Source organism: Mycobacterium sp. 852013-50091_SCH5140682 (assembly GCF_001665685.1).
Classification (GTDB): Bacteria; Actinomycetota; Actinomycetes; order Mycobacteriales; family Mycobacteriaceae; genus Mycobacterium.
In genome coordinates this window covers 115,344-208,981 of the sequence record NZ_LZTB01000130.1, presented here as the reverse complement: position 1 = coordinate 208,981, position 93,638 = coordinate 115,344, and the positions used below count along the sequence as shown (strand labels likewise).

Annotated in this window: 89 protein-coding genes, 4 tRNA genes and 3 pseudogenes (1 of these 96 only partly in view); 44 read left to right on the top strand and 52 right to left on the bottom strand. The window is 66.7% G+C overall.

Annotation, left to right across the window (positions count from 1 at the left end):
* On the top strand, positions 1-1,071 hold a 1,071-nt coding region (locus tag A5784_RS35570; protein WP_156750951.1), incomplete at its 5' end, for an SDR family oxidoreductase.
* Between the two features lie 149 nt (positions 1,072-1,220).
* Here the strand turns inward: A5784_RS35570 and A5784_RS35565 are convergent.
* From A5784_RS35565 to ruvC, 4 genes are read right to left on the bottom strand one after another with little or no spacing between them, the layout of a single operon-like run.
* On the bottom strand, positions 1,221-1,607 hold the full coding sequence (locus A5784_RS35565) for a DUF1304 domain-containing protein (RefSeq protein WP_064949542.1): 387 nt from the start codon (positions 1,605-1,607) through the stop codon (positions 1,221-1,223).
* A 5-nt stretch (positions 1,608-1,612) separates the two neighbouring features.
* Complete coding sequence (gene ruvB / locus A5784_RS35560) at positions 1,613-2,668, bottom strand: Holliday junction branch migration DNA helicase RuvB (protein ID WP_064949541.1); 1,056 nt, start codon at positions 2,666-2,668, stop codon at positions 1,613-1,615.
* A gap of 2 nt (positions 2,669-2,670) precedes the next feature.
* Complete coding sequence (gene ruvA / locus A5784_RS35555; RefSeq protein WP_064949540.1) at positions 2,671-3,258, bottom strand: Holliday junction branch migration protein RuvA; 588 nt, start codon at positions 3,256-3,258, stop codon at positions 2,671-2,673.
* The gene (gene ruvC, locus A5784_RS35550; RefSeq protein WP_029372290.1) at positions 3,255-3,812 is read right to left on the bottom strand and encodes a crossover junction endodeoxyribonuclease RuvC; all 558 of its coding nucleotides are present in this window, start codon (positions 3,810-3,812) and stop codon (positions 3,255-3,257) included. Before ruvC ends, ruvA begins: the two co-directional genes overlap by 4 nt.
* Before the next feature lie 149 nt (positions 3,813-3,961).
* Between ruvC and A5784_RS35545 the strand changes: the two genes are divergently transcribed.
* On the top strand, positions 3,962-4,621 hold the full coding sequence (locus tag A5784_RS35545; RefSeq protein ID WP_064949563.1) for an NAD(P)H-binding protein: 660 nt from the start codon (positions 3,962-3,964) through the stop codon (positions 4,619-4,621).
* Between the two features lie 4 nt (positions 4,622-4,625).
* Here A5784_RS35545 and A5784_RS35540 read toward each other — a convergent pair whose 3' ends face one another.
* The 13 genes from A5784_RS35540 to A5784_RS35480 all read right to left on the bottom strand — a co-directional run bounded on the left by A5784_RS35540 (position 4,626) and on the right by A5784_RS35480 (position 17,561).
* Entirely contained in the window at positions 4,626-5,042 is a 417-nt protein-coding gene (locus A5784_RS35540; RefSeq protein ID WP_156750950.1) for a hypothetical protein, read from the bottom strand.
* A 6-nt stretch (positions 5,043-5,048) separates the two neighbouring features.
* A complete protein-coding gene (locus A5784_RS35535) occupies positions 5,049-5,804 on the bottom strand; it encodes a YebC/PmpR family DNA-binding transcriptional regulator (RefSeq protein WP_064949538.1) in 756 nt (251 codons plus the stop codon).
* 72 nt (positions 5,805-5,876) lie between these two features.
* Positions 5,877-7,823 (bottom strand): glycosyltransferase family 39 protein, encoded by a 1,947-nt coding sequence (locus A5784_RS35530; protein WP_064949537.1) that lies wholly within the window; start codon positions 7,821-7,823, stop codon positions 5,877-5,879.
* Between the two features lie 98 nt (positions 7,824-7,921).
* A complete protein-coding gene (gene pdxT, locus A5784_RS35525) occupies positions 7,922-8,503 on the bottom strand; it encodes a pyridoxal 5'-phosphate synthase glutaminase subunit PdxT (protein ID WP_064949536.1) in 582 nt (193 codons plus the stop codon).
* A complete protein-coding gene (gene tesB / locus A5784_RS35520; RefSeq protein WP_064949535.1) occupies positions 8,500-9,348 on the bottom strand; it encodes an acyl-CoA thioesterase II in 849 nt (282 codons plus the stop codon). The genes pdxT and tesB overlap by 4 nt, the downstream gene beginning before the upstream one ends.
* 9 nt (positions 9,349-9,357) lie before the next feature.
* Positions 9,358-10,269, bottom strand: coding sequence for a pyridoxal 5'-phosphate synthase lyase subunit PdxS (pdxS, locus tag A5784_RS35515; protein WP_064949534.1), 912 nt, complete (start codon positions 10,267-10,269; stop codon positions 9,358-9,360).
* A 64-nt stretch (positions 10,270-10,333) separates the two neighbouring features.
* Positions 10,334-11,398 carry an NUDIX hydrolase gene (locus A5784_RS35510; protein ID WP_064949533.1) on the bottom strand — a complete coding sequence of 355 codons (1,065 nt, stop codon included), beginning with the start codon at positions 11,396-11,398 and terminating at the stop codon, positions 10,334-10,336.
* The gene (locus A5784_RS35505; protein ID WP_064949532.1) at positions 11,395-12,558 is read right to left on the bottom strand and encodes a glycosyltransferase family 4 protein; all 1,164 of its coding nucleotides are present in this window, start codon (positions 12,556-12,558) and stop codon (positions 11,395-11,397) included. Before A5784_RS35505 ends, A5784_RS35510 begins: the two co-directional genes overlap by 4 nt.
* Positions 12,559-12,593: 35 nt before the next feature.
* Complete coding sequence (locus tag A5784_RS35500; RefSeq protein WP_064949531.1) at positions 12,594-13,514, bottom strand: phosphatidylinositol mannoside acyltransferase; 921 nt, start codon at positions 13,512-13,514, stop codon at positions 12,594-12,596.
* Complete coding sequence (gene pgsA, locus A5784_RS35495; protein ID WP_064949530.1) at positions 13,511-14,182, bottom strand: phosphatidylinositol phosphate synthase; 672 nt, start codon at positions 14,180-14,182, stop codon at positions 13,511-13,513. Before pgsA ends, A5784_RS35500 begins: the two co-directional genes overlap by 4 nt.
* Complete coding sequence (locus tag A5784_RS35490; RefSeq protein ID WP_064949529.1) at positions 14,179-14,766, bottom strand: ATP adenylyltransferase; 588 nt, start codon at positions 14,764-14,766, stop codon at positions 14,179-14,181. Before A5784_RS35490 ends, pgsA begins: the two co-directional genes overlap by 4 nt.
* Positions 14,763-16,856: a threonine--tRNA ligase gene (thrS, locus tag A5784_RS35485; RefSeq protein ID WP_064949528.1), complete on the bottom strand. Its 2,094-nt coding sequence runs from the start codon at positions 16,854-16,856 to the stop codon at positions 14,763-14,765. The genes A5784_RS35490 and thrS overlap by 4 nt, the downstream gene beginning before the upstream one ends.
* 84 nt (positions 16,857-16,940) lie before the next feature.
* A complete protein-coding gene (locus A5784_RS35480) occupies positions 16,941-17,561 on the bottom strand; it encodes a PaaI family thioesterase (protein WP_064949527.1) in 621 nt (206 codons plus the stop codon).
* Between the two features lie 60 nt (positions 17,562-17,621).
* Between A5784_RS35480 and A5784_RS35475 the strand changes: the two genes are divergently transcribed.
* A complete protein-coding gene (locus tag A5784_RS35475; protein WP_232006378.1) occupies positions 17,622-18,290 on the top strand; it encodes a hypothetical protein in 669 nt (222 codons plus the stop codon).
* Positions 18,291-18,366: 76 nt separating this feature from the next.
* Entirely contained in the window at positions 18,367-20,853 is a 2,487-nt protein-coding gene (locus A5784_RS35470) for a glycogen/starch/alpha-glucan phosphorylase (protein ID WP_064949525.1), read from the top strand.
* A gap of 90 nt (positions 20,854-20,943) precedes the next feature.
* Here A5784_RS35470 and A5784_RS35465 read toward each other — a convergent pair whose 3' ends face one another.
* The 3 genes from A5784_RS35465 to A5784_RS35455 form a co-directional block, all read right to left on the bottom strand.
* Positions 20,944-22,107 (bottom strand): aldose epimerase family protein, encoded by a 1,164-nt coding sequence (locus tag A5784_RS35465; RefSeq protein ID WP_232006377.1) that lies wholly within the window; start codon positions 22,105-22,107, stop codon positions 20,944-20,946.
* 219 nt (positions 22,108-22,326) lie between these two features.
* Positions 22,327-23,124 (bottom strand): SDR family NAD(P)-dependent oxidoreductase, encoded by a 798-nt coding sequence (locus A5784_RS35460; RefSeq protein WP_064949523.1) that lies wholly within the window; start codon positions 23,122-23,124, stop codon positions 22,327-22,329.
* A 61-nt stretch (positions 23,125-23,185) separates the two neighbouring features.
* A complete protein-coding gene (locus A5784_RS35455) occupies positions 23,186-25,579 on the bottom strand; it encodes a Tex family protein (RefSeq protein WP_064949522.1) in 2,394 nt (797 codons plus the stop codon).
* A gap of 165 nt (positions 25,580-25,744) precedes the next feature.
* Between A5784_RS35455 and A5784_RS35450 the strand changes: the two genes are divergently transcribed.
* From A5784_RS35450 to A5784_RS35430, 5 genes are all read left to right on the top strand, one after another.
* The gene (locus A5784_RS35450; protein WP_064949521.1) at positions 25,745-27,256 is read left to right on the top strand and encodes an aldehyde dehydrogenase family protein; all 1,512 of its coding nucleotides are present in this window, start codon (positions 25,745-25,747) and stop codon (positions 27,254-27,256) included.
* A 38-nt stretch (positions 27,257-27,294) separates the two neighbouring features.
* A complete protein-coding gene (locus A5784_RS35445) occupies positions 27,295-28,566 on the top strand; it encodes a D-arabinono-1,4-lactone oxidase (RefSeq protein ID WP_064949520.1) in 1,272 nt (423 codons plus the stop codon).
* Positions 28,567-28,607: 41 nt separating this feature from the next.
* A complete protein-coding gene (locus tag A5784_RS35440) occupies positions 28,608-30,269 on the top strand; it encodes an amino acid permease (protein ID WP_064949519.1) in 1,662 nt (553 codons plus the stop codon).
* Positions 30,270-30,370: 101 nt separating this feature from the next.
* The gene (locus tag A5784_RS35435) at positions 30,371-31,111 is read left to right on the top strand and encodes a cache domain-containing protein (protein ID WP_156750949.1); all 741 of its coding nucleotides are present in this window, start codon (positions 30,371-30,373) and stop codon (positions 31,109-31,111) included.
* Positions 31,108-31,920, top strand: coding sequence for a FadR/GntR family transcriptional regulator (locus A5784_RS35430; RefSeq protein WP_082945281.1), 813 nt, complete (start codon positions 31,108-31,110; stop codon positions 31,918-31,920). Before A5784_RS35435 ends, A5784_RS35430 begins: the two co-directional genes overlap by 4 nt.
* A gap of 20 nt (positions 31,921-31,940) precedes the next feature.
* On the opposite strand, the gene A5784_RS35425 is transcribed toward A5784_RS35430, so the two are convergent.
* From A5784_RS35425 to A5784_RS35410, 5 genes and pseudogenes are all read right to left on the bottom strand, one after another.
* Positions 31,941-33,143 carry a PE-PPE domain-containing protein gene (locus A5784_RS35425; protein ID WP_197514986.1) on the bottom strand — a complete coding sequence of 401 codons (1,203 nt, stop codon included), beginning with the start codon at positions 33,141-33,143 and terminating at the stop codon, positions 31,941-31,943.
* 226 nt (positions 33,144-33,369) lie between these two features.
* On the bottom strand, positions 33,370-34,017 hold the full coding sequence (locus A5784_RS35420) for a TetR/AcrR family transcriptional regulator (protein ID WP_064949516.1): 648 nt from the start codon (positions 34,015-34,017) through the stop codon (positions 33,370-33,372).
* A gap of 58 nt (positions 34,018-34,075) precedes the next feature.
* Positions 34,076-34,183, bottom strand: a pseudogene (locus tag A5784_RS38670) (malate:quinone oxidoreductase); the annotation flags it as partial.
* 34 nt (positions 34,184-34,217) lie between these two features.
* Entirely contained in the window at positions 34,218-35,084 is an 867-nt protein-coding gene (locus tag A5784_RS35415; protein WP_064949515.1) for an ABC transporter substrate-binding protein, read from the bottom strand.
* A 38-nt stretch (positions 35,085-35,122) separates the two neighbouring features.
* Positions 35,123-35,866, bottom strand: coding sequence for an SDR family oxidoreductase (locus A5784_RS35410; protein WP_064949514.1), 744 nt, complete (start codon positions 35,864-35,866; stop codon positions 35,123-35,125).
* 230 nt (positions 35,867-36,096) lie between these two features.
* On the opposite strand from A5784_RS35410, the gene A5784_RS35405 reads away from it, so the two are divergent.
* The 6 genes and pseudogenes from A5784_RS35405 to A5784_RS35380 all read left to right on the top strand — a co-directional run.
* On the top strand, positions 36,097-36,726 hold the full coding sequence (locus tag A5784_RS35405) for a muconolactone Delta-isomerase family protein (RefSeq protein WP_064949513.1): 630 nt from the start codon (positions 36,097-36,099) through the stop codon (positions 36,724-36,726).
* A gap of 5 nt (positions 36,727-36,731) precedes the next feature.
* Positions 36,732-37,691, top strand: a complete 960-nt coding sequence (locus A5784_RS35400; RefSeq protein ID WP_064949561.1) for an aldo/keto reductase — start codon at positions 36,732-36,734, stop codon at positions 37,689-37,691.
* A 25-nt stretch (positions 37,692-37,716) separates the two neighbouring features.
* Complete coding sequence (locus A5784_RS35395) at positions 37,717-38,310, top strand: TetR/AcrR family transcriptional regulator (protein WP_064949512.1); 594 nt, start codon at positions 37,717-37,719, stop codon at positions 38,308-38,310.
* A gap of 180 nt (positions 38,311-38,490) precedes the next feature.
* Entirely contained in the window at positions 38,491-39,135 is a 645-nt protein-coding gene (locus A5784_RS35390; RefSeq protein WP_232006376.1) for an isochorismatase family protein, read from the top strand.
* Between the two features lie 60 nt (positions 39,136-39,195).
* Entirely contained in the window at positions 39,196-40,143 is a 948-nt protein-coding gene (locus A5784_RS35385; RefSeq protein WP_064949510.1) for an aldo/keto reductase, read from the top strand.
* Between the two features lie 145 nt (positions 40,144-40,288).
* A pseudogene (locus tag A5784_RS35380) lies at positions 40,289-40,471 on the top strand (acetolactate synthase large subunit); the annotation flags it as partial.
* A 22-nt stretch (positions 40,472-40,493) separates the two neighbouring features.
* On the opposite strand, the gene A5784_RS35375 reads toward A5784_RS35380, so the two are convergent.
* The 5 genes and pseudogenes from A5784_RS35375 to A5784_RS35365 all read right to left on the bottom strand — a co-directional run bounded on the left by A5784_RS35375 (position 40,494) and on the right by A5784_RS35365 (position 48,089).
* Positions 40,494-42,206: an MOSC and FAD-binding oxidoreductase domain-containing protein gene (locus A5784_RS35375; protein WP_064949508.1), complete on the bottom strand. Its 1,713-nt coding sequence runs from the start codon at positions 42,204-42,206 to the stop codon at positions 40,494-40,496.
* Positions 42,207-42,215: 9 nt separating this feature from the next.
* Positions 42,216-44,294, bottom strand: a complete 2,079-nt coding sequence (locus A5784_RS35370; protein ID WP_232006375.1) for a helix-turn-helix domain-containing protein — start codon at positions 44,292-44,294, stop codon at positions 42,216-42,218.
* Positions 44,295-44,501: 207 nt separating this feature from the next.
* Positions 44,502-44,978: pseudogene (locus A5784_RS39935) on the bottom strand (AAA family ATPase); the annotation flags it as partial.
* A complete protein-coding gene (locus tag A5784_RS38020; RefSeq protein ID WP_286159458.1) occupies positions 44,914-45,198 on the bottom strand; it encodes a sigma factor in 285 nt (94 codons plus the stop codon). The pseudogene A5784_RS39935 and the gene A5784_RS38020, both read right to left, overlap by 65 nt.
* 107 nt (positions 45,199-45,305) lie before the next feature.
* A complete protein-coding gene (locus A5784_RS35365; RefSeq protein ID WP_064949507.1) occupies positions 45,306-48,089 on the bottom strand; it encodes an ATP-binding protein in 2,784 nt (927 codons plus the stop codon).
* Between the two features lie 280 nt (positions 48,090-48,369).
* Here A5784_RS35365 and A5784_RS35360 point away from each other — a divergent pair, with 280 nt between their 5' ends.
* Both A5784_RS35360 and A5784_RS35355 read left to right on the top strand, forming a co-directional pair.
* Complete coding sequence (locus tag A5784_RS35360) at positions 48,370-49,062, top strand: type 1 glutamine amidotransferase domain-containing protein (RefSeq protein WP_064949506.1); 693 nt, start codon at positions 48,370-48,372, stop codon at positions 49,060-49,062.
* A gap of 5 nt (positions 49,063-49,067) precedes the next feature.
* Positions 49,068-49,658: a muconolactone Delta-isomerase family protein gene (locus tag A5784_RS35355; RefSeq protein WP_064949505.1), complete on the top strand. Its 591-nt coding sequence runs from the start codon at positions 49,068-49,070 to the stop codon at positions 49,656-49,658.
* An 850-nt stretch (positions 49,659-50,508) separates the two neighbouring features.
* Here A5784_RS35355 and A5784_RS35350 read toward each other — a convergent pair.
* Positions 50,509-50,583 (bottom strand) — tRNA-Val (locus A5784_RS35350).
* A 425-nt stretch (positions 50,584-51,008) separates the two neighbouring features.
* On the opposite strand from A5784_RS35350, the gene A5784_RS35345 reads away from it, so the two are divergent.
* The 6 genes from A5784_RS35345 to A5784_RS35320 all read left to right on the top strand — a co-directional run bounded on the left by A5784_RS35345 (position 51,009) and on the right by A5784_RS35320 (position 54,310).
* A tRNA-Gly gene (locus A5784_RS35345) sits at positions 51,009-51,081 on the top strand.
* A 27-nt stretch (positions 51,082-51,108) separates the two neighbouring features.
* A tRNA-Cys gene (locus A5784_RS35340) sits at positions 51,109-51,182 on the top strand.
* 13 nt (positions 51,183-51,195) lie between these two features.
* Positions 51,196-51,270, top strand: a tRNA-Val gene (locus A5784_RS35335).
* 157 nt (positions 51,271-51,427) lie between these two features.
* The gene (locus A5784_RS35330; RefSeq protein ID WP_064949504.1) at positions 51,428-51,994 is read left to right on the top strand and encodes a TetR/AcrR family transcriptional regulator; all 567 of its coding nucleotides are present in this window, start codon (positions 51,428-51,430) and stop codon (positions 51,992-51,994) included.
* 88 nt (positions 51,995-52,082) lie between these two features.
* Entirely contained in the window at positions 52,083-52,742 is a 660-nt protein-coding gene (locus A5784_RS35325; RefSeq protein ID WP_064949559.1) for a biliverdin-producing heme oxygenase, read from the top strand.
* An 86-nt stretch (positions 52,743-52,828) separates the two neighbouring features.
* A complete protein-coding gene (locus A5784_RS35320; protein ID WP_064949503.1) occupies positions 52,829-54,310 on the top strand; it encodes a PPE family protein in 1,482 nt (493 codons plus the stop codon).
* Here A5784_RS35320 and A5784_RS35315 read toward each other — a convergent pair.
* Together A5784_RS35315 and A5784_RS35310 are read right to left on the bottom strand one after the other, a co-directional pair.
* On the bottom strand, positions 54,307-55,356 hold the full coding sequence (locus tag A5784_RS35315; RefSeq protein ID WP_064949502.1) for a 3-deoxy-7-phosphoheptulonate synthase: 1,050 nt from the start codon (positions 55,354-55,356) through the stop codon (positions 54,307-54,309). The genes A5784_RS35320 and A5784_RS35315 overlap by 4 nt on opposite strands.
* A gap of 227 nt (positions 55,357-55,583) precedes the next feature.
* Positions 55,584-56,837: a CynX/NimT family MFS transporter gene (locus A5784_RS35310; RefSeq protein WP_064949501.1), complete on the bottom strand. Its 1,254-nt coding sequence runs from the start codon at positions 56,835-56,837 to the stop codon at positions 55,584-55,586.
* A 47-nt stretch (positions 56,838-56,884) separates the two neighbouring features.
* Here A5784_RS35310 and A5784_RS35305 point away from each other — a divergent pair, with 47 nt between their 5' ends.
* The gene (locus A5784_RS35305; RefSeq protein WP_064949500.1) at positions 56,885-57,550 is read left to right on the top strand and encodes a FadR/GntR family transcriptional regulator; all 666 of its coding nucleotides are present in this window, start codon (positions 56,885-56,887) and stop codon (positions 57,548-57,550) included.
* Positions 57,551-57,566: 16 nt separating this feature from the next.
* Here the strand turns inward: A5784_RS35305 and A5784_RS35300 are convergent, their stop codons facing one another.
* Positions 57,567-58,910 (bottom strand): sensor histidine kinase, encoded by a 1,344-nt coding sequence (locus tag A5784_RS35300; RefSeq protein ID WP_064949558.1) that lies wholly within the window; start codon positions 58,908-58,910, stop codon positions 57,567-57,569.
* 161 nt (positions 58,911-59,071) lie between these two features.
* Here A5784_RS35300 and A5784_RS35295 point away from each other — a divergent pair, with 161 nt between their 5' ends.
* From A5784_RS35295 to A5784_RS35280, 4 genes are read left to right on the top strand one after another with little or no spacing between them, the layout of a single operon-like run.
* Positions 59,072-59,809: a Clp protease N-terminal domain-containing protein gene (locus tag A5784_RS35295; RefSeq protein ID WP_064949499.1), complete on the top strand. Its 738-nt coding sequence runs from the start codon at positions 59,072-59,074 to the stop codon at positions 59,807-59,809.
* A gap of 24 nt (positions 59,810-59,833) precedes the next feature.
* On the top strand, positions 59,834-60,259 hold the full coding sequence (locus tag A5784_RS35290) for a PPOX class F420-dependent oxidoreductase (RefSeq protein WP_064949498.1): 426 nt from the start codon (positions 59,834-59,836) through the stop codon (positions 60,257-60,259).
* Positions 60,260-60,306: 47 nt separating this feature from the next.
* The gene (locus A5784_RS35285) at positions 60,307-60,834 is read left to right on the top strand and encodes a hypothetical protein (protein ID WP_064949497.1); all 528 of its coding nucleotides are present in this window, start codon (positions 60,307-60,309) and stop codon (positions 60,832-60,834) included.
* A 5-nt stretch (positions 60,835-60,839) separates the two neighbouring features.
* Positions 60,840-61,382 carry a GNAT family N-acetyltransferase gene (locus tag A5784_RS35280; RefSeq protein WP_064949557.1) on the top strand — a complete coding sequence of 181 codons (543 nt, stop codon included), beginning with the start codon at positions 60,840-60,842 and terminating at the stop codon, positions 61,380-61,382.
* Here the strand turns inward: A5784_RS35280 and zapE are convergent.
* Entirely contained in the window at positions 61,358-62,419 is a 1,062-nt protein-coding gene (zapE, locus tag A5784_RS35275; RefSeq protein ID WP_064949496.1) for a cell division protein ZapE, read from the bottom strand. The genes A5784_RS35280 and zapE overlap by 25 nt on opposite strands.
* Before the next feature lie 34 nt (positions 62,420-62,453).
* Here zapE and A5784_RS35270 point away from each other — a divergent pair, with 34 nt between their 5' ends.
* Genes A5784_RS35270 through A5784_RS35245 form a run of 6 tightly spaced genes read left to right on the top strand, consistent with a single transcriptional unit; the run spans position 62,454 to position 69,136 of the window.
* Entirely contained in the window at positions 62,454-63,227 is a 774-nt protein-coding gene (locus tag A5784_RS35270; protein ID WP_064949495.1) for a pyrimidine reductase family protein, read from the top strand.
* Between the two features lie 25 nt (positions 63,228-63,252).
* Positions 63,253-64,824 carry an alpha/beta fold hydrolase gene (locus tag A5784_RS35265; protein WP_064949494.1) on the top strand — a complete coding sequence of 524 codons (1,572 nt, stop codon included), beginning with the start codon at positions 63,253-63,255 and terminating at the stop codon, positions 64,822-64,824.
* 21 nt (positions 64,825-64,845) lie between these two features.
* A complete protein-coding gene (gene aftC / locus A5784_RS35260; RefSeq protein ID WP_064949493.1) occupies positions 64,846-66,138 on the top strand; it encodes an arabinofuranan 3-O-arabinosyltransferase in 1,293 nt (430 codons plus the stop codon).
* Between the two features lie 53 nt (positions 66,139-66,191).
* Complete coding sequence (msrB, locus tag A5784_RS35255) at positions 66,192-66,608, top strand: peptide-methionine (R)-S-oxide reductase MsrB (RefSeq protein ID WP_064949492.1); 417 nt, start codon at positions 66,192-66,194, stop codon at positions 66,606-66,608.
* A gap of 15 nt (positions 66,609-66,623) precedes the next feature.
* The gene (locus A5784_RS35250) at positions 66,624-67,706 is read left to right on the top strand and encodes a VIT1/CCC1 transporter family protein (RefSeq protein ID WP_064949491.1); all 1,083 of its coding nucleotides are present in this window, start codon (positions 66,624-66,626) and stop codon (positions 67,704-67,706) included.
* 50 nt (positions 67,707-67,756) lie between these two features.
* Entirely contained in the window at positions 67,757-69,136 is a 1,380-nt protein-coding gene (locus tag A5784_RS35245) for a DUF2252 domain-containing protein (RefSeq protein ID WP_064949490.1), read from the top strand.
* A 27-nt stretch (positions 69,137-69,163) separates the two neighbouring features.
* Here the strand turns inward: A5784_RS35245 and A5784_RS35240 are convergent, their stop codons facing one another.
* Positions 69,164-69,781, bottom strand: coding sequence for a TetR/AcrR family transcriptional regulator (locus A5784_RS35240; RefSeq protein WP_232006373.1), 618 nt, complete (start codon positions 69,779-69,781; stop codon positions 69,164-69,166).
* A gap of 113 nt (positions 69,782-69,894) precedes the next feature.
* Here A5784_RS35240 and A5784_RS35235 point away from each other — a divergent pair, with 113 nt between their 5' ends.
* Positions 69,895-70,842, top strand: coding sequence for an alpha/beta hydrolase (locus tag A5784_RS35235; RefSeq protein WP_064949488.1), 948 nt, complete (start codon positions 69,895-69,897; stop codon positions 70,840-70,842).
* Between the two features lie 6 nt (positions 70,843-70,848).
* Here the strand turns inward: A5784_RS35235 and A5784_RS35230 are convergent, their stop codons facing one another.
* The 5 genes from A5784_RS35230 to hemE all read right to left on the bottom strand — a co-directional run bounded on the left by A5784_RS35230 (position 70,849) and on the right by hemE (position 76,118).
* Complete coding sequence (locus tag A5784_RS35230) at positions 70,849-72,030, bottom strand: acyl-CoA dehydrogenase family protein (RefSeq protein WP_064949487.1); 1,182 nt, start codon at positions 72,028-72,030, stop codon at positions 70,849-70,851.
* Between the two features lie 152 nt (positions 72,031-72,182).
* Positions 72,183-72,929 (bottom strand): class I SAM-dependent methyltransferase, encoded by a 747-nt coding sequence (locus A5784_RS35225; protein ID WP_064949486.1) that lies wholly within the window; start codon positions 72,927-72,929, stop codon positions 72,183-72,185.
* A 54-nt stretch (positions 72,930-72,983) separates the two neighbouring features.
* Positions 72,984-73,679 (bottom strand): hydrogen peroxide-dependent heme synthase, encoded by a 696-nt coding sequence (hemQ, locus tag A5784_RS35220; RefSeq protein ID WP_064949485.1) that lies wholly within the window; start codon positions 73,677-73,679, stop codon positions 72,984-72,986.
* Between the two features lie 4 nt (positions 73,680-73,683).
* Positions 73,684-75,060: a protoporphyrinogen oxidase gene (locus tag A5784_RS35215; protein ID WP_064949484.1), complete on the bottom strand. Its 1,377-nt coding sequence runs from the start codon at positions 75,058-75,060 to the stop codon at positions 73,684-73,686.
* Positions 75,057-76,118, bottom strand: a complete 1,062-nt coding sequence (hemE, locus tag A5784_RS35210) for a uroporphyrinogen decarboxylase (RefSeq protein WP_064949483.1) — start codon at positions 76,116-76,118, stop codon at positions 75,057-75,059. Before hemE ends, A5784_RS35215 begins: the two co-directional genes overlap by 4 nt.
* A gap of 156 nt (positions 76,119-76,274) precedes the next feature.
* On the opposite strand from hemE, the gene A5784_RS35205 reads away from it, so the two are divergent.
* The gene (locus tag A5784_RS35205) at positions 76,275-76,811 is read left to right on the top strand and encodes a DUF3000 domain-containing protein (protein ID WP_232006372.1); all 537 of its coding nucleotides are present in this window, start codon (positions 76,275-76,277) and stop codon (positions 76,809-76,811) included.
* 1 nt (position 76,812) lies between these two features.
* Positions 76,813-78,063 carry an HRDC domain-containing protein gene (locus A5784_RS35200; RefSeq protein ID WP_064949481.1) on the top strand — a complete coding sequence of 417 codons (1,251 nt, stop codon included), beginning with the start codon at positions 76,813-76,815 and terminating at the stop codon, positions 78,061-78,063.
* Positions 78,064-78,067: 4 nt separating this feature from the next.
* Here A5784_RS35200 and A5784_RS35195 read toward each other — a convergent pair whose 3' ends face one another.
* Entirely contained in the window at positions 78,068-78,979 is a 912-nt protein-coding gene (locus tag A5784_RS35195) for an alpha/beta fold hydrolase (RefSeq protein ID WP_064949480.1), read from the bottom strand.
* 52 nt (positions 78,980-79,031) lie between these two features.
* On the opposite strand from A5784_RS35195, the gene A5784_RS35190 reads away from it, so the two are divergent.
* Entirely contained in the window at positions 79,032-79,490 is a 459-nt protein-coding gene (locus A5784_RS35190; RefSeq protein WP_064949479.1) for a winged helix-turn-helix transcriptional regulator, read from the top strand.
* 16 nt (positions 79,491-79,506) lie between these two features.
* On the opposite strand, the gene dxs is transcribed toward A5784_RS35190, so the two are convergent.
* The 4 genes from dxs to A5784_RS35170 form a co-directional block, all read right to left on the bottom strand.
* Complete coding sequence (gene dxs, locus A5784_RS35185) at positions 79,507-81,420, bottom strand: 1-deoxy-D-xylulose-5-phosphate synthase (protein WP_064949478.1); 1,914 nt, start codon at positions 81,418-81,420, stop codon at positions 79,507-79,509.
* A gap of 27 nt (positions 81,421-81,447) precedes the next feature.
* Positions 81,448-82,743: a Na+/H+ antiporter NhaA gene (gene nhaA, locus A5784_RS35180; RefSeq protein WP_064949556.1), complete on the bottom strand. Its 1,296-nt coding sequence runs from the start codon at positions 82,741-82,743 to the stop codon at positions 81,448-81,450.
* 203 nt (positions 82,744-82,946) lie between these two features.
* Positions 82,947-84,170, bottom strand: a complete 1,224-nt coding sequence (locus tag A5784_RS35175) for a class I SAM-dependent RNA methyltransferase (RefSeq protein WP_064949477.1) — start codon at positions 84,168-84,170, stop codon at positions 82,947-82,949.
* A complete protein-coding gene (locus tag A5784_RS35170) occupies positions 84,167-86,164 on the bottom strand; it encodes an APC family permease (protein WP_064949555.1) in 1,998 nt (665 codons plus the stop codon). Before A5784_RS35170 ends, A5784_RS35175 begins: the two co-directional genes overlap by 4 nt.
* A gap of 97 nt (positions 86,165-86,261) precedes the next feature.
* On the opposite strand from A5784_RS35170, the gene A5784_RS35165 reads away from it, so the two are divergent.
* Complete coding sequence (locus A5784_RS35165) at positions 86,262-86,936, top strand: potassium channel family protein (protein WP_064949476.1); 675 nt, start codon at positions 86,262-86,264, stop codon at positions 86,934-86,936.
* Positions 86,937-86,970: 34 nt separating this feature from the next.
* Positions 86,971-87,639, top strand: a complete 669-nt coding sequence (locus A5784_RS35160; RefSeq protein ID WP_064949475.1) for a potassium channel family protein — start codon at positions 86,971-86,973, stop codon at positions 87,637-87,639.
* Positions 87,640-87,651: 12 nt separating this feature from the next.
* Here A5784_RS35160 and A5784_RS35155 read toward each other — a convergent pair whose 3' ends face one another.
* Positions 87,652-88,245, bottom strand: a complete 594-nt coding sequence (locus A5784_RS35155) for a DUF3159 domain-containing protein (protein WP_502687563.1) — start codon at positions 88,243-88,245, stop codon at positions 87,652-87,654.
* Between the two features lie 83 nt (positions 88,246-88,328).
* Positions 88,329-88,700: an OB-fold nucleic acid binding domain-containing protein gene (locus tag A5784_RS35150; protein WP_064949473.1), complete on the bottom strand. Its 372-nt coding sequence runs from the start codon at positions 88,698-88,700 to the stop codon at positions 88,329-88,331.
* A 133-nt stretch (positions 88,701-88,833) separates the two neighbouring features.
* Here A5784_RS35150 and A5784_RS35145 point away from each other — a divergent pair, with 133 nt between their 5' ends.
* Positions 88,834-89,532, top strand: coding sequence for an alpha/beta fold hydrolase (locus tag A5784_RS35145; RefSeq protein WP_064949472.1), 699 nt, complete (start codon positions 88,834-88,836; stop codon positions 89,530-89,532).
* A gap of 108 nt (positions 89,533-89,640) precedes the next feature.
* Here the strand turns inward: A5784_RS35145 and A5784_RS35140 are convergent, their stop codons facing one another.
* Positions 89,641-90,366 carry a DUF3710 domain-containing protein gene (locus A5784_RS35140; protein WP_064949471.1) on the bottom strand — a complete coding sequence of 242 codons (726 nt, stop codon included), beginning with the start codon at positions 90,364-90,366 and terminating at the stop codon, positions 89,641-89,643.
* Entirely contained in the window at positions 90,366-90,830 is a 465-nt protein-coding gene (dut, locus tag A5784_RS35135; RefSeq protein WP_064949470.1) for a dUTP diphosphatase, read from the bottom strand. Before dut ends, A5784_RS35140 begins: the two co-directional genes overlap by 1 nt.
* 25 nt (positions 90,831-90,855) lie before the next feature.
* Here dut and A5784_RS35130 point away from each other — a divergent pair, with 25 nt between their 5' ends.
* Positions 90,856-91,335, top strand: coding sequence for a DUF3093 domain-containing protein (locus A5784_RS35130; RefSeq protein WP_064949469.1), 480 nt, complete (start codon positions 90,856-90,858; stop codon positions 91,333-91,335).
* A 9-nt stretch (positions 91,336-91,344) separates the two neighbouring features.
* Here the strand turns inward: A5784_RS35130 and A5784_RS35125 are convergent, their stop codons facing one another.
* Positions 91,345-91,647 carry a DUF4193 domain-containing protein gene (locus tag A5784_RS35125; protein ID WP_029370210.1) on the bottom strand — a complete coding sequence of 101 codons (303 nt, stop codon included), beginning with the start codon at positions 91,645-91,647 and terminating at the stop codon, positions 91,345-91,347.
* 166 nt (positions 91,648-91,813) lie between these two features.
* Here A5784_RS35125 and cei point away from each other — a divergent pair, with 166 nt between their 5' ends.
* A complete protein-coding gene (gene cei / locus A5784_RS35120; RefSeq protein ID WP_064949468.1) occupies positions 91,814-92,464 on the top strand; it encodes an envelope integrity protein Cei in 651 nt (216 codons plus the stop codon).
* Here cei and A5784_RS35115 read toward each other — a convergent pair.
* Entirely contained in the window at positions 92,438-93,292 is an 855-nt protein-coding gene (locus A5784_RS35115) for an inositol monophosphatase family protein (RefSeq protein WP_064949467.1), read from the bottom strand. The genes cei and A5784_RS35115 overlap by 27 nt on opposite strands.
* Before the next feature lie 161 nt (positions 93,293-93,453).
* On the opposite strand from A5784_RS35115, the gene ppgK reads away from it, so the two are divergent.
* Positions 93,454-93,638, top strand: the 5' portion of a protein-coding gene (gene ppgK, locus A5784_RS35110) for a polyphosphate--glucose phosphotransferase (protein ID WP_064949466.1). 622 nt of this gene lie beyond the right edge of the window; 185 of the gene's 807 nt are visible here — the first part of the coding sequence; its start codon is at positions 93,454-93,456; the stop codon falls past the right edge of the window.

Sequence of the window (93,638 nt, the reverse complement as noted above, 5' to 3'; positions counted from 1 at the left end):
GAAGAAGCCCGCGCCCGCCTCGACGCCATCTTCGACACCGGCGACGCGAAACTCCTTGCCCACTACCAGCAATTGGCCGCCGAGCACCTCGAAGTCATCGCAGGCGACAAAGGCGAAGCCAACCTCGGACTCGACCAGCAGACCTGGCAGCGTCTGGCCGACGACGTCGACCTGATCGTCGACCCGGCCGCGCTCGTCAACCACGTCCTGCCCTACAGCCAGCTGTTCGGGCCCAACGCCCTGGGCACCGCCGAGTTGATCCGGATCGCCCTGACCACCAAGATCAAGCCGTTCGTGTATGTCTCGACCATCGGTGTCGGTTGGGGTATCAAGCCCGGCGAATTCGTCGAGAACGCCGACATCCGGCAGATCTCGGCGACCCGTCAGGTCGACGACTCGTACGCCAACGGGTACGGCAACAGCAAGTGGGCCGGCGAAGTCCTGCTGCGCGAAGCCAACGACCTGTGCGGGCTGCCGGTGGCCGTGTTCCGCTGCGACATGATCCTGGCCGATACGACGTATTCAGGCCAGTTGAACCTGCCCGACATGTTCACCCGGATGATGTTCAGCCTGGTGGCCAGCGGCATCGCCCCCGGCTCGTTCTACGAGCTGGACGCCGAAGGCAAACGGCAACGGGCGCACTACGACGGCCTGCCGGTGGAATTCATCGCCGAAGCGATCTCCACCCTCGGGGTTCGTGTGACGGACGGTTTCGAGACATACCACGTGATGAACCCGTACGACGACGGCCTGGGTCTCGACGAGTTCGTCGACTGGCTCATCGAGGCGGGCTACTCCGTGCACCGCATCGACGACTACGCGACCTGGCTGCAGCGGTTCGACACCGCGCTGCGCGCGCTGCCCGACAAGCAACGTCAGGCCTCCCTGCTGCCGCTGCTGCACAACTACCAGCAGCCCAGCCGGCCGATGCTCGGCGCAGGCGCACCGACCGATCACTTCCGGGAAGCCGTGCAAGAAGCCAAGATCGGGCCCGACAAGGACATCCCGCATGTGACACCCGCGGTCATCGTCCAGTACATCACCAACCTGCAGCAGCTCGGCCTGCTGTAACACGCTTCCTCACAAGGGAAGGTCCCCTGAGCGGCCGCGGTCCCACCAGGACCGCGGCCAATCAGTGTCTGGCCGAACAGACACGGCGGCACCGGAAACCCCGCGTGTCGCGGGCTTTCATGTCTGCTCGGCCTGAGAGGTGCTCGGTCTCAGAGTGCGACCCCGATGGCCACGAGCAGCACCGCGATCAGCGGGAAGATGCCCTGCGTGATGGCAGCGCGGGCCTTGTCCGGCGAGGTGATCAGCAGAACCAGCGCCGCGGCCAGCATCGAGCCGACCCCGGCGAACACCAGAGCCACGCCGACAGCGTTGTGCCCCAGGGCAATTCCCAAGATGCCGATCCCGGTGACGATGGCCAGGAACAGGTTGTAGAAGCCCTGGTTGAACGCCAGCTCCTTGGTGATCTCCGCGGTTTCCGCGGTGGTACCGAAGGTCGCGCGCGTGCGCGGCGAGGTCCAGGTGAGCGATTCCATCACGAAGATGTACACGTGCAGAACCGCGGCGAGGGCGGCGAAAACCAAACCGGCGATGACCATAACGACTATTCAAACAGTCCGGCCTGGCCCAGACCGGTTATCGGCGGCTGCATGCCGAGGTGAGTCCAGGCCAGCGGTGTCGCCACCCGGCCCCGCGGGGTGCGCGCCACCATCCCGGCCCGGACCAGGAACGGTTCGCACACCTCCTCGACCGTGGTGGCCTCCTCCCCGACCGCCACGGCCAATGTGGAAACCCCCACCGGTCCACCGCCGAAACTCCGGGTGAGCGCGGAGAGCACCGCCCGGTCCAGCCGGTCCAGCCCCAGTTCGTCGACGTCGTAGACCTCCAGGGCGGCCTTGGCGATGTCGCGCGTGATGTTGCCGTCGGCGCGCACCTCGGCGTAGTCGCGGACCCGGCGCAGCAGCCGATTGGCAATGCGCGGCGTGCCCCGCGAACGCATCGCGATCTCCGCCCCGGCCTCGGCGCCCAGCTTGATGCCGAGGATGCCTGCCGAGCGGGCCAGCACGCGCTCCAACTCCACCGGCTCGTAGAAGTCCATGTGCGCGGTGAAACCGAACCGGTCCCTCAGCGGGCCGGTCAACGCGCCCGATCGGGTGGTCGCACCGACCAGGGTGAACGGCGCGACCTCCAGCGGAATCGACGTGGCTCCAGGGCCTTTCCCGACGACGACGTCGACGCGGAAGTCCTCCATCGCGAGGTACAGCATTTCCTCGGCGGGGCGCGCGATGCGGTGGATCTCGTCGATGAACAACACGTCATGCTCGACGAGGTTGGACAGCATGGCCGCCAGGTCGCCCGCCCGCTCCAGCGCGGGACCCGACGTGAGGCGCAGCGATGAGCCCAGCTCGGCGGCGATGATCATGGCCAGAGACGTCTTGCCCAGGCCGGGCGGCCCCGACAGCAGGATGTGATCCGGTGTGCCACCGCGGTTCTTGGCTCCTTCGAGCACCAGCTGCAACTGCTCGCGTACCCGCGGCTGACCGATGAACTCGCCGAGCGAACGGGGCCGCAGGCTGGCGTCGATATCGCCTTCGCCGACGGTCAGCGCCGGCGTCACCTCGCGGTCGTCGGGCTCCTCGGTGTCGTCGAACCGACCCATGGTTATTTCTTGCCCAGCATCGACAGCGCCGACCGCAACGCGGTAGACGTGGTGGCCTCTGGGTCGTTGGCCAACACCTTGTCGGTGGCTTCTTCTGCTTGTTTGGCCGGAAAACCAAGGCCGACAAGGGCTTCCACCACCGGGCCGCGCACCGCGTGGCCGCCGGCCGTGCCCGTGGCGCCCGCGGTCACGGCCCCGATCTTGTCGCGCAGTTCCAGCACCATCCGCTCGGCGCCGCGTTTACCGATGCCGGGCACCCGGGTCAACGCGGTCACGTCGCCGTCGGCGAGAGCCTGACGCAGCGCCTGCGGGTCGTACACCGCCAGCGTCGCAAGCGCGATCTTGGGTCCGACACCGGACACCCCGAGCAGCGTCAGGAACAGATCCCGCGCATCGCCGTCGGCGAACCCGTAGAGCGTCATGGAGTCTTCGCGCACGATCATCGCGGTGATCAGCCGAGCCTCGGTGCCACGACGCAGGTTCGCCAGCGTCGTCGGGGTGGCCATCACCTTGTAACCGACGCCGGCAGCCTCGATGACGGCGTGATCGAGCGCGATGTCGACAACCTCGCCGCGGACCGACGCGATCATGCCCGGGCCGCCTTGAGCCTCGCCTGATACTTGCGGCGCTGCTCGGCGGCGAGCGCCTCCGCGGCGGCCATCCGCGCGAGCATCGGTGCCCGCCAGCAGTGACAGATCGCAAGCGCGAGCGCGTCAGCCGCATCGGCGGGCGTTGGCTTGGCTTGCAGCGCAAGGATTCTCGTGACCATCTCGGTGACCTGAGACTTGTCGGCCCGGCCGTTCCCGGTGACCGCGGCCTTCACCTCGGACGGTGTGTGGAAATGCACGTCGATGTCCCGGCGCGCGGCCGCCAGCGCGATCACGCCGCCGGCCTGGGCGGTGCCCATCACCGTCGACACATTCTGCTGCGCGAAAACCCGCTCGATGGCGATCACATCGGGCCGATGGGTGTCCATCCAGTACTCGACGGTGTCGCTGATGGTGAGCAGCCGCTTCTGCAGCGGCGCGTCGGCCGGTGTGCGGACCACGTCCACATCCAGCGCGATGACCTGCCGGCCCTTCCCGTTCTCGATCACCGACAGGCCGCAACGCGTCAACCCGGGATCCACTCCCATCACCCGCACGCGAACCCTTTCGTCAGAACATCTGTTCGAGAGCCTAGCGTGGGCCACCGACCGGGTGTGGCAGGGACACGCTCACAACCGGGGGACGCATGCGGGCCGCGGTGACGTTGCATGCTGGTAGCGACCCGACCAAGGCTGGAGGAGACATCATGCACGTCGTGATCGCCGGTGGACACGGCAAGATCGCCCTGATCCTCGAAAGACTGCTGACCGAGCGCGGCGACTCGGTGACCGGGCTGATCCGCAACACGGCCCAGAGCGCCGACCTCGAAGCCGCAGGCGCCCGGGCCGCCGTGCTGGATCTGGAACAGGCCTCGGTCGAAGAGGTCACCGACCAGGTGCGCGGCGCCGATGCGGTGGTCTTCGCCGCGGGTGCCGGGCCGGGCAGCGGGGCGGCTCGCAAGGAGACCGTCGACCGCGACGCGGCGATCCTGCTGGCCGACGCTGCGGAGGCCGCGGGGGTGCAGCGGTATGTGATGATTTCCGCGCTGTCAGCCGAGGACCGCAGCCTCGACGACGGCTATGACGAAGTGTTCCGCGCCTACATGCGCGCCAAGGCCGACGCCGACGCGAACGTGCGGGCCCGTCCCGGACTGCAGACCACAATCGTGCGGCCCGGAGGACTCACCGACGAGGCAGGCACCGGCGTGGTACGGATCGCCGAATCCACCGGGCGCGGCACCATCCCACGAGCCGATGTGGCCGCGGTGTTGCTGGCTGTTTTGGATGCGCCGCGGACGGCCGGGCAGACGTTCGAGGTCATCTCCGGCGAGACGCCGATCGCGGCCGCGGTCGCCGCGATCGGTTAGGGGTCTAGGCGGCAGACGCGGCGGCCGGGCCCGCCTCCCCGGCCGCGATGGCCGACTTGAGCTGTTCGATCCGCTCACTGGTGGCGCTCCAGCCGCGGACGGCTTCCTCTGCGACGATCTTGTGCTGACGACGCACCACGATGATCCAGGGCGTACCGAACAGCGACCGGGCCAGCACCCACAGCGGCAGCAGGAGCAAGAGCAGCAAGAACTCGGCGGCGACCAGCACCGCGAGCAACACCACGGGAATCAACAGCACGAGGACGACGATGTTCAGCACGATGCTGATCACGTCGTCGCCATCGGACAGGGACATGTCGCCGACGCCCCAGTCTTCCGGCATTTTTCGGCGTGGGCGCCAGGGCAGCCACCGCCGGCGCACCGTCCACTTCACATCCTGGGGATCGCGAACGGCCCCCACTACCGGCTACTCCTCGTCGAGGGCTGCGGCAACATCGTCGGGGATGTCGACGTTGGTGTACACCTCTTGCACATCGTCGCTGTCCTCAAGCGCATCGACCAGCTTGAGCACCTTGCGCGCGCCGTCGAGATCGACCGGGACGGTGACCGACGGCTGGAAGCTGGCCTCGGCCGAGTCGTAGTCGATACCGGCGTCCTGCAGCGCGGTGCGGACCGCGACCAAGTCGGAGGGCTCGGAGACGATCTCGAATGCCTCGCCCAGGTCGTTGACCTCCTCGGCGCCGGCTTCGAGCACGGCCAGCAGCACGTCGTCCTCGGTCAGGCCGTTCTTCTCCAGCGTCACCACACCCTTGCGGGAGAACAGGTAGGACACCGAGCCGGGATCGGCCATGCTGCCGCCGTTGCGGGTCATCGCGACGCGCACCTCACCGGCGGCCCGGTTGCGGTTGTCGCTGAGGCATTCGATGAGCACCGCGACACCGTTGGGGCCGTAACCCTCGTACATGATGGTCTGCCAGTCGGCGCCACCGGCTTCTTCGCCCGCACCACGCTTGCGGGCCCGCTCGATGTTGTCGTTGGGCACCGAGGTCTTCTTGGCCTTCTGAATGGCGTCGTACAGCGTCGGATTTCCGCCCGGGTCACCGCCGCCGGTGCGCGCGGCCACCTCGATGTTCTTGATCAGCTTGGCGAATTCTTTACCACGGCGCGCGTCTTTGACGGCCTTCTGATGCTTTGTGGTGGCCCACTTGGAATGGCCGCTCATGCAGGTACGCCCTCTTTCTGGTGAAACTCCGGCTGCCCATTCTACGTGGGCCGACGTGTAGTTCCGCCCGGGCTACTTCTTCAGCGGAGCGCTCAGGTCGTAGACCGTGTCCGAGCCCACCTTGGTCGAGGTGAAGTTCGCCTTCACCCAGTCGGTGATGTCGGTGTGCGAATTGTTGCCGAAGAAGCCCCCGCCGTGGTCCTTGGGTTCCGGGAGGATGTAGTAGCTGATCTGCCGGTCGGCGACGTAGGCCTGGAACTGTTCCAACGTCGGCACCGGATCGCTACCGGTGAAGCCACCGATCGCCATCACCGCGGTGTTGGTGGACAATTCGAGGTTCGCCGCTGCCGAGGAACGGTTGATGGCCGCCGACCACTTGGTCGTGGTGCCGCGCAGCATCGAATCCACGCCGGGGTTGTCGGTGAACCAGCCGTGCCCGTGGTTGTCGTCGGGATCGGCCGGTCCGACGCTCGGGCCACCGCCGGTATGCGGCTGGCCAAGGGTCGCGACCGTGTACGCCGTCGTCCCGGCGAACCCGCCGATCAGTGCTGCCGCCAGTGCGGCGACCGCGATGCCGCGGCTGCCGGCGCGCAATCCCCACAGCAGAGCCACCATGGCCAGCACGGCCACCGCGAGGATGACCCACCGCAGCGGCGGCAGCCAGGAGGCATTGCGGCCCAGGATCCAGAAACTCCACACTCCGGTCCCCAGAAGCATTGCCGCCAAGCCGATCTGCCCCAACCGGTCGGCGCGGCGGCGCCACATCTCCTGGATGCCGATGGCGAACATGGCGGCGACGGCCGGGGCCAGCGACAGGCAGTAGTACGGATGCACGTTGGTCTTCATGAAGCTCAGCACCAGACCGTCGATCACCAGCCACGTCCCGAACAGGATCGCCCCGGCGCGCACGATGTCGGTGCGCGGCGCCCGCCCCCGCGACACCAGCACCAGCACCGTCGCGAGCAGCGCCGCGGGGACGAGCCAGCCGATCTCGAAACCGAACTCGCCGGTGAACAGCCTTGGCAGGCCCTGGACCTGGTTGCCCCATCCCCCGAAACCGCCGTGGTGCTGGGCGGCAGCGGCGCCCGGGCCACTGGTCGGATCGGGCGCCGGATGGTCGCCTGGCTTCATGCCGTAATGGTTGTGGCCCAGTACGCGGCCGAATCCGTTGTAGCCCAGGACCAGGTTCATGAAGTTGTTGTTGGTCGAACCGGCGAGGTATGGCCGCGAGGACGCCGGCCAGATCAGAGTGAGCAGCACGAACCAGCCCGACGACGCGAGGAACGCGACCAGCGAGCCCAGCAGGTGCAGCAGCCGACGGCGCATCGTGACCGGGGCGGCGATGAGGTAGACCAGGCCGACGGCCGGCATGACCATCAGCCCCTCGAGCATCTTGGCCAGGAAGGCGAAGCCGAGCGCGACGCCGGCCAACGCCATCCAGCGTGCGCCGGATCCTTTTTGCTCCTCGCGTGCGCCAGATCCCTCCAGGGCGCGCACCGCGCAATAGGCAGCGGCCGTCATCAGCAGCACCATCACCGCGTCGGGGTTGTTGAACCGGAACATCAGCGCCGTCACGGGCATGACCGCCAGCGCGGCGCCGGCCAGCAGCGCGGCGCGGGGTCCACTGATCCGCCGGACCGCGGCGTACAGCAGCCACACCGCAGCAACGGCCATGAGCGCTTCCGGGATGAGCATGCTCGCGCTGCTGAAGCCGAACAGCTGACCCGACAGCGCCATCACCCACTGCGACACCGGGGGCTTGTCCACGGTGATGAAGTTGTTGGAGTCGAGGGACCCGAACAGCAGCGCTTCCCAGTTCTTGGCGCCGGCCTGCGCCGCGGCGGCGTAGAACTCGTTGCCCATCCCGTTGATGGTGATGTTCCACAGGTAGGCCACCGCGGTACCGACGAGCAGTACCGGTAACGCCAGCCGCTCGGCCGACGCGAGATCCCAGCGAACCCTGCGCTGTTGCGGGCCGGGCTCGACGGCAGCGGGATCTTCGTCAAGAGTCGTTGTCACACGACCATTAAGACCTGCTCTGATTTGCCGAACCTATGTATCCGCCGGGGACTTCCTGTGTCCCGCCATAGGCCCAGGTCAGCGGAGGGTAAGGACCGTCACAACGAGTCGACGAACAGCTTGTGGATGCGCAGATCGCCCGTCATCTCGGGATGAAACGACGTCGCGAGCATCGGTCCCTGACGCACCGCCACGATGTGGTCGGCCGCGCGGGCCAGCACCTGCACGTCGGGGCCGACGCGCTCGACCCACGGCGCGCGGATGAACACCGCGTGCACCTGGGTGTCGAGACCGTCGAAGTCGATGTCGCCTTCGAAGGAGTCCACCTGGCGGCCGAACGCGTTGCGGCGCACGGTCATGTCGATTCCCTTGAGCGGCAGCGCGGCGCGCCCCTCGACTCCGGCGTCGGCGATCTCGGTGGCCAGCAGGATCATCCCCGCACAGGACCCATAGCAGGGCAACCCTTCGGCGATACGCGCCCGGAGCGGTTCGAGCAGATCGAACTCGCGCAGCAGATGGCTCATTGCGGTGGATTCCCCGCCGGGGATCACCAGAGCGTCGACCGCATCGAGTTCGGCGAGCCGACGCACCGTGCTCGCCTCGGCGCCTGCCGCGCGCAGGGCAGCCAGATGTTCCCTGGTGTCGCCCTGAAGGGCGAGCACTCCTACGTGCTTGCTCATTTTCCTTCCGAAGGCGTGAAATCCCGCTGGTAGCGGGTCAGCCCCTCTTGCATCACGGCCGCCACCATCGCGCCGTCCCGGTTGAATATCTTGCCCTGCGTCAGCGACCGACCCCCGCATGCCGACGGCGACGACTGGTCGTAGAGCAGCCACTCGTCGGCGCGGAAGGGCCGCATGAACCACATGGCGTGGTCCAGGGAGGCCACCATCAGATGTTTGCGCACGTCGAGGTGGTGCACTTGCGCCGAGCCCAGCAAGGTCAGATCGCTCATGTAGGCCAGCGCGCAGATGTGCAGCACGTGATCGTCAGGCAGCGGGTCCCGGTGGCGGAACCACACCTGCTGCTGGGACGCCTTGCCGGGCAAGGTGCTCACCTGGTCGCGCGGCACGATCCGCACGTCCCACTCGGCGAACTGGGCGAACCCCGCATCGTCGAACGCTCCCCCGGACCGGAAGCCGGGCAGGTCGTCCGGCGGCGGCGCCGCGGGCATCGCATCCTGGTGTTCGATACCGGTCTGATCGGTCTGGAACGAGGCCGACATCGAGAAGATCGTCTCGCCGTGCTGGATCGCGCTGACACGGCGCGTGCAGAACGATCCGCCGTCGCGGATGCGCTCCACCAGGTACACCGACGGCGAGCGGGCGTCGCCCGGCCGCAGGAAGTACCCGTGCAGCGAATGCACGTGGAAGCCGGGTTCGACGGTCCGCACCGCGGAGACCAGCGACTGACCGGCTACGTGACCACCGAATGTGCGCTGCAGAAAGCCCGAATCCGGGCTGAACACGCCACCGCGGTAGATGTTGACCTCGAGTTGCTCGAGGTCAAGGATCTCCTCAATTGCCACCTGTCGTGTTTACCAGCCGCGTTCGGCGAGTCTGTGTGGCTGGGGGATGTCGTCGACGTTGATGCCGACCATGGCCTCACCCAGGCCGCGCGACACCTTGGCCAGCACGTCGGGATCGTCGTGGAACGTAGTCGCCTTGACGATCGCCGCCGCCCGCTGCGCCGGGTTGCCGGACTTGAAGATCCCCGAACCGACGAACACGCCCTCGGCGCCGAGCTGCATCATCATCGCCGCATCCGCGGGGGTCGCGATACCACCGGCGGTGAACAGCGTGACCGGCAACTTGCCCGCCTTCGCCACCTCAACCACCAGCTCATAGGGCGCCTGCAACTCCTTGGCCGCCACGAACAGCTCGTCCTCACTCATGGAGGTCAGCCGCCGGATCTCGCCACCGATCTTGCGCATATGGGTGGTCGCATTCGACACATCCCCGGTACCGGCCTCACCCTTGGACCGGATCATCGCCGCACCCTCGGTGATCCGCCGCAGCGCCTCACCCAGATTGGTCGCCCCGCACACGAACGGCACCGTGAAGCGCCACTTGTCGATGTGGTTGGTGTAGTCCGCCGGGGTCAGCACCTCGGACTCGTCGATGTAGTCCACACCCAGGGCCTGCAGGATCTGCGCCTCGACGAAATGCCCGATCCGGGCCTTGGCCATCACCGGGATGGTGACCGCCTCGATGATGCCCTCGATCATGTCGGGGTCACTCATCCGTGACACCCCGCCCTGAGCCCGGATGTCAGCAGGCACCCGCTCCAAAGCCATCACCGCCACCGCACCAGCGGCCTCAGCGATCTTCGCTTGCTCGGGCGTGACCACGTCCATGATCACGCCACCCTTGAGCATCTCAGCCATGCCGCGCTTCACGCGCGCGGTACCGGTCTGATTCGTTGCACCGTTCTGCACCGCGGTTTCCACTGCTATCTCCTCCAAATTTCTACTGATTCAGTCTAATCGAGCTGCCAAATCCATGGAATCCGCATCAGCGGATGGCTTGCAGCTCGCGGTGCGCAGGTCCCCGCGTGCTCGTCTGCCCATCGGGCCAGTGTTCGGCCAGGTCAACCGCCTGCTCCAACAGCTCACCCAACTGCAACGGATACACGGTCTCCCCGCCGGCGACCAACTCGGCGATCATTGTTGCATCGCACCAGCGGTGGCCGTGGATGTAACGACGTTCCAGGGTGGTCCGGCCCGACGCCGAAGGTTCGAACCGCGCCGTGCGGTGGATGAAGAAGTACTCCTCGCTGCGGATCACCGATGCATTGAAGTCGATCACCGCGTCGCGGCGCCATACCGGTCCGATCAATGCAGCCGGGTCCACACGCAGGCCGGTCTCCTCGGCGAGTTCGCGCACCGCGGCGGCAAGGAGATCCTCCCCGTGCTGCACTGCGCCCCCGACGGTGAACCACCAGCGTGGCGCCGGCTTGTCCGGTGCGTCGATCGCCGGGTCGCTGCCCCGCAGCAGCAGCACTGCGCCGGATTCGTCGAGCAGCACCACCCGTGCCGACGTGCGTCGGCTGACGGGACCCGCAGTGCTGCTCGACGCGTCGGCACGCTCGGCGATCTCGAAATAGGTCGGCAGCGCCGCGGTGCCGCCCAGCCGCAGGGTGCGCACCGCGGGCCGTTCGCGCAACGCCAGGGTGTCGCGGACGGCGTCGTTGTGGAAGCGCCGCGCCAGCAGCACCCGCGCTTCGGCGTCGGCCAGCTCGGCGACCAGCGCCACCGGCAGCGAGGCCGGGTCGACGGCTGCGAGCGCGGCCGACAGATCGTTCTCGGCGGTTTCCCGGGCCGACCGGGGTGCTCGCTCCGCGGCGTCGGCGAGAGCGGCCAGCCGTCTGCCCGGTGGGCCGCCCGCATAGGCGTCGACGGCGACGGCCCGGGCCACCACGGCGCGGCGGGCCAGGGCGCTGTCGAGGGCCTGCCACGACAGGTCGTAGCGCACATGCAGCCGGTCGAGGCGGTTGGCCGTCTGGAACGCCCACATCCCCACCAGCAGCAGCACCACGACCAGCAGGATCAGCAGGCCGACGATGATCTCCGCGGTCATGAGGCCGAACCTCCCGCCGCGGCACTCCTGGCCGCGGCACCGGCGACACGCACCTTGGTCCCCAATCCTGCGACGGTTTCGTACACCCGCATGATCTCGCCGGCCACCACCGACCAGTCGAAACGGCCGACGTACTCGGTGGCGGCCGCGATGTAGCGGGCCCGCGTCGTGTCGTCGGCGAGCATCTCGATGAGTCCGTCGGCAAGAGCGTCCGCGTCATCCACCGGCACCAACCGGCCCACGCGACCGTCATCGAGGACACGCCGGAAGGCATCCAGATCGCTGGCCACCACCGCCGTGCCCGCCGCCATCGCCTCGACCAGCACGATGCCGAAGCTCTCGCCACCGAGATTGGGCGCGCAGTACACGTCGGCGCTGGCCATCGCCGACGCCTTGGTGGCGTCGTCGACCTGGCCCAGGAACCGCAGGTGCGACGCGAGCTCGCCGGCCTGTTCCCGCAAGTCGTCCTCGTCGCCTCGCCCGACGATGAGGATCTCCACATCGGGGAACCGCTCAACCAGTCTCGGCAGGGAGCCCAGCAGCACGGCCATCCCCTTGCGGGGTTCGTCGAACCGGCCGAGGAACAACACCGTGCAACCCGGGCGCGGATAGCCGTCCAGCATCGGAGCCTCGGCGAACGACGCCACGTCGACTCCGTTGGGAATCTCCACCGCGTCGGACCCGAGTGCCTCCATCTGCCAGCGCCTGGCCAGATCCGATACGGCGATGCGGCCGACGATCTTCTCGTGTAGCGGACGCAGGATGCCCTGGAACACCGACAGGGTCAGCGATTTCGTCGTGGAAGTGTGAAACGTCGCGACGATCGGTCCCTCGGCGATGTTCAGCGCGAGCATCGACAGGCTCGGCGCGTTGGGCTCGTGCAGGTGCAGCACGTCGAAGTCGCCGCGCAGCAGCCACTTCTTGACCATGCGGTGCGTGGCAGGCCCGAACCGCAACCGGGCCACCGAGCCGTTGTACGGGATCGGCACGGCCTTGCCGCCCGACACCACATAGTCGGGGAGTTTGACGTGGGGCGACGAGGGTGCGAGGACGCTGACCTCGTTGCCGGCCTCACGCATCACCTCGGCGAGTTGCAGCACATGGGATTGCACGCCGCCGGGCACGTCGAAGGAGTAGGGGCAGACCATCCCGATTCGCATGGCTCAGGTCCGTCGCTTCCTCGCGCAGGCGCTCATCAGGTGCCCAACCGGGCGCGGCGCTCATCGGAGAGGTCCGCGATCCACTGCGGCTGCAACATGTGCCAGTCGGCGGGGTGCGCGGCGATGTTCTTCGCGAACTGATCGGCCAGCGCCTGCGTGATGATCCTGACGTCCCCCGAGGACGTGTCGAGCGGGTCGAAGATCTCGACGACGCAGTCGTCGCCGTCGTAGTAGACGTGCGTCGGGTACAGCGGCGCGCCGGTCTCGATAGCGAGCTTGGCCGATCCGGCGGGCATCAGGGTGGGTTCGCCGAAGAATTCGACCTCGACACCGCTGCGCGTCAGATCCCGCTCGGCCATCAGGCATACGAACCTGTTGGCGCGCAAACGCTCGGAGAGCAACTCGAACGGTGGCCGTTCCCCGCCCGACAGCGGGAACACCTCGAAGCCGAGGCTCTCGCGGTACTCGATGAAGCGCCGGTACAGCGACTCGGGCTTGAGCCTTTCGGCCACTGTGGCGAAGGTGCCGTACTTGCTCACCAGCCACACCCCGGCCATGTCCCAGTTCCCGCTGTGCGGCAGCGCGAGAATGCCACCGCGGCCGGCGTCATGGCCGACCTTGAGGTTGTCCGCGCCGATCACCACCTCATCGAGGCGCCGGGCGACGGCAGGCAGGTTCATCGACGGCAGTCGAAATGCTTCGCGCCAGTAACGCGCGTAGGACGCCAGCGATTTCCGCATGAGCTCGTCGGGCACGTCGGCCGGTGCCACCCCGATGACGCGGGCCAGGTTCTTGCGCAGTTGGTCGGGCCCGCCACCGAGGGACGCGTACCACGCGCCTGCCTCGAACATGTTGCGGGCCACCAACTCCGGCATGGTGCGCACCAATTGCCAGCCCGCCGCGTAACCCATGTCGGTCATCTGTCCGCTGAGCGGGATCCGGCTGATGATCGTCACAGTTCGCTCTGCTCGTTCGATTCGGTGGGCTGGGACGGGTTGAGCGGCTCCATGGCGCCGGGCGAGGTGCGCACCGCGTGCAGACGCTGCGCGACGGTGACGATGCTGGCGACGGCGAGCAGCCACATGGCGACGTCGACGAGCCACGGCACGTGCAGGAAGGGCACGCCGGACAGCCCGGCACCGACCAGGACGATGACCAGACGCTCGGGGCGCTCGATGATGCCGCCGTCGCCGCGCAGGCCGCTGGCCTCGGCACGGGCCTTGATGTAGGAGATCACCTGGGAGGTCACCAGGCAGATCAGTGTGGCGACGACCAGAGCCGGGCTGCCCAGGCCGAAGGCCGCCCACCACAGCAGGCCGGCGAACACCGCGCCGTCGGCGATCCGGTCGCAGGTGGCGTCGAGCACAGCTCCGAACCGGGTGCCGCCGCCGCGCTCACGGGCCATGGCGCCGTCGAGCATGTCGGCGAGCACGAACACGAACACCGCGAAGGCGCCCCACCACAGCTGGCCGATCGGGAAGAGCGTCAGGGCGGCTGTGACCGAGCCGGCGGTGCCCACGATGGTGACGATGTCGGGGGTAAGGCCCGCTCGCAGCGCGGCCTTGGCCACCGGACGGGACAGCTTGACGTAGGCGGCCCGGCTCATCAGGAACAGGTTGCTCACCGCTGCACTCCCGCCGGACCCGGCTGCTTGGCCCACTCCGTGGCCAGCAGCGCGCGCGTCTCGCGCAGCAACTGCGGAATCACCTTGGCGCCGCCGATGATCGTGATGAAGTTCGCGTCGCCGCCCCAGCGCGGCACCACGTGCATGTGCAGATGCTCGGCCAGCGAACCGCCCGCCGACGTGCCCAGGTTGAGCCCCACGTTGAAGCCGTGCGGTCGGGACACCGCTTTGATCACCCGAATCGCCTTCTGCGTGAACGCCATCAGCTCGGCGCTCTCCTCGGCGGTGAGGTCCTCCAACTCCGACACCCGCCGGTAGGGCACCACCATCAGATGCCCGGGGTTGTACGGGTACAGGTTCAGCACGGCGTACACCTGTTGCCCGCGGGCCACCATCAGGCCGTCTTCGTCGGACAGTTCCGGGATGTCGGTGAACGGTTCGGACGATCCGGCCGACCCGACCTTGTTGTCGCCCTTGACCGCATCGGCGATGTAGCTCATGCGGTGCGGGGTCCACAATCGCTGCAGGTGGTCGGGATCGCCGACCCCGTGGTCGACGATCCTCCGCTCGTCCGGATCCGTCACGTCGGGGCTACCTCGCTCTTCGCGCAAGCGCTCATCGCGGTTACCTTGTTGACCAATTCGGCTGTGGGAACGGCATTCTCACGCCGTTCGATCCACTCGGCGATGGCGTCGAACGCCTGCTCGCGGGGCACACCGTTGATCTGGGTACGGTCTCCGAACCGGAACGAAACGGCGCCCGCCTCCACATCCTTGTCCCCCGCCAACAGCATGAACGGCACCTTCTGGTTGGTGTGGTTGACGATCTTCTTGGCCATCCGGTCGTCGCTGGCATCCACCTCGACGCGGATCCCGCGCGACTTCAGCTGGGCGGCAACGTCGTACAGGTAGTCCACGTGCGCGTCGGCAACCGGGATACCGACCACCTGCACCGGCGCGAGCCAGGCCGGGAACGCGCCCGCGTAGTGCTCGGTGAGTACCCCGAAGAACCGCTCGATGGACCCGAACAGCGCCCGGTGGATCAGCACGGGCCGCTGCCGGCTGCCGTCGGCGGCGGTGTATTCCAGCTCGAACCGGTCGGGCATGTTGAAGTCCAGCTGGATCGTCGACATCTGCCAGTTGCGCCCCAGCGCGTCCTTGACCTGCACCGAGATCTTGGGGCCGTAGAACGCCGCGCCGCCCGGGTCGGGCACCAGGTCCAGCCCGGAGGCCTCGGCCACCTCACGCAGGGTGTTGGTGGCCTCCTCCCAGATCTCGTCGGAGCCGACGTACTTCTCCGGGTCCTTGGTGGACAGCTCCAGGTAGAAGTCGTCGAGGCCGTAGTCGCGCAGCAGGTCCAGCACGAACTGCAGCAGCCGGGTGAGCTCGTCGCGCATCTGCTCACGCGTGGTGTAGATGTGCGCGTCGTCCTGGGTCATGCCGCGCACCCGGGTCAGGCCGTGGACGACGCCGGACTTCTCGTAGCGGTAGACGCTGCCGAACTCGAAGAGCCGCAACGGCAATTCACGATAGGAGCGGCCCCGCGACCGGAAGATCAGGTGGTGCATGGGGCAGTTCATGGGCTTGAGGTAGTAGTCCTGCCCCGGCTTGCGGACCGAACCATCCTCGTTGAACTCCGCGTCGATGTGCATCGGCGGGAACATGCCGTCGGCGTACCACTCCAGGTGCCCCGAGGTGATGTAGAGGTTCTCCTTGGTGATGTGCGGGGTGTTGACGAACTCGTAGCCCGCCTCCAGGTGCTTGCGGCGCGAGTAGTCCTCGAGCTCGCGCCGCACGACGCCGCCCTTCGGATGGAAAACCGGTAGGCCCGAACCCAACTCGTCGGGGAAGCTGAACAGGTCGAGTTCCACGCCGAGCTTTCGGTGATCGCGGCGCTGCGCCTCCTCGATGAGCTCGAGGTGTTTGTCGAGGGCTTCCTGGGATTCCCAGGCGGTGCCGTAGATGCGCTGCAGGCTCGCGTTGTTCTGGTTGCCCCGCCAGTAGGCCGCGGAGCTGCGGGTCAGCTTGAACGCCGGGATGTGCTTGGTGGTCGGGATGTGCGGGCCGCGGCACAGGTCTCCCCAGACGCGTTCCTTGGTGCGGGGGTTGAGGTTGTCGTAGGCGGTCAGCTCGTCGCCGCCGACTTCCATCACCTCGGGATCGTCGGCCCCGGACTTGTCGTCGACCAGTTCCAGCTTGTACGGCTCGCCTGCGAGTTCCCGACGGGCTTCGTCCTTGGACTCGTAGACCCGCCGGTCGAACAGCTGACCGTCCTTGACGATCTTCTGCATCCGCTTCTCGAGCTTCTCCAGATCCTCGGGCGTGAACGGCTGCGGGACGTCGAAGTCGTAGTAGAAGCCGTCGACGATGGGCGGCCCGATCCCGAGCTTGGCCTCGGGGAAGAGATCCTGCACGGCCTGCGCGAGCACGTGGGCGCACGAGTGCCGGATGACGCTGCGGCCGTCCTCGGTGTCGGCGGCCACCGGGGTCACCTCGACGTCGGCGTCGGGCACCCAGGACAGGTCACGCAGGCGGCCGTCGGCGTCGCGCACCACCACGACGGCGTCGACGGCGCCGCGCTGCGGCAGTCCTGCCTCGCGGACCGCCGCCCCGGCGGTGGTCCCGGCAGCGACCCGGATCGGGGCTGCGGGGGCGGAGCTGGCGGCGGCGCTCATCGGGGACTCTCCTATGGTTGCGGGGCGCAATACGATCGCGACCATGCTATCGGTGGGGCGACCCGCGCCCCGAGCCCGATGGGGTCAAGGCTGCCCTGGTTTGAGCCGCACAAACAGTGCCTCGGCCTCTGTGAGCACGTCCTCGCCGTTGCGGAGCCGTCCGACGACGAAGATCTTGCGGCCGTCGATACGGTCAATACCCGCCTCGACCTGCAGTTCTTTCTCGATCGGCACGATCTTGCGGTAGTCGACGTGCAGGTAGGCCGTGCGCTGGTAGGGGTTGCGGGTGAGTTTGGCCGCGGTGAAGCCGAGCAGTGAATCGAACATCAGGGACAGCTGGCCGCCGTGCACCGCGCCGTTGCGGCCGAGGTGGAACCGTCGGAAGTACGCCGTGCCCGCGATCCGCTGGTCGGCGGTGACGTGCAGCTGCGTCGGCACCGTAGAGACGCTGCCGCGGTTGGGCAGGTCCATGCGCCGGCCCGACGGTGAGTTCCATTCGTCGGCGTCGTATGGCGCCAGCAGGGCCGACACCTTCTCGATCAGGTCGGCGGCCTCGCTGATCACCGCGTCGGGCGCGTCGGCGGCCTTGGCGTGGTCCTGCAGCGTGCGCACTGCCTCGACGAAGCGGCCGTAGTCGGGTCCACCGCGGGTCGTGGGATCCGGCGGGTTGAATCCTCCGCCGGGGTGCGCGCTGTCAGTGGACACCCCGTCACCGTATTGCCTGCGGTCTCCCGATCCGGAGGTGACATGGTGGTGCGCGTGAAAGTGAGCGACGCACCAGCCGCCCCGCGCAGGGTGAACCTGCGCGTCGTCACTGTCTCGGTGCTGGCCGCGGGCCTGCTGAGCGGCTGCACCGACGTGGTGTCGGGCGCTGCCAATCGTGCGCAGTCCCACCCCGTCGTGCCGGCCCGAACCCTGCTGCTGGCCGAGGGCACCCGGACACCGGCCGGACCCGCATCGCAGATTCCGTTGGGGACGAGCTACTTCACCGCGGCCCAGCCCCAGGAATGCACGGCGGCAACCCTGTTCCTCGGTTCGCCTCTGATCCCGCCCGGTGCGGCCGATCACGCCGAGACCGGGTACCGCACGTCGGGCGGGGTGATGATGGCCGAGACGGTGAGCACCTACGAGGAGGATCTCGATGTTCCCGCGGTGGTGCGCGACGGGTCGAGCGCGGTGTCGGGCTGCACGACCAACGCCGTGGGCATCTCGCCGACCGGACCGTCCCGGGCGATGCGGCTCGAAGCGGTGACCACACCCGCCGACGGCGTGCTGACGTGGGCGATGACCCGGCCGGGGTGGAACTGCGACTACGGGTTGGCAGTGACTTCGCGTGCGGCACTGGCGCTTTCGGTGTGCGATTACCAGCCGGGATTTCAGATGGGCGACTGGGCCAAGCAGCGCCGCGACCAGTTGATGAAGCAGAACGTCTGACGCACCCGGTGGCAGTTCACTTGCCAGACGCCCATTACAGGTATGCCGTGCACGTGCAGCTGTCAGACTGCCCGCCATGACCGACGTCGCCCAGAACGCACCCACAGCCGAACGTAGCCGCACCGGCCTGTCTGCCGACGCCCTGCGGCGCGGCATCGTCGACCACCTGCGGTATTCGATCGGCCGTCCGGCCGCCGCCCTGCGCCCGGAGCACTACTACCGCGCGCTGGCGCTGGCAGTGCGGGACCGCATGCAGGACAACCGGGTCGCGTCGACCCAGACGTCGCTCGATCTGGGCCGTAAGGTCACCTGCTATCTGTCGGCCGAGTTCCTGATGGGACCGCAGCTGGGCGCCAATCTGCTGAACCTGCAGATCGAATCCGCGGCCCGCGCCGCGCTGGCCGAGCTCGGTCAGGATCTCGACGAGGTGCTGGCCCGCGAAGAGGAGCCGGGCCTGGGCAACGGTGGCCTCGGCCGGCTCGCGGCGTGCTATCTGGATTCGCTGGCGACGCTGGAGCGACCGGCGATCGGTTATGGCATTCGCTACGAGTTCGGCATCTTCGACCAGGAGATCCACGACGGCTGGCAGGTCGAGAAGACCGACAACTGGCTCGACAACGGAAACCCTTGGGAGATCGCCAAACCCGATGTGAGCTATGAGGTGAACTGGGGCGGCTTCGCCGAGCACTACACCGACGAGGCCGGGCATGACCGCGTGCGGTGGGTGCCGGGGCGCGTGATCAAGGGCGTCGCCTACGACACCCCCATCCAGGGCTACGGCGTGAAGACGTGCAACGTGCTGACGCTGTGGAGCGCCCGGGCCGTCAAGTCGTTCGCCCTCGAGGCGTTCAACACCGGCGACTACTACAAGGCCGTCGAGGACGAGGTCACCTCGGAGACCGTGACCAAGGTGCTCTATCCCAACGACGAGCCCGAGGCAGGCAAGCGTCTGCGTCTGCTGCAGCAGTACTTCTTCGTATCCTGCTCACTGCAGCACGTGCTGCACATCCTCGACGACCTGGCCGACGTTTCGGTGCACGAGCTGCCCGAGCGGTTCGCGTTGCAGCTCAACGACACTCACCCGTCGATCGGGGTGGCCGAGCTGATGCGGCTGCTGGTCGACGAGCGGCAGCTGAGCTGGGACGAGGCGTGGGACATCACCGTCGCCTCCTTCGGCTACACCAACCACACCCTGCTGCCGGAGGCACTGGAGACCTGGCCGCTGGGCATGTTCGGAGAATCGCTGCCGCGACACCTGGAGATCATCTACGAGATCAACCGCCGCTTCCTCGACGAGGTTGCCGCCAAGTTCCCGGGTGACGCCGACCGGCTGCGCCGGATGTCGCTGATCGGTGAGGACAACGGCAAGAGCGTACGGATGGCGCATCTGGCCACCGTCGGCAGCCATGCCGTCAACGGCGTCGCGGCACTGCACTCGGAACTGCTGAAATCCAGTGTCCTCAAAGACTTCTACGAGCTGTGGCCCGAGCGGTTCTCCAACAAGACCAACGGTGTGACGCCGCGCCGGTTCCTGGCGCTGGCCAACCCGGGGTTACGCAGCCTGCTCGACGACACCATCGGCGACGGCTGGCTGCAGGATCTGACCAAGCTGCGCGGACTGGAGGCCTACGCCGACGATCCCGCGTTCCGCGCCCAGTGGCGAGCTGTCAAGCGGGACAACAAGGCCCGGTTGGCGGCGTACGTCGCGTCGACGGCCGGAGTGGAGCTGAACCCCGACTGGCTGTTCGACATCCAGGTCAAGCGCATTCACGAGTACAAGCGCCAGCACCTCAACGTGTTGAACATCGTCACGCAGTACCACCGTCTCAAGCAGAATCCCGGGCTGGATATCGTGCCCCGTGCCTTCGTGTTCGGCGGTAAGGCCGCGCCCGGCTATTTCCTGGCCAAGCGGATCATCAAGCTCATCAACGCCGTCGGCGAGACGGTGAACAACGATCCGGACGTCAACCGGTTCCTCAAGGTCGCCTTCGTGCCGAACTTCAACGTGCAGAACGCGGAGTTCATCTACCCGGCTGCCGATGTCTCCGAACAGATCTCGACTGCCGGCAAGGAAGCCTCGGGCACCGGCAACATGAAGTTCATGATCAACGGTGCGCTGACCATCGGCACCCTCGACGGCGCCAACGTCGAGATGCGCGACGAGGTCGGCGCCGAGAACTTCTTCCTGTTCGGCCTGACCGTCGACGAGGTTGAGCAGATCAAGCGGGACGGCTACCGACCGTCGGACTACGTGGCGGGCAATCCAGAACTCGCAGCGGTTCTCGACCTGATCGCCGACGGCACCTTCTCCCACGGTGACACCGACGTGTTCCGGCCGTTGGTCGACAACCTGCGCCATGACGACCCGTTCCTCGTGCTGGCCGACTACGCCTCCTATGTCGAATGCCAGGAGCGGGTCAGCACCGCGTGGCGCGACACGGAGGCGTGGACCCGCATGTCGATCATGAACACCGCGCGCAGCGGCAAGTTCTCGTCGGACCGGGCGATCACCGAGTACTGCGACGACATCTGGGGCGTCATCCCGGTGACCGTCACGGATTAGGCGCCGCGGCTTGGTACCCCGGGTGTTCGTGGTGGCCGGTGTTTTGATCGTGGCGATCATCTGAGACGCCATCGCCGCCGGGGCTCCGGGCTATTCGGTGCCGAACGCGAAAATTGTTGTCGAGGCGTAGGTTTGGCCTGGATTGAGGATGGTCGACGGGAAGCTCGGCTGGTTGGGCGAGTCGGGGAAGTGTTGTGTTTCCATCGTGAAGCCCGCGCCTTGCCGGTAGATGTGGCCGCTGGTGCCGGTGAACGCGCCGACCAGGAAGTTCGACGTGTAGAACTGCACCCCGGGCTCGGTCGTGGAGACGGTCAAGGTGCGACCGGTCTGGGGATCCTCGGCCTTGGCCGCCTGCACCAGGCCGGTGTCGTTGCCGCGGTTGATCACCCAGTTGTGGTCGTAACCGTGCGCCAGTAACAGTTGAGGGTCGTCGGCGGTGATGTGCGCGCCGATCGGGGTCGGTGCCGTGAAGTCGAACGGCGTGCCTTTCACCGGGGCGATCTGGCCGGTCGGGATCTGCGTGGCATCGGTCGGGGTGTAGTTGTCGGCGTTGAGGGTGAGCTTGTGGTCGTAGATGTTGAGCGCGTCCTCCCCCGCCAGGTTGAAGTAGCTGTGATTGGTCAGATTGACCACGGTCGGAGCATCGGTGGTCGCGTGATAGTCGATGCGCAGTTGGTTGTTCTGATCCACGGTGTAGGTGACCGTGGTGGTCAGTGCTCCTGGATACCCCATTTCACCTGCCGGACTGAGGTATTGGAGTTTGAGACCGACGCTGCCGTTGGCGTTCTGCGGGGTGGCCTGCCACACCTTCGAGTCGAATCCGACGGCGCCGCCGTGCAGGCTGTTGCCGTTGTTGTTGATCGGAACGTGATGCTGCGTGCCGTTGAGCGAGAAGGCGCCCTTGGCGATCCGGTTGCCGTAGCGGCCGATGATGGCCCCGAAGTACGTCTTGGCGTCACCGGTGTTGTCGAGATATCCCTCCAGATTCGGGAAACCGAGCACCACGTTGTTGGCGTGCCCGTTGCGGTCGGGAACGTCGATCGACTGAATGATGCCGCCGTAGTTGAGAATTCGCACCTGCATGCCGTGCCCGCTGTCGAGCGTGTAGCGGGTCACCGGAGCGCCGCCCGCTTGGCCGAACGCTTCCTCGGCGATGGACGGCGCCTGGGACTGCGCAGACTCTTTGGTGCTGTTCCCGCCGCCGTTGGTGGTGGTGCTGCACGCCGTCATACCCGCCACACCGACGATTGCCATCAGTCGAAGTAAACCTCGTCCACGCATGATCCTCCCCATCTCAGCGAATTCACCTGTGTACAAGCATTGTCCGCGCGCCAGCGAGCTGCGACACGACTTTTGACCGGATCCCAGGTGCCGTCCTCGCTCAGCGCCACGGCTCCTCCGCAGGTCACATGCGCTTTCTCGGCGGTGATCAGAATGCAGAATTCCTACGGGCGATTCGGCCGTGTTCGCCGCTCAGCGCACCTCGACCGAACTGGGTTCGCGCGGCGCGCCCAGCATGTCACGGTGCGACGGCGGGACCCGGCCACCCTCGTCGGTGATCCCGTAGCGGTGGGCGAGTTCGGCACCGATGACGGTATGGCCCGATAATGCGGCCAACTCAGGATCGTGATAGAGCGCGTTGATCAAATACCCTGTGAATTGCGGGGTTTCGGCGTGCTCGGCGGTCTTGGCGAGGGCCTCGGGGTGTCCGTCGAACGCAGCGCGCAGTTTCTCGGTGAGCAGGATGCCCATCCAGATCGACACTGTGGCCACGCCGGTGCCCCGGAAGTCGACCGCCATGTCGGCGGCGAGCTTGTCCACACCGGCCTTTTGGGCCCCGTAGGCCGGGCCGTGCATGTAGCACACCGAACCCGGCGATGAGGTGAACGCGATCAGCCCCTTGTCCGCGGCGAGCAGCAGTGGCGCGGCGTACCAGGAGGCGATGTAGGCCGAGCGCAGCCCGACATCGAGCACGTCGGCCAACGCAATCGGTTTCTCCCAGAACGGCTTCGGGCTGGTGAGTTCATCGTGGACGGCGGCGGCGTTGTTGACCAGGAGGTCCAGCCGGCCGTGCTCGGCCGCGATCCGCTCGAACAGCGCGCCCACCGCCGCGTCGTCGGCGTGGTCGAGTGGCACGGCGATGGCGCCGTCCGCATCGGTCACGGTCCGACTCGTGGCATACACCTGCCAACCAGAGGCGATCAGCGCCGCCGCGATGCCTCGGCCCGCGCCACGGCTCGCTCCGGTGACGACGGCAACCGGATTGTCCATGCTCCGAAACTACCTGGCAGCCGAAATCCTCCGCGAGCGTGCCGCCGGCGCCGCGTCGTCGCTACTTCCCGAAGCCCGCCTTGCGCAAGGCATCAGCCATCGAGCCTGAAGGCGGGTTCGCCTCCCGGCGCCGCGAGTCATTGCCGCGACCGCGTGCCTGGTTACCGCGAGCCTGATTGCCGCCGTCGCGGCGGTTGTTGCCACCGCCGCGGTTCTGGTTGCCGCCACGGTTGTCCGCGCCACGCTCGGGTTTCTTGCCCTGCTCACGCTCCGGGGTGTCGTTGAGGCGCAGCGTCAAGCTGATCCGCTGGCGGTCCACGTCGACGTCGAGCACCTTGACCCGCACGACCTGGCCGGACTTCACCACCTCGTGAGGATCGGAGATGAAGCGGTCGGCCATGGCTGAGACGTGGACCAGGCCGTCCTGGTGCACGCCCACATCAACGAACGCCCCGAAGGCCGCCACGTTGGTCACCACGCCTTCGAGGACCATGCCCGGCTTGAGGTCGCCGACCTTCTCCACGCCCGCGGCGAACGTGGCCGTGGAGAACGCGGGCCGCGGGTCGCGCCCGGGCTTCTCCAGCTCGCCCAGGATGTCGGTGACGGTGGGTACACCGAACCGCTCGTCGGCGAAGTCGGCGGGTTTGAGCGACCGCAGGGTCCGCTCGTTGCCGATCAGCTCGGTCAGCGTCACCCCGGAGCGGTCCAGGATCTTGCGGACCACCGGGTAGGACTCGGGGTGCACGCCGGAGGCGTCCAGCGGGTCTTCCCCGTCGCGGATCCGCAGGAATCCTGCGCACTGTTCGAAAGCCTTGGGACCCAGCCGGGGAACGTTGAGCAGCGCCTTGCGGCTCCGGAACGCACCCGAGCTCTCGCGGTGCGCCACGATGGCGGCGGCCAGCGATTCGGTGACCCCGGACACCCGGGCCAGCAAGGGCACAGAGGCGGTGTTGAGATCCACGCCGACCGCGTTCACGGCGTCCTCGACGACCGCGTCGAGGCTGCGAGCCAGGGAGCCGGGTGTGACGTCGTGCTGGTATTGCCCGACGCCGATGGACTTGGGGTCGATCTTCACCAGCTCGGCCAGTGGGTCCTGCAGCCGGCGCGCGATCGAGACCGCACCGCGCAGCGTCACGTCGAGTTCGGGCAGTTCCTGGGCGGCATAAGCCGACGCCGAGTACACCGACGCCCCGGCCTCACTCACCATCGCCTTGGTGGGCGCGGGTGCGCCTGCCGCGCGGATGTCTGCGATGAGTTCGGCTGCCAGCGCATCGGTTTCGCGTGATGCGGTGCCGTTGCCGACGGCGATCAGCTCGACACCGTGCCGCGCGACCAGGGCGGCGAGCGTCGCCTTGGCCTGATCCCACTGCTTCTGCGGCTGATGCGGGAAGATCGCGCACGTGTCGACCACCTTGCCGGTGGCGTCCACCACGGCCACCTTCACGCCGGTGCGGAAGCCCGGATCGAGTCCGAGTGTGGTGCGGGTGCCCGCGGGGGCGGCCAGCAGCAGGTCCTTGAGGTTGCGCGCGAATACCGCCACAGCCTCGTCCTCGGCCCGCTGCCGCAGCCGCATCCGGGCGTCGACGGCTGCCGAGATCATCAGCTTGGCCCGCCAGGCCAGCCTGACGGTGGTCGCCAGCCACGGCGTGGCGGGAGCGTTGGCCGCCAGGTCGATGCCGAGCGACTTGGCGATCATGGCTTGGTAGATCTCGTCGTCGCCGCCGTCGAAGGTCAGCGCAAGCGCTTCCTCCTTCTCGCCGCGCAGCACGGCCAGCACGCGGTGCGACGGCATGTTCTCCAGCGGCTCGGAGAACTCGAAGTAGTCGCGGAACTTCTGGGCCGCAGGACTTTTCGCAGCCTCCTCCGACCACGGAGCGGTCCGCAGCGCCCCGTCGGCCCAGAACTTCTCACGGCTCGCGCCGACCAGCTCGGCGTCCTCGGAGGCCCGCTCGATGAGGATGTGGCGCGCGCCGTCGAGGGCGGCGGCAGCGTCGGCGACGTTCTCGTTGACGAACTCCGCGGCCAGCTCGTCGGGCACCAGCGTCGGGTCGGCCAGTAGCCGGTCGGCCAGCGGTTCCAGGCCCGCTTCTTTGGCGATCTGCGCCTTGGTGCGCCGCTTGGGCTTGTAGGGCAGGTAGATGTCCTCAACCCGCGCCTTGGTGTCCGCCGCGAGCAACGCCGCCCGCAACTCGTCGGTCAGCTTGCCCTGTTCCTCGATGGACGCCAGCACCGCTTCGCGACGCTGATCGAGCTCCCGCAGGTAGCCCAGGCGTTCTTCCAGCGTGCGGAGCTGGCCGTCGTCGAGACTGCCCGTGACCTCCTTGCGGTATCGGGCGATGAACGGAACCGTCGCGCCCTCGTCGAGCAGTGCGACGGCAGCTGCCACCTGGCGCTCCCCGACCGAGAGTTCTTCGGCGATGCGTGCGGTTACCGACTTGACGGCGCTCTGAGTCACGTCGGAGGACCCTACCGAATCGGGCCGACAGCCCCCGGCGAGGCGGGTGGGTGTTTCCAGTCGGTTAAAAGCACTCGCAGCTCTTGACGTGAGCCACGCCACAGCGTAAAGATTCACTACTAAAGCTTTAAAAATGAATCAATCACTCTCGACGAAGGCATCCCCATGACCGTCCTGCCAGAAACCACGCCCACGACCGTCCGCCGCAATCCCGAGGCGACGCCCCTGATCAGTGCCGGCGATCTGCCGCCGGCCGGGCAATTCATCGATGGCGCGTTCCGGCCGAGCACCTCGGAGGCCACCCTCGACGTGGTCGACCCCTGCCACGAGACCGTGCTCGCCCAGGTGCCTGACGGCACTGTCGCCGACGTCGAGGTGGCCGTCGCCGCGGCACGCGCAGCCCAACGGGCATGGGGCGCACTCACCCCCAAGGAACGCTCGCTGATCCTGCTGCAGATCGCCGACCGCGTCGCCGAGCACCACGACCTGCTCGTCAACCTGGAATCGGCCAACACCGGCAAGCCGTTCGAGGTGGCCCGCGACGACGTGGCCGGCACCATCGACACCTTCCGGTTCTTCGCAGGCGCGGCGCGGGCCACCACCTCGCAAGCCGCAGGCAACTACGCCGCCGACCATCTGTCGGTCATCGTGCGCGAACCGCTCGGCGTGATCGGCGTGGTCACCCCGTGGAACTACCCGCTGCTGATGGCGGCGTGGAAGATCGCCCCGATCCTGGCCGCGGGAAACACCTTGGTGCTCAAGCCATCCGAGATCACCCCGCTGACCACGTGCAAGTTCGCCGAACTGGTCGCCGATCTGCTGCCCGCAGGCGTGCTCAACATCGTCACCGGCACCGGCCCCGTCGTCGGCGCCGCCCTGGCCGAGCACCCCGGCGTCGACATGATCGCGCTCACCGGGTCGGTCAACAGCGGAAAAGCCGTGGCCCGCGCGGCCGCAGAGTCGCTCAAGCGGGTGCACCTCGAACTCGGCGGCAAGGCGCCCGTGGTCATCTTCGAGGACGCCGACCTGCCCGCGGCAGCGTCGTCGATCCGCGCCGCGGGCTACTGGAACTCCGGGCAGGAATGCGGCGCGGGATGCCGCGTGCTGGTGCACGAGTCGGTCGCCGACGCGTTCGTCGAGCACCTGGTCAAGGAGGTCAGCTCATTCACGGTCGGTGAACCCGGCGCCGGTGACGACGTCGAGATCGGCCCATTGGTGTCGCGAGCCCACTTCGACCGCGTCCGCGGCTACCTGCAACGGGCCAAGGACGCGGGTATCCGTGCGGCCGTGGGTGGTTCGGCCCTCGAAGGCCCTGGCTTCTTCATCGCCCCGACCGTGCTGGTCGGCCTCGACAGTGACGCGGAGGCCGCCCGCCAAGAGATCTTCGGCCCCGTGGTGACCGTCGAAACCTTCTCCGACGAACACGAGGCCGTCACCCGGGCCAACGCCACCACATACGGACTGTCGGCGTCGGTGTTCACCGAAAACGCCAAGCGCAGCCATGACATCGCCGGCAAGCTCGACGCGGGCACCGTATGGGTCAACTCCCACCTGGTGCTGGCCACCGAAGCCCCTTGGGGCGGCGTCAAAGGCTCCGGATACGGACGCGACCTGTCGATCTACGCCCTCGACGACTACTCGCGCACCAAACACGTCATGCACAACCACGGCCGCTGATCACTCCCACCCACCCTCGTCGGAAGGCCCTGTCCGCCATGCCCACCCACACCTACGCCGTACCCCCGATCAGCCACACCACCTACCAGCCATGGACCAACTGGGGTGGAAACCAGACCTGCACACCGGCTTTCACCGTCGCACCGCGCGACGAGCAGGAGGTCCTCGACGTCGTCCGGTTCGCGATCAAACAGGGCCTGCCGGTCCGGGCCGTGGGGGCCGGGCACTCGTTCACCCCGATCGTCACCACCGGCGGGGTCCTGATCAACACCGACGCGCTGACCGGGTTGACAGGCGTCGACGTCGCCCGCAACCGGGTCCGGCTGCGCGGCGGTACCCGACTCAAGGACATCGGCGATCCGCTGTGGGAGCACGGGCTGTCACTGACCAACCAGGGCGACATCGTCGAACAGTCGATCTCGGGTGCGCTGGCCACCGCGACGCACGGCTCCGGTATCCGGCAGACCAGCTTCTCCGGCCGGTTGCGCTGGGCCCGAATTGTCAACGGACACGGCGAGATCGTCGAAGTCGGCGAGGACGACCTGAACACGTTGCTGGCGGCCCAGGTCGCGCTCGGCACTCTCGGAATCATGACCGAGGTCGAGCTGGAAGCCTCCCCGCGCTACTACCTCGCCGAGGAGGTCAGCTACCCGCACTGGGACGAGATCAAGGCCAATCTCGCAGACAATGTCGCCAACCTGCGGCACTACTCGTTCCTGTGGTGCCAGACCGAAGCCTCTCCGGCTCTCTACGAGTTACCCTGTCCCCCGGGACTTCCCATGACCAACCGGGCGTATCAGAAGATCTACCGGGAAGTCGAGATCAACGAACCCGAGGGAATCAGCACCACCCCGGGCGCCCGCGTCGACCGGTCCTACCGGATCTACGACATGGGCGGCATGACGCTGCCGTTCCACGAACTCGAGTACTACGTGCCTGCCGAACACAGCCTGGAAGCCATCGAGGCTCTGCAGCAGCTGATCCTCACCAAGTACCCGAATGAGCTGTACCCGATCGAAGTCCGTTGGGTCGGGCCCGAAGACGGCTACCTGTCGCCCTTCTACAAGCGCGAGACCAACGTGCTGTCCGTCTCGGGGCATCCGGGTACCGACTACTGGCCGTACCTGCGCGACGTAGACGCACTCCTGGAAGACTTCGGCGCCCGCCAGCACTGGGGCAAGCTGCACTTCCTGACCCGCGAGCGCATCGAGAAGCAATATCCCGAATACGACAAGTTCGTCGCCGTACGCCGTGAATTCGATCCCAACGGCGTGTTCCTCAACGACAGTCTGCGTCAGCTCGTCGGCTGACCGACTCCCCACCCTTCGTCGAAAACCAAGGAATACCAACGATGTCCACTGCCAAGAGCTCCGATGACGAGATGCTCGCCGAGCTCGGCTATAAAGCCGAGCTCGACCGCTCGTGGTCGGGCTTTCACAACTTCGCCATCTCCTTCTCCGTCATCTCCATCCTCAGCGGCCCGTTCATCAGCTTCTTCATCGGCTGGAACAACGGTGGTCCGATGGCCATCAGCTGGGGCTGGCCCATCGTCAGCGCGCTGATCCTCATCGTGGGACTGTGCATGGGCGAGCTGGTCTCGGCCATGCCCACCTCCGGTGGCATGTACTTCTGGGCCGTAAAACTGGGCTCGTTGCGCTCCAGCTATTTCACCGGCTGGCTGGATTTCCTCGGCCTGCTGGCCATCGTGGCCGCAGTGTCTTACGGCGCGGCCAGTTTCATCGACATCACGATCTCCGCCTACAGCCCGACCTGGGCGGCAGGCTATTCGCTCACGCGGGTGTTCCTGATCTTCATCGGGGTGCTCATCATCGTCACCCTGCTCTCGATCTTCTCCAGCCACCTGCTGGCCATCTTCAACAGCATCTCGGTGTGGTGGCATGTCGTGGGTGTCGCGGCAGTCATCGCGATCCTGATCTTCATCCCGGACCACCACGCCAGCGTCTCGGATGTCTTCACGCAGCGGATCAACAACACCGGCATGTTCGGCGGCAGCACGTCGAACCTCGGGTTCCTGTTCCTGGTGCTGCCGTTGTCGATGATCCTGCCCCAGTTCACCGTCACCGGATACGACGCGTCGTGCCACATGTCGGAGGAGACCGTCGGCGCGGCGGGTTCGGCGGCCAAGGGCATCTGGCAGGCCATCCTGTACTCGGCGATCGGCGGCTGGATCCTGCTGCTGAGCTTCCTGTTCGCCGTGCAGGACCCGGACGCCGTCAGCGCCGGCGGCGGATCCGTGGTGACGGTGCTCAACCAAGCGCTGGGCGCCCCATGGATCGGCATCGTTCTGGTGATATCGACTGTCGGCCAATGCTTCTGCGCCATGGCCTGCATGACCTCGACCACCCGCATGCTGTTCGCGTTCAGCCGGGACGGCGCTGTCCCCGGTGCCCGGTTCTGGACTCGGCTGAACAGCAAGAACGTACCGCTCTACAGCGTGGCCCTGGTCGCCGTACTCGCCATCGTGTTGACCCTGCCCGCACTGGTCGAGGTCGACGTCAATGGGGCTCCGGTACCGGTGGCCTTCAACGCCGTCGTCTCCATCGGTGTCGTCGGCCTCTACCTGGCGTTCGCGATTCCGATCTACCAGCGCTGGCGCAAGGGATCTGCCTTCAAGGCAGGCAGCTGGAATCTGGGCCAGAAGTACAAGTGGCTGTGCGCGATCGCCGTCGTCGAGATCGGGATCACCACCGTCATCGCCATGCTGCCCACCTCGTCGGGCGGTGTGCCGTGGAACGCGAGCTTCGAGTGGAAGTACCTCAACTACACCCCGTTGGTCGTCGGCGGCACCCTGCTCGCGCTGTGGCTGGCCTGGCAGTTGCGGGTCAAGCACACCTACACCGGTCCGCGCAGCACCATCAACCTGCCCGCCGGAGTCGGATCGGCTGACGAGCTCGAATTCGAATACGAAGAACACCATCCCGGCCACCATCACCATGGGTCGCAGCACGAGGCAACCGCCGCCGCGAAGACTCCCGCCGGGCCGTGGGAATGAGGGCAGGCCGTTAACGACACCGCAGGCCACACCCCGCCGGGCACCGCCCCGGCGGGGTCGCTGGTGTTAGCCTGCGGCTACGAGGACGGTGAGTGAGCACGATGGCTGTAGCAGAAGACGATCTGCCTGCGCTGCTGGATCGCGTCGCAGGGGTGGTCGGAACCCGCATGGACGAGCTGTTCGAGCTCGTCGAGATCGTGCACCGGCGGGTGAGCGAGATCATCGACGGCTTCGCCGAGCGCCACCGCACGCCCGACCGGGCCGCGCTGGCATCGGTGAGACCGCTGCTGCAGGAACTGCTCTCCGCCGACCAGCCACTGCTCGAAGGGTTCGACATGGCGTTCGGATCGGACACCTTGAGCGACGCCACCCGGTGGCTGGAGTGCTGGCGCCGTGACGCCGACGGCAACTCCTACTTCGTCAAACACATCCTCAACCCCGACGCCGTCGGCTTCTACGATTACCAATCGCACGACTGGTTCACCGCTCCCATCGCCGCGGGCCATCCCGTCACAACCGGGCCCTACATCGACGTCGGCGGAATCGACGTCTGCACAATCACTTTGGGCATTCCTCTGAAAGCCGCCTCCGGAGGCACAGCGGTGATCGGCGCCGATCTGTCGATCCCCGGCCTGGAGGCACTGCTGTTGCGGACCTTGAACACCCGTCGCCATCAGGTGGTGCTGCTGGCCGCCAACGAGCGCGTCGTGGTGTCCAACAGTGCCCGCCATGTCACCGGATCGCGGCTGCGGCTTACTGATTCGGAACGCATCGTCCACACCGTGCCGGTTCGTTCGCGCGATCCCGAGCGGCTGCCCTGGCGGATAGTGGCGCTGTCATGACGCAGGCAGCTCAACCCTTTGGCGTCTCAACACCTTCCGACGCGACGCGCGGCAGTTCGTTCTCCCTCGTCGCACAACTGCGCACCAACGAGGCCATCGGCGCCGACCGGGCCGATCAGATCGCCCACCAACTGGAGACCGCGATCGCCGTCGGGCTCATCGGCTATGGCGAAATGCTGCCCGCGGAACGGGAACTCGCGGCGCAGTTCGGGGTGGCCGTGCTCACCCTGCGTGCCGCACTGGCCTCCCTGCGCGACCGCGGCTTCATCCAGACCCGACGCGGCCGTGGCGGCGGCAGCGTGGTGTGCGACGCGGGCGTCGTCACCGAGACGGAACGGCGCCGCCGGCTGCGTGAACGCAGCACCGAGGATCTCCGCGACCTCGGTGACCTGTCGGACAGTATCGCCACAACTGCGGCGCGGCTGGCCGCAGCCCGATCCGACCACGCAGACCAGAACCGGCTGCAGAACTTGGCCGACACCTTTCGGTCGGCCACCAGCCCGCAGGACCGCCGTAAGGCCGACAGCCGCTTCCACATCGGCCTCGCGGTGGCCGCCCAGTCGAATCGGCTCACCACGGCCACCGTCCAGGTTCAGGGCGAGATGGCGCCGCTGTTGTGGGCGTCAGATCCGACCGGACAGCTCTTCGAGTTCGAGCAGGCCGAACGCGACCACGCCGCGATCCTGGAGGCGATCGTGCGGGGCGACGAAACCGCAGCCGAGGCAGCGGCACTGCAGCATTGCCTGCACGAGACCGAAGCCATGATCAACACCCACCTCGATCTCGTCATGAGTGAATCGGGTTCGTAACACTCGGCCGGCGGCCAAGATCACCTCGCGCCCAGCCCGTGCGTCGGGTGAAGCGCATGCCGGAGATTCACGAGAGGGCGCGACTTGGACGCTGACAGGCGCGGACCGTCGGCGGTGTCCCGGTGGCGGGTCACGGCGCCCGTGATCTGCCGAACCCTGTCCGTTCCCCGCGCTTGACGTTTCGGATTCTTCGGCGCCTTCTCCGCTGTATCCGACGTGCCGGCGCGCAGGGCGGCCACCGGGTTGGTGGTCGGAGCGGTCTTGGCAATCCGGGCGGTCGTCTGCGGCGTGATGCCGCCCGGAAGGGCAGGCAACTTCTGCAGCGCCGCACCGACATCCGATGCGACCCGGGATGCGGTGTTCACCACGGCCAGGAACGCCGCCTGCCCAACCGCGGCCACTGCCTTGTGCACTGGGGACCACGTCGACGTCGTATATGCCGAATCGATGATCCGCTTGAGGGGAACCTGAACCGCCTCAAGCAGTTGCTCGTTGACCCCCAGACTCTGCAGTGGGCGCAGGATCGGCAGTAAGCCGGTGTACGGGATCAGGTACGTCGTGGTGGTCCCGCCCATCGAATTGGTCGTGGTGGTGATGTCGGAGGCGGGAATCGTGCTCAGGTCCACCCCGTAGTTGACCTGGTTGTGCAGGTAGAGGGCACCCAGGAGGGCGTTGACGTCGGCGAGGATGTTGAGCTGATTGGCCGGCCAGTCGGCGATGCCGTCGTACTGGCGGTTGATGATCACCGTGTTGTACGGCGTTGCCGGGGCGGCGACAAAGGTCATGCCCGGTAGCTGCAGGCCCGCGTCGCGGCCCATGATGCCTGTCGGGCTGGTCGGGTCGGCGAACCGGATGAACGTGATGTCGGTGTTCGCAGGCGGATTGGCGAGCAGTGCCTGCTCCTCCACGCTGAGGACAACATCGCCCTGCGAGACGCCGATGACCTGGATGGGCTCCCCCGGCGGGACCGCCCGGATCGCCGCGTCCAGGGCGATAACTCCTTGTGCGACAGACGGATCCAGCGCGATGGTGCCCTCGAACGGATACAACGATGCCGGGTAGCCGATCTGATAGGCGGTGCTGGCGAACTGCGTGACGGCCGGCCCCATCCAGGCCAGGCTCACCGTCCCGGACGGTTGCGGGGACGGCGAGGTTCCGGGCACGTACAGCGTCGTGGTGGCCTGCGCCGTGATGGACCCACATGTTGCAAGAGCAAATACCACGGAAGCCACGATGCCGGCCCTCGTCACGGTGCGTTGCTCGACGAGTCGTGCAGCACAGCATGGCGAGGCAGGGCCGGAAGCAGGCAACACAAATCGCGTCATATCCCCGACCTCCAGGGCCACAGCAAACTATTTGCCGTCCCCGTCAAAAGATACATGCACAGCTGCATCTATTCAATGGATTGCGCTTGGTGCGCTGCGAGGTTCTTTGCGACCGCAGATACCGTCAACCGCCGGATGGGCCGTCGAACACCCGCGGCGCGGCCGTCACCAGAACTCGACAGGCCCGCTGCCATCGCCGCCGCGCCCGGGCCGCATCGCCGTCGACGAAGCTGGCGATGAGGATTCCGCGCAGGGTGTCCATCGCTGTGAAAACGAAGTCGCCCAATTCTTTCGACGCCGCAGCCGCCGCGGGCAGGACATGTTCGGCGGCTGCGATCAGCGCGGTGTTCACGATCGGCTCGACCTTCTCGATCTCGCGAGCCAGCACGCGGTCGGTGCGGCCCGCCACCCAAAGTTCAACGGTCGCAGCGAACAACGGACCCTGGTGCAATTCCCACAGATAGTCGAGCAGCGAGGTGTAGAAGTCCGAACCCGGGTCGAACCGGTCCACCTCGTCCATCACAGCTTGGGCTCGCAACTGTGCAAGACGTTCGATCGCGGCCACCACCATGTCGGACTTGGCCCGGAAGTGATGGAGCTGTGCTCCGCGAGTGAGCCCGGCGACCTTGGCGATCCGCGGCGTCGTGGTGGCCGAGTAGCCGTAGGTCATGAGGCATTCGATCGTCGCGTCGAGCAACAGCGCTCGGGTCGCCGCGCTGCGTTCGGCCTGAGTGCGCCGAGCACCGGATGCGGCATTCGGCTCGTCGGTCATGCTCGGGCTCCCGCTTCAGAAACAGCTGGACTTTCGCCACGCTATATCACCGGGTCGGCCGTCCGACCTGGATCGACGACCAGTCGGGCTCGACCAGGCGCAGTAAGGCGTTCAGCGTGGCGGTCATGATTCCTGCACCGATCAGCACCGCGTCGGTTTTGATCATCTGCTCATCCGATCTGTTGGACAGGGGCCGCTCCCTAGGAACTGAATTGGTAGATCTCATCGGCGGATACGGAGGGGACTTGAAGTTCAGCGGCGACGGCGTCGACAGCTTCCTGCACCAGGCTGTGATCGACCTCCCCGCTCTGGGTGTAGTGCGGGCCGATGTAGTGATCGAAGAGCTGTTGAGCTTCTGGTTGGGTGAGCCGGTTGAGGAAGGACTGCAGGTAGGCGACCGCGCGGTCGGGCGTGGCGGCCAGCAGATGAAGGGCGCGCTGGTTGGCACGAACGAGCGCCTGGGCTACCGCCGAGTCGACGGCGTGGTGAGTAGGGTCGACGGCAATCCCGACTGTCGGTATCTGGAAATGGTCGCCGACCCACGCCAGGACATGGAACCCCTCCTCGGCGGCCACTTGTTCTGGGCCGAGTGTGCTTCCGACGTAGGCGGCATCGATCGAACCGTCGCGCAGGCGGCGCACGTCCATCTGATAGTCGCCGGGGTGGCGCGGCAGGCAGATGACGTCGTGATCGGGGTCTAAACCGTACTGGCGCAGGACGATGCGGGCAAAGCAGCCAGGCGGGGTATGGGCGCCGTGCACAGCGAGCCGCCGGCCGCGTAGGTCGGCCATTGTCGCCACCGACGCGTTGCCGAGAAACCAAAACAGTGGCCGGTGAGTGTTCACGCTGAGCACCTGCCACGCGGGTCCCTGCGTCAATCGTTCGACGACGGCACGGCCCAGACCGATCGTTGCGCTGCTACGCAACCGTTCGGCATCCCACCCCGTGCCGTCCCGCAGAGCCACGTGGAGTCCCTCGTCGGCGAAGTAGCCTTCCTGGTCGGCGATGGTGGCGATCAACTCTTCATGAATGCCGCGCCCGACGTAGGCGAGATCGATTGTGTCCATGACGATGACTCTCCTGTCCTGAGATACGTTGCACTGCTTCAGTCCATCGCCAGCCCGCCGTTGACCGGCAGGTAGTGGCCCGTCGTGAAACTCGATCCGTCGCTGGCGAAGAACGCGATGGTGTGTGCGACCTCTTCCGGTGTGACCAGCCGGCCGGCCGGTGCTGCAGCGCTGAGACCCTCTACGGCTCCGGGCTTGAGTTTCTCGGTCACCGCCGTCCCCGCGACCGTAGCCGGGGCGACAAGGTTGGCGGTGAGACCGTGCGGTGCCAGTTCCTGGGCGATATAGCGGACGAACTGGTCGAGAGCGGCCTTGGCCGTACCCAGGGTGATCATCCCCTCTCGGGGGCGCCGGGACAGACCAGTGCTCATGTAGATCAGCCGCCCATGACCGCGCGAGATCATGTACGGAGTAACGGCTTTGGTCAGCAAGTAGGCAGCATGCAGTTCGGCATTAAGCTTGCCGCCCAATTGATTCCAGGTCAGCTCGGCGAACGAGGTGACCGCGAAGGGAATCAAGGCGTTGTGTACCAGCACGTCCACCCCACCCCAGCGTTGGGCGACGCCTTCGATCATGGCCGACACGTCGGCCTCGCAAGTCACATCGGCTTGGATCGCGACCGCCTGCCCGTTGGCCTGGACGATCTCGGCCACAACCGCGTCGGCCTGCTCCCCGCTGGCGCGGTGATTGACGACTACCTGGAACCCGTCGGCGGCCAGACGGCGGGCGGCAGCGGCGCCGATTCCGCGGCTGGCTCCGGTGATGAGTGCGACTCGTGGCATAACAACCTCCGGCGGTGGTAAGGACGAGGACACAGACACCGTGTCCTGCCTCCCCACTGTTGTCCTGATGGCCCGGACGTGGAACCCGTGTAACACCCTGGTCCCTGGTCGATCACTGGGCGGGTCGGTCGCGAACGCGGTCGACCAGGGTGTTACACGGGCTCGGGAGCGTGATCGGCGCGCGATAGTTAGACGCATCCCGCTCTCGCATTGGTGCCCAGGAGGCCGATATGGAATATCTCGTCACGATGACCACCCGTATACCGGCCGGCATACTCGCATCCATGGCCGGTTTCGAAGTGGCCGAGGCGGATTGCGCCCGCACGCTGGCCGAGCGCGGGCACTTGATCCGGCTATGGCACCCGGCCCGCCCGTTGAACGTCTGGAACACCATCGGGCTGTTCGCCGCCAGTGATCGGCGCGAGCTCGATGCGATCCTGGGTGCGACACCTCTCATGGATTGGCAGACGCACGAGGTCACCGCGTTGTACCCGCAGATCGATGATCCGGTGCTCACCCACATCGAGTCCACGCGCAGCCAGGCCGCCGAATTCTTGATGACCATGGCCATCTCTGCACCATCAGCCACGCCACATCAGATGATCGAGGACACCCGGGCTCGGCAGCACCGGAGAGTGACCGAGTTGATCGAAGAAGGCCATCTCGTCAGGATGTGGGACCTGCAGCGCGAAGCCGGCACAACCCGCATCGCGAGTCTGTGGGGTGCCCGTGACGCGGCGGACATGATGGCCTGCGTCGAGTCCTTACCGGCCTATCCTTGGATGACCGTGACGACGGTGCCCCTGGCGGTGCATGCGCACGATCCAGCCGCCAGCCGCCAGCCGATTGCGGCCCGGTGACCGCGATGTCCAGTCCAGAAAAGCTCAATTTCACGAGGTTGCCGCTGGCGCACGGTGGCGGCGCGATGCCTGCCGCCGGGTTCGGCACCCTCATACCTGATCCCTCTGACACGCTCCGCGCGACGAAAACAGCGCTGAGCGTCGGCTTTCGGCACTTCGACTGCGCCGAGCGCTACGGCAACGAAGACGCAGTCGGCCAAGCCATCGCCGAGACTCTCGACGCTGGGCAGGTGCAGCGCTCCGATCTGTTCATCACAACCAAGTTATGGAACACGAACCACCGCCCTGACCGGGTCAGGCCGGCGTTCGAGGCAAGCCTGAAGCGACTTCGGCTCGACTATCTGGACTGCTATCTCATCCACACGCCGTTTGCTTTCCTGCCGGGCGACGACCCAGACCCGCGCGACGACGCCGGGCAGGTGATCTACGACAGCGACGTCAGCCTGGCAGAGACGTGGTGGGAGTTGGAGCGCCTGGTCGAGGACGCCAATTGTAAAGCGATAGGTCTGTCTGACATCACCTTGCCGGACCTGGAGGAGATTGTCGCGGTGGCACGAATCAAACCGGCTGTAGTGCAGGTTGAATCCCATCCCTACCTACCGGAGTGGGAACTGCTCGAATATTGCCGGGAGCAGGGCATCGTGGTGCTGGCGTTTGCGCCGCTGGGGCACGCATCATCGCCGAATCTGCTTGAGGATCCTGTTCTCACGGCAATTGCAACCGACCTGCACATGACCACGGCGCAGGTCGCGCTGTCCTGGGCCGTTCAACGGGGCACCGCCTACCTCACCACCTCGACGCGGGCAGAGCGCATTCGGGAGAACTTCGACATCTCGGCCTTGCCCGACGACGCAATGTCTGCCATCCGGTCCGAAATCACGACGAACGTGAGGTTCAACTCGGTGGTGACGACCGGCGTACCGGGCTTCATCCCGAGGGCAGACACGCCGACGGAAGCAACATAAGTGACCGACCGACTATGATTGCGGCATGCCTCGTCCCCCCAATCCCGCTGTTCGCCAGCGTCTGCTCGATGCAGGACTGCTTCTGGTGCACGCCCACGGCTTCGCCGCCAGCGGCGTCAAAGACATGACCGACGCGGCCGGGGTACCCAAAGGCTCCTTCTACGCCTACTTCCCGAGCAAGGAGGAGTTCGCGGCCGCCGTTCTCCGCCACTATTGGTCTGACATTGAAACCCGTCTCTTTCCACTGCTGGATACGTCCGAGCCGCCCCCGCAGCGAATCGGGGCGTTCTTCCACGCGTTGGCAGACGATCACGAGGCCGGCGATTTCCTGTTGGGATGTTTGGTCGGCAACCTCTCGTTGGAGTTGGGCGGCTCCAGTGAACCGGCGCGCATCGAGCTGGCCCGGATCCTGGATCGCTGGGACGAAGCGCTCGCGTCTTGCGTCCGGCTCGGCCAGACCGCCACCTACGGGATCCGCACCGATACCGACGCCACAGAAATCGCGGCGACTCTGATCGAAGCGTGGGAAGGCGCAGCGTTGCGGGCGAAGGTGGTGCGCGACCGGCGCCCGTATGACCGCTTCGAATCGATCACCATTCCCGCACTGCTCGCAGCCTGACCGCGGCTGTGCTCTTCACCACTCATTGGCGGCATTGTTAATAGACGACCGGTCAGTTATTATCGTGGTATCGCATTGACCGAAAGGACCCGTCAGATGACACTCAACTCGGCCGCCGACGAACCGACCGATCCGGCGCTTCCCCGGTCAGGGTTCCGACTCGACCTCCGGCGTGCAGCGTTGGTCATCACCGACCCGCAGATCGATTTCCTCAGCCCAGATGGGGTGTCCTGGGCGGTGTTCGGTGACAGCATCCGGGAAAACGGGACCGTCGCAAACATCGCGGCGCTGCTCGCGGCGGCGAAGTCTGCCGGTATCACCGTCGCTATTTCTCCGCACTACTTCTACCCCACCGACAACCAATGGCACTTCGGCGATCCGCTCGAGCAATTCATGGGCTCGGTGGGCATGTTCGCGCGCGGCGGGGCCTACACGCTCGAAGGATTCGCCGGCTCAGGGGCAGATTTCCTGCCGGAATACCTTCCCCACATCCATGACGGCGCAACAGTGATCACTTCACCTCACAAGATCGTCGGTCCGGAGTCCAATGACCTCGTGCTGCAGCTGCGCAAGCGCGGCGTGAGTCAGGTCATCCTGGCGGGAATGGCAGCCAATCTCTGCGTGGAGGGGCACCTGCGGGAACTTGTCGAGCAGGGATTCGAAGTCGCGGTGGTCAAAGACGCCACAGCGGGCCCCCGACTGCCCGAGGGCGACGGCTACCTGGCGGCGCTGGTGAATTTTCGCTATCTGGCCAGTGCCGTCTGGACAACCGATCAGGCGATGGCCTTCCTGGCAGGCGACAACCGATCCGGCTCTGCAGCCTAACGACAACCGTTTCACACCAACCGATTCCGTTTCTCCGTCAGCACCATTGAAAGGAACATCATGACTGCAGTCACGCGTCCAGCAGAGCAGACGATCGCGCTCAACCACAGCGCAGGTCGCATGCCGGCCCTGGGCTTCGGAACATTGATTTCTGACAGTCGACGTACCCGCGAGTTGGTCACGGCGGCCATCAAGGCGGGCTTCCGGCATCTGGACGCTGCGGAGCGCTACCGCAACGAGGCCGACGTGGGGCTAGCGCTGCGAGATCTGTTCGCCGACGGCACGATCGCCCGCGAGGACGTGTTCATCACCACGAAATTGTGGAACAACAATCACCGGCCCGAGCGGGTCAGGCCAGCGTTGGAGGCCAGCCTGCGACGCCTCGGGTTAGACGCCGTTGACCTATATCTGATGCATACACCCTTCGCCTTCGCGCCCGGCGACGATCAGGACCCTCGCGACGAGGCCGGTCGCGTCATCCAGGATGACGGCGTCACCTTGGAGGAGACGTGGGCGGCGATGGAAGCGCTGGTGGATGAGGGCTTGACCCGTGCCATCGGTCTTTCTGACATCGACACCCCTGGCGTCCGCCGGGTCGTCGCATCGGCACGCATCAAACCGGCCGTGGTGGAGGTGGAGTCGCACCCTTACCATCCACAATGGGATCTGCACCGGTACTGCCAGTCCGAGGACATCGTGCTGCTCGCCTTCGCTCCGCTTGGACATGCGCTCGAGCCACGCGTTCTCGATGACCCGGTCGTTGTCACGATTGCGCGCGAGTTGGGCAAGACACCGGCTCAGGTGTTGCTGGCCTGGGGGATCCAACGCGGCGGCGCGGTGCTCACCTCCACCGTCAGCCACACCAGGCTCAGTGAAAACTTCGATGTCACAGCGCTTCCCGACGAAGCGGTAGAACGCATCAGCCAGCAGCTGACTACGCGGCACAGATTCAACTCAGTGGTCGATGCAGGCGAACCGGGCTTTCGCGAGGTCCCGGCAGGAAGCTGATGATCGAGTGTCTTGAGGCGGAGGGTGTTTCGCTGGTCTTTGGCATTCCGGTCGAGGAGAACATCAGGCCTGTGCATCGTCGATGACAGGACAGCGTTTCGCCACCGAACGGTGGACACCGGCGCGCTCAAGATGTGGATGGCCCGTCTGTACCTACGCGGAGAGCTTCGGCGCAACCGGCTACCGGATCACCGCGGCAGATGATCTACTGCCTACGCTGCGCGCCGCTCTGGGTGCCGACGGTGTATCCGTCATCGCGTGCCCGGTCGACTATTCGGACAATCTGCGCCTCACCGACCGCCTTGGTGAGCTCGACGAGGCAAGGTAGTCCGCTCACGTCAGCATGAGCGTCACAGATCAAGGACCAGTTCGGTTTTCGGCGCCGCAGAGCAAATCAATACCGTGCCGGCTTCTGGCAACTGCAAGGGTCGCTGTACGTAGGTGGTCTCGCCAGAGACAATCCCCGTGACGCAGATGTGGCAGACCCCGCTTCGGCAGGAGAAGCGGGTGGGGACATCGCAGGCCTCGGCGAAGTCAAGGATCGTGGCGTAGTCCTCGCGCCAAGGGACTGTCAGTCCGCTCCGGGCAAAGGTCAGGGCCGGGCCGGCACCGCCAGGACCCGACGGTGGATGCGGTGCACGGCTGTGTACTGTGTCCTGCACGCCAGGGTGGACGGCGGACCGCGAGCCGAACAATTCGGTCCGAATCCGAGCAACGTCGAGGCCCGAGGCGACGAGAGCATCCTGCGCATCGGTCATAAACGCCTCCGGCCCGCAGAGAAACACCGTCGCATCGGTAGGTAAGCCCAGGGCCACGATCGCGGTAGTGTCCAGGCGCCCCTCGGTTTCGGTGTAGACAGTTCGTCGGCAGGCATGAGAGAGACTGTCGGTCAGCGTCTGAACCTCATAGGCAAAGGCTTCGGCTGCCGCGTTCCGGATCGTGTGCAACCACCAGATCGTTCGTTTGCTGCGTTGTGCGGCCAGCGCGTACAACATGGCCAGGACGGGAGTGATGCCGATACCGGCCGACAACAGGACGAGCGGCCCCGCGCCGTCGTCGAGATAGAAATCGCCCCGTGGTGCGGCGACCTCAACCGTCGTCCCCACGCGGGCATGGGTATGCAGCCAGCGGCTCACCCTGCCGCGGTCATCGCGCTTCACGCTGATGCGATAGTGCCCAGCACCCGGATCTCCGGACAGCGAGTAGCTGCGCACCGGCGCGGGGTCGCCGGCCTCGGGAAGGCGCACCGTCACGTACTGGCCCGGCCGCGGTCGAGGCAGCGGCTGCTCATCAGTTCCTTCCAGCGAGATCGACATGACCTGAGGGGATTCGCGGTGTACGTCGCGCACGCGGAGTCGGCGAAAGCCAGACCAGCTCGGCTCTTCGCCGACCTGCGGCGGCGTGGGGTCGGTTCCGCTGTCATGCGCGGACAAAATTTCGCGGAAAGACTGTCGCCATCCAGGACTGAGAGCCGCAACGTCGACGATCCTGCGCAGTTGGGCGATGTTTCGGTCGGGCAGGTAAAGCAGTGCGTCGACGTCGGCCACGCTGAGTTCGTGTTGTCCCCGCTGGATGAGTTCGATCGCGTCACCTGCCTGGACAACTCCTTCGCGGATCACCCGGAAGTAAAACCCGGGCCGGCGTAGGGCGACCAGCAGACTCGGCATCCGAGGTTCGTTGAGTCGAAGGCCCACGCGGAAGCAGGTGACTCGCGGCTGGGTCACTTCGAATTCGGCGTCACCGATGCGATAGCAGTCCCCGATGCACACCTCGTCATCTGCCAAACCGGTGATGGTGAAGTTCTCGCCGAAGATGCCCGGTACCAGGTCGTCGCGACGGAGATGACCTCTCCAGAAGTCGTATGACTCCTGTTGGTAGACCATTACGGCACGATGCTCGCCGCCGTGGCCGGCTAGGTCGCCCTGCCCGTCGCCGTCAAGGTTGAGTCGCCGCGCCATGACCGGTCCGCTGGCCGGCGACTTCCATATTCCCGTGTGCACGAGATTGTCTCGCCACTGCACGTCTTGGGGCATTCCCACGTTGACCGAAAGGAGCTGGGGCACTGTGTCTCCTCACAAACGTCGGGCCGCGAGCGCCGCATCGAGTTCTCGGCGGGTGCGAATGCCGAGCTTGGCGAAAACTTTGCGCAGATGCCATTCCACGGTCCGGGCGCTCAGGAACAGCTGCGCGCCGATCTCGGCATTCGTACGCCTTTCGCGTGCCAAGGCGGCGATCTGCTCCTCCTGTGGAGTCAGCTCGGAACTTGTGGCAGCCGCTCCCCGCCGCACCCGCTCGCCGGTTGCCTGCAGTTCTCGGTGCGCGCGCTCCGCGAAGCCGTTCGCGCCTATCCCGTCCAGCGCTGTGTGGGCATGCCGCAGTTGGGTGCGTGCGTCAATACGCCGATTCCTGCGGCGCAGCCATTCTCCGTAGCTCAGGCGGGTGCGGGCGAGGTGCACCGCCATCCGAGTCTTGGTGAGCCGCTCGATCGCCTCTTGGTAGAGGCCCTCGGCGCTCTCATCCTGGGTCACTACCGCCTGGCTGCGCAGCGCCATCCCCCACGCAAAATTCGTGCCCGCTGCCTCGGCGATGACCCGTAGCTGTGCTGCTGCTTCCCGGGCGCGCTTGTGCTCGTCGCAACGAATGGCAGACTCGGCGAGTTCGAACAACGCCCGAACCGTGTACGCGGGCTCGAAACCTAGACACTTGCTGGCCTTCTCGGCGGCATCGGCAGCGCGGACGTAATCGGCGAGCCCGTTGTACAGCACAGCTCTCGCATACTCGGCATTCGTCAGAACCCATCCTTCACCCCGCCGGGTGGCCGAGTAGGTCATGTCGCGGATGAGACCTTCTGCGGCCTGCGCATCACCGCGTGATGCCGCGATCACCATCGCAATGCGCGGAGACACGGCCGCCGCAATCGTCGGATCCAGGCGGTCCACATCGCGCATCAACTCCGCAGCTTGCGTCAAATCACCCGCAAGAACCAGGAACTCGGCGAGCGCATCCACAGCGAACGGCAACCAGATCGACATTCCGCTGCGACGAGCCAGATCTAGCTGCGTCGCGGCCATCGCCTGCCAGGCTTCATCGTCGCAAAGATGCATGGTCACGACGGTGATCGCGAACCCAACGAAGCCGGGATCAGGCGGCTCGCTCCGATACTGGCGCACCGCTTCTTTCAGGATCGTGGCCGCGGCCGCATAGCCGTTCACCATCCAGGTGGCCGCACCACGAACGAGAAGTTGACGCGCTGGGACCGGCTCAGGATCAACCGGAAGCGCCAGCGCGGCGCGGGCGATCCGCTCGCGCACTCCGGCGTCACCGAGCGGCCCGCCGTAGCTGGAGGCGATCAAAGCCTGCATGTAGGCCTCGCAGGCTGTGCGATGACCCAGCGCGGCGAAACGCGCGGCCGCACCCTCCAGGATCGTCGGCGCCACACCACCGCGATGACGTGTGAAAGCCATTTGGCCGCGGAGAAGTTCACCTTCAGCCTGCTCGACTTCGTCTTGAAAGTCCGCTTCGGCCAGTAGTCGATCGGCGCCGTCGAGATCTCCCACCGCGTACTTGGCACGGGATGCGACGAGGGCACGAGACGTGCGTAGGCGAGGCGATGGGGTAAGCGCCACGGCGCGTTCCCAGAAAGCCGCCGCAGCCGCGGCCCCGCCGCGCGCCTGCGCGCGCCCGGCCGATTTGATGAGTTCCGCGGCGGCCTGTTCGTCGCGACCTCGCACCGCGTACGCGCGATGCCAGGCTCGCCTATCGGGGTCGATGGCCGGGTCGAGCACGTTGGCCAGCGCACCGTGAGCCAGCCGCCTACTCTCCGCGTCGGCGGCTCGGTAGACCGCCGACCTGAGCAATGGATGCCGGAAGACGATCAACGCGCCGATCGTCAGCAGACCCGTCTCTACGGCGGCGTCAGCAGCGCCCAGGCTGATGCCCATCGTGTTCGCAGCACGTCCGATTAGTGCGGTCTCGCCCACCGAATCCGCAGCGGCCAAGAGCATCAGTTGCTGGGTGTCTGAAGGCAACCCTGCTAACCGGGCCAGATACTCACTCTCGATGCGCTCCACCAAACTGGCTTGGTCTGCGACGGCGAAGCCCCCGGCGTAACCGCCGGAACCAATCCGGCTTCCAAGCTCGAGCAGCGCCAATGGATTTCCGTGCGTTTCAGCGATGATCCGTGACCGCACCCGAGCATCGATGCGCGACCCACCCGCAGAGTCCAAGACCGTCCCTGCCGCAGATTGGTCGAGCCCACCGATCCGTAGCCCGGGCAATCCGAGGAGTCGGTCGGGTTGTGCGACCGGCTCCCGGGCCGTGAAGATCAGGGCCACCCGCTCGGCCAGCAGGCGACGGCCGACGAAGGCAAGTGCCTGGACAGATACCTGATCGAGCCAATGAGCGTCCTCGACGATGCAGAGCAGCGGTCGCCGTTCGGATGAAGTAGCGAGTAACGCCAGCACGCCCAGCCCCACTTGGAACCTGTCGGGACGCTCCCCGGTCTCCAGTCCCAGCGCAACCCGGATCGCGTGCGCATGTTGATCGGGCAGCTCGTCGAGGCCGTCGAGCAGCGATGTGCACAGCTCGTGCAGTCCTGCAAACGGGAGCTCCATCTCCGATTCGATTCCGGCGCAACGTAGTACGGTCACGTCGGGTGCGTCGTTGACGAGCTCTTGGAGCAATGCGGTCTTACCGATGCCTGCTTCTCCGCGCAGCACGAGCACTGCGGCGCGACCACGTCGAGCCTGGGCGAGCGCCGAGTCCAGTCGCTTACGCTCGGCGCCTCGGCCAACCAAGGGTTGCGCGTTGAGTTTTAGCGAGTCGTGATCGGTCATGATCACCCCTCGCGCAGAGCGATTCGCCGCTGTGTCTCCACCGGCCTGATCTTGAACCCGCTGCAAGTTTACGACGAGCGCAGTCCTTGACCGCCATTTCACAGCATATTCCAAGGTCGGGCTGAAGGTTCGTGGCGTGCTTGAAGGTATGGAATGACTTGTAGGCGTTCAACATCGCGTCTTGAACCAGGTCGTCGGCATCGAAATCGTTGAGCGTCAGCCGTCGTGCACGGCGGTCATGGACGACGATTTTCGATCCACTGACGTACTCTCGCGCCTGGGTAATCGACGGGTACGTCCCGTTGTTCCCGCACGCGGTGTGGTCTGCTAGACCCGATCGTCTGGCGGAGAATCCTCCAGAGGGTGGCTGCTGCGACGCACGAGAGCCTCATCGAGTTCGCGGCGAGAAGAGATCCCTAGCTTGCTGTAGATCTTACGTAGATGCCACTCGACGGTGCGCGCGCTGAGGAACAGCTGCTCCCCGATCTCTGGATTGGTGCGTCGCTGGCGCGCGAGGTCAGCGATTTGTACTTCCTGCGGCGTCAGGTCTGCGCTGCCTGGTGCGGCTCGACGCTGCGCTTTCTCTCCGGTAGCTTGCAGCTCCCGTCGGGCCTGTTCGGCGAACGCGGCAGCGCCCATCGCAGCGAGATCCGCGTGCGCCAGTCGCAGCTGTTGGCGTGCGGTTGCCTTCTGGTCGGTCCCGCGAAGCCATCGGCCGTAGCCAAGGCGTGCGCGCGCCAGGTGAATCGCCATGCGCGTCTCGCTCAGGAGCTCGATGGCCTCCTGATAGCTCGCGGCGGCCTCTTCGCCGTCTGAAATGAGCGCGCGGGCGTGCGCGGCCTTGCCCCGCGCGAAAGCGGTGCCGCTGGCCGCGGCGTCTCGGGACAATTTTTCGGCCGCGGCGCAGGCGCATTCTGGCTGGTCATCGAGAACAGCTGCCTCGATCAATTCAGACAACGCCATCAGTGGAAAAGGCACGCAATCCGCGTCAGCGCTGGCTCGTTGTGCAGCCTCAACAGCAGCCGCATGGTCCCCCAGGCCGTTGAACAGCACCGATTTCGCGTAGTCGACGTAGCCGAGTAAGAAACCGTGACCCTGTGTTGTAGCCGCCTCGGTCAATGTTTGTATCGGTGCTTGAGCACCAGCTGCGTCACCACGCCACGCAGCCACTTGTAGTGCGATTCGCGGCGTGGTCGCGGCGGTGGTGGTGGGATCGATAAGGCCTGCTTCGAGCAGCAGTACCTCTGCCTGACTGAGATTTCCTGACTGGATGGCGAACTCAGCCGGACCGTCAACCGTGAAAGGGAGCCAGCTCAACATTCCGCGCTCTCGCGCGAGTTTCGCTTGGCCTGCGATCATCTGGTGCCACGCATCATCATCACCGAGATTTATCGCCATGACCCGGAACGAAAAACCTACGAAGTCCGGATCGGGTGAATCGTCGAGATGTTGACGTATCGCAGACTTGAGGAGTGGCGCCCCGGCCACATAGCCATCAGCGAGCCAGGTGGCGATGCCGCGGGTCAGCAGCTGCGTGGCGGTGGGCGCTGAGTCGATTGGTAAGGATTGCGCCGCGCGTGCGATGGCCAACCGCACCTCGCGGTCCCCGAGCCGTCCAGCCCAACCCGTGGCGATCATTGCCTGCAGGTAAGCAAGGCGTGCGAAGTCGACGTTGACTTCCCGAAGCAAGTTGGCTGCATGCAGGAGAAGCGCCGGCGCGTTGCCCGGCATTTGTGTGAAAGCTACTTGGGCTTTGAGCAATTCGACGACGGCTCGGTCGAGTTCGCCCAACGGCGCGTCTTCGGCTTGAGCGAGCAGCCGTGCCGCGGATTCAAGGTCGCCGGCGGCGAACTTGGCTTGTGCTGCAGCGAGCGCCCGCGATGAACGATCTGCAACATCCGGTGTCAACGTGACCGCGCGATCCCAGAACGCCGCGTTTGCCGCGTAGCCTCCTCTGCTTTGTGCGCGAGTCGCTGAATTGATCAGTTCCGTTGCTACCCGCTCGTCGGGACCGGCGGCGGCATAGGCGCGATGCCACGCCCGGCGATCGGCGTCCAACTCGGCGTCGCTCACCTCGGCCAGCACCTGGTGCGCGGCGCGACGTTGTTCACTGCTTGCGCCACGGTAGACCGCCGAGCGCATCAGCGGGTGTCGAAATCGCACCGACGATCCGACTGACAGCACTCCGTTTTCTATTGCTACGTCTATCGCGTCCACGCTTAAACCTTGGTGCACCGCTGCGCGCTGAATCATCCGCGCATCGCAGACGGGATCCGCAGCCGCAAGCAGTAGCAGCCGCTGGGTATCGTGCGGCAGGCTAGCGAGGCGCACGCGATATTCGTCCTCGATCAGGCCAGTCAGTGTGGGTCCGTCACTGGCCGCGAAACCGCCGGCGAATTCGGCGGTCATCATTCGCGCCCCCAGTTCCAATACGGCTAGTGGGTTGCCTCTCGTCTCGTCGAGAATCCGGGCTCGGATCGTCTCGCTGATCTGGAGACCGCCGACGGTTTCCAACAGGGCGCTCGCGCTCTGGTTGTCAACACCGTCAATCCGAAGTTCAGGGATGCCCATCAGATGATCCGGCTCCGATACCGGTGAGCGGGCGGCAAACACGAGACCGACGGGCTCGCCTCGAAGCCGCCGGCCGATGAACCCGAGCACCTGCGCCGACGCCTGGTCCAGCCAGTGGGCATCCTCGACGATGCACAGCAACGGCCCGAGTTCTGATGCTGCGCCGATGAGGCCGAGCGCCCCAAGCGCCACCAAGAATTTGTCAGGACTGTCGCCAGGCTCTAATCCCAGTGCGCTGCGCAGTGCCCGCTGCTGAGGGGCGGGCAGTAGATCGAGCCGCTCGAGGAGTGGCGCGCACAGTTCGTGTAGGCCGGCGAAAGGCAACTCCATCTCGGATTCGACGCCTGAGCAACGCATCGTCGAGATGCCAGATGCGGCTTCAGTCAGGTAGCGCAGCAACGCGGTTTTGCCGATCCCAGCTTCACCGCGAAGCACCAAGACGTCACTTTGGCCGACTTTGAGGTCGGCGATCAACGAATCCAACCTGGAGCACTCAGCGTGGCGACCAAGTAGATGCCCTGGTCCGTCGTGTCGAGCCATAGAACTGAACCCCTTCCAACCGGGCCGCCGCAGCTCTGATCTTGAATTCACCAGCGATACTAAGTCTGCTCTCAGTTCCTGGGACGGCGTCGCGGCCATGTCCTTGCAGTGTGGACGATTTCCGCACCGAACCCGGTTGGCCGTTCGCGCGGCGGTGTGTGAGCACGATGTCAGTTCTCGAAGGCCAGTGATTCATACGGGCGCGTCGCGGCGACCCGAGCGCCGACGATTCATGGACCGGAATCCGTAAGTAACGACGGGCAGAGACGAGGAGAGTTCCATGGCCAAGGTGCTATTCGTGGTGAGCGGTGCGAGCTACTGGACGCTGGCCGACGGCGTCCGCTATATGACCGGTTACTGGGCGGAAGAGTTCGCCGCACCCTACGGTGAACTGACCGGTGCGGGACATGAAATCGTGGTCGCGACCCCAGGCGGGGTGGCACCGCATGTCGACCTCGTCAGCCTGCGCCCAGAGATGGCCGGCGATCAGGAATTGGCGACGAAATTCGAAGAGATTCTGCGTGCGGCAGAAGAACTGCGCCGCCCGATACAACTTTCGGATGCCCGCGTCGACGACTATGACGCGGTCTACTATCCGGGCGGTCACGGACCGATGCAGGACCTCTACGACGACGCTGACTCCGGCCGGTTACTGATTTCGGCGCTGGCCTCGGGTAAGCCGCTGGCCATCGTGTGTCACGCGCCCGTGGCCCTGATGGCCACGCGACGCAAAGGCGTTTCCCCGTTCGCCGGCTATAAGGTCACGTGCTTCACCAACGAAGAAGAAGACGCCGTGGGGTTGCGCACCCGGGCCCGCTGGACAGCCGAGGACGAGGTCCGAAAGTTGGATGTCGACTTCAGCAAGGGGCCGATGTGGGCTCCGTACATCCTCACCGATCGCAACCTGTACACCGGTCAGAATCCTGCGTCGGCGGGTCCGCTGGCGCAGGCATTTGCCAAAGATCTGGGTTGAACAAGATGGAATACCTGGTCAGCATGACCACCCGTGTCCCTGACGCGACCACAGCAGAAGAGGTCGCACTGATGCGGGTCCGCGAGGCGGGGCGTGCGGCCGAGCTTTCCGAGCAGGGAGCCTTGCTGCGACTGTGGCGACCGCCGCTACAGCCCGGGGAATGGCGGACGGTGGGATTGTTCGCCGCCGTTGACGCTGATGTTCTGGAACAGGATCTGATCTCAATGCCGCTGCGCGCGTGGCGGACCGACGAAGTCACTGCCTTGGCGACGCACCCGAACGATCCCGGAGTGTCGCCTTCCGGTGACGGCATCGAGTTCCTCGTCGTGATGACTGTCACCGTGCCACCGGAGGTTCCCCACGCGGTAAGCGAGGTTACCTACGCCCAGGAGGCCGAGCGCGCTCGCTGGCTCGCTGCCGGCGGATATCTGACTCGGCTGTGGTCACTACCGCACGGCCAAACTCTAGGACTGTGGCAGGCCAGCGACGGGCAGCAATTGACCGCCATGCTCGATGAGTTACCCCTTCGCGACTGGATGAGCTATGAAACGACTCCCCTGTCAACGCATCCGAATGACCCTGGCCGACGACGATGACGGGACCGGTGGTCTGATGCGATTAGTCAGACATGCGCCGCCGTCGCGCCGTCAATCCGGTCGATTGCCGCTCGGCCGCGCGTGAACGCGCCGGATTACGTCGTCGTAGTGGGTGCGCTGGATCAGCCGCTGCGGCAAATGACCATCTCCGAGATCCCCAAAAGACCGATGGCCCGCACCGTTCGACGACATTGCGAATCGTAAAGCCGCGCTGGCGATACGAACTGAGTGCTGCACTGTAGAAACGCTCGCCAAACCACAACTCTCCGTGCGTGATTCAGCGACGGCGCGGTGTTCGGCGATCGGCGCAGCGAGGCTCCCGCCGTAAGCGACGCGGAAGCTCGGATCTCCGCCCTCCGCGGGGCCGTCGCAGTCTCCGAAGCTCAAACCGCGCAGGGTGCGCTGGAACCAGATCCGTCTGGCGACCGCGCGCAGTGCGTGAGTAGCGCGATGGGCGTCGTCAAAGACGGCACCCGCCTGTCGTGTGCCTCGGCATCGGAGAGGTCCTCGAACGCATGCACCAACTCCGCACGGTTCAAACTCGGCTTGTCCTCCAGCAGCTCTCGCTCGCTACCGGTGAACGGGCGCCCCGGGTTCAGTGCAGCAGTCAGGGCAGACTTCTCCAGCGGTTGGATTGGGTTCTGACGAAGAGGACGAAAAGTAGGAGCCGACGAGACACCCGTGGCCGAACGAGAATCCGGCGATGTGTGCAAGGGGATGCAGCCTGAGCGGCTCGCAACGGAACCCGATCCGACCTTCCGTGACCTTCCGCCACGATCAGCCAGTTTGGCCGGATATTGGCCGAGCTTCACGGCTAGAAACCAAAAACCCCAACTGATTGGGGTTTTTGTGGTGGTCCCGGCTGGGTTCGAACCAGCGACCTTCCGCGTGTGAGGCGGACGCTCTCCCACTGAGCTACGAGACCGGGGAACGACGTGGAACATTAGCACGGCTTCCCGGCGTAACCAGAATCGCCACCTCAGCGGGCCGGGTCAACCGTTGGCCAGACGTCCACGCGGTCGACGGGTCCCATTCATGACCGCACTCCGCTCCAGACCGCCACGTGAGTGAACTCACACCACTCCAGTCCATCGCGCAACACCGCCGATCGCAGCGTCGTCGGTGCCCGATGGCACCCGCAACGGGCGTCGCCGGACCGCGCCGACGCGCCACCTCCCCACAGGGACACCGGGATGGCCCACGGATTTTCGATTTCACCGGAGGGTCGCGACCTGTTCTGAAACACTGATTTTGGGTGCCCTTTCCCCTCCCGTAATGGGGATTTGTGTCTGCGCGCCTCCGTGCACTAATGTTCTGCATCGCGACGGGCGACGATCTCGCCCGTGGCGCGCGGATGTAGCGCAGTTGGTAGCGCATCACCTTGCCAAGGTGAGGGTCGCGGGTTCGAATCCCGTCATCCGCTCGAAGGTGCAGTGGCATCAACCCTAGCGGTGGAGTGGCCGAGTGGTGAGGCAACGGCCTGCAAAGCCGTGCACGCGGGTTCGATTCCCGTCTCCACCTCCAACAGTTTCAACCCGCGCGATTAGCTCAGCGGGAGAGCGCTTCCCTGACACGGAAGAGGTCACTGGTTCAATCCCAGTATCGCGCACCACAATTGGTACAGATGAGGCCCGGCAGTCGCCGGGCCTTCGTCGTTTCCGGGACCGTCGAATCCCTCTGGTGCCCAACAGGTTCGCGCCGCCCAGAAACGCCTGAGACAAGGTCCGCCGCACACGTGTGTGCGATCGGCGGAACGTTAGAGTCAATGTGTGCCAAGGATCACCGCCGCTTCCGTAGAGGAGCACCGCGAGCTGGTCCAACAGCGTGTCTTCGATGCGTTCGCCACGCTGATGGCCGACCACAGTTTCGACGCCATCACCATGGCCAAGCTTGCCGCCGCAGCCGGTATCGGGCGCACCGCGATTTATCACCACTTCGCGGACAAGGAGGCGGTGGTCGTCGCGTTCGCATCACATGAGACGAATCGCTACCTCGACGGACTGCGCGCCGCACTCACCGACGTCGAGGATCCGGCCGAGCGGCTGGCGGTGTTCATCCGGCATCAACTCGACGCCGGTCAGCAATTCCACATGGGATTCGGGCCGCAGCTCTACGGGGCACTGTCCACCGACACGATGCTGGCGATCCGTGAGCACGTCGTGGCCGTCGAAGACGTGCTGCGTGCCATCCTGGCCGACGGCGTGGCCGCGGGCCGGTTCGCCGTCGACGACGAGTCCGCGACCATCTCGCTGATCCACGCATGCCTGGCACCGCGGCATCTGCCGACCGGCGCGATCGAGAGCTTCATCCTGCGGGCGGTGGGCGCGCCGACGTAGACCCCCGTCCGAGGGCGTGCGATGCTAGTTTCCTGACACATTGTCGACATCATGTTGACAACCTGTCGCCAAAACCATGGAGCACAGCATGCCGCCGAGCACCACCGTCGCATCCGAGATCGACCGGTCACTGTCGGTCGCCATGCGGGAGGGCTCGCGGGCCGAACACGATGCGGCGGAGCACTCGTCGTTCATGGGCGAGCTGCTGAGCGGACGGGTCAACGCTCGGGGTTACGTCGACTACCTGCTGCGGTTACGGGCGGTATATCGCACCCTGGAAACCGTTGTGCGGGCCCGGCGGGACGATCCGTCGGTGGCCGCGGTGTACGACCCGGCATTGGAGCGGCTGGCGGCACTCGACGCCGATCTGGAGCACTGGGCGCCCGGCGGTCCGCGTGAGGTCGACTCCCCCGCCACGCGCGACTACTGCGCCCGGCTCGTCGACGCCGATTGGGGCGGCGCGGTGGTGGCCCACCACTACACCCGCTATCTCGGCGACCTGTCCGGCGGGCAGGCGATCGGCCGGATACTCGACCGCAGCTTCCACCTGGCCGGCGCAGGCCTGGCGTTCTACGCGTTCCCGATGCGCGCCAAGCCGTACAAGGACGCGTACCGCTCCCGCCTCGACGGGCTGGGACTCGACGACGTAGCCATCGGCCGCGTGGTCGACGAGGTCAAGGTGGCATTCGGCCTGAATCAGGCCCTGTTCGACGAGCTCACCGCCAACCTGGCCGACTACTGCCGCTAGGCGTTTCCCACCGATCGACCGGCAAACAGGCGCACCCGGAAAATTTCGAGTTAGCTTATGCTAACCAAACTCTACTGAGGAGATCGATGACCGCCCCGGTATGGATGGCGCTGCCGCCCGAAGTGCACTCGACGCTGATCAGCAGTGGGCCCGGAGCCGGACCGCTGCTGGCAGCAGCAGCCGCGTGGAATGCGTTGAGTACCGAGTACGCCTCGGCCGCAGCCGAACTCACGACCGTGGTGGGCACGGTGCAGGCGGGGGCATGGCAGGGCCCGAGCGCCGAACGGTACGCCGCCGCACACGCGCCCTACGCGGCCTGGCTGAGCCAGACGAGCGCGAACACCGCCACGGTTGCCCATCAGGTCGAAAGCGCCGCCGCGGCGTACAGCGCGGCGCTGGCGGCCATTCCGACGATGGCCGAGTTGGCGGCGAACCACGCGACGCACGGCGCGTTGGTGGCGACGAACTTCTTCGGCGTCAACACCATTCCCATCGCCCTCAACGAGGCCGACTACATCCGGATGTGGATCCAAGCCGCCACTGCCATGACGGCGTATCAGGCCGGCGCGGAAACCGCCGTCGCGGCGGCACCGTCGACCACCGAGGCGCCGGTGCTGCTCGCTCCCCCGGTCGCCCGCGCGTCGGCGAGGGCGCTGCAGTTCGACGACCCCATCGAAGAGTGGCTGTCTGGCTCCGAGCACTTCCTGAGCATGTACCGCGCGCTCAAGCAATTGGTCACCGATCCGGTCGGCACGATTTACCAGATCATCGTCGACTTCGCGACCAGCCCGTCGACCGCGATCACCACCTGGATGCCGCTGCTCTACGTCTTCGCCTACGCGGCCACGTTCGCCCTCATGGGCACCCCGCTGTACGCCGCGATCATGGGTTCGGCTGCCTCGGTGGCGGTCCCGATCGCACTCGGCCTGTCCGGCCTCGTGCAGGCCTCCGAGGCACCGGCCGAGGAACCCGCCGCCGTCGTGGCCCACCAGCCGGCCGACCAGCCGCATGCCGTTGCGCTCACAGCGCCGTCGTCGACGGCTGTGGGCAGTGCCCCGAGTTCCAGCACCGCCCCGGCCGGGGGTACGCCGGCCGAGGCCTCGTCACCGGCCACGCCCACCGGCAGCGAAGGCATCGGATACGCCGTCCGTGGCGACGGCCCCGGGTGGCGCTTCGGGCCGTCCATGCGGCACGGCGCGGTGACCCCGGCCGAAGCGCCGCTGGGCAGCTCCGCTGCCGCGTTGGCGGGCGTAGCCGCGGCCACCCGTGCGCGAAGCCGGAATCGCAAGCGGCGCAACGCAGGAGCCCAGGACCGCGGCTACCGTCACGAGTTCATGACGATGGACGGCGCGACACCGACACCGCCCGGGGCGGCAACCACCACGATGTCCCACGCCGGCGCCGGGCCGATCGGTTTCGCAGGTACGAATGCCAAATCGACAGCTGGCGCACCGGCCGGGTTGACCAGCAGGTCCGACGAAAACCTGGGCAGCCCAACGGTTCCCATGATGCCCGGAAGCTGGGACGCTGCGCCCGGCGAGACCGAGGGGCGCCAGCTACCGAGCTAACCCGCCAGTTCCCGCAACACCGAATCGGTTGTGTCCCAGTCCATGCATTTGTCGGTGACCGACTGCCCGTAGGTCAACGGACGGGCCTCGGGTGCTTGGGCGCCCGCGACGATGAAGCTCTCCAGCATCACACCGCTGACCGGCAGACCGTCGCGCACCAGTTGCGCCACCTCGCCGGCGACAACCGCCTGCCGCACATGATCCTTGCCGGAATTGGCGTGGCTGCAATCGATCACGATGCGGCCAGGCAGCCCGGCCGCGGTGAGCTTGGCTGCCGCGGCGGTCACGGAGTCGGCGCCGTAATTGGGTCCGTCGGTGCCACCGCGCAAGATCACATGGCAGTCCTCATTGCCTTCGGTGCTGACCACCGCACCGCGCCCCATGTCGTCCATCCCGAAGAAGACATGTTCGGCCGCAGCGGCTTTCACGCCCTCGACGGCAACCTGGACGTTGCCGTCGGTTCCGTTCTTGAACCCGACCGGCATCGACAGCCCGGACGCCAGCTGGCGGTGCACCTGGGATTCGGTGGTACGGGCGCCGATCGCACCCCAGGCCACCGCGTCGGCGATGTACTGCGGGCTGGTGGGCTCGAGGAATTCGCATCCGACGGGCAGCCCGATGTCGATGACGTCGAGCAGCAGCTTGCGCGCTACCCGCAGGCCGCGGGCCACGTCGAAGGTGCCGTCCATGTCCGGATCGTTGATCAGGCCCTTCCAGCCGACCGTCGTACGCGGCTTCTCGAAGTAGACGCGCATGACGATCTTGAGCCGGTCACCGAGTTCGTCGGCCACCCGGACCAGCCGACTCGCGTAATCGAGCGCAGCTGCCGGATCGTGCACCGAGCACGGGCCCACCACGACCAGCAGCCGGTCATCGCGGCCGGCCAGGATCTCGGCGATCTCGTCGCGGTCGCGGGCCACCTTCTCGGCCCGCCGGGCACCCAGCGGGAACTCGGTGAGCACGTCGTGTGGGCTGGGTATCGCGCTGAAACTTCGGATCCGCCGGTCCGATGTGGCGGGCGGCGTGACGATCTGCGCGAAAGTCATTGTTGGGGTGCCTTCCTGGTGGTGGGCACCTGCAAAAACATCCGGCGCCCTTGAATGACGAAAGGCAGCAACCTGATGGTCACTGCCTGGGCTCCGGGTGGATGCGTGCTTAACGCTGCGCTTTATCGGCTCCGCCCGGAGCCTCGATAAAGCGCCAATAGCCGACGCATACACCGATGTTCACGTCGGCCAGGCTACACGACCACCCGAACCCGTCGCCAATCACGTCATACGTAGCGATCACGCCCAGCCAGCGCTCCGGCGACCATCTGCACCGAATAGACCACCAGCACCATGATCCACGGCACCGTCCAGCCGGCGGTCACCTCGTGCAACAGGCCGAACAGGAACGGCCCCGTCGAGGCGATCAGGTAGCCCAGGCCCTGCACCATGCCGGACAGCCGAGCGGTGTCCTCGGCATTGCGGGCGCGCAGCGCAATCACGGTGAGCCCCAACGAGAACACACTCATGCCGATGCCGACGAGGAAGCTCCACAGGAGAGGTGAGAACGCCGGAGCGACCAGCAGCCCGGCCATGCCGATGAATCCGAGAACGCCGAGTCCGACGATCCATCCGCTCTGGTTCTTCTGGCGCGCGGCCAGCGGCGGGATGATCAGGCTGATCGGCACGGCCAGCACCGACACGAGACCCAGCAGCAGGCCGGCGTCGCTCTTGCTGACCCCGTTGTCGATGAACACCTCGGGCAGCCAGCCCATCACGATGTAGGCCAGAAACGCCTGGCAGCCGAAGAACAGGGTCACCGTCCAGGCCAGTGGGCTGCGTAGCAGGGATCGGCTGCGCCCCTCACCGGCCGGGGCGGTCGCGCGTGCACCGCGGATGGCGCGCGAGGCCGGCACCCAGAGCAAGAGCGCGAGCACGGCCAGCAGCACCCAGCTGCCGACGGCCGGGCGCCACCCGCCTAGCAGCGGCTCCAGTGGCGGGGTGATCGCGGAGCCCAGCGCACCGCCACCCTGCAGGGCTGCGGTGTAGACGCCGGTCATCAGGCCGATCTGAGCGGGGAAAGAACCTTTGATGACGACCGGTATGAGCACGTTGACCAGGGCGATTCCGGCGCTGGCGACCAGGGTGCCGCCGATCACGACGTACTGGCCGTCGAGCACGCGGATCACAAGGCCGACGCTGAGGACGACAAGCGCCAGCGAGATCGCGTTGCCCAGCCCGACGCGGCGGGCCAGCCAGGGCGCGGCCATGCCTGCGGCGGCGAAGCACAGCACCGGCAGCGTGGTCAGGGCGCCGGCCCAGATGGCCGAGGCGCCCAGTGCTGCACGCATCTCACCCAGCAACGGGCCGACGCTGGTGATCGCCGGCCGCAGGTTCAACGCGGTGAGGACCACGGCGACGACCAGCAGGGCCCCGCCTGCGGCCATCGCGGCAGGGCGAAGTTCCACCGTGCCGTCGAGTTCGAGTTCGAGATCGTGCTCATAGGTATGTGGCGGATTGCTCTGTACGTTCTGAGTCACTCGGCTATGATGACATACATCCCATGATTGGATGAAAGGATTTTCCCGTGCCGCTTGTCACAACCCGGCGCACCGGGCTGGTTGACCAGGTGATCGAGCAGCTGCGCGCGTCGGTCAGCTCGGGAGAATGGCCGGTCAACGCGAAGATCCCGACCGAACCCGAGCTTGTCGAGGCGTTGGGCGTCGGCCGCAACACCGTGCGTGAAGCGATTCGGGCCTTGGCCCACAGCGGCATCTTCGAGGTCCGCCAGGGCGACGGCACCTATGTGCGCGCCACCAGCGAGGTATCCGGCGCGCTGCGCAGGCTGTGCGGATCCGAGTTGCGGGAGGTGCTGCAGGTCCGGCGTTGCCTGGAGGTCGAAGGAGCCAGGCTGGCCGCCAGGGCCCGCACCGAGCAGGACCTGGCCGAGCTGCGCGCCCTCCTGGGCGGGCGCGATGGCGCGTCCGACGACGATTTCGCCCGCGTGGATACCGAATTCCATCTCGCCGTGGTACGCGCGTCCCACAACACCGTGCTGATCGAGCTCTACCGCGGGCTCACCGAGGCCATCCTGGCCAGCGTCGCCGCCACGAGTCGCACGCCGCACGCCCGCTCCATACCGCACGACGGGCTGGTCGAGGCCATCGCCGCGGGTGAGGTCGACCGTGCGGGCGAGGAGGCCAGCGGTTTCCTCGATGAGCTGCTGGCACAGGTGCCGGTTCAGGACTGCTGAGCAGCCCGCGCATCGGTCAGAAGGGCGCCTCGTCGGCAGGCGAATGAATGATCGGCAACCGCAACAGCAATCGCGCGCCGCCGATCGGGCTGGCCTCCAAAGAGGCTGTGCCACCGTGCAATTCGGCCTGCTGAGCAACGAGCGCCAGTCCCAGCCCCGAGCCGGAGCGCGATGCCGTCGTCCCGCGCGCGAAACGCCCGAACACCTCGGTCCGTTCCGCCTCGGGTACGCCGGATCCGTTGTCGTCGACCACGATCTGCACGTCGTCTGCGGAACGCACTGCGCTGAGCCGGATTTCCGTGGCCCCACCGTGTTTGACGGCGTTGGCGATCGCGTTGTCGATCACCAGCCGCAGGCCCGCGGGCATGCCTTGGATCAGCACGGTCGGTGACGGCATCAGGGTCGCCCGGAGCCCCGGATAGACCCGCAGAGCGTCATGCGCAGCGCGGTCCAGCAGCTCGGTGACATCCACGGGCACGAAGTCCTCGACCGTGGTCAGCTCGCCTTGCGCCAACCGTTCCAGCGCCGTGAGAGTGGCCTCGATACGGCTCTGCGTGCGCATCACGTCGCCGATCACCTCGTGGCGCTGCTCATCGGTCATATCCAGCGTGTAGAGGACTTCGAGGTTGGTCCGCATGGCGGTGAGCGGGGTCCGCAGTTCATGCGATGCGACGGCGGCGAAGTCGCGGGCCGATTCCAGCGCGGCCTTCGTGCGTTCCTGTTCGTTGCCGATGCGATCGAGCATGCCCTCCACGGCCTCGGCGATCTCGACGGCTTCGCGCACGCCACGCACCTGAACCTCATCGGGCTTCGACTGGGCGTTGATGGCACGCGCCTGCTGAGCGAGCAGCCGGAACGGCGTGATCATCACCAGCGAGATCATCCAGCCGACCACGACGGTGCCCCCGATGACGCCGGCACAGATCAGGATCACCCGTAGGTGCAATTCGTCGATGCGGCGCTGAGTTTCGGCCAGCGGAGCCCCCAGGGCGATAGACGCCGGACCTGCGGTGAAGGTGCGGACGCGGTACTCGACCCCGTCGATGGTGGTGTTGGCGTAGCCATTCTCCAACTGCGGCAACACGATATTGCTGGGCACCGAGACGGTGACCCCGCCGATATGCGCGGTGCGCACCAGTGCCCCGCCGTTGGGCGCGGACGTGTCATCCCCGACCTGCCGGGGACTGTTCAGCAGCGAGCTCAGGTCACCCAGGCTGCTCAGCGAGTCCAGGCGGCGGTCGAGCTGGCTGTACTGGTCGTTGGTCACGCCGAGCCATACCCAGGTGCCTAGGGTGAGGACGAGGATCACGACGGAAAGCGCCGCGACGATCACGATGCTGCGCAGCGACAACACTCGCATCACCGGCCGAAGGATCGGCCGGAGCAGCTGGATCACGCGGTCTTCGAAGTTCATCGGCGCTTATCTTGCCCGATCACCGGCTCGCTTCACCTATCCACCGATGCGCGCGGTGCGTCAACCCGGGGTTGACGCTAGTCAATCGTCAACCTAAAGTTGACGCCATGAGCGAGCCCGTCAAGATCACCAACCCCGTCCGCCTCGACGACCTCATTCACGCCATCAAGCAGGCGCATTCCGAACCCCTCGAACAACTCACCGACGCCGTGATCGCCGCAGACGCGCTCGGCGAGATCTCCGATCACCTCATCGGCCACTTCGTCGACCAAGCCCGCCGCTCCGGAGCCTCCTGGACCGACATCGGCAAGTGCATGGGCGTCACCAAGCAGGCCGCCCAGAAACGCTTCGTGCCCAAAGTGCCCGACTTCGATCCGGCCGCACTGGACCCCAACGCCGGGTTCGGGCGGTTCACCCCGCGCGCCCGCAACGTCGTCGTCGCCTCGCAGAACGCCGCCCACGGGGCAGGCAACGCCGAGATCACCGCCGACCATCTGCTGCTCGCATTGTTCAGCGAGCCCGACGGGCTGGCCGCCAAACTGCTCTCCGGCCAGGGCGTCGACGCAGATGCCGTCCGCAACGTCGTCACCCTGCCGCCACGGACCCCCGAGGTACCCGCCCTCATCCCCTTCAACTCCACCGCCAAGAAAGCCCTCGAGCTGACCTTCCGGCAGGCACTTCGGTTGGGCCACAACTACATCGGCACCGAACACATCCTGTTGGCGTTGTTCGAGGCAGAGCCCGACGACGGCGCGCTGCACCGGCTGGGCGTTGACCCACATCGGTTGGAAACCGATCTGGCCACGGCATTGGAGCCGTTCATCAAGAAGAACGGGAATGAATGAGCCCGCCCAGCCGTAGCACTGGGCGTGAAGCTCAACGATGCCGCACGTGAACTCATCGGATCCGGCGCCGATGCCACCCTCGTCACGCTCAACCCGGACGGCAGCCCGCAGGTCACGCTGGTGTGGGTGGCGCTGCAGTCCACGCCCGACGGCGACGAGCTGGTGACCGCGCACCTCGCCGAGCACAAGAAGGTACGCAACGTCCGGCGTGATCCGCGGGTCGCGGTGACGATCGTCGACCCCGGACATGTCGGTCAAGTGATGCGCCCGTACCTGGCGATCACCGGCACCGCCCGCATCGTCGAGGGCGGCGCGCCGGAACTGCTCGCAAAACTGGCGCAGACTCTGGCCTCCCCGGATGCCGCGTTCCCACCGCCGGACGCCCCGGCCGGCTGGCTCACGCGGATCCGCATCGACAAGGTCGGCGGCGTCGGCCCCTGGGTGCCCTGACCGCCAACCTGCTGTAACACGTTCCAGTCTGTGCGATCATGCCTGGCATGTCTCGCTGGCTTGCGCTCCTGTTCTCGGTCGTGGCGACTGTCGCCGCTTTCGCCACCGCACCGGCCGCTGCCGCCGAGGACACGCCGATCGGCCAGATCGGTCAGACGCTGCGGGTGAACTTCAACGGCATCGTCGCCGACGTCACCGTGCACGACGTCCTGGCCAGCGATGTCCCACCCGGCTGGGGCTGGAACGGTTCACCGCGCTGGCGCGCGCAAGGCAGCCCGTGGCGGGCACCGGTGACGATCACCACCATCCAGGCGCCCAACCCGTACGCGATGGCACTGGCGTTCACCTTCGACGGCGTCACGCCGTACGCGGACGCCTACACGTCCAAGCACACCGACGCCCCCGACGCCCTGGAGAACGTGTTGCGCAACGCGCCGCCCGGAGCCACCGTCAACGGCGACGTGTACTGGGACGTCTACCGCGCGTTGGTCACCAACGTCGTGCTGATCAATCCACAGACCGGCAAGCACCTGGCGCAGTGGAACCTCTGGCAGCCGGACGCGCCACTGCCGTGACAGCGATGAGCAGCGGCGCCGTCGTCGTCGAACAGGCCCGTCGCGCTGATCTACCGGAGCTGGCAGCAGTCGCAGCCGCTACGTTCCCACTGGCCTGTCCCCCGTCGTCGACCCCGGAGAACATCGCCGCGTTCATCGCCGAGAATCTCTCCGAGCAACGGTTCGGTGACTACCTCGGTGACCCCGAACGGGTGCTGCTCATCGCTCGGGAAAACTCGGGGGCCATCGCGGGGTACGCCATGCTCATTCGCGGTGTTCCCGACGACGACGATGTGCAGCGGGCCGTCGAACTGCGACCGGCCATCGAGCTGTCCAAGATCTATGTGCTGCCCCAGCGGCACGGTGCGGGTGCGGCGCCGGCGTTGATGACAGACGCGCTGCAGCGGGCCGCCACGCTGGGCTTCAGCTCGGTGTGGCTGGGCGTCAACCAGACAAACGAACGCGCCCAACGCTTTTACCGCAAACACGGCTTCACGGTCAACGGCACCAAGACGTTTCGGCTCGGCGCAGGTATCGAGAACGACTACGTGATGGTCCGGCCGGTCTGATCGGCCTGCTGGGCCGCGGCGGTCAGCGCGAGCAGGCGCGATGTGGCCCGCAGGTACTTCTTCCGGAACCCGCCGGCGAGCATCTCGGCGCTGAAGATCGTGTCCAACTTGGTTCCCGAGGCCAACACCGGGATGCCCGCGTCGTAGAGCCGGTCGGTCAGCGCCACCAGGCGCAGCGCCACACTCTGATCGTCGATCGGGTGCACGCCGGTGATGAACACCTCGGACACCCCTTCGATCAGGGCCTGATAGCGCGACGGATGCATGGTGGCCAGGTGTGCGCAGAGGGCGTCGAACCCGTCGAGCGTGGCGCCGGGCTTGGCCTCCGCCCGGTCGGCCACCTGGGTGTCGGTCAGCGGCTCGGGGGCAGGCGGCAGATCGCGGTGACGGTAGTCGGGCCCCTCGATGCGCACAGTCGTGAAGATCTGCGCCAACGTGTTGATCTCCCGCAGGAAGTCCTGCGCGGCGAACCGGCCCTCGCCGAGCTGCTCGGGCAACGTGTTGGAGGTCGCCGCGATCGACACACCGCGCTCGACCAGCGCCGAGAGCAGCCGCGAGATCAGCGTCGTGTTGCCCGGATCGTCGAGTTCGAACTCGTCGATGCAGACCACCACGTAGCCGGCCAGCAGGTCGATGCACTCGTTGTAACCGAACACGCCCGCCAGCTGGGTGAGTTCACCGAACGTCGCGAACGCGGTGGGCGCCTCTCCCAGAGCGGACAGCGTGTAATAGGTCGACGCCAGCAGGTGGGTCTTGCCGACGCCGAACCCGCCGTCCAGGTAGAGCCCCACACCGGGCAGTACCTCGCGCTTGCCGAACAGCTTCTTCTTTCCCGCCCGCCGCACCGCGGCCTGCTCGCAGAACTGCCGGCACGACTGCACCGCCGCGGCCTGCGACGGCTCCGCCGGGTCGGGCCGATACGTGTCGAAGCTGACGTCGGCGAACGTCGGCGGTGGGATCAACTGCGCCACCAACCGCTCGGGCGTGACGGTGGGGTGCCGATCGGCAAGATGAGCGACGTCGCTGGACCCGTGCATGCAGGCAGCGTAACGACGTGCTCAAATTCTGCTTATGTCCGATGACATCGCTGGGACACAGCTCACAGTCCTCGGCCCGCTCGATACCGTCGACGATCCCCGGGTGCGCGAGCTCTATGCCTACCCCGAGGATCTGCAGCGGTGCTGGGTGCGCGGCAACATGATCGCCAGCCTCGACGGGGGCGCCACGTCGGACGGAAAGTCAGGTGGGCTGGGCGGCCCGGGTGACCGCGCGCTGTTCCACATCATGCGAGAAGCAGCCGATGTGATCCTCATGGGCGCGGCGACCGTACGCATCGAGAACTACTCCGGCGTCCAGCTGTCCGCGGCGCAACGGGAGGCCCGGCAGGAGCGCGGCCAGGCCGAGGTACCGCCGATCGCTGTCATCACCGCATCGGCCAACCTGGAACACGATTCGAAATTCTTCACCCGCACCGACGTGGCTCCGCTGATTCTCACGTGCAGCAACACCGTCCCGGACGCGGAGCACCGGCTGGGCGCGGTGGCAGAGGTGATCGACGCCTCGGGAACCGACCCCGGGCGGGTCGACCCCGTCGTGGCGCTGCGGATCCTCGCCGAGCGCAAACTGTTCCGGGTCCTCACCGAAGGCGGCCCGCAACTGCTGAGCACGCTGATCGAAAACCATCTGCTCGACGAACTGTGTCTGACGGTGGCACCGCTACTCATCGGCGGAGTCGCGCGCCGCATCGCCACCGGCCCCGGCCAGGTGCATGCGCAGATGCGTCCGGCACACCTGCTCACTGACGACGAGGGTTTCCTGTACACGCGTTACGTCCGCGGCCGGTGACCGACCTATCGCTACTGTGGTGCCCATGCGTCATCAGCTGGTGAGGGCCCTGAGTGTGTCGACCGTCGCCGTGTCGGCACTGCTCGCCGGGTGCGCCCCGATCCTTGCCGCGGACCCGAAGTACGCCACCGGCACCGGCGCCCACCCCCAGGGACAACCGGAGACCAGCGCACCCCCGCCTGCCGGGCCGCCGCCCATGGAAGCTCCGAAAAACGATCCGCTGCAATGGCGGGATTGCACGGCGCGGCTGTTCAGCAATGCCGCGATCCAGCCGATTCCCGGGATCAAGCTGGAGTGCGCAACCTACGACGCCGACCTCGATCCGATCGAGGGTGCCAGCGGATCGCTGAACATCGGTGTGGTGCGGGCAAGCTCACCGCAGACGCCGCCCAATGCGGGTCCCCTGGTGATGACCACGGGTTCTGACATTCCTTCGTCAGTCCAGCTGCCGGTGTGGTTGTCACGCTCGGGAGCTGACGCGTTGGCGGCCCATCCGATCGTCGCCGTCGACCGGCGCGGGATGGGCATGTCCGAGGCCGTGGATTGCCGCGATGTCTACGACCGGCAGGAAATGCAGGACCAGGCGCAGTTCCAGTCCGGCAACGACCCGGTCGCCAATCTGGGCGCGGTGACCCAGACGGCCACCACCAATTGCACCGACACCATCGCCCCGGGAGACTCCGCATACAACAACGCCCACGCCGCGGAGGACCTCGAACGGCTTCGTAGCACCTGGGACGTCCCGACCCTGGCACTGCTCGGCATCGGCAACGGCGCGCAGGTCGCGCTTGCCTACGCCGGCTCCCACCCGAACAAGGTGTCGCGGCTGATCCTCGACTCACCGCTGCCGTTGGCGGTCGGCGCCGAGGCCGCCGCCGAGCAGCGGGTCAAGGGCCAGCAGGCGGCACTCGACGCGTTCGCCGCGCAGTGCGTCGCCACCAACTGCCCACTCGGGCCGGATCCGAAGGGAGCCGTCGACGCGTTGCTGGCCGATGCCCGTGCGGGCCGCGGTCCCGGCGGCGCCTCGGTGGCCGCCGTGGCCGACGCCATCACCACCGCCCTGGGATTCCCGCGCGGTGACCGGGTCAGCTCGACCAATGATCTGGCAGGCGCGCTGGCCGCCGCCCGTTCCGGCGACCCGAACCTGCTCAACAACCTGATCACCCAGGCCCAGTCGCTTCGGCAGACCGACGGGCAGTTCATCAACAGCTGCGGCGACGCCCTCAACCGGCCGACGCCCGACCGGGTGCGCGAACTCGTCGTGCAGTGGGGCAAGCTGTACCCGCAGTTCGGCACGGTCGGCGCCCTGGATTTGGTGAAATGCCTGAACTGGCCCAGTAGTTCGGCACCTGCGGATCCCAAGGATCTCAAGATTCCGGTGCTGATCCTCGGGGTGCAGAACGATCCCATCGTCGGCAACGAGGGCGTGTCGGCCGTGGCCGCGAGCGTCATCAACGCCGGTGCCACCAACCGGCGGGTCATGTGGCAGGGCATCGGTCACGGCGCCAGCATCTACACACCCTGTGCGCTGCAACCGATCACGCTGTATCTCGACACCGGCAAAGTGCCGGAGACCGACACGTTCTGTCCTGCCTGACAGCTCGGCGTCTGGCCGCCGGTGTACGGTTCGCTGGTGACGGCAGTAGATTCCATCCGTAACGGCCTTCTGGGGACATTCGGTCCCCGCACCTCCCCGCCCAGCGCCGCGACGGTGCTGCGCTCGGTCTTGTGGCCGCTGGCGATCATGTCGATCATCCACCGCAGCTATGTGCTCTCCACCAACGGCTACATCACTGACGACTTCGGCCCGGTGTACCGCGCGGTGTCCAATTTTCGGCGGCACTGGGCCATCTACAACGAGCACTTCAATTTCGTCGATCCGCACTACCTGTACCCGCCGGGCGGCACGCTGCTGCTCTCACCGTTCGGATTCCTGCCCGAGTTCGCGTCGCGCTTCTGGTTCGTCGCGTTCAACGCGGTAGCGGTCATCATCGCGGCCTGCCTTCTGGTACGGCTGTTCAAGTTCTCGCTGACCTCGGTGGCGCTACCGGCCCTGCTGCTGGCCATGTTCTGCACCGAATCAGTCACCAACACACTCGTTTTCACCAACATCAACGGCTGCATCCTGCTGGCCGAGGTGCTGTTCTTCCGCTGGCTGCTGGACGGCAAGCAGAGCCATCAGTGGCTGGCCGGTGCGGCCATCGGCATGACCCTGGTGGTCAAACCCCTACTCGGTGTCCTGCTGTTGCTGCCCCTGCTGAACCGGCAGTGGCGCGCACTGGTGACGGCGTTCGCGGTGCCGATCGTGTTCAACGCGGTGGCCTGGCCGCTGTCGGCGGATCCGATGGGCTTCGTGCACAACACGCTGCCCTACATCATGCAGACCCGCGACTACTTCAACTCCGCCATCCTGGGCAACGGCATCTACTACGGCCTGCCGATGTGGCTGATCGTGGTGCTGCGTGTGACGTTCACGGTGCTTGCTGCGGTGAGCCTGTGGCTGCTGTACCGCTACTACCGCGAGCGCGACCAGCTGTTCTGGATGCTGACCTCCTCCGGTGTGTTGCTGATCACCTCCTGGCTCGTGCTGTCGCTGGCCCAGGGCTACTACTCGATGACGCTGTTCCCGTTCCTGATGACGGTGGTGCTGCCGAATTCGGTTCTCCGCAACTGGCCTGCGTGGCTCGGGGTCTACGGGTTCATGACGATGGATCGCTGGTTGATGTGGCGCTGGCCGACGACCGGCCGCTTCCTGGAGTACATGAAGATCACCTACGGCTGGTCGCTGGTCCTGATCGTGGTGTTCTGCGTGCTGTACTTCCGCTACCTGGATGCCAAGGCCGACGACCGGCTGGACGAAGGCATCGACCCGCTGTGGCTCAACCGGCCACGGGAAGCCGTCTCAGCGTGAGCCGGCTCCGCCCGATCTGGCGCGCCTCGGCGCACACCACGTAATTTGGGGATATGACGAACCCGGGTCCCAAGGTGGAACTGACCGACGACCAGTGGCGCGAGAAGCTCACTCCGGACGAGTTCGCGGTGCTCCGCCGGGCGGGCACCGAACGCCCCTTCACCGGGGAATACACCGACACCAAAACCGCAGGTGTCTACGAGTGCCGAGCCTGCGGCGCCGAGCTGTTCCGCAGCACCGAGAAATTCGAATCCCATTGCGGTTGGCCGTCTTTCTTCGACCCGGCCAATTCGGACGCGGTGATCCTGCGCTCGGACAATTCTCTCGGTATGCGCCGCGTCGAAGTGCTGTGCGCCAACTGCCACAGTCACCTCGGGCACGTCTTCGAGGGCGAGGGCTATCCCACCCCGACCGACCAGCGGTACTGCATCAACTCCATATCACTGCGCCTGGTCCCGGCCGAGAGCTGAGGGACACCCGCGGGCATGGTGGTTTCGCAGCCCACCGCATCGCAATTGCGTCGATGGCGACAACATCTGGCCAATGAACGCGCCGAAGCAGCCGTCTACCGGGATCTTGCGCAGCGCCGCGACGGCGCCGAACGCGAGATCCTGCTGCAGCTGGCCCTTGCGGAGGGCAGACACGAAAACCACTGGTTGACGCTGCTCGGCGACCAGGTGGGCAGACCGCACCGGCCTGACCTCCGCACGCGGGTGCTCGGGTTCCTGGCCCGTCACCTGGGGTCGGTATTCACCCTGGCCCTGGCCCAACGCGCCGAGGCCCGTTCGGCATACGAGACCGACGTCGACGCCACGCCGACGATGGCCGCCGACGAGCGCATCCACATGGAGGTCGTCCGCGCGCTCGCCAGCCGGGGCCGCGACCAGCTGTCGGGCAGTTTCCGCGCCGCGGTGTTCGGGGCCAACGACGGGTTGGTCAGCAATCTCGCGCTGGTGCTGGGGATCAGCGCCACCGGGGTGTCCAACCAGACGATCCTGGCGACGGGCCTGGCCGGCTTGATCGCCGGCGCGTTGTCGATGGGTGCCGGTGAGTACGTTTCGGTCAATTCACAGCTCGAACTCCTGGATGCCTCGACACCCAGCGCCACGGCCGGTATCGCGGTGAAAGCTCTCGACGTCGACGCGAACGAGCTGGCGCTGGTGTACCGGGCGCGCGGCATGAGTGAAGTGGAAGCCGCCGAGCAGGCCGCCGAGGTCTTCGCGAACCTGCGCTCGGGTGCGCTGGGTGACTCACCGCTGGGTGAGGTGTCCACCGAGAAGCACGAAGCCGTGGGAACGGGCCTGCGGGCCGCGGTGTCCAGCTTCATGTTCTTCGCGTCCGGTGCGCTGATTCCGGTCCTGCCCTACCTGTTCGGCCTCAGCGGCATCACCGCGGTGGTGGTGTCGGCCGTCCTCGTGGGATTGGCCTTGCTGAGCACGGGAATGATCGTCGGCCTGCTGTCCGGTGGACCGCCGCTGCGCCGCGCGATGCGCCAGTTGCTGATCGGCTACGGCGCCGCCACCGTGACCTATCTGCTTGGCCTGTTGTTCGGTACGGCGGCAGGCTGATCGCAGTTCCCGTTGGATCATCGAGGCAGCAAGACCGAAAGGTGTCGACCATGACTCAATCGGTACAAGAGCGCCACGATGTCGGCCGGACCGCTCGCGCCGACCTACCCAGGGCGGCGCTGGCGGAGCTGCACACACCTGCCGACCGCCCGGACCCGGTGGCCCTGCTGGAATCTCAGGCCACCTCCCGGATCACCGAACTCGTCCCTATCCGGTACGGCCGGATGTTGATGTCCCCGTTCGCCTTCTATCGCGGCGCGGCACTGATCATGGCGGCTGACCTGGCCGCAAGCCCGCACACCGGACTGATCAGTCAGCTCTGCGGCGACGCTCACCTGTCGAACTTCGGGCTGTTCGGCACACCCGAACGCAACTTGGTGTTCGACGTCAACGACTTCGACGAGACCTTGCCTGGCCCGTGGGAATGGGACGTCAAGCGCCTGGTCGCAAGTCTGGCGATTGCCGGACGTACCAACGGTTTCGGAGCTGGCGACCGCGAAAACGTGGTTCGTAGTTGCGTAGCGGGTTACCGCACCCGCATGCGTGAACTGGCGACGATGGGCGAACTCGCCGCGTGGTACACGCAGACCACCGTCGACAGCGAGCTGCAGGCCAGTGTCGACACCAAATTTGCCAAGGCGATCCAACAGACGGCAGCCAAGGCTCGCACCCACGACAGCCTGCAGGCCGTCTCGAAGCTCACCGAAATAGTCGACGGGCAGAGCAGGCTGATCAGTCATCCGCCGCTGGTGATGCCGATCGAAGAGCTGGTCGGCGCGGCCCAAGCACATCAATACGAGCAGCACATGGAACCGTTCATGCAGCGCTACCGCGACAGTCTGCAGGACAGCCGGCGGCCGCTGATCGAACGCTATCGATATGTCGCGATGGCCCGCAAAGTGGTGGGTGTGGGCAGTGTTGGCCTGCGGGCGTGGATCATGCTGCTGGTCGGCCGCGACAATGACGACCCGCTGCTGCTCCAGATGAAGGAGGCCCAGCCCTCAGTGATGGAGCGCTACCTCGGCGCCAGTGAATATGCCGATGCTGCGCAACGGGTTTCGGTCGGACAACGGCTGATGCAGGCCAACAGCGACATCCTGCTGGGCTGGTTGCACGCCGTTGGTCCCGACGGCCACGAGGCGGACTACTACGTGCGCCAGCTGCACGACTGGAAGGGCGCGGTGTCGGTGCAGAACTCGAGCCCAAAACTGCTGGCCGACTATGCGCGATCCTGCGGCCATGCCCTCGCCCGGGCCCACGCGCGCACGGGCGATCGCATCGCGATCGCGGCCTATCTCGGCGACAGCGACACCGCCGATGCGGCATTCGTCCAATTCGCCGAGGCATACGCCGACCAGAACGACCGCGACTACGCGGCGCTACAGGACGCGGTGAGCGCAGGCCGCGTGGTTGCCGAATCCGATCTGTAGGTGCCTGGCGGCAGCGACCAACGGTGTTCAGCGCTGCAGGATTCCGGTGAGCACCGTAGCCATCGCGAACTCTGCGATCTCGCGGAGCTGTTGAGGTTCAACCACTTTGCGGTCCGGGCGCCATCCCAGGGACAACACTCCGTCCATCATCGACCACAGGGCCACCGCCGCGGTGACCGGGCGCAACGTCGGGATGAAACTGCCATCGGCAACACCGGCGGCCAGCACCTGCGCGAGCTTGTTCATTTGGTCATCGATCTTGTCTGCGATGCGTTGCAGCGCCGCGGGCTCGTCGGGCGGGTTGCTGAGCACGTGGAACTGGTGCGGCCGCTCGGACGCGAAGTCCAGGTAGGCGCCCGCCGCGGCGATGAGCCGCTCTACGGGGGTTCCTTCAACCGCGAACGCGGCGTCCATGTATCGGCGGTTGTCCTCGACGGCGCGTTCGGCGATGGCCACCAAAACCTCGGGTCGGCGCCCCACCCTGTTGTAGACGGTCTGAATTGCGACGTCAGCACGTTCGGCGACGGCATCGACGGTGACCGCGTTGACGCCACCCTCGACGAGAAGCGCTTCGGCCGCATCGACGATCGCCTCGCGGTTGGCCGCGGCGCGACGGGCGGTACGGGTGACCTTGGGCTCGTTCACACCCAAAATTTTACTATGCTCCATACTTGGAATAGACTCCAATACTAGTTTCGATTCCACCAAATGGTCGAGAACTTCCGCCCAAGGAGACGACTGTGCGCAAAGCTGCAGATATGTACTACCGCGACCAGCAAGCCTGGCGTGACCTGCAGAACTTCCTTCCCGAGCGGCTCCGGTTGACCGACCAGAGCGCCCCGGCCGAGGAGTTCTGGCAGTGGCGGGGACATCACGTGCACCTGGACCGCTACACCAATCCCGACGCGACGGCCAAGATCGTGCTGCATCACGGCGTCGGCACCAACGGACGGCAGATGAGCCTGATCGTCGGCGCCCCGCTGGCCGCACGAGGTTTCGAGACCGTCGCGCTCGACAACCTCGGCTACGGCCTCACCCAGGTACGCCCCGGCGCCCTCGTCTCGTACGACGACTGGGTGGATCTCGTGGTGGATTTCCTGGCCTACGAGCAGACCCGTGACGACCGGCCGATCGTGCTGTACGGACTCAGCGCCGGCGGCATGCTCACCTACCACGTCGCCGCCAAAGTCCCGAAAGGCACGCTGCGCGGCATCGTCGGCATGACGTTCTTGGATCAGCGCAACCCGACGGTCCGCGCCGACACCGCACACGACAAGCTCACCGCCCGCATCGGGACGCCCGCGCTGCGGCTGGCGGCCCGGACTCCCGCCGCCCGCATCCGCATCCCGATGACTCTGGCTTCGAAGATGTCGGCCTTGGTGAACGACCCGGCGGCGCTGCGGATCATGACCAAAGACCGCACCTCCGGCGGCAACTCGGTCCCGATCCGCTTCTTGGACAGCTACATGAACTACATCCCCGCGGTCGAACCGGCCGACTTCGACGCCTGCCCGGTCCTGCTGACCCAGCCCGCCGAGGACCGTTGGACCCCGGTGGAACTGAGCCGGCCGGTGCTGTCGCGCATCACCCGGGTGCCGGTGCAGACGGTGATGCTGACCAACGCAGGCCACTATCCGCTCGAAGAGCCCGGTTTGACCCAGATGCAGGACGCCATAACGCAATTCGTCACCGAGAACACCCGCTGAGCAGCGTCAGACGAAGGCGCTCAGCCCGGTGATGACCCGGCCGACGATCAGGGTGTTCATTTCGCGGGTGCCTTCGTAGGAGTAGATCGCCTCGGCATCGGCGACGAACCGGCCCACATTGTGTTCCAGCAGAATTCCGTTGCCGCCCAACAGTTCCCGCGCGTAGCCGACGGTTTCGCGCATCCGCACCGTGCTCCAGGCCTTGGCCAGCGAGGAGTGCCGGTCCTCGGCACGGCCCTCGTCCTGCAGTTGGGACAGCCGAGCGCACAGCGCCCACGACGACGTGATGTTGCCCAGCATCCGCACCAACAGGTCCTGCACCAACTGGAATCCCCCGATGGGCCTGCCGAACTGCTCACGGTCGACCGCATACTTCAGCGCGTTGTCGTAGGCGCCACGCGCGCACCCGACGGACATCCAGGCCACTCCGGCCCGGGTCATCCGCAGCACCTCGGCGGTGTCACGGAACGAGTTGGCGTTCTGCAGGCGGTCAGCCTCGTCGACGCGCACGTTGTCGAGCGTGATCAGCGCGTTCTGCACGATCCGCAGTGCGATCTTGTCCTCCAGCTTGGTGGTGGAGAATCCTGGGGTGTCGTTGGCGACGATGAACCCCTTGACCTGATCGTCGGCGACATCCCTGGCCCAGATGATCGTGAGATCGCCGAACGTGGCATTGCCGATCCACTTCTTCTGCCCGTTGAGAATCCACGTATCACCGTCGCGGCGGGCAGTCGTGGTCAGACCACGGGAGGTACCGGAGCCGACGTCCGGTTCAGTCAGACCGAACGAGCCGATCTTCTCCATCCGGGCCATCTGCGGCAGATACCGCTGCTTCTGTTCCTCGTTGCCGCACAAGTAGATCGAGCCCATCGCCAACCCGCCGTGCACACCGGAGAACGTCGCGATCGACGGGTCGGTGCGGGCCAGTTCCATCGCGACCATGCCGTCGAGCAGGTATGAGCCACCGCGGCAACCGTATCCGTGATACGGCAGACCGGCCAGGCCCAGCTGCCGAAACCCGGGAACGACCTCGAACGGGAACGTGCCGCGCTGCCAGTGCTGGTTCACCACCGGAGCGACTTCCGAGATCATGAATTCGCGTACCTGGTACAGGAATTCGCGTTCATCCGGGCTCAACAACCCCTCGAGCTCGTAGAAGTCTGCGGTGTCGATCGCGGGTGTGGTCATGGCTGTTTCCTCGGGGTGTTGGGTCTGAACGAGGCGACGGGGTCGCCCGACAGATCAATGGTCCCGAGTCACCGGCCGCATGTCGTTGTCACCGGTGACAACGTCGACGCAGCCGCGGTGTGGCAGCGCACACGGCTCTCACGCCGCGCTGCTCAGCCCATCCGGGTGGCGTGCACCTCCCAGAACGGCATGTGCACACGGCCGTCGATCAGCCACGGCTCGATCACCCGCAAGCGCTCCAGCAGCGGTTGCATGCCCTCGGCCATATCGGGGTTGCGGGCGGCCATCATCTCGAAGGTCTCGACGCTGACGTTGCCCTGATAGGTGGTGGGACCGAGGTAGGTGATGTCCCAGCCGGCGTCGGGCAGCACCGCGCGGAAATCGTCGGCGGTGAGGTAGCGCGGCATCCGGAAGCCGTTGACGTTGTGATCGCCGAATTCGAACATGAACAGCCGGGCGCCGGGTTTGGTGGCCCGGTGCAGTGCGCGCACGTAGGACTTCTGCAGTTCCTGTTCGCCGGTGAACACATGGAAGAACGCGGAGTCGACGACGGTGTCGAAACGCCCTTCCAGGCCTTCGAGTTTGGTGGCATCGGCCACCTGGAAGTCCACCGTCACCCCGGCCTTCGCAGCGTTCTGCTTGGCTCGCTCGATCGCCGTGGGCGATGCGTCGATACCGGTGGCCGACAAGCCCTTCGATGCGTAGTGGATAGCGTGGTGGCCGGGGCCGGTACCAGGGTCGAGCACTTCACCCTTGACGGCGCCGACCGCGACGAGCTGCTGTACGACCGGCTGCGGACCCCCGATGTCCCACGGGGTGGCGGCAGGCAAACCGTGCGATGTCCGCTCGTCGCGGTACATCTCTTCGAAATGACGCGTGGTGTCTTCTGGAGCAGTCATACCCGCGAGGGTAGGCCTGCCGCCGAAACGCCCAGGTGAACCGGGCGCGGCGGGTTACGGGAGCTTGGCGATGAGTTCTTCGACAGCGACCCGAGGCCCGGTGAAGAAGGGCGTCTCCTCACGGGTGTGCCGCCTCGCGTCGGTGGCGCGCAGGTCCCGCATCAGGTCCACGATGCGGTCCAACTCGGGCGCCTCGAACGCCAGGATCCACTCGTAATCACCGAGGGCGAAGGCGGGAACGGTGTTGGCCCGCACATCCTTGTACCCGCGGGCAGCCATCCCGTGTTCGGAGAGCATCCGGCGGCGCTCCTCGTCGGGCAGCAGGTACCACTCGTAGGACCGCACGAACGGGTACACGCAGATGTAGGCGCCGGGGTCCTCGCCCGCGATGAACGCGGGCACGTGGCTCTTGTTGAACTCGGCGGGCCGATGCAGCGCCGCGCTGCTCCACACCGGGTCGCTGGCCCGGCCGAGGGCCGTGGTGCGGCGAAAGTCGGAGTAGGTGGCTTGCAGCAACTCGATCTTCTCGGCGTGGGTCCAGATCATGAAGTCGGCGTCGGCGCGCAACCCGGCCACGTCGTAGAGCCCGCGGACCACGACACCCCGGTCCTCCTGCGCCTTGAAGAAGGTCGCGGCCTCGTCGATGATGTCGGCGCGGTCCTCCCCCAGTTCACCGGGGCTCACCGAGAACACGGAGAACATCAGGTAGCGCAGGGTGGAGTTCAGTGCGTCGAAATCGAGCTTGGCCATAGGCCTATCGTGCCACGCCAGGTTTCAGCAGTACGTCGGCAGCACGGGTGGCCGAGGCCACACAGGCCGGTACGCCGATGCCGTCGAGATAGCCACCCGCCACGGCCAGGGTCGGCGGCAAACCGGCGCGCAGTTCGGCCACCAGCTCGCCATGGCCCGGGCCGTACTGCGGCATCGCGTCGATCCATCGCTGCACATGGCTGTCGACAGGGTCGACCGTCACCCCGAACAGGGTGTTCAGGTCGCGCGCCGCCCACGCCAGCAGGTCCTCGTCGCCGGTGTCTCGGGCCAGGGTGTCGCCGTACCGGCCGAACGACAACCGCACCAATTCGACATTGCCGCGCCGCCCCCATTTGCGGGACGACAGCGTGACGGCCTTCGCGTTGAGGAGGGTCCGACGCTCGTCGTGCGGATCTGCGCCTGCCACCAGCACCCCGGACTGCTGCGGCAAGGGCGTCCCGCCCGGCAGCGCGAGCGCCACGACCGCCGCGGATGCGACCCGGATGCGACGGGCGGCCGCCGCGGTTCGGGGCGCGATGTGTTCGACCAGCTTCGGCAGCCGCGGCGCCGGAACGGCGAGCACCACCGCGTCGGCGCGCCAGCGGGTGCCCTCGTCATCGAGCACCTCCCAGCCCCGGGCGCCTCGGTCGACGCGTTCGGCGCCCACCTGGACCCAGCGGGCCGCGGACCGGCGGTACAGCTCGTCGAGCAGCACGCGGTAGCCGCCGTCCAGCGCGCCGAACACCGAGTCGCCTGCCGGCGGCGGCAACGCCGCACGCACGGCATCGGTCAGGCTGCGGGCGCCCCGGTCCAGCGCAGCGGCCAGCGGCGGCACGGCCGAGCGCAGGCCGATGGTCGCCGCCGACCCGGCGTAGACACCGGCCAGCAGCGGGTCGACCGAGCGGGTCACCACCTGAGCGCCGAACCGGTCCCCGACGAGCTCAGCCACCGTGGGATCGGCCCCGCGCCGCCAGTGCAGCGGCCGCGTGCGCTCGTCGAGGATGCGGGCCACCGTCGCATCATCGACCAGTCCGAGCAGTGACGACGCCTCGGCGGGAATGCCCTGCAGAGTGCCCAGCGGCATCGGGTGCAGGCGTCCGCCGCTGTAGATCAGCGGGCGCACCCCGGTGGTCGCGATCTGGCGCCGGTTCAGCCCCAGCTCGGCCAGCAATGCCGGCATCTCGGGCCTGCGCACCACGAAAGCTTCCGCACCGACATCCATCGGCTGCCCGCCGACACGCTCGGTACGCAACACTCCGCCGAGCCGGTCAGCCGGGTCCAGCAGGGTGATGTCGGCATCGGGGCCGACGGCCATCCGCAGCCGGTACGCCGCGACCAGGCCCGAAATCCCGCCGCCGACAATGCAATACGCGGGCCTCACAATGTGTGAACCAGCGCCACTGCCTCGGTGATGATCCCGGGGTCGGTCGCAGGCAACACCCCGTGCCCCAGATTGAAGACATGGCCGGTGGCGCCGGCGGCGACCGCCTGACGCCCCTCCTCGACCACCCGGCGTACCTCGGCCTCGGCCACCGGCCAGCCGGCCAGCAGCACCACCGGGTCGAGGTTGCCCTGCAGCGCGGTGCCCTGCTTGACCCGGGCGGCCGCATCGACGAGCGAGGTGCGCCAGTCCACGCCCACCACCGGTGCGGCGGCCGGCTCCACCGCCTCCGACATGGCGCCGAGCAGTTCGGCGGTGCCCACCCCGAAGTGGGTCATGGGCACCCCCGCGGCAGCCATGGTGGCGAACACCCGGGCGCTGTGGGGTAGCACGTAGCTGCGGTAATCGGCGAGCGACAGCGTCCCGGCCCAGGAATCGAACACCTGCAGGGCGTCCACTCCGGCATCCACCTGGGCCTGCAGGAACGCGATGGTGAGATCGGTCAGCGCCGTCATCAGGGCGTGCCAGGTTTCGGGCTCGCCGAGCATCATGGCCTTGGTGCGATCGTGATGGCGGCTGGGCCCGCCTTCCACCAGGTAGGAAGCCAGCGTGAACGGCGCGCCCGCGAACCCGATCAGGGGCACCTCGCCCAGCGCGGACACCAACAGGGACACCGCCTCGGTGACCGGTGAGACCTGCTGCGGCTCAAGCGGTTTCAGCGCCTGCACATCAGCGATCGTGCGGATCGGATGGTCGATGACGGGCCCGACATCCGGCACGATGTCCAGACCGACACCCGACGCCTTGAGCGGCACCACGATGTCGGAGAACAAGATTGCGGCGTCGACACCGTGCCGCCGGACGGGCTGAAGCGTGATTTCGCAGACCAGTTCGGAGTCGAAGCAGGCCTCCAGCATCCGATGCTGGGCGCGCAGCGCCCGATACTCGGGCAGGGACCGGCCGGCCTGCCGCATGAACCACACCGGCACACGGTGCGGGGCACGGCCACTGGCGGCGGCCAGGTAGGGCGACTCGGGCAGCTCACGGCGGGTATTCATCGGGTCCTATGGTGCCACGGGGCCGGACACCGGACTCCCCGCACCGCCACGCGGGCATCAATACGGCGCGCCTGCCCACTGTCCTGGCCTGATGGGCTAGCGTCAAATGTTGTGACGTCTGCCGAACCGGCACAGTTTCGGACGGCGGTGGCGGCTATGAATGCCACCACCGTACGCCCGGAAATCGAGCTGGGCCCGATCCGCCCGCCACAGCGGCTGGCGCCCTACAGCTATGCGCTGGGCGCCGAGGTCAAGCATCCCGAGACCACGATCGTCCCGGAGCGGTCCGAAGGTGACGCCTTCGGTCGGCTGATCCTGCTGCATGACCCCGAGGGCGCGGAGGCCTGGGACGGCACCATGCGGCTGGTGGCCTACATCCAGGCAGATCTGGACTCCAGTGAAGCCGTCGACCCGCTGCTGCCCGAAGTCGCGTGGAGTTGGCTGGTGGATGCGTTGGATACGCGCGCCGAACACGTCACGGCGCTCGGCGGCACCGTCACCGCTACCACCTCGGTGCGGTACGGCGACATCTCCGGCCCCCCGCGGGCCCATCAGCTGGAGTTGCGGGCCTCGTGGACGGCCACCAACTTGGAGCTGGGGCCGCACGTGGAGGCGTTCTGTGAAGTCCTCGAGCACGCGGCGGGGTTGCCTCCCGCCGGTGTCACGGACCTGAGTTCCCGCACGCGCGCGTGAGATGACAGACGGGGAATCAGACCATACCGAGGCGGCCGAGCCGGAGGCCACACCTCTGCTCGCGCCGGCCGAGGGCGTGCCCGAAGTGTGTGTCAGCGCCAAGGAGATAGCCTCGGCGGCAACGTTTCTCGCCCACGGCACGGGCCGCTTCGCCATCGACGCCGAACGGGCTTCGGGGTTCCGTTACTCCAACCGGGCCTATCTGGTGCAGATCCGCCGCGCCGGGGCCGGCACCGTGCTGATCGACCCGGTCAACCACGGCGGTTCGCCGATCGACGCGCTGGCTCCTGTCGCGCACACGCTGGAAACCGACGAGTGGGTGTTGCACGCCGCCGACCAGGACCTGCCGTGCCTGGCCGAGATCGGGTTGCGCCCGGCCCGGCTCTACGACACCGAGCTGGCCGGCCGGCTCGCCGGGTTCGAGCGGGTCAATCTCGCCGCCATGGTGCAGCGGCTTCTCGGCCTGCAGTTGATGAAAGGCCACGGCGCCGCGGACTGGTCCAAGCGGCCGCTGCCCGGCGACTGGCTGAACTACGCCGCACTCGACGTCGAGGTGCTGCTGGAGCTGCGCGACGCGATCGCCGACGTCCTCGAAGAGCAGGGCAAAACCGACTGGGCCGCACAGGAATTCGAATATCTGCGGACCTATGTCGCACAGCCCACCCGGCGCGACCGGTGGCGGCGCACCTCAGGCATCCACAAGGTACGCAATCCCCGCGCCCTGGCCGCCGTGCGCGAGCTGTGGACCACACGCGACAACATCGCCCGCGGCCGCGACATCGCGCCGGGCCGCATCCTGCCCGACTCTGCGATCGTCAGCGCCGCCACGGCCGACCCGAAGACCGTCGACGAGCTGATCGCGCTGCCCATCTTCGGCGGATCCAAGCAACGGCGTACCGCGCAGGTCTGGCTCGACGCCCTGGAGCGTGCCCGGCAGAACCCCGACCCGCCGTCGGCGACCGAACCGCAGAACGGCCCGCCACCGGCGGCCCGCTGGAGCAGGCGCAAACCCGAGGCCGCGGCCCGGCTGGAGGCTGCCCGGGCGGGCCTGGCGGAACTGTCGGAGCGGGTGTCGGTGCCTGCGGAAAACCTCATCACCCCCGAGGTGGTGCGACGGTTGTGCTGGGACTGGCAACCGGTGTCCGACGTCGCGACGGCGGTTGAGGAGTTCCTCGTCGAGGCCCAGGTTCGGCCCTGGCAGCGCGAGTTGACGGTGCCGATCCTGACCGCCGCGCTGTCCACCGAGACCTGAGGCGTCAGCCACTCACCGCGTCGATGTGCGCCAGAAAATGGGTGAGCACGGCGTCGGGAGCCTCGATCTGCGGCCAGTGCGCGATGTCGTCGGGCAGCATCACCACGTCCGGCTCCGGGATCACCCCCAGATAGCGTTCAGCCATGTGCCGTCCCGAATTGGGGTCCGAAGGCCCGTCGATGAGCCGCATCGGCACGGTCGTCTCGCGCATCGCCCGGACCCACCGGTTGCGGTGCGTGTAGCGGTCGTTGACGAACCGACCGACCTTGTGCAGCACCCGCTTTCCGTCGTTGTACTCCAGGATCTGGTGGAACTTCGCCATCAGTTGCGGCGAGGGTTTGGTGTTGACGCCGAACATCTCGTTGATGGTCGGCTCGACCAACCGGCGCGACAACGGGCTGCCCTGCAACGGACTCATGATGTCGCCCAACGGGGTTCGTGACAGCAGCTTCTGCATCAGCCGCGGCGTGTAGGCCTCGTTGAACAACCCACCGTTGAGCCAGGTGATCGAGTCGATGCGCAGAGATCCGTAGGCCTGTCCCCCGAACTCGTGGCGGGCCAACAGTTCCTGGCCCACCGAGTCGCCCAGGTCATGCGCCAGGATGTGCGCCGCGGTGACACCGAGCTTCGCCAGCAGCGCCTCCTGCATGTCGGCGTGGTCGGTCACCGCGTAGCCGTAGGCGACCGGCTTGGCCGAGAAGCCCATGCCGATCATGTCGGGTGCGATGACGGTGAACCGCTCGGCCAGCGTCGGCCAGATCAGCGACCAATCCCACGAGTTGAACGGATACCCGTGAATCAGCAGCAGATTCGGGCCTTCGCCCAGCGGCAGCCCGCCGACCCGGTAGAAGATGTCGAATCCGAGGTAGTCGAAAAAGTCCCCGGCCGCTTTCCAGCTCTCCAGTTCGGCGTCCATACCGGCAGAGTAATTGAGTTCATATTTTGAACGCAATAGCTAGAATCACCGTATGCGCTACGACTCACTCGCCGATGAACGCTGTTCGATTCTGCGTCCGCTGGCATTGCTCGGCGACCGTTGGACGTTGGTGATACTGCGACAAGCCTTCGCCGGGGTACGCCGTTTCGACGACTTCCAGGCCACTCTCGGACTGAGCCGTGCGCTGCTCACCGAACGCCTGGGCCGCCTCGTCGACGCCGAGATCCTCGAGCGCCGTGCGTACCGCGACGCGCAGCGCACCCGCCATGAATACCGTTTGACCACAAAGGGTTCAGAGCTCTATCCGGTCCTGATGGCCCTGCGGGACTGGGGCGACAAATACCTCGCCCCCAACGGGCCGTTCGTCCATTACCGACACAAGGGTTGCGGCGGCTCCGCGCACACGAACTTGACGTGTGATCAGTGCGCAACCGAACTGACGGCCTTTGACGTCGAGGTGTCACCCGGTCCCGGGCTGGCAGCGGGGTAACCGCCACCGCGGTGGATCAGTCGACCTGCTCGGACACTTCGCGTTCGCCCGTGAGTGCGCCGATGGCTGCCACCCATCCGGTGATCTGTCGCGCGATGTGCCGATCCGTCAGCCCGACTTCGGAGAGCACCTCGCCACGCGACGCGTGTGCCAGGAATTCCTGCGGCACCCCCACGTCGCGGCATGGCACGTCGATCTCGTTGTGCCGCAAGGCGGCCGACACGGACGATCCGATGCCGCCGTGCACGCCGCTGTCCTCGACGGTGACCACCAGCTTGTGCGCGCGGGCCAAGTCGCTCAGCGCCTCCGGAACCGGCAGCACCCACCGGGGATCCACCACGGTCACCCCGATGCCCTGGTTGCGTAACCGCTCGGCCACCGCGAGCGCCATCAGCGCGAACGAGCCGACCGCCACCAGCAGTACGTCCTCGGTGAGGCCCGGGGCCGGGACCGCAAGCACGTCCACACCGCCGCGCCGCTCGATCGCCGGGATACCTTCGCCGACATCACCTTTGGGGAATCGGATGGCGGTAGGGCCGTCGGTGACGGCCAGCGCCTCCGCAAGCTGCTCACGCAGCCGCGGCTCATCGCGCGGGGCGGCCACCCGGATGCCGGGCACGATGCCGAGGATCGACAGGTCCCACATGCCGTTGTGGCTGGGACCGTCGGGCCCGGTCACACCGGCGCGGTCCAGCACGAGAGTCACGGGCAGCTTGTGCAGCGCGACGTCCATCAGCAGTTGGTCGAACGCGCGGTTGAGGAACGTCGAGTAGATCGCCACCACCGGGTGCAGGCCGCCCATCGCCATGCCTGCCGCCGAGGTCATCGCGTGCTGTTCGGCGATACCCACATCGAAGAAGCGGTCCGGGTAGCGCTCACGGAACGCGCTCAGGCCCGTCGGCCCCGGCATCGCCGCGGTGATTGCCACGATGTCGCGGCGCTTGGCGGCGATCTTGATCAGTTCCTCGGAGAACACCGAGGTCCAGCCCAGACCGGAGGCCTTGGTAGCCAGCCCGGTCTCCGGGTCGATCACGCCGCACGAGTGCATCTGCTCGGCCTCGTCGTTCTCGGCCGGCGGATAGCCCATGCCCTTGCGGGTGACCACGTGCACGATCACCGGGGCGTTGAACCCGCGGGCATGCCGCAGCGCGTTCTCCACGGCGTGCTCGTCGTGGCCGTCGATGGGGCCGACATACTTCAGCCCCAGATCGGTGAACATCACCTGCGGCGAAATCGCGTCTTTGATCCCGGCCTTGATGCTGTGCATGCACTGGTAGCAGAACTCGCCGACGACGGGCAGACCCCGAACGGCCTTGCGGCCCTCCTCCAGGATGCGCTCGTAGCCCGGCTGCAGCCGCAGTCCGGCCAGGTGATCGGCGAAGCCGCCGATAGTCGGCGCGTAGGAGCGGCCGTTGTCGTTGACGACGATGACTACGGGACGCCCTGCGGTGGCGATGTTGTTCAACGCCTCCCAGCACATACCGCCGGTGAGCGCGCCGTCGCCGACGACAGCCACGACGTGGCGGTTGCGGTGCCCGTTGAGCTCGAAGGCCTTGGCCAGACCGTCTGCGTAGGACAGCGCCGAGCTGGCATGGCTGGACTCGACCCAGTCGTGCTCGCTCTCAGTGCGGGCCGGATAGCCCGACAGGCCGCCCTTCATGCGCAGCGAGTCGAAGTCCTGGCTGCGTCCCGTCAGCATCTTGTGCACATAGGCCTGATGGCCGGTGTCGAAGATGATGGGGTCGTGTGGCGAGTCGAATACCCGGTGCAGCGCCAGCGTCAGTTCCACCACACCCAGGTTGGGGCCGAGATGCCCACCGGTTGCAGCGACCTTGTGGATCAGGAATTGCCGGATCTCCTGCGCCAGGTCACTTAGCTGCGACTGCGACAGGTGCTGCAGATCAGCGGGACCGCGGACCTGTTCAAGCATTCGTTTAGTGTACGCACGGAAGCTGGACTACCCCTCCCGTGGCGAGTAGATGTCGGGCACACCGTCGTGGTCTGTGTCGGCGGTCTCGATCTGAGCAATTCGACGGTATGCCGCATTGCGGGCCACCAGCACCCCGGCAGCCAGTAGACCTGCGATAACCGATCCGAGGAGCACCGCGATCTTGACGTCGTCGTCGGCGACGCTGCCGTGCCCGAACGCGAGTTCACCGATGAGCAGGGACACGGTGAAGCCGATTCCTGCGAGCAACGCCACACCGAGAACGTCCCGCCAGGCAAGGCCTTCGTCCAGGCTGGCATGGGTGAACCGGGCCAGTAGATAGGTGGTGCCCAGCACCCCGATGGGTTTGCCGAGCACCAGCCCCGCGATGACGCCGAGCGTGACCGGATGCGACAGCGCCTCCCCCAGACCAGACCATCCGCCGACCGTCACGCCCGCGGCGAAGAACGCGAAAACCGGTACCGCGAACCCCGCCGACAGCGGCCGCATGGTGTGTTCGAACTGTTCGGCGGCCGCATGGCGGCCCAACACCGGCACGGTGAATCCGAGCAGCACCCCGGCCACGGTGGCGTGCACCCCGCTGGCATGCACCAGCATCCAGGCCGCCAGCGCCAACGGCAGCAGGATCCACCACCGCCGCACCCCGCGCTGCACTGCCAGGCCGAACAGGCCGATGGGGATCAGCGCCGCCAGCAGCGGAAGCGGTGCCAGGTGGTCGGTGTAGAAGACGGCGATCACCGTGATGGCCAGCAGGTCGTCGACCACCGCCAAGGTCAGCAGGAAGATGCGCAGCGCCGACGGCAGATGGCTCGACAGCACCGCCAGCACGGCCAGCGCGAACGCGATGTCGGTCGCGATGGGGACCGCCCAGCCGCCGAGGTTCTCGGGATGTCCGGTGCCCAGGTTGATCGCGACGAAGATCGCCGCGGGCACGAGCATGCCGCCGACGGCAGCGGCGATCGGCAGCGCGGCGCGCGCCGGGTCGCGCAGATCGCCGGCCACGAACTCCCGTTTGAGCTCCACTCCGACGACGAAGAAGAAGATCGCCAGCAGCCCGTCGGCCGCCCACGCGGCCACGCTCAGGTTCAAGTGCAGGCCTTCCGGCCCGATCACCACCGCCGACAACCGGTGGTAGCCCTGGGACCACGGCGAGTTGGCCCAGATCAGCGCGGCCGCGGCGGCGACGAGCAGCAGGATGCCGCCGACGGTCTCCTTGCGGAGGATCTCGGAGATCCGGCGGGCCTCTGCCCATGACCCGCTACGGGTCAGCAGCCGGCGGCCGAAGCGGTCGTTACGGTTGCGCATCATGACTCCCTGGGCAGCGTTCTACGGCGCCGACCAGGCTTCCCGGCACACCTGTCCCCCAACCTACCGTCCGGCGCCGGAATTCTTCGCCAGAAGCCGTCGGAACGGGGCCACGCGAGCGCCCCGTCCCCTTTTCCCGGCGAGCAGACATTCCGGTCCCCGACACGCCGCGGTTGCCGTACCCACATGACTGCTCGGCGGGGTCAGCGAGTGAGGACGGCAACGCACTCGACATGGTGGGTGAGCGGAAAGGAGTCGAACACCCGCAGCTCCTCCACCGCATAGCCGTGCTTGCGGTACAGACCCACATCGCGTGCGAATGACGCTGCCTCACAACCGATATGGATGACCCGTGGCACTTCGGCAGCCGCCACCTGATCGATCACCTCGCGGCCCGCTCCGGTTCGCGGCGGGTCGAGCACTGCCACGTCGGCACGGGTTCGCTGCACCGACAGCGCGCGCCGCACCGAGTCGGTGACCACCGACACCCAGGGCAGGTCGGCCAGCGCGGCCCGGGCTGAGCGCGACGAACCGCGCGAGGTGTCCACGGTGACGACGTGTCCGCTCTCCCCCACCTGTGCGGCCAGTGCGGCAGCGAAAACCCCTGCGCCGCCGTACAAATCCCACGCCGTCATACCGGGTTGCAGCTGCGCCCAACCGGCGACCAGCTCGCTGTAGAGCGCCGAGGCGTCACGATGAGCCTGCCAGAACGCCGTCACCGGCACCTTCCACACCCGGTCTCCGACGCGCTGCGTGGCTTCGTAGTCGCCTTCGATCACCCGCGTGGTGTGCTTGCGCCCCTCCTTGGCCTTGGCGGCCTTGGGCTGCTCGGCGGAGGCACGCGAGGCGACCACGTGCCGGACGCCGTCGGAATCGATGGCCACGTGCAGTTGTGACCCTGTGGGCCAACGCGATCCGGCCAAACCGTCGACCAGCCCGGCCTGCAGCTGGGCACAGTTCAGATCGGTCACCAGCTCCGTGCTGTGGTAGCGATGGAATCCGACGGTGCCGTCGGCCGCGGTGTCCAGCCGCACCCTGGTCCGCCATCCGGTGGCCCCGACTGCTCCGACCGGTTCGGCCCTGGCGGCCGCTTCGTCGCACCAGTCGAATCCGCCGAGCCGTGCCAACTGGTTGGCCACCACGGCACCCTTGAGCCGCCGGGCCGCATCGGGTTCGGCGAACGCCAGATCGCAGCAGCCCGCGCCGTCCACGCCGGCGATCGCACACAGCGAGTCAACCCGGTCGGGTGAGGCCTCGATGACCTCGAATGCCTCGGCGTGCCAATAGGATCCACGCTCGTCGGTCACCCGCACCCGCACCGTCTCACCAGGCAGCGCATAACGAACGAAGATCACCCGGCCGTCGTGACGGGCCACGCAACTGCCGCCGTTGGCCGCCGGACCCGTGGTGACGATCAGCTCGGTCACTCCAGGAATCCCCTGCGCGCATCGCCCGGAGCCGACTGTGGCTGCAGCTTCTTCAACCGCTCCGACGAACTGAGCTGCCACGGAACCGAAGTCACCATCACGTTGGGCATGAACAGCAGCCTGCCCTTGAGTCGCAGCGCACTCTGGTTGTGCAGCACCTGTTCCCACCAGTGCCCGACGACGTACTCCGGAATGAACACCGTGACGACGGTGCGGGGCGACTCGTTGGTGACCCGGCGGACGTAATCCAGCACCGGCCGGGTGATCTCGCGGTAGGGCGACGCGATGACCTTGAGCGGCACGCTGATGTCGCTGTCCTCCCACTGGTGCACCAGGGCGCGGGTCTCGGCGTCGTCGACGCTGACGGTGATGGCCTCGAGCACGTCGGGACGGGTGGCTCTGGCGTAGGCCAGCGCGCGCTTGGTCGGCAGATGCAGCTTGGACACCAGCACCACCGCATGGTTGCGGCTGGGCAGGACGATGTCACCCGGCTCGGCCGCGTCCTGTGCGCGCAGTTCGCGGGCCACCGTGTCGTAGTGCTTGTGGATCAGCTTCATCACGACGAACAGCGAGCCCATGGCGAGGATCGCGATCCATGCGCCGGCCAGGAACTTGGTCAGCACGACGATCACCAGCACGGTGCCGGTCGCGGTGAGGCCGATCGCGTTGATCACGCGCGACCGCATCATGTGCAGGCGCACCGACCTGTCGGTCTCGGTGCGCAACAGTCGGGTCCAGTGCCGCACCATGCCGATCTGGCTGAACGTGAACGACACGAACACACCGACGATGTAGAGCTGGATCAGTGCGGTGACCTCGGCCCGGAACGCCACCACGAACGCGATCGCGGCGAACGCCAGGAACAGGATGCCGTTCGAGAACGCCAACCGGTCACCACGGGTGTGCAGCTGCCGCGGCAGGAATGAATCCTGGGCCAGGATCGAGCCCAGCACCGGGAAACCGTTGAACGCGGTGTTGGCCGCGAGCACGAGGATCAGAGCCGTCACACCGGCGATCAGGTACAGCCCGACCGGGAAGTTGTGGAAGACCGCGTCGGCCAGCTGCGCGATGAGGGTCTTCTGGTGGTAGTCGGCGGGTGCGCCGATCAGCTGCTCCTCGGGACGCTCGGCGATCTTCACCCCGGTGGCCTTGGCCAACATGATGATCCCCATGAGCAGGCTCACCGAGATGACGCCGAGCAGCAGCAGGGTGGTGGCCGCGTTGCGGGACTTCGGTTTCTGGAACGCAGGCACACCGTTGCTGATGGCCTCAACACCGGTCAGAGCCGCCGAACCCGACGAAAACGCCCGCGCCACCAGGAACACCAGCGCGAAGCCGAGCACGTCGCCATGCTCCGAATGCATCTCGAACCCGGCCGATTCGGCGCGCAGCGGGTGGCCCAGCACATAGATCTGGAACAGGCCCCAGCCCAGCATGATGTACATGCCGATCATGAACGCGTAGGTGGGAATGGCGAAGGCGGTACCGGACTCCCGGATGCCGCGCAGGTTCAACGACGCCAGCACCAGGATCGCGATGACGGCGATGAGCACCTTGTGCTGGGCGACGAACGGCACGGCCGACCCGATGTTCGACATGGCCGACGACATGGACACGGCCACCGTCAGCACGTAGTCGACCATGAGCGCACTGGCCACTGTCAGGCCCGCGGTGTGCCCGAGGTTGGTGGTCACCACTTCGTAGTCACCGCCACCGGATGGATAGGCATGCACGTTCTGGCGGTAACTGGCGATCACGATCAACATGACGCCGCCCACCGCCAGGCCGATCCACGGCGTCATGGAGTACGCCCCGAGCCCCGCCACCGACAGCACCAGGAAGACTTCCTCAGGCGCATAAGCCACTGATGACAACGCGTCGGACGCGAACACGGGCAGCGCGATCCGCTTGGGCAACAAGGTGTGGGAGAGCTTGTCGCTGCGGAACGGCCGCCCGAGAACGAGCCGACGCGCTGCGGTCGAAAGCTTGGACACGAGTGCCAAGGGTAAGCCCACGACCCGAGAGCGGTAGCGTTCCCACTGCACGGGTTGAGTTACAGCTTGCTTTTCAGCCATCGGAGAGGACCGTCGCGTGCGTGTAGTCGTCATGGGATGCGGCCGAGTGGGCGCATCGCTCGCGGACAGCCTGGCCCGCATCGGGCATGAAGTCGCGGTCATCGACCGCGACAGCACCGCATTTCACCGGTTGTCCCCCGAGTTCCCCGGCGAACGGGTGCTCGGCATGGGGTTCGACCGGGACGTGCTGTTGCGCGCCGGTATCGAGGAGGCCGGCGCATTCGCGGCGGTGTCCTCCGGCGACAACTCCAACATCATCTCGGCGCGGTTGGCCCGTGAGACCTTCGGTGTCGAACGCGTCGTCTCCCGCATCTACGACGCCAAGCGCGCGGCCGTCTATGAGCGGCTCGGGATTCCGACGGTGGCCACCGTCCCGTGGACCACCGACCGTCTGCTCAATGTGCTGACGCGCGAGACCGAGACCACCAAATGGCGCGATCCCTCCGGCAGCGTGGGGGTCGCCGAGCTGGCCCTGCACGAGGGCTGGGCGGGGCGCAGGGTCACCTCGCTGGAGGCCGCCACCGGCGGCCGGGTGGCCTTCATACTGCGGTTCGGCAGCGGTTACCTGCCCGACGCGAAAACTGTCATCCAGGCCGGCGACGAGGTGTACCTCGCGGCCGTGTCCGGCCACATCGCCGAAGCCCTGGCCATCGCGGCGCTGCCGCCCGGTGAAGCTGCGGAGTCGGAATGAAGCCCGCGCACGACGATCATGAGGAGGAGCGTCGATGAAGGTCGCCATCGCCGGTGCGGGTGCCGTCGGACGCTCCATCGCCCGGGAACTGTTGGAGAACAACCACGAGGTGACGCTGCTGGAGCGCAACCTCGAGCACATCGACGTCGACGCCATCCCGGCCGCGCACTGGCGGCTGGGCGATGCCTGCGAGATCACCGTGCTGGAGTCTCTGCAGCTCGAACAGTTCGACGTCGTCATCGCGGCCACGGGCGACGACAAGGTCAACGTGGTGCTCAGCCTGCTGGCCAAGACGGAGTTCGCGGTGGCGCGGGTGGTGGCGCGGGTCAACGACCCCCGCAACGAGTGGCTGTTCGACGAGAACTGGGGCGTCGACGTCGCGGTGTCGACACCGCGGATGCTGGCCTCACTGGTCGAAGAGGCGGTGGCCGTGGGTGATCTGGTGCGGCTGATGGAATTCCGCAAGGGCCAGGCCAACCTGGTGGAGATCACGCTGCCCGCCGACACCCCGTGGGGCGGAAAGCCGGTGAAACGGCTGAATCTTCCGCGCGACGCCTCGTTGGTGACCATCCTGCGGGGCCCGCGGGTGATCGTGCCGCAGTCCGATGAACCGCTGGAAGGTGGCGACGAGCTGTTGTTCGTGACCGTCAGCGAGGTCGAGGATGAGCTGCGCGCACTGCTGCTTGACCCGTCCGCGCGCTGAGCGGGAAACCGCTCAGTCGGTGCTCTCGGCGCCTTGGTGGACGTGTAGGGCGTTGCGCGCGACGCGGATGGCCAGATAGGTCACGAGCGCGGCGGCGGCCGTCAGCGGCCATCCCATGGCGATTCGGGCGACGCCGAGCCAGCCGGTCTGGTCGGCTTGATACAAGTACTGCTGCACCAGGAATCGCGACGCGAACACCAGCACCCAGATGACGGTGGCGATGTCGAAGGCCACGACAGCCTTACGCACATCACGCCAGGCGCGGTCGTGGGAGTTGGCCCAGCCCCAGATGTAGCCGACGATCGGCCTGCGGATGAGCACCGAGACGCCGAACACCACGGCCCAGAGCAGCGACGTCCAGATGCCAAGCAGGAAAAAGCCTTTCGACTCCCCCACCACGTAGGCGATGAGCGCACTGATACCGACGCCGAAGAAGCCGGAGACCGCGGGTTGAACCGAGTCATGCCGGATCAGCCGCCAGAGGAGAATTAGGGTGGCCACACCGAGCGCCGCGCCGATCGCGGGCATCAGGCCGAACAAGGTGGAAACCGGGACGAACACCACCACCGGCAGCGACGAGTAGATCAGGCCGCTGATTCCGCCCATCTGATCCAGGATCGCCCGACCTCGGGCAGCGGTCAGCTCGGGCTCACTCGTGGATGGTGCGGGAGCGCTGTCGTCGCTCAAGCTCACTTCTGAATTTCGTAACGCGGGTTGTAAATCGCCTTGGTGCCGTTCTCCAGCTGACCGACGCGGCCCTGCACCCGCAGAGTGCGGCCGGATTCGATGCCGGGGATGCGGCGCTGGCCCAGCCAGACCAACATCACCGAATCGGTGCCGTCGAACAGTTCGGCCTTCACGCCGCCAGAACAGCCTTTGCCATTACATTCGACGCTGCGCAGGGTTCCGACCATGGTGACCTCCTGGCCGCGCTGGCAATTGATCGCCTTCATCGCGCCGGTGTTGGCCGCCTCGTCACTGAGCTCTTCGACGTCGAGTTGCTCTGGGTCTTCTGTCAGGCGTCGAGTTAGCCGGCGCAGATACCCTTCGGCCGTAGACATGGCCTCTCCTGACCTTTCGCGGATTCTTTGTGAATCCACCCAACCATCGCCACGGTAGACCTCTTATTGCGCGAATGCCACGCGGGCGCGGGTCGGCGCGCCGATTCTCCCAAGTGCCAGGCAGGATCATGTGATGAACGTCATTCTCCGAGGTGTCACCACGGTGCTGTTACCCGGCACCGGGTCCGATGACGACTACGTTTACCGGGCGTTTTCCGACGCATTGCATGAGGTCGGAGCGCTGTTGGTGACGCCATCGCCCCAGCCGCACCGGCTCGTCGACGGATATCGCGACGCGCTCGACGACGCCGCCCGCTCCGGTCCGATCGCCGTCGGCGGGGTGTCGATCGGAGCCGTCGTGGCCACCGCGTGGGCACTGGCCCATCCCGGCCGGGCAGTGGCCGTGCTCGCCGCACTGCCGCCGTGGACCGGGACACCGGAGAACGCGCCCGCCGCATTGCTGGCACGCCAGTCAGCACAGTTGTTGCGCCGAGACGGCCTGGCCGCCACGGTGGCGCAGATGAGGGCGTCCAGCCCGCCTTGGCTGGCCGACGAGTTGACCCGGTCCTGGGTCGGGCAGTGGCCGACACTGCCCGACGCGATGGAGGAGGCCGCGGGCCATCCGGCACCCGACTGTGCTGACCTGGAACGACTGACGGTACCGCTGGGCGTTGTGGTGGCGACCGACGATCCCGTACACCCGGCAGAGGTCGGCTTCGAATGGGTCTCCGCCGCGCCACGGGCCGCACTGCGCACGGTCACCCTGGAGGAGATGGGCGCGAAGACGGGCATTGTCGGCGAGGCGTGCGTGGCGGCCCTGCAGGAGGCGTGAGGGCCGGCCGACGCCAAACCAATCCGCGAGATCGACGAAAAAGTCGTGAAATAGGCGCGTTCGACGACAGTTACGTCGAATTCGCGCGGGCTTGGCGACCCCCCGGACCTAGCCGCCCGTGATGGTGCGGAGCTGCTGCATGGCCGAACCCTGCGCACTGCGCCGGGCCACGGGCTCGGGCTCCTGCTGCTGCAGCGGCGGCTCGGGCTGACCGCCCGCGGCCTGGGCGGCGGCCTGCGCAGCGGCTGCCCGCAATTGCGCAGCCATCGGCTCCGGCAATTCCACCGCGAGCGGGGTGCGCACCGGAAGCGGTGTCTCACCGCGGCGAATCACGGTGTCGGCCAACGCAGTCCGGGCTTCTTCGACGAGCGCGTCGATGGTGTCCGGAGTGCCGTTGACCACACACCGCACCATCCAGCGGTAGCCGTCGACCCCGATGAACCGCACCACGCCGCCGTTGCCGGTGCCGACCACCTCACGGCCCCATGGCCCGTCTTCGATGACGACTGACGCGGCGTCCTTCCGCAGCGAGTCGGCCAGTTCGGTGGCCACTTCGCGCCACAGCCCGGCGCTCTTGGGCGCTGCGTATGCCGCGATGGTGAACCGGCCGTTCGGCGTCACCACCCAGACGGCGCTCGGCGCCCCGGCCTCGTTGAGTTCGACCTGAACCTGGCCGCCGTCGGGCATCGGGATGAGCACCGAGCCCAGGTCGAGCCGGCCCTGGGCAGCCACCGAGGCGTCGTCGAAGTCCTCGACATCGAAGGGGCCCTCGAAATCGTCGTCGGTCACCGCGTCGTCGGTCACCGGGTCTTTTTCATGTTTTCCGTATGCCATCACAAACTCGCATGTCCGCCGGAGGAACCGTAGCCACCTGCACCACGGGAAGTGTCGGCCAGGCCTGCCTCGTCGAACGAGGTGACCTCGACCAGTTCGGGAAGTTCTACCCGCTGCACCAGCAACTGGGCAATCCGGTCGCCGCGGCTGATCTCGATGGGCGTCTCGGGGTCGAGGTTGATCAGCGAGACCTTGATCTCACCGCGGTAGCCGGCGTCGATGGTGCCCGGGCTGTTGACGATCGAAAGTCCCACGCGCGCAGCCAAACCCGAACGTGGATGGACCAACCCCACCATGCCGTGCGGGATGGCCACGGCCACACCGGTCGGAACCAGCGCACGCTGGCCGGGTGCCAGTTGGACGTCCTGCGCGCTGTACAGGTCGACGCCCGCGTCGCCGTCGTGCGCCCGGGTGGGCATCGGGAGATCGCGGTCCAATCGGACCACCGCCAGAGAGTTGGACACGACGTCACAGATTACTCTGAGCCACGTGTCAGACACGCGCGCAACCACCCAAACCGTGCGCTACCACGAGCGGTTGTGGGTGCCGTGGTGGTGGATTCTGCCGGCAGCAGTGCTGGCAACGCTCATCGCCCTCGAGGTCAATCAGGCCGTTTCCGCACTGCCCAATTGGGTGTCGTTCGTAGTGCTGTTCGGCGTGGCGGGCGCCGTGCTGAGCTGGTTCAGCAAGGTCGAATTGCGCGTCGTCGGCCGCCCAGGCGGCGGCACCGAACTATGGATCGGCGGCGCGCACCTGCCGACCAGTGTCATCGCCCGAACTGCCGAAGTGCCACGCTCGGCCAAAACGGCCGCCCTGGGTCGTCAGCTCGACCCGGCGGCCTATGTGGTGCACCGAGCCTGGGTCGGCCCGATGGTGCTGCTAGTACTCGACGATCCGGATGACCCCACCCCGTACTGGCTGATCAGTACCCGTCATCCAGACCGCGTGCTCGCCGCCCTGCAGGACTGAGCGCGCCGGTCAGGCGGCGCAGTCCGTGCAGATCATCACGCCGTCCTTCTCACTGGCGAGACGGCTGCGGTGGTGCACCAAGAAGCAGCTGGAGCAGGTGAACTCGTCAGCCTGCTTCGGAACCACCCGCACCGAAAGCTCTTCGCCGGAGAGATCCGCTCCCGGCAGCTCGAACGATTCGGCGGATTCCGATTCGTCGACATCGACGACGGCCGACTGCGCCTCGTTACGTCGGGCCTTCAGCTCCTCAAGTGAGTCCTCGGAAACCTCGTCGGTCTCGGTTCGCCGCGGCGCGTCGTAATCGGTAGCCATAAGCTCTGTCCCCTCCCTAAACCTTGCAGCAGAGGTTTGTACCAGCGTCGAACGCATTACCCAAACGATTCGTGCCCTTATTGCCACATGTTGCAGTGTGATTTACATCACACCCTTGCCCGGACTCTGCCGCTGTGCAGGGCAACCGTGCCTTTAGAGTGCAGGGGTGGTCGCACAAATCACCGACGGCACCGCGTTCGACCGACACGGTCGGCCGTTCCGTCGGCGTAACACCGTCCCCGCCATCGTGCTGTTCGCCATCCTGGCGGTGGTTGCACTGGTGGTGTGGATCATCGCGCTCAATCGGCCCGCCGATGTCCGTGAGGCCACGGTGTGCAACCCGCCGCCACCTGCCACCGACCCCGCGACTCCCAAACTGGGCGAACAGGTGGCCAGATCGGCGATGACCGACACCACGCCCGCGGCGCTCAGCGACACCAAGATCCGGGTGCTCAACGCCAGCGGACAGGGCGGGCAAGCCGGCGAGATCGCCGGCGAACTGCGCGACCTGGGTTTCGCCCAGCCCGAAGCCGCCAACGATCCGATCTACACCCACACCCGGCTGGAATGCCAGGGCCAGATCCGGTTCGGCCCGACGGGTCGAGCCGCGGCGGCGGCGGTCTGGCTCGTGGCGCCGTGCACCGAGCTGTTCCAGGACGAAAGGCCGGATGCCACAGTCGATCTGGCGTTGGGCACCGAATTCAGCGAACTCGCCAGCAGCGACGACATCAACGCCGTGCTGGCCAGCCTGCGCCCCGACGCCACCGGCCCCGCCGATTCGGCGCTGCTGTCAAAGATCCATACCGGCGCCTGCTAGGGCGTCGCGCAGCGCAGTAGCGACACCGGGTGCCGCAGCACCCACGCGTCCGGAGCCCGTGATGGCAGGCAACCACACCGTGGCCCCCGCCTCGGCGGCGATCAACGCCCCTGCCGCCCAGTCCCACACGTGCACGCCCTCCTCGTAGTAGGCGTCGAGCTGGCCGGCGGCGACCATGCACAGATCCAGTGCGCACGAGCCGAGCCGACGCATGTCCCGGACCGCGGGCAGCAGCTGTGCGAGCACTTCGGCCTGTCGGCGCCGCTGTTCGGGGACGTAGGCGAACCCCGTTCCCACCAGGGCCATGCCCAGATCGTCGACCGCAGTGCACCGCAGCGGCGTGCTGACCCCGTCATGCAGCACGGCGGCCCCCTGGCCCACTGCCGCTGAATACACCGATCCGGCGGCGACATTGGCGACGGCGCCGGCCACCGACCGGCCGTCGAGCTGCACGGCCACCGACACGGCGTAGGCCGGGATGCCATAGACGAAGTTGACGGTGCCGTCGATGGGGTCGATCACCCAGCGCAGCCCGTCGCTGCCGCTGCGGCCGCCCTCTTCCTCGCCGAGAATCTCGTCGTCGGGCCGCAGCACGGCAAGCCGCTCGCGCAACCATCGCTCGGTCTCGGTGTCGACGATGGTCACCGGGTCGGTCCGCGTGCTCTTGGACCGCACGGTACGGACTTCGTCATGTGCTTGGCCGGCGTCGTCCGACTCCCCCTCGCCGAATACCTCGATACGACGGCGTCGGACGAGTGCGGCGGCTTCGGTCGCCAACTGTTCGGCTACTCCGCGCAGGACGGCCGGGTCGGTGCTGTTGTCTGTCACCCTCCTATCGCAACATATCTTTCTGCCGAAAAGTCGCTCGCGGGATGGCAGACCGCCCGCGTGAGCGTTGGCGAGCTATTAGGGTGAGGCGCGGCGCCATTAGCCGGCTCGCCCTCCTGCCAATCGGCCCCGCAACCGTCTGTCCCGCAGAGGAGCTCCCAATGACCGCACCCGATATCCCCGCAGCCGAATCTGCCGTCGACGGCTCTACCCGGCGCGGTTTCGGCGTCGACGTGGGTGGCAGCGGCGTCAAGGGCGGCATCGTCGATCTCGATACCGGGCAGCTCATCGGCGAGCGGTTCAAGCTCGACACGCCCCAACCCTCGACGCCGGAAGCGGTAGCCAA

Excerpts from the sequence above, each read along its gene's own strand:
- A5784_RS35565 (WP_064949542.1), bottom strand. The coding sequence starts at position 1,607 with ATGGTCATCGCCGGTTTGGTTTTCGCCGCCCTCGCCGCGGTTCTGCAC.
- ruvB (WP_064949541.1), bottom strand. The coding sequence starts at position 2,668 with ATGGGTCGGTTCGACGACACCGAGGAGCCCGACGACCGCGAGGTGACG.
- ruvA (WP_064949540.1), bottom strand. The coding sequence starts at position 3,258 with ATGATCGCGTCGGTCCGCGGCGAGGTTGTCGACATCGCGCTCGATCAC.
- A5784_RS35545 (WP_064949563.1), top strand. The coding sequence starts at position 3,962 with ATGCACGTCGTGATCGCCGGTGGACACGGCAAGATCGCCCTGATCCTC.
- A5784_RS35535 (WP_064949538.1), bottom strand. The coding sequence starts at position 5,804 with ATGAGCGGCCATTCCAAGTGGGCCACCACAAAGCATCAGAAGGCCGTC.
- pdxT (WP_064949536.1), bottom strand. The coding sequence starts at position 8,503 with ATGAGCAAGCACGTAGGAGTGCTCGCCCTTCAGGGCGACACCAGGGAA.
- A5784_RS35510 (WP_064949533.1), bottom strand. The coding sequence starts at position 11,398 with ATGACCGCGGAGATCATCGTCGGCCTGCTGATCCTGCTGGTCGTGGTG.
- A5784_RS35505 (WP_064949532.1), bottom strand. The coding sequence starts at position 12,558 with ATGCGAATCGGGATGGTCTGCCCCTACTCCTTCGACGTGCCCGGCGGC.
- thrS (WP_064949528.1), bottom strand. The coding sequence starts at position 16,856 with ATGAGCGCCGCCGCCAGCTCCGCCCCCGCAGCCCCGATCCGGGTCGCT.
- A5784_RS35470 (WP_064949525.1), top strand. The coding sequence starts at position 18,367 with ATGACCGACGTCGCCCAGAACGCACCCACAGCCGAACGTAGCCGCACC.
- A5784_RS35465 (WP_232006377.1), bottom strand. The coding sequence starts at position 22,107 with ATGGCAATCGTCGGTGTGGCGGGTATGACGGCGTGCAGCACCACCACC.
- A5784_RS35460 (WP_064949523.1), bottom strand. The coding sequence starts at position 23,124 with ATGGACAATCCGGTTGCCGTCGTCACCGGAGCGAGCCGTGGCGCGGGC.
- A5784_RS35450 (WP_064949521.1), top strand. The coding sequence starts at position 25,745 with ATGACCGTCCTGCCAGAAACCACGCCCACGACCGTCCGCCGCAATCCC.
- A5784_RS35445 (WP_064949520.1), top strand. The coding sequence starts at position 27,295 with ATGCCCACCCACACCTACGCCGTACCCCCGATCAGCCACACCACCTAC.
- A5784_RS35440 (WP_064949519.1), top strand. The coding sequence starts at position 28,608 with ATGTCCACTGCCAAGAGCTCCGATGACGAGATGCTCGCCGAGCTCGGC.
- A5784_RS35435 (WP_156750949.1), top strand. The coding sequence starts at position 30,371 with ATGGCTGTAGCAGAAGACGATCTGCCTGCGCTGCTGGATCGCGTCGCA.
- A5784_RS35430 (WP_082945281.1), top strand. The coding sequence starts at position 31,108 with ATGACGCAGGCAGCTCAACCCTTTGGCGTCTCAACACCTTCCGACGCG.
- A5784_RS35420 (WP_064949516.1), bottom strand. The coding sequence starts at position 34,017 with ATGACCGACGAGCCGAATGCCGCATCCGGTGCTCGGCGCACTCAGGCC.
- A5784_RS35415 (WP_064949515.1), bottom strand. The coding sequence starts at position 35,084 with ATGGACACAATCGATCTCGCCTACGTCGGGCGCGGCATTCATGAAGAG.
- A5784_RS35410 (WP_064949514.1), bottom strand. The coding sequence starts at position 35,866 with ATGCCACGAGTCGCACTCATCACCGGAGCCAGCCGCGGAATCGGCGCC.
- A5784_RS35405 (WP_064949513.1), top strand. The coding sequence starts at position 36,097 with ATGGAATATCTCGTCACGATGACCACCCGTATACCGGCCGGCATACTC.
- A5784_RS35400 (WP_064949561.1), top strand. The coding sequence starts at position 36,732 with ATGTCCAGTCCAGAAAAGCTCAATTTCACGAGGTTGCCGCTGGCGCAC.
- A5784_RS35395 (WP_064949512.1), top strand. The coding sequence starts at position 37,717 with ATGCCTCGTCCCCCCAATCCCGCTGTTCGCCAGCGTCTGCTCGATGCA.
- A5784_RS35385 (WP_064949510.1), top strand. The coding sequence starts at position 39,196 with ATGACTGCAGTCACGCGTCCAGCAGAGCAGACGATCGCGCTCAACCAC.
- A5784_RS35365 (WP_064949507.1), bottom strand. The coding sequence starts at position 48,089 with ATGGCTCGACACGACGGACCAGGGCATCTACTTGGTCGCCACGCTGAG.
- A5784_RS35360 (WP_064949506.1), top strand. The coding sequence starts at position 48,370 with ATGGCCAAGGTGCTATTCGTGGTGAGCGGTGCGAGCTACTGGACGCTG.
- A5784_RS35355 (WP_064949505.1), top strand. The coding sequence starts at position 49,068 with ATGGAATACCTGGTCAGCATGACCACCCGTGTCCCTGACGCGACCACA.
- A5784_RS35325 (WP_064949559.1), top strand. The coding sequence starts at position 52,083 with ATGCCGCCGAGCACCACCGTCGCATCCGAGATCGACCGGTCACTGTCG.
- A5784_RS35320 (WP_064949503.1), top strand. The coding sequence starts at position 52,829 with ATGACCGCCCCGGTATGGATGGCGCTGCCGCCCGAAGTGCACTCGACG.
- A5784_RS35315 (WP_064949502.1), bottom strand. The coding sequence starts at position 55,356 with ATGACTTTCGCGCAGATCGTCACGCCGCCCGCCACATCGGACCGGCGG.
- A5784_RS35300 (WP_064949558.1), bottom strand. The coding sequence starts at position 58,910 with ATGCGAGTGTTGTCGCTGCGCAGCATCGTGATCGTCGCGGCGCTTTCC.
- A5784_RS35295 (WP_064949499.1), top strand. The coding sequence starts at position 59,072 with ATGAGCGAGCCCGTCAAGATCACCAACCCCGTCCGCCTCGACGACCTC.
- A5784_RS35285 (WP_064949497.1), top strand. The coding sequence starts at position 60,307 with ATGTCTCGCTGGCTTGCGCTCCTGTTCTCGGTCGTGGCGACTGTCGCC.
- A5784_RS35280 (WP_064949557.1), top strand. The coding sequence starts at position 60,840 with ATGAGCAGCGGCGCCGTCGTCGTCGAACAGGCCCGTCGCGCTGATCTA.
- zapE (WP_064949496.1), bottom strand. The coding sequence starts at position 62,419 with ATGCACGGGTCCAGCGACGTCGCTCATCTTGCCGATCGGCACCCCACC.
- A5784_RS35270 (WP_064949495.1), top strand. The coding sequence starts at position 62,454 with ATGTCCGATGACATCGCTGGGACACAGCTCACAGTCCTCGGCCCGCTC.
- A5784_RS35265 (WP_064949494.1), top strand. The coding sequence starts at position 63,253 with ATGCGTCATCAGCTGGTGAGGGCCCTGAGTGTGTCGACCGTCGCCGTG.
- msrB (WP_064949492.1), top strand. The coding sequence starts at position 66,192 with ATGACGAACCCGGGTCCCAAGGTGGAACTGACCGACGACCAGTGGCGC.
- A5784_RS35250 (WP_064949491.1), top strand. The coding sequence starts at position 66,624 with ATGGTGGTTTCGCAGCCCACCGCATCGCAATTGCGTCGATGGCGACAA.
- A5784_RS35245 (WP_064949490.1), top strand. The coding sequence starts at position 67,757 with ATGACTCAATCGGTACAAGAGCGCCACGATGTCGGCCGGACCGCTCGC.
- A5784_RS35235 (WP_064949488.1), top strand. The coding sequence starts at position 69,895 with ATGTACTACCGCGACCAGCAAGCCTGGCGTGACCTGCAGAACTTCCTT.
- A5784_RS35230 (WP_064949487.1), bottom strand. The coding sequence starts at position 72,030 with ATGACCACACCCGCGATCGACACCGCAGACTTCTACGAGCTCGAGGGG.
- A5784_RS35225 (WP_064949486.1), bottom strand. The coding sequence starts at position 72,929 with ATGACTGCTCCAGAAGACACCACGCGTCATTTCGAAGAGATGTACCGC.
- hemQ (WP_064949485.1), bottom strand. The coding sequence starts at position 73,679 with ATGGCCAAGCTCGATTTCGACGCACTGAACTCCACCCTGCGCTACCTG.
- hemE (WP_064949483.1), bottom strand. The coding sequence starts at position 76,118 with ATGAATACCCGCCGTGAGCTGCCCGAGTCGCCCTACCTGGCCGCCGCC.
- A5784_RS35205 (WP_232006372.1), top strand. The coding sequence starts at position 76,275 with ATGAATGCCACCACCGTACGCCCGGAAATCGAGCTGGGCCCGATCCGC.
- A5784_RS35200 (WP_064949481.1), top strand. The coding sequence starts at position 76,813 with ATGACAGACGGGGAATCAGACCATACCGAGGCGGCCGAGCCGGAGGCC.
- A5784_RS35195 (WP_064949480.1), bottom strand. The coding sequence starts at position 78,979 with ATGGACGCCGAACTGGAGAGCTGGAAAGCGGCCGGGGACTTTTTCGAC.
- A5784_RS35190 (WP_064949479.1), top strand. The coding sequence starts at position 79,032 with ATGCGCTACGACTCACTCGCCGATGAACGCTGTTCGATTCTGCGTCCG.
- dxs (WP_064949478.1), bottom strand. The coding sequence starts at position 81,420 with ATGCTTGAACAGGTCCGCGGTCCCGCTGATCTGCAGCACCTGTCGCAG.
- nhaA (WP_064949556.1), bottom strand. The coding sequence starts at position 82,743 with ATGCGCAACCGTAACGACCGCTTCGGCCGCCGGCTGCTGACCCGTAGC.
- A5784_RS35160 (WP_064949475.1), top strand. The coding sequence starts at position 86,971 with ATGAAGGTCGCCATCGCCGGTGCGGGTGCCGTCGGACGCTCCATCGCC.
- A5784_RS35155 (WP_502687563.1), bottom strand. The coding sequence starts at position 88,245 with ATGGGCGGAATCAGCGGCCTGATCTACTCGTCGCTGCCGGTGGTGGTG.
- A5784_RS35150 (WP_064949473.1), bottom strand. The coding sequence starts at position 88,700 with ATGTCTACGGCCGAAGGGTATCTGCGCCGGCTAACTCGACGCCTGACA.
- A5784_RS35145 (WP_064949472.1), top strand. The coding sequence starts at position 88,834 with ATGAACGTCATTCTCCGAGGTGTCACCACGGTGCTGTTACCCGGCACC.
- A5784_RS35140 (WP_064949471.1), bottom strand. The coding sequence starts at position 90,366 with ATGGCATACGGAAAACATGAAAAAGACCCGGTGACCGACGACGCGGTG.
- A5784_RS35125 (WP_029370210.1), bottom strand. The coding sequence starts at position 91,647 with ATGGCTACCGATTACGACGCGCCGCGGCGAACCGAGACCGACGAGGTT.